Here is a 112,962-nt window from a genome sequence, read left to right as displayed (position 1 = left end):
AGCTGGACTACTTCGTGGACCGCGCGGCCGACGCGGTGGAGGCGCTGGTGACCGAGGGTCTGGAGCGGGCGCAAAGCGCGTACAACTCCTGACTTGTCCCCTACGGAAGTTGACCGGCCGTAGGGGTATGGCCAATGATCCCGGCCATGCCTGCTGCCTCAGCCGCCTCTTCCCGTACGGCTCCGGTCGACGCCCTGCGTGTCGTGTCGATGGGCGCGGTCGCCGTGCTGATCCTGGTCGCCGGAGTGTGGGGCTCCTGGGGCACCGCGCAGCACGTGATGCTGACGAAGGGCAAGGAGCAGGGCACGGTCAAGGTGACCTCGTGCGGTGCGGACACCTGCACGGGACCGTTCACCCCCGTCTCGCCCGGCGCCTCGGCGCGCTCCGGTGTGGTCATCGGCAAGTCGGTCGCGGTGCGCAAGGGGCAGACGTACGACGTGGTCGTGAAGCCCGGTACCGACGAGGTGGTCCGGTCCGGTCCCGCCGGGTTCCTGTACTCCTGGGTGCCGTTCGGCGGTGCGCTGCTGCTGGCGTCGGTGGTGGTGGCCGGCGGGCTGCGGCTGACCCGGCCGGCGTGGGTGCTGGGCGGTTCGGGGCTGGCGCTGCTCACGGCGGCCTTCGTGACGGTGCGGTAGACGGACACGGCTGTGCCCCCGGGGGTACGACCCCGGGGGCACAGCCGTGTGCGGAGGCGGTGGTCAGCCGGTGTTGCGCAGGCCCGCCGCCACGCCGTTGACCGTGAGGAGCAGGGCGCGTGCGAGCAGCGGGTCGGGGTCGGCGCCCGCGGCGGCCTCGTCGCGCTGGCGCTTGAGCAGGGCGACCTGGAGGTAGGAGATCGGGTCCAGGTAGGCGTCGCGGATGGTGAAGGTCTGCTTGAGGACGGGGGTGGCGTCCAGCAGCTCGGACTCACCGGTGATCTTCAGGACCTCGGCGACGGTCAGCTCGTGCTCGGCCCTGATGGTGTCGAACACGTGCTTGAGCTCGTCGGGGACGAGGGTGTCGACGTAGTGCTGGGCGATCCGCAGGTCCGTCTTGGCGAGGGTCATCTCGACGTTGGAGACGAAGTTCCGGAAGAAGTGCCACTGTTCGTGCATCTCGTCCAGGACGGTGTCGAGGCCGGCCTCGCGCAGCGCCTTCAGGCCGGAGCCGACGCCGAACCAGCCGGGGACGATCTGCCGGGACTGGGTCCAGCCGAACACCCAGGGGATGGCCCGCAGGCCGTCGAGCGAGACGCCGGAGCCGGGGCGGCGGGAGGGGCGGGAGCCCAGGTGCAGGTCGGCGAGCTGGTCCACCGGCGTCGACGCGAGGAAGTACGTCGGCAGGTCCGGGTCCTCCACCAGGCGGCGGTAGGCGGCGTGGGCGGCGTCGGAGACGACGTCCATGGCCGCGTCCCAGCGGGCGAGGGCCTCCACGGACTGGCGGGGGGCGGTGTGCAGGGCGGAGGCCTGGAGGGTGGCCGCGACGGTCAGTTCCAGGTTCTCCCTGGCGAGGGAGGGGATCAGGTACTTGTCGGAGATGACCTCGCCCTGCTCGGTGACCTTGATCTCGCCCTCCAGGGTGCCCCAGGGCTGGGCGAGGATCGCGTCGTGCGAGGGGCCGCCGCCGCGGCCGACGGTGCCGCCGCGGCCGTGGAAGAGGCGCAGCCGCACCCCGTAGCGGTGGGCGACGTCGCGCAGCCGGCGCTGGGCGCGGTGGATCTCCCACTGGGAGGTGGTGATGCCGCCGAACTTGGAGGAGTCGGAGTAGCCGAGCATGACCTCCTGGACGTCCCCGCGCAGGGCCACCAGACGGCGGTACGAGGGGTCGGAGAGCATGTCCTCCAGGATGGTGTCGGCGGCCTTGAGCTCGTCCGTGGTCTCCAGGAGCGGCACGATGCCGATCTTCGCCCAGCCGGCGTGCAGGTCGAGCAGTCCGGCCTCGCGGGCCAGTACGGCGGCGGCGAAGACGTCGTCGGCGCCCTGGCACATGGAGATGATGTAGGACTCGACGACCTCGGGTCCGAAGACCTCCAGGGCCTTCTTCACGGTCTGGAAGACGCCGAGGGTCTTCTCGCCCGCCGCGTCCACGGGTGCCGGGGTGGGTGCGAGGGGCCGGCGGGAGCGCAGTTCCTTGGCGAGGAGCTTGGCGCGGTACTCGCGGGGCATGTCGGCGTAGCGCCAGGACTCCTCGCCGAGGCGGTCGAAGAGCTGGCCGAGGGCGTGGTGGTGGGCGTCGGCGTGCTCGCGGACGTCCATGGTGGCGAGCTGGAGGCCGAACGCGGCCAGGGTGCGGATCGTACGGGCGAGGCGGCCGTCGGCGAACAGGCCGCCGCGGTGGGCCCGCAGGGAGGTCTGGACGAGGCGCAGGTCGGCGAGGAGTTCGGCGGTGCCGAGGTAGTCGTGGCCGGGCTCGTGCGGGGTGCCGGTGGCCAGGCGCCGCTTGGTGTTCTCCAGCTTCTGCCGGATGCAGGTGGCCTTGAGCCGGTAGGGCTCCTCGGCGTTGAGCCGCTTGTAGCGGGGGCTGATCTCGGGGAGCCGGTCGAGGTCGGCCTTGAGGGACTCCAGGAGTTCCTCGGTGGCGCCGGTGTAGCGGATGGAGTTGGAGAGGAAGCCGCGGAGTTCGTCGATCATCTCCAGGGCGTCGTTGATGCCGTGTTCGTGCTGGAGGATGAGGACGTCCCAGGTGACCTGGGGGGTGACGTTGGGGTTGCCGTCGCGGTCGCCGCCGATCCAGGTGCCGAAGGTGAGCGGGCGGGTGTCGTCGGGGAGCTTGACGCCGACCCGCTCCAGCTCGGCGGTGAGGTCCTCCAGGACGTCGCCCACCGCGTCGGCGTGCAGTTCGTCCAGGTAGTAGATGGCGTTGCGGGCCTCGTCGGCCGGTTCCGGCCGGACCACGCGCAGCTCGTCGGTCTGCCAGACGAGGTCGATGTTCTCGGCGAGGCGGATGTCGGTGCGGCGGCGGTCGGACTCGATGACCGGGGTGTCCAGGAGCGCGGCGATGCGCCGGAGCTTGTTGAGGACCGACCGGCGGGCGGCCTCGGTGGGGTGGGCCGTGAAGACCGGGCGGACGTTGAGGTTCTGGACGGTCTCGCGCAGGTGGCCGGCGTCGGCGTCCTTGAGCCGGTCGGCGGTGCGGGCGAGCAGTCCGCCCTCGGCGGCGCGGCGGGCCCGCAGTTCGCGGCCGCGGTGCACCTGCTCGGTGACGTTGGCGAGGTGGAAGTAGGTGGAGAAGGCGCGGACCAGCTTGGCGGCGGTCTCCAGTTCCGTGCCGCGCAGCAGGTCGGCGGCGGCCTCGCCGTCCTCGCGGGTCAGGCGGCGGACCCTTTCGACGAGCTCCAGCAGCTCGGGGCCCTCCTGCCGGACGAGGGTCTCGCCGAGGAGGTCGCCCAGGCGCCGGATGTCGGCGCGCAGCGCACTGCTGGTCGTGGTGGCGCTGGTAGTCAGGTCGTCGGCACTGCTCACAGGTGCGGCTCCTTGCAGTGTTGAAGCTCGTCTGGAGGGGAACCCGTCCGTCGGCCGCGGCGGGCGTGCCCGCATACGGGCCGGACATCCGGGAAGGAAACAGAGCGGACCGCGCTGTCCGACCGACTCAAGGATAGGTGTCCGTGAGGACGCGCAGGCTGTCGGGCTCTTGCTGCGAGACGCCTCGCTGCCATACTTACGTCGCCGTAGGTTACGGAACCGTAGGGAATGCGTTCTAGAGTCCCCTGCGGTGGCCGCGGATCGGCACCTGTCTCAACCCTCGACCCCACAGGGGACGCGCATGACCTCGTCTGGTTCCGATGTGATCGAAGAAGCCAAGAAGCCCACCGGTGCCTCGCCCTCGTCCGCCACCCTGGGCGGCGAGCAGAAGGGTTCGATCGAGCAGATCACCCTGTTGCTGTTCATCGTCGTGCCCTTCCTTGCGCTGCTGGCGGCGGTGCCGCTGGCCTGGGGCTGGGGCGTGAGCTGGCTCGACCTGGCCCTGCTGGTGTTCTTCTACTACCTGGGCTGTCATGGCGTGACGATCGGTTACCACCGGTACTTCACGCACGGGTCGTTCAAGGCGAAGCGGCCGCTGCGGATCGCGCTGGCGGTCGCGGGCTCGATGGCCGTGGAGGGGCCCCTGGTGCGCTGGGTGGCCGACCACCGCAAGCACCACAAGTTCTCCGACGCCGAGGGTGACCCGCACTCCCCGTGGCGGTACGGGGAGACCGTGCCGGCGCTGATCAAGGGTCTGTGGTGGGCGCACATCGCCTGGATGTTCGACGAGGAGCAGACCAACCAGGAGAAGTACGCCCCCGATCTGATCAAGGACCCGGCCATCCGGGCGGTCTCCCGGCAGTTCATCTACTGGACGATGCTGTCGCTGGCGCTGCCGCCGCTGATCGGCGGTCTGGTGACGATGTCCTGGTGGGGGGCGTTCACCGGGTTCTTCTGGGGTTCACTCGTGCGGGTGGCGTTGCTCCACCATGTGACGTGGTCGATCAACTCGATCTGCCACGCGGTGGGCAAGCGGCCGTTCAAGTCCCGCGACCGTTCGGGGAACGTGTGGTGGCTGGCGGTGCTGTCCTGCGGTGAGTCCTGGCACAACCTGCACCACGCCGACCCGACGTCGGCGCGGCACGGTGTGGAGCGCGGCCAGCTGGACTCGTCGGCGCGGATCATCCGCTGGTGCGAGCAGCTGGGCTGGGCGTACGACGTGCGCTGGCCGTCACGCTCGCGTATCGATTCGCGCCGTAACACGGGGGACGGCGCCTCCCGGCAGGGGGCTCAGGCCGCGAAGGCGGCATGATTGACGCCGTGGCGACCGACTCCAGCACCCCCAGTCCCGACAGCAAGCAGCGGCGGGCGCGTCGCACCCGTATGACCGGGGCGGAGCGCCGCCAGCAGCTGTTGGAGATCGGTCGCACCCTCTTCGCGGCGAAGGGGTTCGAGGGCACCTCGGTGGAGGAGATCGCGGCGAAGGCCGGGGTGTCCAAGCCGGTGGTGTACGAGCACTTCGGCGGCAAGGAGGGGCTGTACGCCGTGGTGGTCGACCGGGAGATGCGGCGGCTGCTCGACATGGTGACCAGCTCGCTGACGGCCGGCCATCCGCGGGAGCTGTGCGAGCAGGCCGCGTTCGCGCTCCTCGACTACATCGAGGAGTACACGGACGGTTTCCGGATCCTGGTCCGGGACTCCCCCATCCCGCAGTCGACGGGGTCGTTCGCGTCGCTGATCTCCGACATCGCGACCCAGGTGGAGGACATCCTGGGCCGTGAGTTCAAGTCCCGCGGTTTCGACCCCAAGCTGGCGCCGCTGTACGCGCAGGCGCTGGTCGGGATGGTCGCGCTGACCGGCCAGTGGTGGCTGGACGTCCGCCGGCCGAAGAAGGCGGAGGTCGCCGCGCACCTGGTCAACCTGGCCTGGCACGGTCTGGACGGCCTGGAGCAGAAGCCACGGCTGATAGGGCACCGGAAGGCGTGAGCGCCCCGGTGCCCTGTCAGCGGATCCGGCGGATCAGCGCGTGAAGACGCCGTCAGTGCTTGAAGACGTCCTTCATCTTCTCCTTGGCCTGGCGCGCGTCGCCCTTCGACTGCTCCAGGCGGCCCTCGGTCTCCAGCGGCACGTCACGCGTGGCGCGCCCGCCGGCCTCCTTGGCCTTGCCCTTCAGCTGTTCCTTCTTGCCCTTGGCCTTCTGGTGTCCTGACACCGTGGATCCCTCCTGACGCGAATACGTGCGTGGGGTCATTGCCCCGGGTAACCAGGACCGGGCCGGTGCAAACGGGGGCTCATCCCACCGGTTCCAGGAACTCCAGGCGGTTGCCGACCGGGTCCTGGGAGTAGAAGCGGCGGTGTCCGGGGAGGTCGTGGTCCCAGGTGACGCGGGCGCCGCCGGCTTCGAGCCGTTCGGCACAGGCGTCGATGCCGGTGACCCGCAGTCCCGGGTGGGCCTGCCGGGCGGGACGGAAGTCCGCCTCGACGCCCAGGTGCAGGTGCACGGTCCCGGCCCGGAACCAGCAGCCGCCGCGGGCCGCGAGCACGGGCGGCTTGGGGATCTCGGTCATGCCGAGGAGGCCGACGTAGTAGGCGCGCAGCAGGTCCTCGGAGCCGGGCGGCACGGCCAGCTGGACGTGGTCGAGAGCGGTGATCATCAGGCGTCCTCCTTGCGGGCGACGGCGAAGATCCGCCGGAACGGGAACGGGGTGCCGTGCGGGCCGGCCGGATAGGCCCCGCGCAGGGCGGTGCGGTAGTCGGCGAGGAAGGCGTCCCGGGCCTCGGGGTCGTCGGCGAGGGCGGTGAGGACGGGGCGCAGGCCGGTGCCCTTCACCCAGTCGAGGACCGGGTCCTCGCCGGTGAGCAGGTGGACGTACGTCGTCTCCCAGACGTCCGCGGCGCAGCCGAGCGCGGTCAGCCGCTCCAGGTAGGCCTCGGGGCTCAGTACGGCGTCCTCGTGGCGGAGGGTCTCGGCGAGCCGGCCGCTCCAGCGCGCGGAGCGGGCGAGGTCGCGCATCAGCCGGTGGCTGGGGGCGCCGAAGTTGCCGGGGACCTGGAAGGCGAAGGTGGCGCCGGGGGCGAGGGCGGCGATCCAGCCGGCGAAGCGCTCGGGGTGGCCGGGGACCCACTGGAGCGTGGCGTTGGAGACGATCAGGTCGTACGTCCCCTCGGGCGCCCAGGTGCGGACGTCGGCGTGGGAGAAGTCCAGGCGGCCGCCGCCGGCCGTGGGTCCCTCGTACTCCACGAGTGCCTTGTCGAGCATCTCGGGCGAGTTGTCGTAGCCGGTGATGTGCGCGGTGGGCCAGCGCTGGGCGAGCAGCGCGGTCATGTTTCCGGGGCCGCAGCCGAGGTCGGCGATGCGGGGGCGGCCCGCGGAGGTGGCGGCGGGCAGGTCCGGGACGCGGGCGAGGAGGTCGGCGAAGGGGCGGCCGCGATGGCCGGCGTGCCGGAGGTACTGGGCGGGGTCCCAGGCGGGAGTGGTCATGTGCTCCACCTTCCCCACCCCGATATCTCGATGTCAAGAGACTCGACATCAAGAGACTTCATGTCGACACAACCACTACACTGATCGCCATGGAGGACGAGGTCGATCGGCTGGTGGCTGCGTGGCGCCGGGAGCGCCCGGACCTCGACGTGGAACCGCTTGAGGTGCTCAGCCGGGTGAGCCGGCTGGCCCGGCACCTGGACCGGGCACGTCGGCTGGCCTTCGCCGAGCACAGCCTGGAGCCCTGGGAGTTCGACGTGCTGACCGCGCTCAGGCGCGCGGGCACCCCGTATCAGCTCTCCCCCGGCCAGTTGCTGACGCAGACCCTGGTCACCTCGGGGACGATGACCAACCGGATCGACCGGCTGGCCAAGAAGGGGCTGGTGGAGCGGCTGCCGGACCCGAGCGACCGGCGCGGTGTGCTGGTACGGCTGACCGGCGAGGGCCGGGACCGCGCGGACCAGGCCCTGGCCGGACTCCTCGCCCAGGAACGGGCGATCCTCGGCGAGCTCTCCCGGACCCAGCGCTCCGAACTCGCGGGACTGCTACGCCAGCTGACCGCCCCGTTCGACAACATCCCCGGCTAGGCGCTCCGCTGGACAGCCGTCACATGCCGGCTGCGGCGCCGTCGTGGCTGGTCGCGCAGTTCCTCCCCCAGCCTGCGGCCGGGGGCACCCCCAGCGCCCCTACGGGCGCTGCCGAACGCGGCGTCCTGAGCCGTCAGGCGCTGCTGCTCTCCTCCGGGATGATCCGCCCCGCGGGGCCCAGGTCCGCCGGCCCCACCCCGGCCCTCCGCGCCAGCGCTACCGCGGCCAGGGTGCTGTGGACGCCGAGTTTGCCCAGGACGTTCTGCATGTGGGTGCGGACGGTGTGCGGGGACAGGAACAGGCGCTCGGCGACGGCCTTGCGCCCCAGCCCCGCCACCATGCACCGGAGCACTTCCCGCTCCCTCGGCGTGAGGGACTCCACCAGCCGTTCGCTCTCGGTGCGGTGCTTGCGGGCGGCCGTCAGCTCGCGCAGCACCCCGGTCAGCAGGGCGGGCGGCAGATGGGTCTCGTCGCGCAGGACGCCCCGGATGACGTTCAGCAGTCTGGACAGCGAGCAGTCCTTGGCGACCCAGCCCGAGGCACCGGCCTGCAGGGCCAGCGCCGCGCGCCGCGGGTCGTCCCGCTCGGCGAGGACGACGATCCGTACGGCGGGCTGGGCCGAGCGGACCCCGGCGACCAGCGATATGCCGTCGACCAGCCCCTCCTCGTTGGCCTCCTGCACCGGCACGGCCGCGCGCCCGCCGGGCAGTTGGCCGCCCAGGTCGGCGTCGACGAGCAGCACGTCGTAGCGACGGCCCTCGGCGACCGCGCGCTCCAGGCAGCGCAGCGCCGCCGGACCGCTGCCGGCCGCGGACACGTCGACGTCGGGCTCGGCGGCCAGTGCGGCGGCCAGCGACTCGGCGAAGATACGGTGGTCGTCGACGACCAGAACTCGGATGCGAACCACGAAACCCCCTTCCCCAATGCTCTTCACGAGCAGGGGATACCCCAAGGTCCGGAGAACGACGACCCACACGGACACGACACCCGTGGGAGGACGCAACCGCACGGCCGCCGCCGTGCCTGAACAGCTACCCCACCACGAGCGTCGTATCCGACTTGTCTCGCCCCCTGATCAGCACCGGCCCCCACCGGTACCGCTCATCAGAGTACGGCCGGGCGCCGGAAGCGGAAGGCAATTTGCAGAACTGCCCGGCGAACGCGTTTATGGTGTGCCGCATGTTTCGTATTGAGGCGGAAGTCGACAAGGAACGACGTGATCTGCTCCGCGCGCGGCTGCTGGCCACCAACACGGCGGCCTCTCCCGTGCTGGCCGCGCTGCGCGGCACCCCCGCCGGACGCGAAGTACCCCTGCACGTCTGGGCGGTGGACGAGAGTTCGGGCGCCCTGGGCGGCGGGCTGGTCGGGCACACCTGGGCGTCCTGGCTGCACGTCACCTACCTATGGGTGGACGCCCGCAGCCGCGGCGCCGGGCTGGGCGGCCGGCTGCTCGCCGCGGCGGAGCGCACCGCCCGCAAGGACCGCGACTGCACCGCCGCCCGCCTGGAGACCTGGGACTTCCAGGCCCCGGATTTCTACCGGAAGCAGGGCTACGACGTGGTGTGCGTGATCCCCGACTATCCGCCGGGGATCACGGAGTACACGCTGACCAAGCGGCTGGGCTGAGCGCTCAGTCCGCCTTGCGGGCGCCCGCCGACGGCACCGCCTCGAAGGTCCGCGGCGCCTTGAACCCGGCCGCCGCGAACGCCTCCTCGACCGCCTTGGTGATCGTGTCGACGTCGGCCGTCTCGGCGAGGACGATCGCCGAGCCGCCGAAGCCGCCGCCGGTCATCCGGGCACCCAGCGCGCCGGCCGCGTTCGCCGCCTCCACGACCAGGTCCAGCTCGGGGCAGGAGACCTGGAAGTCGTCGCGCAGCGAGGCGTGGCCCTCGGTGAGGACCGGGCCGATCGCGCGGGTGTCACCGGCCTCCAGGAGGGCGACGACACGCTCGACGCGGTGGTCCTCGGTGACGACGTGACGGACCAGCCGCCGTACCTCTTCCTCGTCGCCGAGGCGGTCGAGCGCGGAGTCCAGTTCGCCGTAGGGAACGTCCCGCAGGGCGTCCACGCCGAGCAGGGCGGCGCCCTTCTCGCAGCCCGCGCGGCGCTTGCCGTACTCGCCGCCGCTGTGCGCGTGCTTGACCTGGGTGTCGACCACGAGCAGCCGCATGCCCTCGGCCGCGAGGTCGAAGGGGATCTGCCGCTGCGAGAGGTCGCGGGTGTCCAGGAACAGGGCGTGCCCGGCCTCGCAGCAGGCGGACGCCGTCTGGTCCATGATGCCGGTCGGCGCCCCGACGTAGACGTTCTCCGCGCGCTGGCACAGGCGGGCCAGCTGCCAGCGCTGGAGGCCGAGTCCGTACAGGTCGTTCAGCGCGAGGGCGATCACCACCTCCAGGGCCGCGGAGGAGGACAGGCCCGCGCCGGTCGGGACGGTGGAGGCGAGGTGCACGTCGGCGCCGGTGACCGGGTGGCCGGCCTCGCGCAGCGCCCAGACCACGCCCGCCGGGTACGCCGTCCACTCCTGGTCGGTGCCGGGTTCCAGGGCGTCGAGGGCGAGTTCGACGACACCGCCCCCGATGTCCGAGGAGTGCAGGCGCAGCACGCCGTCGCTGCGGCGGGCGACCGCTGCCGTCGTCACGTGCGGCAGCGCGAACGGCATCACGAAGCCGTCGTTGTAGTCGGTGTGCTCGCCGATCAGATTGACCCGGCCGGGCGCCGACCAGACGCCGTCCGGCTCGGTGCCGTACAGCCCGGTGAAGCCCTCACGGACCTGCTGTGCCCCCACTACTGCTCCCTTGCTGCGCTTGCGATGGTCTGGGCGAACTCCCAGGCGTCCGCGACGATCCCCGCGAGGTCCGCGCGGGCCGGGTTCCAGCCCAGCCGCTCGCGGGCAGCGGCCGCCGAGGCGACCAGGACCGCCGGGTCGCCGCCCCGGCGCGGGGCCACGACCTCGGGGATCGGGTGGCCGGTGACCTGCCGGACCGTCTCGATGACCTGGCGGACGGAGAAGCCCTCGCCGTTGCCGAGGTTGCAGATCAGGTGCTCGCCGGGCCGCGCGGCCGTCAGGGCCAGCAGGTGGGCGTCGGCGAGGTCGGCGACGTGGATGTAGTCGCGGACGCAGGTGCCGTCGGGCGTCGGGTAGTCGTCACCGAAGACCGAGATGGCCTCGCGGCGGCCCTGGGCGACCTGGAGGACCAGCGGGATCAGGTGCGACTCGGGGTCGTGGCGCTCGCCCTGCGCGCCGTAGGCGCCGGCCACGTTGAAGTAGCGCAGGGAGACCGCGCCCAGGCCGTGGGCGGCGGCCTCGCCGGTGATCATGTGGTCGACGGCGAGCTTGGTGGCGCCGTACGGGTTGGTCGGCTTCGTCGGCGCGGTCTCGACGATCGGGACCTGCTCCGGCTCGCCGTAGGTGGCCGCCGTGGAGGAGAAGACCAGCTTGCGCACGCCGGCCTCGCGCATCGCGCCGAGCAGCGCCATGGTGCCGCCGACGTTGTTGTCCCAGTACTTCTCGGGCTTCACGACCGACTCGCCGACCTGGGAGAACGCGGCGAAGTGCAGCACCGCCTCGTAGGAGGAGTCCAGCCACTTGGCGGCGTCGCGGATGTCGCCCTCGACGAAGGCGGCGCCCGCGGGGACGCCCTCGCGGAAGCCCGTGGAGAGGTTGTCGAGGACGGTGACCTCGTGGCCCGCCTCCAGCAGGTGCTGGGCGACCACGCTGCCGACGTAACCCGCCCCGCCCGTCACCAGGTACTTCATCAACTCGCTACCTCTCGCAGTCGCTCGGCCGCGCGCTCCGGCGGCACGTCGTTGATGAACACGCTCATGCCGGACTCGGAACCCGCGAGAAACTTCAGCTTGCCGGACGTTCGGCGGATGGTGAAAAGCTCGAGGTGGAGCGCGAAGTCGTCGCGCGTGACACCCTCGAACTCCTCCAGCGTCCCGAACGGCGCCTGGTGCCAGGCGGCGATGTAGGGCGTGGGAGGCTCACCCTCACCGAAGATACGGTCGAAGCGCCTCAAGAGTTCCAGATAAACCTTGGGGAACTCTGAGCGCGCCGCCTCGTCGAGGCCGAGCAGGTCGGGGACCCGGCGCTTCGGGTACAGGTGGACCTCGTAGGGCCAGTGCGCCGCGTACGGCACGAAGGCGGCCCAGTGTTCACCCTCAAGGACGACCCGCTCGTCGGCGAGTTCACGTTCCAGGACGGTGTCGAACAGGTTCTCGCCGCCCGTCGCCTCCTTGTGCGCCGCGAGCGACCGCAACATCAGTGCGGTGCGCGGGGTGGTGAAGGGGTAGGCGTAGATCTGCCCGTGCGGGTGACCGAGCGTCACGCCGATCTCCTCGCCGCGGTTCTCGAAGCAGAACACCTGCTCGACGGAGGGGAGATGCGACAGTTCGGAGGTCCGGTCGGTCCAGGCGTCGAGGACGAGGCGCGCCTGCTCCTCGGTGAGGCTCGCGAAGGACGCGTCGTGGTCCGAGGTGAAGCAGACCACCTCACAGCGCCCGGAGTCGCCGGCCAGCGAGGGGAAACGGTTCTCGAAGACCACCACGTCGTACGACGAGTCCGGGATCTCGCTCAGCCGGTCGCCCCGGGTCGGGCACAGCGGGCACTGGTCGGCCGGCGGGTGGTAGGTGCGGCCCTGCCGGTGCGAGGCGATGGCGACCCGGTCGCCGAGCAGCGGGTCCCGGCGGATCTCGGAGGTGGTGTGCGTCCGCTCCAGCGGCCGGCGGTCCACCGCGTCCCGCACGGTGTCGTCACGCAGGTCGTAGTAGATGAGCTCGCGACCGTCGGCCAGCCGGGTCGAGGTCTTCTTCACTGCGGACTCCCGTTGATCGAGTCATCCAACCTTCAAACAGAACCGAACACACCAAAACACAACTCACCACGCCAGTCAACATCGGAATCAATCAAGGTGAGACAACGAAAGTGTTGAATTACTGGGTGCAGAACCCCACAAACACCCCATACTCCCCCACATACCTCGCGGCGGGCCTGCGGCTCCCCACCAACGGCCTCGACTACACGATCCTGGCGATCTACTTCGTCGTCGTCCTGGGCATCGGCTTCGCGGCCCGCCGGTCGGTGAAGACCAGCCTCGACTTCTTCCTCTCCGGCCGGTCACTGCCCGCCTGGATCACCGGTCTCGCCTTCATCTCGGCGAACCTGGCCGCGACCGAGATCCTCGGCATGGCCGCCAACAGCGCGCAGTACGGCGCGTACACCGTGCACTGGTACTGGATCGGCGCCATTCCGGCCATGGTCTTCCTCGGCCTGGTGATGATGCCCTTCTACTACGGCAGCAAGGTCCGCTCGGTCCCCGAGATGCTGCTGCTCCGCTTCGACAGAGCCGCGCATCTGCTGAGTTCGATCCTGTTCGCCTTCGCGGCCATCCTCATCGCGGGCGTCAACCTGTACGCCCTGGCGATCGTCGTCGAGGCGCTGCTCGGCTGGCCCCAGTGGGTGGCGATCGTGGTCGCCGGCGCGTTCGTGCTGGCGTACATCACGCTCGGCGGCCTCTCCTCGGCCATCTACAACGAGGTGCTCCAGTTCTTCGTGATCCTGGCCGCGCTCATCCCGCTGTCCGTGCTAGGCCTGAAGAAGGTCGGCGGCTGGGACGGCCTGGTCGACAAGCTCACCGCCACCCACGGGCACAACTTCACCACCGCCTGGGGCGGCACCGGCATCGGCTCGGTCAACCCGCTCGGCGCGAACTGGCTGACCATCGTCCTCGGCCTCGGCTTCGTCCTCTCCTTCGGCTACTGGACGACGAACTTCGCCGAGGTGCAGCGCGCCCTCTCGGCGAAGAACCTCTCCGCCGCCCAGCGCACCCCGCTGATCGCCGCGTACCCGAAGATCTTCATCGTCTTCCTGGTGATGATCCCGGGGCTGGTCGCCGCGGCGCTGGTCCCGAACATCGGGACCGCGAAGTCCGGCCTCCAGTACAACGACGCGATCCCCTACCTCATGTCGCAGCTGCTGCCCAACGGCGTGCTCGGCATCGCGGTGACCGGTCTGCTGGCGGCCTTCATGGCGGGCATGGCCGCCAACGTGTCGTCCTTCAACACGGTCTTCACCACCGACATCTGGGCGAAGTACGTGGTGAAGGGCCGCGAGGACGGCTACTACGTGCGGTTCGGACGGCTCATCACCGCGATCGGCGTCTGCGCGTCCGTCGGGACGGCGTTCCTCGCGTCGTCGTTCTCGAACATCATGAGCTACCTCCAGACGCTGTTCTCCTTCTTCAACGTGCCGATGTTCGTCGTCTTCATCGTCGGCATGTTCTGGAAGCGCGCCTCGGCGAAATCCGGGTTCTGGGGGCTGCTCGCGGGGACCGTGACCGCGATGGTCAACTACTTCGTCCTCTACAAGAAGGACATCATCGGCATCCCCTCCGACCAGGGCGCCAACTTCGTCTCCGCGATCGCCGGCTTCGTCGCCGGTGCGGTGGTGATGGTGATCGTGTCCCTGTTCACCGCGCCGAAGCCGGAGGCGGAGCTGGCGGGGCTCGTCTACGGCACGACGTCCCCGGGGATGACCGAGGCGCCCGCGCCCGGTGACGAGGCCTGGTACCGCCGGCCGGCACTGCTCGGCTGGGGTGCCGTGATCATCGCCGCCCTCTGCTACATCCCGTTCTCGTTCTAGTCCCGGTCGCGGGAGGATGGAGAAACCATGACCGACGACTCCGGGCACTCCGGGTTCCACTATTCCGAGCAGGACGTCCAGCGGGAGGTCACCGAGCTGGAAGGCCGGTCCGCGACCGCCGCGCGGATCTTCGACCTGCGGCGGATCATCGGTGGGCTGTTCGTGCTGTACGGGATCATCGTCACGATCACCGGGATCACGGACTCGCAGGCCGAGATCGACAAGGCGCAGGGGATCAACATCAACCTGTGGACGGGGATCGGGATGCTGTTGCTGGGGGTGTTCTTCCTGGTGTGGCTGTGGCTTCGGCCTACTCCGCCGCCGGTACCTCCGGTGGAGGAGGGGGGCGAGTAGGTCGTCTTTTGGCCGCGGGTGTGTGGGGGCTGGTCGCGCAGTTCCCCGCGCCCCTAAAGGGGCGCTTGGGTGCCGCCGTTGAGAGGGCCTGCCCTGTCCAGCAGGCCTGTTCGCGCCGCCAAAGCCGCCGCCTCCAGCCTCGATCCCACGCCCAGTTTCATCAGGACCCTCTGGACGTGGGTGCGGGCTGTGCTGGGGGCGATGCCCATGCCGGCGGCGATCAGGCGGGTGTCCTCGCCGTCGGCCACCCGCACCAGGACCTCGACCTCCCTCGGGGTGAGCATCTGGAGGAGGCGCTGGCCCTCGTCGTCGGGCTGGGCGGCGGGGTTGAGGAGTTCGCTGAACGCGCCCTGGAGGAGGGCGGGCGCCACGGCGGCCTCGCCGGAGCGGGCCTTCATGATGGCGCGCTCGACGCCCTCGATCCGTTCGTCGTGCCGTACGTACCCGGAGGCGCCCGCGGCGAAGGCCGCCGCGATGCCCCGCGGGGACGGCACCGGGCCCAGCACCAGCACCGCCACCTGCGGTCGCTCCTTCTTGATCCGCACCACCGGGTCGAAGATCCCCGGCTCGGCCGGTGCGGCCGTGCCCAGCAGGCACACCTCGGGCGCCCGTGTGATCACCAGCTCGGCCGCGCCCGCCGCCGGTGCCGCCGCCGCGAGCACCCGGTGGCCCCGCAGTTTCAGCGCAGAGGCCAGCGCCTCGGCGAGCAACCGGTGGTCGTCGACCACCATGAGCCGCACTCCCATAGAGCAACCCCCCAGTCCCCCCAATGGATGCCCCACTATGGATGCCCACTGGTCCGCATGGACAGAGGGCCCCCCGGCACCTCGTCCTTTCATGCCCCCGGAAGCTACACGCTTGTTCGACGTTGCGCTGCCCCTACTGATGAGAAGTGCCCCGGATCGGAGGAATCTCAGGTTTTTCCGGCATTCACGGGTGAAGAGCGGGTGTGGTGCGGTAAGCGCCCACTTGACCGGTCGTCAGCCTCCCGCACCGAACGCGGTCACCAGGTACGCCTTGCCCGACGCCGACGAACCGGCGGAGCGCGCGTACACGGCGGACAGATACAGGTGGCCCTGGGAGTAGAGGGCCTCGGAGTACTCCGGTGACATGCTGGTCTCCACCGCCTTGACGGCCGTGCTCACCGGATTCTCCAGCAGCCTGGTCTCCTTGAACGAGCCGCCGTCGATACTGACGACCTGAGCACCCTTGTTGTACGGCGCGTTCTTGTACGCGATCACGTTGGTGCCGTCCATGCGCAGCGGTGTGATCGTGTAGTTGTTCCCGGCGTCGGCGCGCTGGCCGGTCCCCTTACCGGTCGCGAGGTCGAAGGCGACGATCTCGTTGGTCTTGGCGTAGGCCCCGCTGCCGTCGTGCTCCTCGGTCGCCAGGTACAGCCGGTCGTTGCCGACCACCACGCCCTTGCACTTCTCCACCTCGTAGATGCCGTCGCAGCGGACCGCGTACGAGCTGCCCGGGGTGGAGATCCGGGTGCGCAGCTTCCCGGTCCTGTTGTCGATGGAGAAGACGTCGGAGAAGCCGCTGCCGTCGCCCGCGCTGTCGTTGACGTCGGCGGCCACCACGAGCGGGTCGGTCGACACGACGCTGGCGTACTCGATGCCCGAGGTCATCTCGTACTCGGAGATCACCTTGCCGGAGACCGGGTCGATGGTCTGGATGTGCAGCTGGCCGCTGTCGCCGCTGCCGCACCGGCGGACCGCGACCAGCTTGGCACCGCCGCCGTAACCGGCGTCGTAGCAGGTGTCGGTCGACTTCGGCTGCCAGCGGACCGTGCCGGAGGCCAGGTCGAAGGCGGCGCCGCCGCTGGTGCCGCCGACCGCGACGGTCTGCTGGGCGACCGTCACGTTGTTGAAGTTGATCGGTACGTCACCGGACTTGACGGACTTCGTCCACAGCTTCTTACCGGCTTTCAGATCGATCGCGGCGACCTGGCTGCAACCGGTGGACGAGCCCTTGGGGGGCATCTTCGGCTGGAAGACGACCGCCGTCCTGCCGTCGGCGCCGACGTGCCCGGTGGCGTAGCAGACCGGGCCGGGCAGCGGGACCGTCCACAGCCTGGCGCCCGAGTCGGGGTCGTAGCCGGTGATCTCGGCGACGCCGCTCTTCGCGTACACCGTGTCGGTGAGCCAGGAACCGGCGGTCACCGTGGTGTCCTTCGCGGCGGGCAGCGGGACCTGGAAGAGGACCTTGGAGGTGGGGTCCGCGGGGACCTTCTCGGTGCCCGTGCCGCCCTTGTCGCCGTCCTTGCCCTGGCCGCCGGTGCCACCGCTCGAACTCGCGGTGCCGTCCTTCTTGCCGTCGCCGCCGGAGGACTTGGCGTACCAGATGCCCCCGCCGACGATCAGCGCGATGGCGACGACCGCCGCGGTGACGATGAGCAGCACGGCGTTGTTCCGGCCGGGGCCGGAGGAACCGGGGTTCGGACCGCCGGGCTGACCGGGGCCGCCCGGGTAGCCCGGCTGTGCCGGGTAGCCCGGCTGGCCCGGCTGGCCGCCCGGGTAGCCGTAACCGGGCTGCTGGGCGTAGGGGTTGCCGGCCGTGGGGGGCTGGGCGGGGTAGCCGTAGCCGGGGGGCGCGGGCGGGGGTGGCTGCTGGGGGTAGCCGTAGCCGGGCTGGGGGGCGGCGGGCTGCTGCGGGTAGCCGTAGCCAGGCGGTGGGGCCGGTGGGCCGGGCGGCGGCTGCGGCGGGGTCGCGGGGGCGCCGAAACCGGGCTGCTGCGGGGGCTCGTTGGGCGGCGGCGGGGGCGGTTGCGTCATGGCGGGGCTACCTCGGGGAAAGCAGGTGGGACGGCGGCTGGGGACGGCGCTGACTGCTGGACGGGACGGGCCCCGCTCAGTTGCCGAAGGCCATCATCAGCTTCTCCTTCGCCTGGTCGCTGCCGGTCAGCCGCGCGGTCGAGATGTAGAAGCGGCCGTCGACCCAGTCGACCTGTCCGTCGTAGAAGCCGCCCTCGATGTCCGCGGTGTGCTGCGGGTTCTGCAGCAGCCCGGTCGTGGTGTGGGTGGCGCCGGAGGTGGGGACGGACACGACCCGGCCGCCCGCGTCGTACGACGGCCTCACGTAGGCGACGAGCTTCCCGCCTTCGGTCCTCACCGGGTACATCGACTCGTCCGTCGGCGACTTCACCCGCCACTTCGCCTTGCCGTCGGTGAGGCTGATCGCGACGATCTCGTTGCCGCCGCTGCTCACGTCCGTCGGCAGGTACAGGGTGTTGGCGTCGACGGCGACGCCCTGGCAGCCCTGGAGGTCGCTGGAGAGGAGCGCCCAGCCGCACTGGGGGGCGAACTTCTCGTCGACCTTGACCTCGGAGCGGAACGTGCCCTTGGCGTCCAGCGTCGAGATGTTCCAGGCCTTCTTGTCCTCGTTGGTCATGTAGACCACGAGCGGGTCGACGGAGTAGGTCCGCTCGACCTTCCAGCCCTTCTTGACCGGCTGTGTCCACTTGGCCTTGCCGGTGGCGGGTTCGAGCTCCGAGATCTCGTCGTGCTCGTTGCTGCCGCCGGCGCCGCAGGACGCCACCTGGACCAGCCGGTCCGCGCTGCCCGCGAAGGCCGTCGGGAAGCAGGACGCGCCGTACTTCTCCTTGTCGTACAGCTTCTTGCCGCTGCCCAGGTCGTACGCCGTGCCGGACTCGGACCGGCCCACCATCAGCGTTCTGCCGCTGATCGTCAGCTCGATGCTGATCGCGCTGTCGAACAGTCCGCCGTCGGCGACGGTCGCGGTCCAGCCCTTGCGGCCGGTGTCCAGGTCGATCTCCTGGAGCTGGTTGCACTTGGCGCGGTCGCTGGTGCCGTTCATGTAGGCCACGACGACCTTGTCGTCCGCGGACTTGGCGGAGGTGACCGCGCAGATCTTCTGCGGGAACGTGATCGGGCCCCACGCCGGATCGCCGTCACCCACCTTGTAGGCGAAGACCTGCTTGTACGCCGCCTTCACCGCCGTCTTCCCAGTGATCCACATGCCGGGGGCGTCGGCGCCGTTCGCGGGTGCGTCCGGGGCCGACTTGTACCAGAGCACCTTGGCCTCGCCGGACTTGCGGCCGTCGTTGAGGTTGTCCGGGTCGGCGCCGCCGTCACCGCTGCCGTCACCGGGGTCGACCGGGGTGCCGGACGCCTTGGGGTCGTCGGAGTGCCGGGCGACCGGCTTCTTGCCGTCGTCCCCGCCGCTGGTCACGGCGTACACCGTGCCTCCGACGACCAGCAGACCCGCCACCGCGGCCGCGACGACCAGTGCGGGCTTCCCCTTGAAGGGACCGCCGCCCGTGCCGCCGGGCGGCGGGGTGGTGCCGGGGCCGCCCGGGTACTGCGGGGGCTGCTGGGGATAGCCGTAACCGGGCTGCGGGACCGCGGGCGGCTGCGGATGGCCGTACGGACCGGGCGCCGCGTACGGACCGGGCTGCTGACCCTGGACACCGGGTTGCTGCCCGTACGGGCCGGGCTGCTGACCGTGGGCACCGGGCTGCTGTCCGTACGGGCCGGGCGGCGGGCCGTAGGGACCCGGCTGTTGCGGGTGGCCGTAGCCCGGCTGGGGCGGCTGGGCAGGGGGCGGCGGTGTGCCCTGGGGCGCACCGAAACCCCCCTGCGCGGGCGGTTGTCGAGGAGCGCCGAAGCCATCGGCCGGCGGCTGCCCCTGTGGTGCTCCGAAGCCGCCTTGCGGCGGCTGGTTCGGCGGCTGAGTCATCAGCGCTCTTCCCCCGTTCACTGATTCTGAGCCACGTCCCGGGGCCCGCGCCGGGCTCAGGACGTACTCAGAGTGCTCTCAGACCGACCTTTCTATCACTCGGCACCGACAGGCCCCGGAGCCGTGGCTCCCGCCGTTCCCAAGGCAGAACCGCCCTGTGATGCCCCCGTTACGCGCCTTCACGCCCCCTTCGCCGGGCGCCCGCAAGGGGGTTGTGCGCCCGGGAGTGCGCGGCTGGTTCACGCCGGTGGAAGTGCTACGCGTCCTCGGCCAGTTCCAGCCAGCGCAGCTCCAGTTCCTCGCGCTCGCCGGCCAGGTCCCGTAGCTGGGCGTCCAGTTCGGCGACCTTGGTGAAGTCCGTTGCGTTCGCGGCGATCTGGTCGTGGAGCTTGGTCTCCTTCTCGGCGACGCGGTCCAACTGACGCTCGATCTTCTGGAGTTCCTTCTTGGCGGCACGCTGGTCGGCGGCGCTGCGTTCGGCCGAGGGCGCCTTGGGGGCCGCCGCGGTGGCGGCGACGGCCTCCTCCATGCGCTGCCGGCGCTCCAGGTACTCGTCGATGCCGCGCGGCAGCATCCGCAGGGTGGCGTCGCCGAGCAGGGCGAAGACCCGGTCGGTGGTGCGCTCCACGAAGAACCGGTCGTGGGAGATGACGATCATCGAGCCGGGCCAGCCGTCGAGGACGTCCTCCAGCTGGGTGAGGGTCTCGATGTCGAGGTCGTTGGTGGGTTCGTCGAGGAAGAGGACGTTCGGCTCGTCCATGAGGAGGCGCAGCAGCTGGAGGCGGCGCCGCTCACCGCCGGAGAGGTCGCCGACCGGCGTCCACTGCTTCTCCTTGCTGAAGCCGAACGTCTCGCACAGCTGCCCGGCGGTCATCTCGCGTCCCTTCCCGAGGTCGACGCGCTCACGGACCTGCTGGACGGCCTCCAGGACCCGGGTGTTCGGGTTGAGCTCGGCGACCTCCTGGGACAGGTAGGCGAGCTTCACGGTCTTGCCGACGGCGACCCGGCCGCCGGCGGGCTGCGCCTCGCCCTCGGTGCGGGCGGCCTCGGCCATGGCGCGCAGCAGCGAGGTCTTGCCGGCGCCGTTGACACCGACCAGGCCGATGCGGTCGCCGGGGCCGAGCTGCCAGGTGACGTGCTTGAGCAGCACCTTGGGGCCGGCCTGGACGGTCACGTCCTCCAGGTCGAAGACGGTCTTGCCGAGCCGCGAGGAGGCGAACTTCATCAGCTCGGAGGTGTCGCGCGGCGGCGGCACGTCCTTGATCAGCTCGTTGGCGGCCTCCACCCGGAAGCGGGGCTTGGAGGTGCGGGCAGGGGCGCCGCGGCGCAGCCAGGCCAGCTCCTTGCGGACCAGGTTCTGCCGCTTGGTCTCCTCGGTGGCCGCGATCCGCTCGCGTTCCGCACGTGCGAAGACGTAGTCGGAGTAGCCGCCCTCGTACTCGTAGACGGCGCCGCGCTGGACGTCCCACATGCGGGTGCAGACCTGGTCGAGGAACCAGCGGTCGTGGGTGACGCAGACCAGCGCCGAGCGGCGCTCGCGCAGGTGCCTGGCCAGCCAGGAGATGCCCTCGACGTCGAGGTGGTTGGTCGGCTCGTCGAGGACGAGCAGGTCCTGCTCCTCGATGAGCAGCTTGGCGAGCGCGATGCGCCGGCGCTCACCGCCGGACAGCGGGCCGATGACGGTGTCCAGGCCCTTGGGGAAGCCCGGCAGGTCCAGGCCGCCGAACAGGCCGGTGAGGACGTCCCTGACCTTGGCGTTGCCGGCCCACTCGTGGTCGGCCATGTCACCGATGACCTCGTGCCTGACGGTGGCCTCGGGGTCGAGGGAGTCGTGCTGGGTGAGGACGCCGAGGCGCAGTCCGCCGGAGTGCGTGACGCGGCCGGTGTCGGCCTCCTCCAGCTTGGCGAGCATCCGGATGAGGGTGGTCTTGCCGTCGCCGTTGCGGCCCACCACACCGATGCGGTCGCCCTCCGACACGCCGAGCGAGACGCCGTCCAGCAGGGCACGGGTGCCGTAGACCTTGCTGACGTTCTCGACATTGACCAGGTTGACGGCCATTTCACTCCTGCGCACGGGGACGGTCAGCCTCCCAGCGTAATGCGCGCGGGGAGACCGACTCACCGGCAGGTTCGTGATGATTAAAACGATACGGTCAGAAATTCCGACATATATGACGAATGGGCCGGATGTTGGGGGTTACTCCGATACGTGATCCCGTACAGAACGGAGACAGCCCTATGGTGATCAAGAAGCTGCACGACATGGGCGTGCGCAGCGAGCACGCCTACATCGCCGGCCTGGCGTCGATCGGGCTGAGCTTCGCCTCCTGGCTGACCAGCCTCCAGGCCGAGAAGGCCGGCGTCGAACGAGCCGACCGCTGGGGCATTTTCGTCGGCGAGTGGGCTCCCACCTTCATCGGTCTGGGTCTCGCCCTGTCCCACTACGAGCAGCAGGAGGGCACGCTCAGCGGATCCCTGCACCCCCTGCACAAGGCCGGCTGACCGGCGACCCCTCCCAGGTACGGTCCGGCCACCGCCGGACCGCGCCGGCGCGCACGGAGCCGGTGGCTCACGCGCCGACGGGCGCGCCGGGGTCCTGGGCCGGGGCGAACACCCGCGCGCCCGGCGCGGGGGCCGTCGCCGTGCGGACCGTACGGCAGGTGCCGGAGTCGCGAAGGGCCGCGGCGACCTCGGCCGCCGATCCGGCGTCGCGGACCAGGAACGCCGTGGTGGGCCCGGAGCCGGAGACCAGTGCGGTCAGGGCACCGGCCGCGCGGCCCGCGGCGAGGGTGTCCGCGAGTTCCGGGAAGAGGGACAGCGCGGCGGGCTGGAGGTCGTTGGAGACGGCGGCGGCGAGCGCGTCCGCGTCGCCCTTGGCGAGTGCGTCGAGGAGGTCGCGGGAGGCGACGGGTTCCGGGATGTCCCGGCCCGCGGCGAGCCGGTCGAACTCGCGGAAGACGGCAGGGGTGGACAGCCCGCGGCCGGCCATCGCGAACACCCAGTGGAAGGTGGCGCCGACCTCGAGGGCGGTGAGGCGTTCGCCGCGTCCGGTGCCGAGGGCGGCGCCGCCGACCAGGCTGAAGGGCACGTCGCTGCCCAGGTCGGCGCAGATGGCGAGGAGTTCGGCACGGGAGGCACCGGCCCGCCAGAGTTCGTTGCACGCGAGCAGCGCGCCCGCCCCGTCCGCGCTGCCCCCGGCCATCCCGCCGGCGACCGGGATGTCCTTGGCGATGTGGATGTGCACGGCCGGTTCGATGCCCCGTCGGCCGGCGAGCGCGAGCGCGGCGCGCGCAGCGAGGTTCGTGCGGTCCAGGGGGACCTGGTCGGCGTCCGGGCCCTCGCAGGTGACGCGCAGTTCGTCGGCGGGGGTGACGGTGACGTCGTCGTAGAGGCCGACGGCGAGGAAGACGTTGGCGAGGTCGTGGAAGCCGTCGGGGCGGGCGGCGCCGACCGCGAGCTGCACGTTGACCTTGGCGGGGACGCGGACGGTGACGCTCACTTGGCGGGCTCCTTGTGCTCGGCGATCCTCGCGAACTCCTCCACCGTCAGCGACTCCCCGCGGGCCTGCGGTGAGACCCCGGCCGCGACCAGCGCCGCCTCGGCCGCCGCCGCGGACCCGGCCCAGCCGGCCAGCGCCGCCCGCAAGGTCTTGCGCCGCTGGGCGAAGGCCGCGTCGACGACCGCGAAGACCTCGCGCCTGGACGCCGTCGTCCGCAACGGCTCCGCGCGCCTGACGAGGGAGACGAGCCCGCTGTCGACGTTCGGCGCGGGCCAGAAGACGTTGCGCCCGATGGCGCCGGCCCGTTTCACCTCGGCGTACCAGTTGGCCTTGACGGACGGCACGCCGTACACCTTGTTGCCGGGGGCGGCGGCGAGCCGGTCGGCGACCTCGGACTGCACCATCACCAGCGTCCGCTCGATGCTCGGGAAGGTGTCGAGCATGTGGAGCAGGACGGGGACGGCGACGTTGTAGGGGAGGTTCGCGACGAGCGCGGTCGGCGGCGGGCCGGGCAGCCCGGTGACGTGCATCGCGTCGGAGTGGACCAGCGCGAACCGGTCCGCGCGCGCCGGCATGCGCGCCGTGATCGTCGCGGGCAGGGCGCTCGCCAGGACGTCGTCGATCTCGACGGCGGTGACCCGGTCGGCGGCCTCCAGCAGGGCGAGGGTGAGGGACCCGAGCCCCGGCCCGACCTCCACGACCACGTCGTCCGGGCGGACGTCGGCGGTGCGGACGATACGGCGGACCGTGTTGGCGTCGATCACGAAGTTCTGGCCGCGCTGCTTGGTGGGGCGTACACCGAGCGCTGCCGCGAGCTCACGGATGTCGGCGGGGCCGAGGAGGGCGTCGGGGATGGGGCTGCTCACGGGACAAGGGTACGGGCCGCCGGGGACGCCTCCCGCCGGTCACCCGTGCAACCGGTGCCCGCAGTGCGGCCAGGGGGTGGAGCCGCGGCTCAGGTAGAGCTTCTTCGCGCGGAACGTCTGCTCGTCGGCCGGGGCGTCCTGCGGGCGGCCGCTGCCGCCGAGGCTGTGCCAGGTGTGGGTGTCGAACTGGTACAGCCCCCCGTACGTCCCCGAGGGGTCCACCGCGTGGGCGCGGCCGCCGGACTCGCAGACGGCGAGACCGTGCCAGTTCAGGCCGTCGGCGCCCTTCACCGAGTCCGGGTGCGGCTTGGTGCCCACCTTCACGAGCTGCGCGCGCGGTTCGCGCACCAGCTCGGTCCACTCCCGGTGCGGCTTCTGCCGGACGCCGTTGACGGTCCTCAGGTAGTACGTGACCCGCCGCAGTCCGGGCCGCCCGGCGCGCTCCACCACCTCGGTGCCCTTGAACAGGGTCGGGGCCTGGGTCCGCCGCACCTCGAACGGGATCACCTCCTCGCGCACCTCCTTGCTGCCCGTGACCCGCAGCACGGTCACGGTCTGCCCGTCGCGGGGGAAGCCGGTGCGGGGCACGGAGGTGGTGTCCTGGCCGTGCAGGGTGATCCCGGCCTCCTCGACGGCCTCGCCGACGGTCGCGGCGTTGGTGCGGATGGTGCGGGTCCGGCCGTCCGCCAGGACGGTGACGGTCCGCTCGGTACGGACGTCGAGCGAGAGTCCGGCGCGTCCGATGCGCTGGGAGCGCGCGGCCGACAGGTACGCGCCCTCGGCACGGACCCCCAGCTCCCGGAGCGCGCCGTCGACCGTGCGGGCCGTCGTCCACACCTCGTGCCGCTGCCCGTCCAGGGTCAGGCGGACAGGGCGGCCGTAGCGCACCGCCACCTCGTCGCCGCTGGCCAGTGCCGTGCCGGGGGCGGGCGCCACGACGTCGTGGGCGCCCACGGGTACGCCCTGCTCGGAGAGGAGGCCGGTCACGTCGTCGGCGAACGTGTGCAGGGCGCGCGGCCTGCCGTCGACGGTCAGCTCGACCGCCTTGTCCTTGGCGAGGAACGCGGTGGTGCCGCCGGCCAGGAACACGACGACCAGGGCCTGCGGCAGCAGACGGCGCACGGCGGACTCCGGCCGCTGTCCGTAACGCGCCCTGCGCCGGCGCGCGGCACGCCGGCCGCCCACGGCGCGCGCACCGGTCTCGGGCACCCCGGCCTCCGGCCCGTGCGCCCCGTGCCGTGGCAGCCCCGGCTCACCCGGGTACGCGCGGGCCGCCGCCTGACGCGCGTCCACCAGCGTCCGCGCCCGAGCCTGCGCCGACCGCGGCGCCTGTGCCTGCGCCTGTACCTGTGTCTGCCCCTGCCCCTGTGCCGGCGTCTGTGCCTGCCCCTGTGCCGGCGTCTGTGCGGTCGGCGGACCGCTCGCCCCGGCCGAGGCCTCGTAGGCCGGCCGGTAGGTGTCAGCGCCGTACGGCACCCCGTAGCCGAGCGTCTCGGCCTCGTACATGCCCTGCGCCACATAGGGGCCGTACACCCCGTGCGCGCCGTAGGCACCGTGCTCGCCGGGCGCACCCCACGCGCCCGGCGCCCCGTAGTCGCCTCGCGCCGGGGGTGCACCACCCGCGCCGTGCGCCCCCGGCATGCCGTAGGGGTCGTACGCCTCAGACGTCTCGTACTGCGATGGGCTCACGCCGACACGCTCCAGAGGGCCAGACGGGGTCCGGATTCGGGCCACCAGAACCTAGCGGAGCACTCGTCACTCTCCAAAGCGGCGCGACTACTCAGGGTCGCGGCGGAGCCGAAGCCGCGACCCGGCGGACGTTATCCGCCAGTTATGATCGATATACCCTCAGTAATCGAAGGCGCGGGCCGTGTTCGCGCCCAGGGCCGCCGCCAGCGCATCCTCCTCGATCCCGCGTACGGCGGCCATCGCGCGCACCGTGACCGGAATGAGATACGGGGCATTGGGCCGTCCGCGGTACGGCGCCGGGGTCAGGAAGGGCGCGTCGGTCTCCACCAGGAGCAGTCCGAGGGGTGCCACCGCCACCGCGTCCCGCAGGTTCTGGGCGTTCTTGAAGGTGACGTTGCCGGCGAAGGACATGAAGTAGCCCTCGCGGGCGCACTCCTCGGCCATCTCGGCGTCCCCGGAGTAGCAGTGGAACACCGTCCGCTCCGGGGCGCCCTCCTCCTTGAGGACCCGCAGGACGTCGGCATGCGCGTCGCGGTCGTGGATGACGAGGGTCTTGCCGTGCCGCTTGGCGATCTCGATGTGGGCGCGGAAGGAGCGCTCCTGGGCCGCCTTGCCCTCGGGCCCGGTGCGGAAGTAGTCGAGGCCGGTCTCACCGACGCCCTTCACCTGGGGCAGCCCGGCCAGCCGGTCGATCTCGGCGAGCGCCTCGTCCAGCGCCGCGTCACCGCCGCCGGCACGGGCACCCTGCCGCGACCAGTTGTCGGGATCGCCGTGCACGATCCGCGGGGCCTCGTTGGGATGCAGGGCGACGGTCGCGTGGACGCTCTCGTGGGCGGCCGCGGTGTCGGCCGCCCACCGCGAGCCCTTGAGGTCGCAGCCCACCTGGACGACGGTCGTCACCCCCACCGACGCGGCCTTCGCGAGGGCCTCCTCGACGGTGCCGGACTGCATGTCGAGGTGGGTGTGGGAGTCGGCGACCGGCACCCGCAGGGGCTCCGGGAGCGGCGGCGCCGCGTTCTTGTCGGCCGTACGGGAGGCCGTACCGGCGGCGTTGGAAGGCATGCCCCGATCCTACGGAAGGGGCATGCCCGGCCGGATCCGCGCCCGGGTCAGCTCGCCTTGCGCTGGAACGGATGCAGGAGATCGGACAGATGCCAGTGGTGGTCCGCCCCGACCTGTGCGGTGGCCTCCGTCGCCGCCGCCCCGGGCCCGGACCCCGTACCGTCCTCCCCGGCCGGCCGGGGCTGCGGCGGCCGGTGCTGCGACCGCTGGGTCGCGTTCTGCACCGACGAGACCTGCCCCGCGCGCATGATCCGGACGACTTGGCCGTCGCAGTTCAGGCACGCCGGCCGGCTCAGCGGGGACGGGACCACCCGGCCGTTCGCCACATACGTGACGAACTCGTGGTTGTCGGCGTCCGTGTGGTGCTCTATCTCGTACGACTGCTCCCAGCCGTGCCCGCACCGCATGCAGGCGAAGGAATACGACTCGTGGACGACGGCTGTGGCCGCACCGCGGAGGCCGGTCTGCCCTGCGATCTCACTCATGCCAGCTCCTCTTGTCCGCTGGACAAGCGCCCCCGGCGCGGGGATTCCCCCCGGAATCCCATTGGGGGCGAGGGACGGGTGCGTCCCTGCTGACCAGTGGACGCCTTCACCGGCGCGAACGCAGCAGGCCTGTCGAGTGTTGGAGCCGATTTGGACGTCGCTTGCCGAAGGGGCCCCGCGAAGGGGGGATTGCCTTTGCCTTTCCCCGCCTTGCTTTACCGTCCTGTGGGGCGCGCGCTCAGAGGAGACGCCCCCTGCTCAGAGGACGCATCTCCGCAGGTCAGGGGCGCACGCTCAAAGGAGAAGCGCCGCGCTCGGGGATCGAGAGCGCCCCCTTTTCGACACCGGTCACCGAAGCGCCCCCTCAGGGGCGCGGGGAACTGCGCGACCAGCCCCCACCACCCCGCACCCGACTGCACAAAAGCAACCACGACGGCGCTACAGAACCCGACCTCCCCCGTCAACCCGCTTCGCCGCGACCACGGCGTCAAACACCACCCGCTTCGGAATCCCCGCCTCAACGGCCACCGCCGCGATCGCCTCCTTGCGCCGCTCCCCGGCCTCCTCCCGCACCCGCACCCGGCGCACCAGCTCCGCCGCGTCCAGCTCCTCGGGCCCCCGCTCCGGCGCACCCTCCACCACCACGGTGATCTCGCCGCGCACCCCGTCGGCGGCCCACACCGCCAGCTCGGCCAGCGGACCCCGGCGCACCTCCTCGTACGTCTTGGTCAGCTCACGGCAGACGGCCGCCCGCCGCTCGGCCCCGAAGACCTCGGCCATGGCCGCGAGGGTGTCGTCGAGGCGGTGAGGGGCCTCGAAGTAGACGAGGGTGCGGCGCTCCTCGGCGACCTCCTGGAGCCGGGAACGGCGCTCGCCCGCCTTGCGGGGCAGGAAGCCCTCGAAGCAGAACCGGTCGACGGGCAGCCCGGACAGCGCGAGCGCGGTGAGCACCGCGGACGGCCCCGGGACTGCGGTGACGCGGATCTCCCGTTCCACCGCCGCCGCGACCAGCCGGTAACCGGGGTCCGAGACCGAGGGCATCCCGGCGTCGGTCACCAGCAGCACGCGCGCGCCACCGGCGAGCTCCTCGACCAGTTCGGGCGTCCGGGCCGCCTCGTTGCCCTCGAAGTACGACACCACGCGGCCCGTGGGCGTCACTCCGAGCGCCTGGGTGAGCCACCGCAGCCGCCGGGTGTCCTCGGCCGCGATGACGTCGGCGCCGGTCAGCTCGGCCACGAGCCGGGGCGGCGCGTCCGCGACGTCGCCGATGGGGGTGCCTGCGAGGACAAGGGTTCCAGTCACTCCCCCATCCTCCCAGCCCGCGCCGTTCGCAAAGGAACCCACCGTGAAGACCCATTGCACGGGACTCACACAGAACGGTTCCCTACGATGGCGCGGTGACCAGTACCGCGTCCTCCACGGACACCCGGCAGGACCAGGCGGGGCCCGACGAGCGGCCGGCGTGGCAGCAGCGGCTGCGCCGGTTCGGCTACTCGGCGAGCCCGGCGCGCACGGCGCACACCACCGGCGGCAGAAGCGCCGAGAGCTCCGGTGTCGTCGACCGCCTGGTGCCGCCGTACGCCGAGCCCAGCTCCCGGATGTGGCTCGCCCTGGGCGTGCCCCCGGTGCTCGCCGAGCGGATCACGCGGTGGTCGGCCTGGGGCGGCCCGCTCCTCGTGACGCTGCTGGCGGGCCTGCTGCGGTTCTGGAACCTGGGCAGCCCGAAGGCGGTGATATTCGACGAGACGTACTACGCGAAGGACGCGTGGGCGCTCGTCCACCGCGGTTTCGAGGTCAACTGGGACAAGAACGCCAACGACCTGATCCTGCAGTCGAACGGCCACCTGACGATCCCGGCGGACGCGGCGTACGTGGTGCACCCGCCGGTCGGCAAGTACGTCATCGGGCTCGGGGAGCTGCTGTTCGGCTTCGACCCGTTCGGCTGGCGCTTCATGACGGCGCTGCTGGGCACGCTGAGCGTGCTGCTGCTGTGCCGGATCGGGCGCCGGATGTTCCGCTCCACGTTCCTGGGCTGCCTGGCGGGCGCGCTGATGGCGGTGGACGGCCTGCACTTCGTGATGAGCCGCACCTCGCTGCTCGACGGCGTACTGATGTTCTTCGTGCTGGCCGCGTTCGGCTGCCTGGTCGTCGACCGGGACAAGGCGCGCGCGAGACTGGCGGCCGCGCTGCCGGCGGACGCGGACGGCCGGGTCCGGCCCGACGCGGACGTGGGCGACGGTTTCCGCTTCGGCCTGCGCCCCTGGCGGTGGGCCGCCGGCCTGCTGCTCGGGCTGGCGATCGGCACCAAGTGGAACGGCCTGTACATCCTGGCCGCGTTCTGTGTGATGGCGCTGTTGTGGGACGTCGGCGCCCGCAAGGTGGCCGGTGCGGCGCGGCCGTACCGGGCGGTCCTCGCGCACGACACGGGGATCACGTTCCTGGCGACGGTCCCGGTGGCGATCGCCGTCTACCTGACGTCCTGGATCGGCTGGATCCTCTCCCCCACCGACGGCTCCGGCGGCTACTTCCGCAACTGGGCGGCCACCGACGGCAAGGGCGGCCACTGGACGTTCCTGCCGGACTGGCTGCGCAGCCTGTGGCACTACGAGCACGAGGTGTACCTGTTCCACGTCGGCCTGTCGTCGCCGCACACGTACATGTCGAACCCGTGGTCCTGGCTCGTGCTGGGCCGCCCGGTGTCGTACTACTACGAGTCGCCCTCCCCGGGCGTGGACGGCTGTCCGTCGGACGCCGGCGAGAAGTGCGCCCGGGAGGTGCTCGCGATCGGCACCCCGCTGCTGTGGTGGGCGGCCTGCTTCGCGATCGCCTACGTGCTGTGGCGGTGGGCCTTCCGCCGGGACTGGCGGGCCGGTGCCATCGCCTGCGGCATCGCGGCCGGTTACCTGCCCTGGTTCATGTACCAGGAGCGCACGATCTTCCTCTTCTACGCCGTCGTCTTCGTGCCGTTCCTGTGTCTCGCGGTGGCGATGATGATCGGCGCGATCATCGGCCCGCCGGGCTCCACCGACACCCGCCGGCTGGTCGGCGCCTCGGGCGCGGGCGTCCTGGTGCTGCTGATCGCCTGGAACTTCATCTACTTCTGGCCCCTGTACACGGGCACGGCCATCCCCATCGACTCCTGGCGCTCACGGATGTGGCTGGACACCTGGGTCTAGCTGGGCAGAAACGTCACGAGGGCGCGGCACTCTGCCGCGCCCTCGTGGTCGTTGTTGGTCGTTGGCGGTTGTCCTGGGCCACCCTCGGACGGCCCGAGGACGGCCCGGCTGTGAGCGTGGGGAGATTCAAGTGGCGCTTTTGAACTGCAGCGAAGCAGTACCGAGCACTGCTACCGCTCTCGTCCAAGCTGCGTCCACTGATCCAAAGTTTCCGAGCCGAAGGTCACGATAGGCCTGTGAAGTGGAACACCACAGCCACCACAACCATGCAGCCAGCGAACCCCCCACCAGCCGCGAACGTGCACTTCGGCCACGTCAATCCGCCAGCACGGGCAGCCGTGTACGCCCCCGCACCCACCAACGCCGAAAAAGCCAGTGCTGCGACAACCCTCAGAACCGCCGCTACATCAGGCGCAGCTGGCAGTCCGAGAGCATCTATCACGCTGCCGCAGGTCACCACACTGGCCACAAAGCCCCCACCGGCCGGGAAGAACGCCAACGCGGGGGCCACGCCATCCGCTCGGGCAACTATGAAGGAAACCAGTCCTACAAGCAGCGAAGTGGAGGCCACCGCGCAGATCAGCGCAGGCATTGCCGATGATGTATCGCTCACAGGTACTCCCTCAGGCACAGTTGCCTTAGAGGATGCGGGCACGACGACGAGCCCTGACCAACCAGCAGTCCAGGACGTACTGAACAATACCGAAAAACGTCGAACGAAGGGAACGCTCACCGATGCCACGGCGCACGCGGCCCGTAGCAGCAGACAGTCCGCCCGCTCTCGCCAGGCTCACAAGCGAGTTGCGAGAGCTGCGCTCGCAGGCCGCACTGTCGCTACAAGACCTCTCCACTGAGACCCACTTCAGCAAGGCCTCTCTCTCACGCGCCCTCAGCGGACAGGTCCTTCCGACGCTGGCCTTGTTGAGAGCGATCGTTGCCGCTTGTCGAGGCGACATCCATCATTTCGAACACTTGTGGCATTCTGCTGCCGAGGAACGCCGAGCGCGGGAAGCGCCTTCCACCGACCATGCGGAGTCGCTATTTGCAAGGATTCAAGGGCTGTACAACCAGGCGGGACGCCCCTCTCTGTCAAATCTCGCGACCGACGCCAATCTCGGACGGACCACCACGCATCGAGCAGTGAACTCCCCTGCCTCGGCGACCTGGGGAACGCTTAATGCTCTGGTTAACGTGCTGACAGCACCGCTACCCGCTCAGAAGCGCGACTCAGAACTTCGCGCCATCCGCACGTTGTGGTCCGAGGCCCAACAGGGAGCAGTTGTCGGCAGCGCCCCCAGTAGTGCCGTCGCAGAGGAGACAGAACTCCGTCTCCTGGCCTCTGCTATCGAAGAGGCCCAATCAGGGCTGAGGAGATCTGAGTACCGGGTCCAAGCGCTGATGGAACTGATGCAAGACCAACAGGCCGAAATGGAACGCCTGGCACGTCGTGTCCGCGAGCTAGAGAAGCAGCGAGACGCGCTGGCTTCGCGCCAGGAACCATCTGCCGCTGCCTTCGCCGACCTGCTGACTGACCAAGTACGGGTACTCGGCCCCGACCACCCCGACACCCTCACCACCCGCAGCAACCTCGCCCACTTCCGCGGCCAGGCAGGAGACAGCGCCGGCGCCGCCGCTGCCTTCGCCGACCTGCTGACCGACCAAGTACGGGTACTCGGCCCCGACCACCCCGACACCCTTACCACCCGCAGCAACCTCGCCCACTTCCGCGGCCAGGCAGGAGACAGCGCCGGCGCCGCCGCTGCCTTCGCCGACCTGCTGACCGACCAAGTACGGGTACTCGGCCCCGACCACCCCGACACCCTCACCACCCGCAGCAACCTCGCCCAGTGGCAGATGGAAGCTGCGCATCGAAGAGAGGGTGAGGCAAGTGTCGACGCCTGACCATGAACCGTCTCAACGGCGCAATGATGAGTCTTCCTCTGGCCTGCGCTTCCGCAGGCCAGAGGAAGAGTTCTCCGAAGCAGCGGCGTCAGGAGTCTGATCGGGAAAAGCGAAGCCGACAGATTTACAGCGGGCTGGCCCCTCACCACATGACCTGGGGCTTTCGTCTTGCAGGTTTCCCCTGGGGGACGTGCGGGGGATCTACTGCTCGATCGAGCCGCCGCCGCTCGGTCTACGCCGAGTCACCAGGGGGGTGCGATGCGACTAGGCATCCGCCCCGTCGTCACCATCACTGCGACTCTCGGCCTCAAAGCTCGCGTGCCACTTATTCGGCCCCAGGGCCATCTTCGCCTTGCTCGCACGGGTGGCTCCCGTCGGACGCGTGATGGCGATCCAGATTCGACCGCATACGCCGACGAGTGCGGTGATCGAAGCGATCACGGCGGCGCCCGTGCCCAGCCAGACCAAGGCGAGAACAAAGAAGAGGATTCCGAAGAATGCAAGAAGATCAAAAAACCGGGCGCCAAGGTGGCCATTCGAATTGCCGGAACTCACGGTGCACCTTTCGGGGAGGGGTCGGGGGCCGCGTCGGCGGCTAAGGGAGTTGTACAGCCTCGTGGGGCGACAGAGCAGCCCGCACAGGCGTTGCAAAAAATGGCAACGGCGTGACATCGGACACATTGGGGTTGCGTTAACGGCAACGGATCAGGCAGAAAGAGAGTTGCTTAATTCGCATCGCTGGGTTGGCGCTTGGCGCACTGACCAGCAGATACCTACCGTTGCTAGGGCAGCAACAGTGGCGTTGCGGGGATCACAACGAAAACGTTGCTGGTAGTGCAACGACGCAGGGGGGAAGAGATGGCGCAGCTTGAACCACTCGCCGCGGATCTGTCAGAAGCAAAGAGGGCGTTAGCTGAAGCTCTCCGCACACTGTTCAAGGCGCTCAACTTGTCAATGGGCAGGTATGCAGTTCGCTGCGGTACCGACAAGGGCACGCTCTCTCGCTATCTGAGCGGAGCAAGAGTCCCGCCCTGGTCCTTCATTATGTTGCTCTTGGAGCACGTTTCAGAGGTCAAAGGGCAACCCGCAAACGAGGACGCCGTAGCGCTCCTACGTGATCTCTACATCCGGGCCGCAGGCACTGGGAGCGCGCGACGCTCTCAAGACCTGCAGTTCCTACTAGAGGAAGCAGACCAGCAGGCCCGTGAAGCTGCCTCGCTGGAAAAGGTGCTACGGAACGCCGTGCACGACCTGCAACAGCAGGTGAATCACCTAAACGTCGAAATCAATACTCTTCGAGCCGCACGGGCAGCAGAACGGCAAGCTGTTGGGGCTGAGGTCGAAAGATTTTCGCGCGACACAGAAGACCTAAAATCCGAACGAGACTCACTGGCTCAAGAAGTAGAGATCTTGCGTGGCCAACTCCGGGAGGCAATTAAAGCAAGAGAACTCGCGGAAGAGAAGTGCGACCAACTAGAGCGGCAACTAGAGCAGGCAGAAAGCCGCGAGGCGGAAGAGGAACAGAATAATACAGAGAAGGAACGCCAAGCGGCGAAAGAGGATGAGAGAAGTGCGGAGTCATCCTACGGAGATGTGCAAACTAAGATCGCATTGCTTGAAATGCAGCTTCTCAACCTGCGAGAAGCGACGCGCCCCCCGGAACCCCCTCCTGCGTATTTACTAGACGCCGAAAAAGATGGCGATACCGGATCGCGAGCAGCACGCCGGGGGTATAGCCCCGGCGAGACTCTGCGCCGGGTAGATGCAGCACAGAAAGACAAGCCTAGGAACGTGAGGAAGGTTCTGAGTCGGGCCGTGGAGCTACAGACCCCTGCGGAGATCATTGTCACTCGCGCCCTCCTTCGAGGTATGCCCGCAGCAGTCCGCGACCTATTCGAAGCTCTCGTGTTGCTGCCTGCCCCTGCTCCGACTGATGACGACGGAGCAAATAGCCCGCAAGTCAACGAAACCGAGACCACAGCCGCAGAGCTATGAGTTCACACCGCACGCCGCAGTCTCACTCGCCAGTGCGAACAGCAAGGTGCCGGCGTCGTACCCGGTCCAGACAGTCACAGGGCCAGCTGCACAGACTGAGATCCTCACCTTCGGGAGAATCGAACGTGGGAAGCTTGAGCACGATGGTGAGCAGGCAAGGAGGGAGAGCGCGTGTCGCAGCAGGTCAGCCCTCGGGGGACGTTTTTGCAGGTCGCGGAAGTGGTGAAGGCCCAGATTGAGGCGGATCCGAACATCAGGGAGCTTCCGTCTGCCGCTGATCTCATGCGTGATCACAACGTCTCGCGCGGCGTCGTACTCCGTGCCTTCAAAGCTCTCCAGAGGGATGGCGTAGCCGAACCAGTGGCGGGTGGCCGTTGGCGCGTCGTACGTAAAGGTGAGCACGTCGACCAACGGCCCCTGGACGAGCGCATCGCTGACCTCATCCCCGCCGAGGGGTTCGAGGTGGGTACAGCCTTCCTGAGCGCATCGGACCTCATGGGCAGGTTCGGAGTCTCCCGCCCCACCGTGACCAAGGCGCTCGACAAGCTGGAGGCCGCCGGCGTGCTGGCGAGTGCGGGACAGGGCAAGGTGCGGACCGTCCGCGCCATGCCGATTCGAGAGGAGCGTTCCTAGCTTGTCGGAGCTGACAGAGTGGGCTTACCCCCTCGCTGAGTCGCTGCTCGCCGAGCCGCTGCCGCGACGGTGGGCACATTGCTTGGGCGTCGCCGAGCGGGCACGGAGCATCGCGCCCGTCCTCGGACAGGATGCGGAGCTGTTGGAGGCTGCGGCCGTCTTGCATGACATCGGCTACTCGCCGGATCTCGCCAAGACAGGCTTCCACCCTCTCGACGGCGCCCGGTACCTCCGTGAGGTCGCGGACGCTGAGCCGCGAGTCGTGAACCTTGTGGCCCACCACTCGTGCGCGTGGATGGAGGCGGAAGCACGCGGCCTGCGTGAGGAGCTGGAGAGCGAGTTCCCGCGGGAAGCGGCGCATCTCAATGACGCGCTCTGCTACTGCGACATGAACACCACGCCGGACGGTACGCCCACGAACCCCGTCGACCGGGTCAACGAGATCGCCGGACGGTACGGGCCTGACAGCCTGATCGGGAAGTTCATCCGTCGCGCCGAGCCCGAAATCCTCGCGTGCACGTCGCGCGTCCTCGACCAGGTCGCTGCCGGGAAGCGTCAGCCGATGTAGGGGGCAGGCCGCGTCCGGTCCATCGCGTGCTCAATCCGGAGCCGCATCGTGGGGTGGATGTCCAGCTTCAACAGGTCCGCTGGGTCGACCCAGCGGACCTGCGTCGTCTCGTTGCTCGTCCGCAGCTCACCGCCGACCGGGCGCGCGCGGAAACAGATGCTGAACTGCTGACGGATCTCGCCGTCGTCGTACTGCATCCGATGACCAGGGTCGGTGTAGATCCCGGACATGTCGACGACTTCCGCCTTGATCCCGGTCTCTTCCCAGACCTCTCGGACCACCGTGTCACCGATGGACTCACCCACGTCGTGGCCACCGCCGGGCAGCGCCCAACGTCCGTTGTCGGATCGCTGAATCATGAGCACCTGTCCCGCGTCGTTCTGGACGAACGCCACGACCGAGGGCACGACCGAGTTGGCCGGCGGAGCGTCCGGGTCGTGCAAGTAGTCGATGCGTCCCATGCTTAGGCTCCCGTGATGTCGTGTTCGGTTACTGGCCTGGCGCCTTCCCAGGTCTGCTCAACGCTATTGGCAAATGTGTCGAACAGGCTGCCGCCGGGGAGCTGCCGCAGATGGAACACCGGCGCCATGTAGGCGCCGAGGCCATACACGTGCGTGTTGGCCAACATCTCGTCATCAGCGCGGTAGATCGAGTTGTAGAGCACCGTGTCGTGCAGGCGGAAAGCAATCTCGGGGTGGCTCATGAACAGCGGGCGGTAGTTGATGAGCGCGTTGCGGATCTTGCCACCCATAATGCGATGCCCTTCGTCGATGCCGCGCTGGGTGACGGCTTCGCACTCTGGATCGCCCATGAGGACTCGGATGCGGACACCGCTCTCGGCCTTCTCCTTCAATGTCGAGAAGAAGAGAGGGTCTTCCGCCAGGTAGATCCCGGCGTACACGAGGATGTCGATGCACTCCGTGGCGCGCTCGCACATCTCGCGCCAGAGATCTGACGGCACGACGTGCCGATGAGGGTAAACGGTCACGATCTCGGCCTTGCTCAGGTCAGTTGCGGAGTCCTGAGTTCGGGAGTCCTCCCACAGCGTCGTCACGTCCACCTTGAGCGCCGCTGCCGTTGCGTACTGGTGCCGTCGGTACGGCACCTTTCTCTGCGTGATCCAGCGTTCCACGGTCTTCGCGTTGACCTTGATCTCGTCCGCGAGGCTCTGAACGGTCATGCCACGTGCCAACAGGGCTGACCGCAACCGCTCGTTGGACATCTGCACCCCTTCGAGGGACATCTAGGGAGCTCTTGACGGTAGTGGGCTGATCGGGAGCTGTCCACGTAGGGGGTAACGAACTCCCCTGACCTGGGGCGATTCTGATTGTGCGCCAAGAAGTCCCGGCGCAAAACCAAGAGGTTCCGTCGCCGTACTTGACGGACCCCTATGCAGTACCTGTAAAACAGGTATTGCGTCACCGAACGGAACAACACGGCGAACGCGGCTGATGTCGCACGTGCTTGAGAACTGAATAGTGATCGTGCGGGGCTGACGCGAGAGCGGCGGTCACGGCAGGTGCCCAGGGCGAGGGTCCGGGGGCAAACCGCCGCGATGGACGAAGCTCTCCCCCTACGCGCCTGGCAGGCGCCACCCGATCTCGGGTGTGGGGAAGTACAGCGGGGCCCCAACGCACGTGGCGGGATGAGAAGACCGCCCCCGAGACGACCGGGTGAAGTCGTCGGCGGCACAGCCACCTGCACCGGCTCTGGAGAACACCCCCTTCGGGGTGCCACCTGTTGCATGCCGCCCTGCTGGCGTCAGAGCAGTGACGATGACGCGACCGACTACCCGGCTCGAACCGGTGCTCCTTGATAAAGGCGCACCGGTAAAGCCAGGTCACTGCCCCGGTACCCAGCCGTGAAGGGCGCGGAATCGAATTCCGCCCGGGGCGCTCACCCGCCGCAGTCTGCGGCTCGGGTCCTCCGGAGCAGTCGCCGTCTCACCACACGCCTGCGACTGCTCCGGCTCCCAGTCCCTCCAAATCAGGAGCCCCCATGACCGAGCGCACCTTTGTCTCCGCTACTTCCGGCCCGATAGTGCTGGGCCTGTCGCCGCCGGTCGGCGGCGTCCGGGTTCAGGTGCTCGACAGCCTGACCACCGCTCGCGTGGTGCTGCGTACGGACGACCACACCAGGCCGGCGGCCGACGCCGTCAACCGGGCGCGCAGCACGCAGAACGGGCAGGTGCTCGGCATCGAGGTACCCGAGATGCCGGGCAACGTGATGGTGCAGAGCCGTCGCGGCAACAGCATCGTGCAGAACATCGGCACGGTCTACGGATCGGTGACCGCCATGACCATCGTCAACGGCCGGATCGTCTCCGGCGGCACGAACAGCATGGCAACCGTCAGCCCGATCGAAGCCACGGTGTGCCTGCCCCCGCATTCCTCCCTCGCGGTCGTCTCGCAGGCCGCCGACGCCGACGTCTTCGGCTACGTCGACCGGATGGAGTTCCGCTCCGTCTCCGGCGACCTGAACGCCGACGGGGTCCGGGAGCTCCGGGCCAACACCACCTCCGGTGACATCAACGTCGGCCGGGTGACCGACCAGGTCAACGCTCGGTCAGTGTCGGGCGACATCAAGGTGGGCCTGTACGACGGCCGGGCCGCGGCCCTGGGCACCACCTCCGGCGACATCACGATGCAGGCCACCGACGCGGCGGCCGGGTACGTCAGTGCCGACAGCGTCTCCGGCGCCCGGTACCTCCAGGTGTCGGCCAACACCGTCTCTGGCAGCGTCCGCAACCGCTGAGCCATCGCCCCAGCTCTCGACAAGGAGTCGACCGATGGCCGCTGCCACGTTCGCCGCTGTGTTCATCGCCCTGTACGTCGCTCACAGCGTGGGCGATCACTGGGTGCAGACCTCGCACCAGTCCGCGCACAAGGGGCGTCCCGGCTGGGTCGGCCGTCTCGCGGACACCCGGCACGTCGCCACCCTGACCGCTACCAAGTTGGTCGTCCTGCTGCCGGTCGTCTGGCTGCTGGACCTGCGCCTGTCGGTGCTCGGCACCGTGCTGGGCCTGGGTGTGGACGCGGTCACGCACTGGTGGGCGGACCGCCGGAGCACGCTGGGGTGGCTGGCCAAGGTGGCCGGCAGGGGCGAGTTCTACCGGCTCGGCACCCCGCGCCCCGGCCGCGACGACAACCCGCACATCGGTACCGGCGCCTACGCCCTTGACCAGTCCTTCCATCACCTGTGGCTGCTGGTCGCCGCGCTCATCGTCGCCACCGTCTGACCCCGCAATACCGCCCCGGCATCCCGCCGTGAGGGCGCCGGATCGAATTCGGCCCGGGGCACTCCCGCTGACCAGCGGGCCACTCACATCCCCAAGGGAGATCGACATGCGTTTCCGTACGAGCCCTTCCCCCGCTGCCTCCGACATGAAGAACCGCGACAGCGACGACCTGCGGCGCGAGTACGACCTGATCACCCGCGAGCGCTCCGGGGGCCACAACTCGCTCAGCGCGATCAACGCGCAGAACGACATCGCCCGCGAGCTGGAGAGCCGGGAGCGCTGACCGCTTCACAGCCCCGATGGTCGCAGGCCGGGTTCGACTCCCAGCCGGGGCACGCATTACCGGCCGCTTCGTCTGGAGTTCGCATGAGCATTGTCGAGATCGTCTCGTTCGGCTACCTGCACGACGCGCCGCCAGTCGCGCACCTCACCATCGACCTGCGTCACCACTTCCGCGACCCGCACGTGTCGCCGGAACTGCGCTACATGACCGCCGATGACGCTCCGGTGCGGGCCGCTGTGATGGGCACGCCCGGTATCGCCGCGCTGGTCGATGCGACCGCCACGGCCGTGGCTGCGTTCGCTTCCGGCCCGAGCGCCGGAGCGGTCACGGTCGCCGACGGCTGCGCCGGAGGACGCCACCGCGCCCCCACTTTCGCCCGCGCCCTCGCCGACCGGCTCACCGCGGCTGGGTACACCGTCACGGTTCACCACCGCGACCTGGACAAGCCCGTCGTTCAGCGCTGAGCGCACCTTCGCCCCGATGGTCGCAGGCCGGGTTCGACTCCCGGCCGAGGCACGCATCACCGGCCGCGCTGCGGCTCGGGTTCTTCCGGAGTAGTCGCCGTCTCACCAACACGCCTGCGACTGCTCCGGTTTCCAGTCCCTCCCATGTCAGGAGCTTTCATGCGTGCGTACATCGGCCGCCAACAGGCCGTCTCCGGCGAGGACTTCGCCGAACTGGCGCTCGGCACCCCGCCTGAGCTGTGGCTCGGGGTGGAGGGCGAGACCGAGCAGGAGCGCGCGGCCCGCGAGGACGCAGCGCGCGACATCCTCGCCGACAACCCCGAGATGCCCGACGACCTGGTCCGCATCGCCGCGCAGGTCATCGAGGACAACCCGGACCTGTTCGACGTCGCCCCGTTCACCCGTCCTGCCCGCCGCCGCCCGGCCCGCAAGGGGGTCGCGGCATGACGACAACGCCCCCCACCCCCGAGGCGCCCGCGTCCGGGGTGCCGCCGCTGACCCGCCCGGAAATGGGGCTCGCCGGAGTCGGCGCGCTCGCCGCTGCCGCAGTCGGCGCGCTCGGTCTGATCTCCTCCTTCGACGCCGTGTCGGCTGCCGCGCTGCGCTGGGGGTTCACCTCGCCGTGGATGCTGCCGGTCGGTATCGACGTGGCCATTCCGGTGTTCACCGTCGCCAACCTGCTGTTGATCCGCATGGATATGGCGCTGGCCTGGGTGCGGTTCGTGCCCTGGGCGCTCACCCTGATCACCTGCGGTCTGAACGTCGCCGCCGGGCAGGGTATGTGGGCCAAGGTCGCGCACGGCACGATGCCGCTGCTGTGGGTCGTGTTCTCCGAGATCGGTGCGCACATCTACGCCGTCCGCATCGGCGCAGCGACCGGGCGCCGTATGGAGAAGATCCGGTTCTCCCGCTGGCTGCTGGCCTTCCCCTCCACCTTCGCGCTGTGGCGCCGCATGACGCTGTGGGAGATCACCTCCTACTCCGAGGCCCTGTTGCGGGAGAAGGCGCGGCAGTTGGCCCGCGCGGACCTGCGCGAGCAGTACGGAAAGAAGTGGCGTTCCAAGACCCCGCGGCGCGAGCGCGTGATGCTGCGCATGGGCGACCTCGCCCCCGCCACCGCCGCTGTGCCGGTCGCCCCCGAGCCGCAGGCCCCGAAGGTGCCGGAAGGGCCGAAGCCTGAGGCTGCCAGGCCCGCGCGCAAGAAGCCGGTCAAGGACAAGGCCCCTGCGCCGCAGCGCACGCCGGCCGAACTGCTCGCTGAGGCCCGCACCCTCACGGCCGAGTGGCCCGACAGCCAGATCAACGGCGAGGCGCTGCGCAAGGCGCTGCACTGCGGCGCGGCTCCGGCCCGGCAGGTGCGTGATGCCCTGCTCGCTGAGCGCGCCGACGGCCGCGCCCTGCACCCCGTGAACACCAACGACACCACGGTGTCCGGCGACGGTGCCGAGGGGGTGGCCGCGTGAGCACCCTGACCATGGTCCTGCTGTCCGCGCTGCCGCTCGCCGGCGGGTGGACGGTGCACGTGTGGTGGCTGCGAGGCTGCCTGAACACCGCCCGGCGTGACCCGCTCACCGGGTTACGCACCCGTGACGGCTTCACCCGCCGCGCCACCGTCCTACTCAAGGACCCGCGCGCGGTCGTCGTGCTGGCCGACGTCGACAAGTTCAAGCAGATCAACGACCGCTTCGGACACGCCGCCGGGGACGTCCTGCTGACGGCGACCGCCGACCGGCTCGCCCACCACGCCGGCCGCTCCGGGGTCGCCGGACGGCTCGGGGGCGACGAGTTCGCCGCCGTCCTCATAGACGACCACGGCACCGCCGCCGACATGCTCGCCGTGCTGCACGGCGTCCTCGCCCGCCCGGTCGACGGCCAGGACCCGGCCGTACGCACCACCGTCTCGCTCGGCTGGGTGCGCGCCGCCGACTTCCCCACCGACGACCTGTCCGGGCTGCTGCGGCGGGCGGATGAGGCGATGTACGCGGCCAAGCAGGGCCGCGCCGGAATGCGCCGCGCGGGCCTGGGACGGCTGTTCGCCACCATCACCGGCCGCCGCGCCGGCCGCACCGGCGCCCGCACCGATGCCCCGATCGTCGCGGTGGCCGCGTGATGGCGGCCTACGGCAAGTGCTTCGACCCGTCCGGCGCCCGGTTCGGAGTCCCCACGTTCCCCTGGCAGTTCGCCCCGGACGGTTACGCCACCCGCCGTCAGCTGCGCGCCCGCGGCCTGCGGCCCGGCGGTCAGCCGGTCGCCGCACAGGTGATGCGCCATCACCGGGGCCGCAAGGGCGGAGTGCAGGTCGCCTACCTCTACCGCATCGACCTGGCCAAGCCCGTGCGGCCGATGACCTCGCGCCGCTGCGGTGCGCTCGCGCTGGCGATGCTCGCCCGCCGCACCTGCCCCAAGTGCCGAGTCGTCTACAGCTACTGCCTGCCGACCTCGCTCGGCATGTGCGTGCTGTGCGCCTACCCCAACACCCCCACCGATCCGACCGCCGACCACCTTTCCGTGAAGGGAAGTTGACCATGGGGAAGCCCAACACGAGTCGTCTGGACCGCGAGATCCGGCAGACGGAACGCAAGCTCGAAGCGGTCCGCAAGGGCGAGATGTGGCCGCTGACCGGCCAGGAACGGCGCGCGGTGCTCCGGGGGCTGGCCGGCGGCTCCTACAGGCTCGTGCGGGGCAAGAGCCCCGCCCGCGCGGAACGGCAGCTCGACACGCTGTGGCAGTCGGTGCAGACCCGGCTGACCGCTGAGCTGACCGCGTTGCAGAAGGAGCGGCAGCGGATCGTGAACGAGGCCGCCACCGCCAAGGCTGGCAAGAAGTCGTCGGGGTGGTGGTGAACCTGAAACGGATCACCCGTCTCTTCCGCGGCTCGGGTGACTCGCTCGGTCGGCCACTCGCCGCCGACTCCGCGCGGGCCGTCTGCCTGTCCGGCCGCCGGTTCGGCGTCCACGGCGTGATCCCGGCGTCCCACGCCCGGTTCACGGTCAGCCGACGCCGGGCCTGGGGCCACGACGTCCGCGCCTATCCGACCACCGGCCGCGACGGCACCCCGTTCACGGTCATCTACACCCGCGTCGCCTACGCCGACGACCCCGGCCTTGAAGTCCTGGTCACGGTCTTCGAGTTCCCCACGGGCAGTGCACTCCCGCCCGGCATGTAACCCCACGGGCCCGACCGCTCACCTCCTACAGCGTTCGGTCGGGCCCACCTCCCGCAGATCTGGAAGGACCATCAGTGAAGCACCCCGACGACGACAACGAACTCTTCAACCGACTCGAAGCCGAGATGACCGGTGACCCGATACACGTGGTCGACTCCCGCGGCAGCCGAGACTTCGACCCGCCTGCCGATTCCGGGGGCGAGGTAGTCGACCTCGACAAGGCCCGATCGGCCCGCAGCGAGTCGGCCGACCCGGCCGCCCGACCCGACGCCGACCGGTCGGCCGACTCCGACGCTGACCGGTCGGGTGCCGAGTCGGGCGACCCGACCGCGCGCGTCATGGTCGACCAGTCGGCCCCGGCCGCGACCGGTCCGGGCTATCTCGGTCGGCTCGCGTCCGCCCGGCGGCGCGCGGTGGTCCCCGAGTGGCTGCGCTCCACAGCGGAGCTGCGGACCGCTGCGGCGTGGGTGGCCCGGCACTACACGCACTCGCTCGGCTATCACGCGCTGCGCTCGCCGGTCTATGCCGCCCGCCTCACGCTTCAGGCGCCGACCGGGGCCGCCCGGTTCGTCGGGGGTACCGTGCGGTGGGTGGCCGACCGCGAGGGCGAGCCGGTCCGACTGGCCGCCGTGCGGCGTGAGGACGCTGCCGAGTACCTGAAGCTGTCACGGCAGCGCGACGGACGGGTCCGACTGCGCACCCTGGTCGCCGTGCTCGCCATGTTCATCGGACTCGGCTCCGCACTGGCCATCTACGTCCTCGCCCCCGACTGGCTTCAGGCCCTGTCGGTCGGCGCGGTCGTGATGGCGCTGGGGGCCGCCGGCCGCAAGGCGGACGCGCCGGTCATCCACCGCGCGGTGGAACTGCCCACGGCCGTCAAGCTCACCAGTGACATCGTGCTGCGTGCGCTCGGCTCGCTCGGCATCCCCGCGATCAACCAGGCCCAGGGCAAGGGCCGTGACGGGTTCGAGTTCACCGCCCCGATCACCCGCGACGGCCCCGGCTGGCGTGCGGAGGGAAACCTCCCCTTCGGCGTGACCGTGACGGACGTCATCGAGCGCCGCGACCGGCTCGCGTCCGGTCTGCGCCGCCCGCTGGGCTGCGTGTGGCCGGAGGCCGTGCCGAACGAGCACACCGGGCACCTGGTGCTGTGGGTCGGCGACCAGGACATGTCCAAGGCCAAGAAGCCCGCGTGGCCGCTGCTGAAGTCCGGCAGCGTGGACCTGTTCAAGCCGGTCGCGTTCGGCACCGACCAGCGCGGACGCTGGGTCGAGATCACGCTCATGTACATCGCGGCCGTCATCGGCGCGATCCCCCGCATGGGCAAGACCTTCCTGCTGCGGCTGCTCCTGCTCATCGCCGCGTTGGACCCGCGCGCTGAGCTGCACACCTACGACCTCAAGGGCACCGGCGACCTGGACCCGGTCGGCAACGCCGTCTCCCACTGCCACCGGGCCGGCGACGAGGAGGAGGACATCGAGTACGCGGTGCGGGACCTGCGCGCGCTGCGCGAGGAACTGCGGCGCAGGGCGAAGATGATCCGCTCCCTCCCGCGCGACGTCTGCCCGGAGTCCAAGGTGACGTCCGAGCTGGCGAACAAGAAGTCGCTGGGTCTGCACCCGATCGTGATCGGGGTGGATGAGTGCCAGGTCTGGTTCGAGCACGACAAGTACGGCAAGGAACTCGAAGAGATCTGCACCGACCTGGTCAAGCGCGGCCCGGCCACCGGCATCGTGCTGCTGCTCGCCACGCAGCGGCCGGACGCCAAGGCGCTGCCCACCGGCATCAGCGCGAACGCGTCGGCCCGGTTCTGCCTGAAGGTCATGGGCCAGCTGGAGAACGACATGGTGCTCGGCACGTCCGCCTACAAGCGGGGCGTGCGCGCCACCATGTTCAGCTGGGCCGACAAGGGCATTCACTACTTCGTGGGTGAAGGCTCCGACGCCCGGATCGTCGGCTCGGTCTACGTGGACGCCCCGGCCGCCGAAGCCATCGGCGCCCGCGCCCGCAAGGCCCGCGAACTGGCCGGCACGCTGTCCGGCTACGCGCTCGGGGAAGAGCCGCAGCCGGACGCCTCCAGCGCGTATGACCTGCTGCGCGACATCCTCGCCGTGGTCCCCGCCGACGAGCCCAAGGTGTGGTCCGAGACCGTCGTCGCCCGGCTCGCCGAACTGCGGGGCGAGGTCTACGACGGATGGGACCCCGAGGGTCTGGCCGCAGCCCTGAAGCCGCACGGCGTCTCCACCATCCAGGTGGGCCGCCGGGTCAACGGCAAGGTCGTCAACCGGCGCGGCATCGACCGCTCCCACATCGCCACGGCGATCGCGGAGCGTGACGGAAACCGGGACGCGGGCTGAGGCTCCGGGGCCGCTAGCGCTAGCGGCACACCCCGCTAACGTTAGCGGCCCCGCTAGCGCCCCAAACCCGATCTGATCAGGCCGCTAGCGGATAGCGGCCCACCTGCGGAAACCCCTGGAAACCGCCCGGAGGGCCCTTCATGACCCCTGCCCTGCTCACTATCACCCTGCTCATCGGCGTCACACTGTGTTACATCGCGGTGTGTGCGTCCTCGCCGTTCGGCAACTGCCGCAAGTGCCGCGGCATGGGCCACCAGCTGAAGACCGACCGCAAGGGACGGCTCAAGCGCGGCAAGGACTGCCGCCGCTGCCAGGCGACCGGCAAGCGCATCCGCGCCGGCCGCTGGCTCTACAACCGGTGGGCCCGCATCTACCGCTCGGGCACCGACACCCCCCGCCCGGAGGGCTCGCGATGACCCTGACCATCTCCGCCGTGCTGCTCTTCGGCATCGCCTCCGTCATCGCCGTCAAGACCCGAGCCGCCAACGCCGGCGGCGCGGTGCTGCTGTTCCTGTTCGGCTTCTTCACCGCCGGGACCGGCGCCTACGGCCCGATTCACGACCTGGTGGCGTCCTTCGCCCGCTTCCTGTCCCAGCTCGGCAACTGACCCGAGGAGCACCCGTGAACGAACCCATCGTCGCACGGCACTGGCTCGCCACCGCGACGCCCAAAGCCGCGCCCGCCCTCGCCACCACGACCGTGCTGGCGCTGGCCCGGATCTGGAACGCCAACGGCGCCGAACACTCCGTCGGCAACGCCGTCCTGATGGGCGCCCTGTCCCTGGGGGCCGCCGCCGCGGGCGTGGTCGCGGGCAACGCAACCGGTGACTCCGTCCTCGTGGGCACCGCGTTCGCCGCCTCCGGCGCGCTCGCCTTCGCGGGCGTGGCCGGATACGCCGACGGCATGCCGCTGCCGCTCCTGCTGTGGTCCCTGGCCACCACCGGCGCCTACGCCCTCGCCGCCCGCTACTGGCGCACCGACCGCCGCGAGACAGTCGCCCACCAGCGGGACATCACCGAGCGGCGCGAGGAACGCGCCCACATCGAGCGCGTCGAAACCCTGCACGCCACCACCCAGGTCGAGGTGGCCCGCGCCGGCGCCGCCTACGCCGAACAGCTCGCCCAGGCACTCGTCACCCGCGCCACGCTGCCCAACTTCGACCCCACCGCCCTACAGCGCGCGGGTCTGCCCGAACTGCCCACCGCAGAGCGGAAGTCCGCATGAACGGCCGCGCCCTGCCCCGGCTGCGCATCCAGCGCGCCACCTGGCCCCGCCCGGCTCTGATCCTCACCGGCACCCCCCGCCCCGGCTGCCGCAACTGCGACGGCATCGGCGGCATCGAGCACGACTACGGCAACCACTACGACGGCGAGTACGAGGGCACCGACTGGGAGCCCTGCCAGTGCTGGAACGAACACCGCCGCTGGACCCTGCTGCCCCTGCCGCGCCTGCCCAAGTGGCTGCGCCGATGCCGCCCCGTCCGCGACCCGTGGGCCGCCAACGGCTACAGCGACGAACCGCCCTTCTGAGCCCAGAGGAAGCCCATGACCAACCGCAACACCGACCCGACACAGCACCCGCGCAAGGCTGCCGAGGCGGTGCGCGCCTTCAACCACGCCACCCAGCGCACCCGCGACCGTCGCCCCGGCATCGCGTACCCCGGCACCGTGTACCGCGCCATCGGCGCCTTCGGGACATTGGCCCACCGGCTGCCGCAGGCCTTCGACCAGATCGGCACGGCCCTGGCCGACCTCCACACGGCCGGACACCTCACCGCCGATCACGACACCCCCACCGAACACGCCATCGCCGTCTCCGAGGCCCTGCGCGAAGCGGAGAAGCACGCCACTGCGATGGCCGAAGCCCTGGAACGCGCGCACCGGGCTTCCAGCCCTCTCGGCTACTGCGGCCCAATCGACGACTCCGCCGACGACCTGTAGCTACGCCCGAGGCGGGCGCCGTCTCACCACAAGCCTGCGCCCGCCCCGGTTCTCCAGTCCCTCCAAGAGAGCAGGAGACCACCCAGCATGACCCATGACCCCCGCCTGTCGCCGGAGGGCGGCAACATCAGCCTGTGCACCGGGTCCGCCGCCCTCGACCAGGCCGTAGAAGCCGTCACCGGCCTGCCCACGGTCCTGGTCGGTGAGAAGGACCCCGCCGCCTCCCGGCTGCTCGCCGCCCGCATGCCCCACGCCCGCAACCTCGGCGACATCACCGCCGTCGACTGGCCCGCGCTCGCCGCGTCGGTGCCGCGTCCGGCGGCGCTGACCGCCGGGTTTCCCTGCCAGGACATCTCCAACGCCGGACCTCGGGGAGGGATCGCCGGTGACCGCTCCGGACTCTGGAAAACCATCGCCCACGGAGCCATTCGCCATCTTCGACCCCGGCTCGTGTTCCTGGAAAACGTCGCCGCTCTGCGCAGCCGGGGACTCGACGTCGTCGCCGCCGACCTGGCCGCGCTCGGGTACGACGCGCGGTGGATGTGCCTACGTGCTGGAGATCCCGAGGTCGGAGCCTGCCACCGGCGCGACCGCTGGTTCGCCGTCGCGTATCCCGCTGCTGAAGACCCCCACCTCACAGCTCGGCAGGAACGGCGGACCGCAGCACCCGGACAAACGACGGGCGGGCGGGCACGGGCCCACGCTGGAGGACGAAGTGGTGTTCTTGCTGCCCCCGACGGAGGCTTGAGGCTGCTGCCCACCCCGGCCGCCGCCGACGGAACCGGCGGCCCCGGCACCTCGCCCAAACGCCAGGGCGGCATGAACCTGCGTACCGCCGTCACCCTGCTGCCCACCCCCGCGGCACGGGACTGGAAGTCCGGCGCCTCCAACCTGATCGGCGTCAACTCCCGCCCGCTCAACGAGGTGGTCGTCAACCTGCTGCCCACGCCCAAGGCGTCGGACGGGCCGCACGGCGGACCCAACCAGCGCGACAGCGCCGGCAACTACTACCTGCCCGGCCAGGCCGTGCGGCTGGACGGGCGGTGGGTGGCCACCAACGGCACCGACTACGGCCCCGCCATCCACCGCTGGGAAACCGTCCTCGGACGCCCCGCGCCGGAGCCGACCGAGCCTGGCACCAAGGGCAACCGCCGCCTGTCCCCGGCGTTCGTGGAATGGATGATGGGCGCCGATCCCGGCTGGGTCACCGGCACCGACTTGGGCCTGTCCCGCTCCGACCAGCTCAAGATCCTCGGCAACGGCGTCGTCATCCACCAGGCCATCCACGCCTACCGCACGCTGCTCGCCGCCGACGCGCCCATGGTTGCGGACCCGGTCCCGGCCCAACTCGCCCTCGACATCGCCTAGATACGCCCGAGGCGGGCGCCGTCTCACCACAAGCCTGCGCCCGCCCCGGTTCTCCAGTCCCTCCAAGAGAGCAGGAGACCTCCAGCATGACCCAACGAGCGTCAATCGGCGAGGGCCATCAGGCCCAAACCACCCCTTTGTGCACCGCGCTGGAACTCGCCTCCGCCGGCGTGCCGGTGCTGCCCCTGCGGCAGGGGAAGGTGCCGTTCGGGAACTGCCCCGTGTGCGCCAAGAACGCCTGCGGCGGACGGCCGAACATGAAGAACGCGGGCCCCTGCCAGTGCCCCGGCATCTGCCACGCATGGGCCGCCGCCACCACCGACCCCGACGTCATCACCTCCCCGGCATGGGCCTCGGCGTGGCGTCAGGCCGTCTGCGTCGGCTACCACCCCGGCGGCGCCGGACTGGCCGTGGTCGACCTCGACAACCCGGCGGCCGTCACCTGGGCACGCGAGACGCTGCCCGCCACCCGCACCGTGCCCACCACGCGCGGCCAGCACTGGATCTACAAGGGCGTCATGCCCTCGCACAACGCCGTGCGGCCCGGCGTGGACATCAAGTCCGCCATGGCATACGCCCGGTGGCTCGGTCCCGGCACCGGCACCATGACCGCCCTGCCGGGGGCCGTACGCGCGCTGGCCGTCAAGGAACCCCCGGCCCGGCCAGCGCCGCAGACCCTCGCTGTTCCCGCCGGGGGCGCGGGTGGGGCGTGCCCGCATCGCACGCCCGCCTATCTGGACCGTGGGATCGCCATGGGTGTGCAGCGGATCACCGAGGCCCGTAGCGCCGTGCACGCGACCGTGTACCGGACGTTCCTCGCGGTGCTGTCGACGCACGGCCGGTGCGGCTGCCTCACCGACGCCCATGTCACGCGGCTGTTCACCGCCGCGCAGGCCAAGGGCGAGTCCCCGAGGCACTGCACGGATGCGTGGACCAACGCCCTGACCACGTTGGGACTGTGACCATGTCCGACGACGACAAGAGCCCGGCCCGCGAAATCATCACCGACTACGCGCAGGCGCACTTCCGGTACTTCCGCACCGCCGACGGGACCGTGTACGCGCAGCGCAACGGCCACCCCGTCGCCCGCCCCATCCGCTCCCAGGGCACCACCGGCAGCCACCGCCAAGAACTCATGGTCGGCCTGTTCCGGGACGGGATCGGCGTGTTCAACGGGACCGCGATGAAGGAGGCGTTGGACCTGATCGAAGCACTCGCGCTCACCGAGGAGACACAGGCTGTGTACATCCGCGTCGCGCCAGGGTTCGACGGGTCCACCTGGTTGGACCTGGGCCGCGCCGACGGACAATCGGTCCGTATCCACCCGACCGGCTGGGACGTCACCGTTCCGGACCCGCGTGAGGTGTGCTGGCGACGTACCCAGCTCACCGGGGAACTCCCGATGCCGGTCAAGGACACGGACGGCAAGGGCATCGATCTGCTGATGCGGCTGTGCAACTTCGCCACCGCCGAGACGGAGTGCCTGGCCATCGCGTGGCTGGTCGGCTGCCTCGGGCCGTCCGTGCCCGTCCCGGCCCCGTTCCTGACCGGTCCGCAGGGCGCCGGCAAGTCCACCGGGGGCCGCATGCTCATCAGGATCGTTGAGGGCATGAGCGGCGACCTGCGCCGCGCTCCGAAGGATGAGGAGAACCTGATCGCGGCGGTGGCCGCGGGATGGGTCACCGCCCTGGACAACCTCTCCCACATGAGCCCGGACCTGTCCGACGCGATGTGCTGCATCGTCACCGGCGCGGAGAACGTCAAGCGGGCCCTGTTCACCGACGGGGACGTCTTCCGTCTCGGCTACCGCCGCCCCTTGCTCCTGACCGGTATCGACGTCGGAGTCATCCGTCCCGACCTCGCCGAACGGCTGCTGCCGCTCAGGTTGGAACGGCCCCGGGTGCGGCGTACCGAGCACGAGCTGTGGACGGAGTTCGCGGAAGTGCTGCCCGTCATCCTCGGCTCCCTCCTGGACCTGACCGTGAAGGTCCGGGCAGTGGAGGCGGAGACCCCGACCGACCTGCGCATGGCGGACTTCGCCCACCTGTGCGCACAGCTCGACGCGGCAACCGGCCTGGGAGCCCTCGCCGCCTACCGGGCCAGCCTGGACGACCTCAACGACGACGTGATCGAGGGCGATCTGATGGCACAGACCGTGCTCGCGCACGCCGCGAGCATCGAGCCGGGCACCGGGCAGCGGATGACGTCCACCGAGTGGCTGCACTGCCTCAGCCGCGTCTACACCGGAGACGACTTCCGCGCCCTGCCCAAAGGCTGGCCCACCACGGGCAAGGTCCTCTCCGACCGGCTCAAACGGCTACAGCCCACCCTCGCTGCACGGGGCGTGCTCATCGACTCCGGCCGTACCAAAACGGGCCGCTACATCGAAATGACCCGCACGCAGGCCGCGCCGCCGCACGAGCAGCAGACGCTCTGACCGGCGCCACCGCTGTCCAAGCAAGAGGAGCACCACCGGCCAGGCGTGCTCCTCTTGCTGTTCGGCGCTCGCGCCGCCCAACGGGCGCGCCGCGCAGCGGCTCCTCATTCGCGCTCTGAGCCGCACCCCACCACCACAGACACCCCCTCTTTTTTCCTAAGTAGGGAAGGCCTGCGTCACCTGCGTCACCCGACCCCGGAAAACGCGCCCTGAGCTGCGCGGACGGCGGTGACGCAGACGGCGAATTCTGCGTCACCCCTGCGTCACCTGCGTCACCGATGACGGACAGCCTGCGTCACCGATGACGCAGACCCCGCCCGCTGCGTCACCCAAAACCCGCAGGTCAGAAGGCCTGAATGACGCAGGTGACGCGGTGACGCAGAAATCCCCGCCTCGGACACATGGCGCCACTCAGACCGATGCATTTCCAACTCGTGGGAGGACCCAGTGAGCGCGCCCACCCCCGCCAGAGACGACCCTCGCGCCATTCTCCGGGGCGGTCTCCCGGACCGGTATCTCACCGCCGACGACATCGCCGAGATCTTCGAGGTGCCCAAAGAAACCGTCTACCAGTGGCGCAAGAAGCGCATCGGTCCGCCCGGCTTCCGCATCGGCAAGTACATCCGCTACGACCCCGCAGACGTACGTCAGTACGTCACCAGCCGCAAAGACGCCGACCGGTCCGCCTAACCAAACAGACCCACCAGAGACAGCAGGGAGAACCGCTACCGGCGGCTCTCCCTGCTGTCTGTCGAGAAGGGACCGCCGCCACATGGCAGGCCATATCCAAGATCGCTGGTTCAAGACCGAGACCAACGCCAGCGGCAAGGACGTCCGAGTAAAGACCGACCGCTATGGCACAGGCTTGCGATACCGAGCCCGGTACATCGGGCCCGACGGCACCGAGAAGAGCAAGAGCTTCCGGGACAAGGAAATGCGACTCGCCAGGCAATGGCTCACGCAGATCGAAGCCGACATGTCACGCGGAAAGTACATCGACCCTCGCGCCGGAAGGATGACCTTCCGGCAGTACGCGGACGGGTGGGTCAAGACGCATACAGGCGAGATCAACAGTCGGGAGGCTGCGGAACGTCGCCTTCGGTTGCACGCCTACCCTCACCTCGGATCACGTCCCCTCGACTCGTTCAGGCCCGAGCACATTCGGGACTGGATCGCCAAGCTGGAAACCACGGTGCCGGCGGAGTCGCACCGCCGTATCATCGTCGGCACCGTCTCGGCTGCGTTGAGCGCCGCGGTCGAAGACGGCCTGTTGAGCAAGAATCCCTGCCGCGCCCGCACCGTGAAGCTCCCGAAGCCGGGCAAGCCTCGCGTGGAGCCGTGGACGGCACAGCAGGTCTTCGCTGTACGGCGCGCCCTCCCCCACTGCTACCGGGCCGCCGTGGACGTCGGGGCCGGTTGCGGACTGCGTCAGGGTGAGATTCTCGGCCTGTCCGTCGAAGAACTCGACTATGAGGGCGGTTGGCTGACCGTCGGCCACCAGCTCAAGCGAATCCGGGGCAAGTATGTCTTCGCGCTGCCGAAAGGCGGGAAAGTCCGGGCCGTGCCGCTCCCCAAAGCCGTGGCCACCGCTCTCATAGAGCACTCGAAGGAATTCAAGCCCATCGACGTATCGCTTCCGTGGCGGACCCCAGATGGCCCCCCGGTGACGAAGCGGCTGATCTTCCGTGGTGCCGAAGAGAGGCACGTCCGGGTGAGCAACTTCAACGCTCACCACTGGAAGCCTGCTCTGGCAGCTGCGGGTGTCATTCCGGCGCGGGAGCCGGGCAAGCCGTACGCTTCAGCCCCCGAGGACGGCATGCACGCTCTCAGGCACTTCTACGCGTCCGTTCTGTTGGACGCGGGCGAGAGCATCCGTGCCCTGAGTTCCTATCTCGGTCATGCCGACCCGGGGTTCACCCTCCGCACCTACACGCACCTCATGCCGAGCAGTGAGGGACGCACCAGGAAGGCTGTGGATGAGCTGTATCTGTAGGTGATCCGAGTGGCGGCGGGAGTGGCCCGCCGCCACTCGGATCACTGGGAGTCGTACGCCTTGACGCTCACGGCCGGACCGCCGGAATACCTGGCCACGGCAGTGGCGGCGGCACCGGTGACCTTGACGACCGCGCTGCCGCCGCCCGGGACGACGACCAGCCCTCCGATGGGAGTGACGGACACCGCCTGCTGTGTCTCGCCCTCCGCCGGCTGGTCATAGACGAGGTAGGCCACACGTGTCGTCACCGGATACGGGTCGATGTTCGTCACGCGCACGGTGGTGAAGCGTGCGAACCTGCTTACCGTGCGTCCAGCGCTGTTCAGCTCCTGAACGGTCACTGGGTGCGCGCTGGCCCGGCTCTTGGCAGCGACGAGACGCTTGACGGTGACGCGAACGTCGTAGACCTGGTGTTCACCGGCCCCCGAGAAACGCAGGATGTCGAAACCCGACCCGTACGGAACCACCAGATGGCCGCTGTCGCTGCCGTAGACGGTTCGGACATGCACCCTTGGCAGGGCGTCCCCGTTCCGGTCCAGCGCGGTGAACGCCAGTACGGGGACGACCGACTCTTTGTTCGCGTTCTTGATGGCCAATGTCTGGCTGATGTAGTTGTCGCCCCCCTCGCGCCGATATGCGAACGACAGCGCGCTCTTGGCCGGCTTGGACGACCAGTGGGTCAAGCCCGTCATGATCGCGGACAGCGACACCACAACCACCCAGCCCGCGATCAGAGTCTGTCTTCGTTCCACGTTCGCCTCTCCCCAGCATGCGACTGAGCCCCCACCCCTGGAAGCGCCGTCGGATCCTAGCCTGACGAACTGCGGAATGATCAAGCCGATGAGACGAGCAGTGAACGCGCGCCACGCGAACTCGCATGCGGCAAAGGACGCCCTCTCATCCGGCCCCCGCCCACCGTCACGGCCCACACACGGCCCAGAGTGGAGTTCGCGCGACTAGTCGGCGTGAAATGCCTGTTCAGGTGCCTTGTCGACTGCGACGCGGTAACTTCATCTACTTCTGGCCCCTGTACACGGGCACGGCGATCCCCATCGACTCGTGGCGTTCCCGGATGTGGCTCGATACGTGGGTGTGAGCCACATCCCTGACTCCCTTCGGACAACAATCGGTCAACACCTGCCACAGGAGCTTCACAACGACCTACAGTGCGAGCCACGACCAGCTTTTGAACGTGTTCACAAAACACGGCAAAAGCACACGGGAGGGGATTTCGCACCATGCGCAAGGGGGTCAAGGGCGCCATCGTCGGTGGCGTCTGTGCGGTCGTGCTGGGCGGGGGCGGTTACGCCGCCTACAACGTCCTGACGGCGCTCCACGGCGACGGCACACCGGCCGTACGGACCGGTCCGCCCACGAAGGACGAGATCGACGACGCCAGCCAGAAGTTCTTCACCGCCTGGGAGAAGGGCCAGTCGGTGAACGCCGCCTCGTTCACGAACGACTCCGCCGACGCCGAACCGGTCCTCACCTCCTTCAGCGCCACCGCGCACATCAAGGACGTGCACATCACGCCCGGCAAGACCACCGGCGCCACCGTGCCGTTCAGCGTCCGGGCGACCGTGACCTACGGCGGGAAGTCGAAGCCGCTCGCCTACAAGAGCTCGCTGCGGATCGTCCGGGGCGAGACCACGCACCGTGCGCTCGTCGACTGGCAGCCCTCCGTGGTCCATCCGCAGCTGCGGCGCGGCGACACCCTGGCCACCGGGGAGGCCGCGAGCCCGCCGATCGAGGCCCTGGACCGCGACGGCAAGGTCCTCACCAAGGAGAAGTACCCGTCCCTGGGCCCGGTCCTGGACGAGCTGCGCAGCCGGTACGGCGACAAGGCGGGCGGCACCCCGGGCGTGGAGCTGGTCATCCGGCACGCGTCCCAGGAGTCCGCAGACACCACGCTGCTGACCCTCGCCGAGGGCAGGGCCGGCAAGCTGCGCACGACGCTCGACGCGCGCGTGCAGGCCGCCGCCGAGACGGCGGTGACGAAGTACGCCGAGTCGTCGGTGGTGGCCGTCAAGCCGAGCACCGGTGACGTGCTCGCGGTCGCCAACAACCGGGTGGACGGCTTCAACGCGGCCTTCCTCGGCGAGCTGGCACCCGGCTCCACCATGAAGATCATCAGCGCCGCGACCCTCATCGACACCGGCCTGACCTCGGCGGCCGGGCCGGCGCCCTGTCCGCCGACCGCGACCTGGCAGAGCCAGACCTTCAGCAACCTCAAGGGACTCGAGCCGGACGAGAAGGCCACCCTCTCGGACAGCTTCGCGCGGTCCTGCAACACGGCGTTCGTGAAGTACGCGGACTCGGTCCAGGTGGACTCGCTCACCAAGGAGGCCGAGGACCGCTTCGGGCTGGGGAAGAACAACTGGAAGGTGGGCATCCCGAGCTTCGACGGGCGGGTCCCGGCCTCCGGCGGCCCGGACACCGCGGCCAACATGATCGGCCAGGGCCAGGTGCAGATGAGCCCGCTGAACATGGCCTCGGTGGCGGCGACCGCGTCGACGGGGACCTTCCGGCAGCCGGTGCTCGTCTCGCAGAAGCTGGACGGCCGTGAACTGGCCACCGCGAAGGGCCTGTCGGCCGGTACGGCGGGTCAGCTGCGCGCCATGATGAACCGCACCGCGACCAGCGGCACCGCGGCCGGCGTGATGCGCGGACTGAAGGGCAGCATCGGCGCCAAGACGGGGTCGGCGGAGGTCGACGGGCAGTCCAAGTCCAACAGCTGGTTCGCCGGCTACCGCGACGACGTGGCCGCCGCCGCCATGACCCAGGACGGCGGGCACGGCATCGACGCGGCCGGTCCGATTGTCGCGAGTGTGCTACGGATCGGTGGCTGACGTCACTCCCACAGGGCGGGACTCTAGGCTGATGCAGTCGTTGGGGAGCGTGAGGGCTACGGGGCGGCGGGAACCCTGGGGAAGTGCGCGGAGGAACTGAGCTGTGGGCAAGAGAAGGCGCGTCGCCGAGCGGCGGAAGAACAGACCCGCGGTCGTCGGCGGGGTGATCGCCGTCGTCGTGGGCGGCGCCGGCCTCGGCCTCTACGCGCTGTACGGCGGCGGGGCGGCCGCCGACGCGGCCTCCGGCACGGCCGACCACAAGGACGTGAAGACCGGCCCGCTGTCCGCGACCGAGGTGCAGACCACGGCCCGCACCTTCCTTTCCTCCTGGCAGCAGGGCAGGCCCGCCCGGGCCGCCGCCGTCACGGACGACGCCGCCGCCTGCGTCAGGCTGCTCACCGGCTACGGCAAGGACGCCCACATCAAGGACGTCACCCTCACCGAGGGCACCCGCACGGGCGCGAAGGTGCCGTTCTCGGTGAAGGCGACGGTGTCGTACAAGGGTGTCAGCAAGCCGCTGTCGTACGACTCCTCGTTCACCGTCGTCCGGCGCAAGAGCGACGGCAAGCCGCTGGTCGACTGGCACGCGGCCGTGGTCCACCCGGACCTGGCGGACGGCGACACCCTGGTCACCGGTGAGTCCGGCACCCCGCCCGTCACCGCCCTGGACCGTCACGGCGGTGAGATCACCACCGCCAAGTACCCGTCGCTGGGCTCCGTCCTGGACGGGCTGCGGGAGAAGTTCGGCAAGAAGGCCGGCGGCAAGGCGGGCGTCGAACTGCGCGTGGTGCGCGGCAAGGCGTCCGAGAAGGCGAAGCTCTCCGACAAGACGCTGGTCGAGCTCAGCAAGGGCACCCCGGGCACGGTGCGGACCACGCTCAGCCCGACCCTCCAGGCGGCCGCCGAGAAGCAGGTCATGACCCGGAAGAACGCCTCGGTGGTCATGATGCGCCCGTCGACCGGTGAGATCCTCGCGGTCGCCAACTCCAGCCACGGCTTCAACGTCGCCTTCCAGGGCTCCCTGGCCCCCGGCTCCACGATGAAGATCGTCACCTCGACGATGCTCTTCGAGAAGAACCTGGTCACGCCGGACGCGTCGCACCCCTGCCCGAAGACGTACAAGCTCGCCGGGTGGACGTTCCACAACGACGACGACTCCGAGATCAAGAAGGGCACGTTCAAGCTCAGCTTCGGCGCCTCCTGCAACAACGCCTTCATCAACTTCGCGCCGAAGCTGTCCGACAGCGACCTCACCACCGAGGCCCAGCAGGTCTACGGCCTCGGCATGAACAACTGGGCCATCGGCGTGCCCACCTTCGACGGCTCGGTCCCGGTGCAGAGCGGCGCGCAGATGGGCGCCTCGCTGATCGGGCAGGGCGGGGTGCGGATGAACCCGCTGAACATGGCGTCGGTCGCGTCCACCGTGGAGGCCGGCACCTTCCACCAGCCGTACCTGGTCTCCCCGAGCGTCGACGGCCGGACGATCGCGAAGGCCTCGCGCACCATGTCCGCGAAGACCCAGTCCGAGCTGAAGGAGGTCATGTCCTACACGGCGGCGTACGGCACGGCCGCCAAGGCGATGGCGGGGCTCGGGCCGGACTACGGCGCCAAGACGGGTTCGGCGGAGGTCGACGGGCAGAAGAAGCCGAACGGCTGGTTCACCGCCTACAAGGGCGACCTGGCCGCCGCGGGCGTGGTCCAGGCGGGCGGCCACGGCGGCGACACGGCCGGCCCCATCGTGGCGGCGCTGCTGAAGCTGGGCTCGTCCCTCTAGCCGGTCTCCGGCCGCGGACTAGCCGGCGACGGGGGTGGCCATGTAGGTGCGCCTGAGGAAGCGCAGCAGCGCCTTCGACTCGAACTGCACCACCGACGTGCCGTGGTCGGAGTGGAACTCCACCACGGCCTGCACCCGCCCGAGCGGCCACACCCGGACGTCACCGCTGGCGGCCGGCGCCCTGAGGCCCTCCTCCAGCAGCGTGCGGGAGAAGGTCCACTCGTCGGTTCCGGGCAGCCCGACCCGGACCGAGCGCGGGTCGGCCTCGGGGTCGTAACGCAGGACGACGGGCACCGCGGGCGGCTCGTCCCGGGCGTCGTCGTCCGTGACGATGTGAACTCGCGCATACTGCTCGACTACAGACATCGGACTGCCCTTTGCGCTCCGTGATCTGTGCGAAAGCTGTGCATCCGCTTTCCCTCCAATGTCGCACATTTTCCGGAACGTGCCTGCCCGCGATGGGTGACCAACGGATATACGTCCCTCTCGCTCTTGCAAAGCATTCGCAACAGCACCTTAAAATCTGAGCGTGCACGTACCTGACGGATTCATCGACGCCCCCACCTCAGCGGTCACCGGCCTGGTCGCGGCCGGCGCCCTCGCGGTCAGCCTGCGGGGCGCACGGCGGGAACTCGACGAGCGGACGGCTCCGCTGGCCGGTCTGGTGGCGGCGTTCATCTTCGCCGTACAGATGCTCAACTTCCCCGTGGCGGCCGGAACAAGCGGGCACCTGCTGGGCGGGGCGCTTGCCGCGATCCTGGTCGGCCCCTGCACGGGCGTGCTGTGCGTGTCCGTGGTGCTGCTGATGCAGGGCGTCCTGTTCGCGGACGGCGGCCTGACCGCGCTCGGCGTCAACATCACCGACATGGCGCTGGTGACCACCGTCGTCGCGTACGCCGTCTTCCGGGGCCTCGTGAAGGTCCTGCCGCGCGGCCGGCGCTCGGTGACCGCGGCCGCCTTCGTCGCCGCGCTGCTCTCCGTCCCGGCCGCCGCCGCCGCCTTCACGCTGCTCTACGCGGTCGGCGGCACCACGGACGTGGCCATCGGCAAGGTGGCCACGGCCATGATCGGCGTGCATGTCCTGATCGGCCTCGGCGAGGCCGCGATCACCGCGCTCACGGTCGGCGCGGTGATCGCGGTACGCCCGGACCTGGTGTACGGGGCGCGCGGGCTGCGGCAGCGGCTGAAGCTGCGGGTGAACGGCGAACTGGTGGACGCCCCCGCCTCCGCTCCGGTGCCCGTGGCGGCGCGCACCTCCCGGCGCGCGCTGTGGATCACGGGTCTGGCGGCCTCCGTGGTGCTCGCCGGTTTCGTCAGCTTCTACGCCTCCGCCGACCCCGACGGGCTGGAGAAGGTCGCCCACGACCACGGCATCGACGCGAAGGCCGAGGAGCACGCCGCCGCCGGGTCCCCGCTCGCCGACTACGGCGTCCGGGACGTCTCCGACGCCCGGCTCTCCGGCGGTCTCGCGGGCGTGATCGGCGTCGGGGCGACCGTGGCCGCGGGCAGCGGGGTGTTCTGGGCGGTGCGCAGGCGCCGTACGAGCGCCGCCGCCGAGGCGCGCTGAGGTGGGGGCGGGACACACGCACCGGCTCTACCGGCACGCGCACTCCCCGGTGCACGCGCTGCCGCCGCACACCAAGCTCGCCGCCGTCCTCGCCTTCGTGGTCGTCGTGGTCTCCACCCCGCGCACCGCGATGTGGGCGTTCGGCCTGTACGCCGTGCTGCTGGCGTGTGTCGCGCACCAGGCACGCGTGCCCGCGTCCTTCGTGCTGCGCAGGCTGCTCATCGAGGTGCCGTTCGTGGCCTTCGCGGTGCTGCTGCCGTTCGTGGCCGAGGGCGAGCGGGTCGAGGTCCTCGGCCTCTCGCTCAGCGTGCACGGCCTGTGGGGTGCCTGGAACGTCCTCGCCAAGGGCACCCTGGGCGTCGCCGCGTCCGTCCTGCTGGCGGCCACCACGGAGCTGCGTGAACTGCTGCTGGGCCTCCAGCTGCTCAGGCTCCCGCCGCTGCTGGTCCAGATCGCCTCCTTCATGATCCGCTACGGCGACGTCATCACCGACGAGATGCGGCGGATGCGGATCGCCCGGGAGTCGCGCGGCTTCGAGGCGCGGGGCGTGCGCCACTGGGGCGTGCTCGCGAAGTCCGCGGGCGCGCTGTTCATCCGCTCCTACGAACGCGGGGAGCGCGTGCACCTGGCCATGGTGAGCCGGGGGTACGACGGCTCGATGCCGGTCATCGACGAGGTGACCGCGTCCCGGGCCCAGTGGACCCGCGCCCTCGCACTGCCCTCGTCCGCCCTCGTCGTCTGCCTGTTGGGATGGGTCCTGTGACCACTGCCGCCTCGCTGGAGGTCTCCGGCCTCGCCTTCGCCTACCCCGACGGCCACCAGGCCCTGTTCGGCGTCGACTTCTCGATCGGGCGGGGCGAACGGGTCGCGCTGCTCGGTCCGAACGGCGCCGGGAAGACCACCCTCGTCCTGCACCTCAACGGCATCCTGGGCGGGGGCGCCGGCACGGTGACGGTGGCCGGGCTGCCCGTCGGCAAGCGGCACATGGCGGAGATCCGGCGCCGGGTCGGCATCGTCTTCCAGGACCCGGACGACCAGCTGTTCATGCCGACCGTGCGGGAGGACGTGGCGTTCGGGCCCGCGGCGGCCGGCCTGAAGGGCGCGGAGCTCGACGCGCGCGTGCATGCCGCGCTGGAACAGGTGGGCATGGCCGGTTTCGCCGAACGCCCGCCCCACCACCTGTCCTTCGGGCAGCGGCGCCGGGTCGCCGTGGCCACCGTCCTCGCCATGGAGCCGGAGATCCTCGTCCTCGACGAGCCCTCCTCCAATCTCGACCCGGCCTCCCGGCGCGAACTGGCGGACATCCTGCGCTCCTTGGACGTGACCGTCCTCATGGTGACGCACGACCTGCCCTACGCCCTGGAGCTCTGCCCGCGCGCCCTGGTGCTGAGCGACGGCACGATCGCCGCCGACGGTCCCACGGGTCAACTCCTCGCTGACGAGGGCCTGATGAGGGCGCACCGGCTGGAACTGCCCTTCGGCTTCGACCCGCGGGCGGCGACGGCCGGGCGCCGGGAGGTGTGACGCGTTTCCGTGACGGCCGTCCCGCGCGTGGCCGCGTCCGTGACAATGGGCGGGTGACGCATCAAGAGGACGCCGGGGTGCCGCGGCTGGACGACCAGCTGTGCTTCGCGCTGTACGCCGCGCAGCGGGCCGTGACCGCCGCCTACCGTCCGCTCCTCGACGAACTGGGGCTCACCTACCCGCAGTACCTGGTGCTGCTCGTCCTGTGGGAGCGGGGCGAGACCACGGTGAAGGAGCTGGCCGGCGCGCTCCGCCTCGACTACGGCACGGTGTCGCCGCTGCTGAAGCGGCTGGCGGCGGCCGGTCTGGTGCGCCGGGAGCGTTCCGAGCGGGACGAGCGCGCGGTGCTCGTCGCGTGCACCGAGCGCGCGGAGGAGCTGCGGGAGCGCGCGGCCCGCATACCGGGCGCGCTGCTCACGACGACCGGGCTGGGCGGGACGGAGGTGGCGCGGCTGCGGGAGGAGCTGCGCGAGCTCGCGGACCGGGCGGGCCGGGCGGCCTGGCACCAGGTGTAGCCGCCGCCACCGGCCGGGTCGCCGCCTGTTACCCACGGTTTCCACCCCCCTGCCCGTCCCAGGGCTTCCTACCGGTCGGTACCTTGTGCACGATGTGCTTGCACACTTCTGTGTTGCCCACCACTGTTTCTGCCCTGGGGGAGGTCCCGCCGTGATCGAAGGCGCCACCGTAGACACCCGTCCGACGAAGATCATGTACGTCGCCGAGGCGACCGCCCACGGCGGCCGGGACGGGTATGTCACCAGCCAGGACGGCCTGATCGACCTCAAGGTCGCGATGCCGCCGGCGCTGGGCGGAGACGGGAACGGCACCAACCCGGAGCAGCTGTTCGCGGCCGGTTACAGCTCCTGCTTCCACAACGCGCTGATCCTCGTCGGCAACCGCTCCGGCTACGACCTCACCGGCTCCACGGTCGCCGCGAAGGTCGGGATCGGCCCGAACAAGCAGCGCGGCTACGGCCTCGCGGTCGCCCTGAGCGTCTCGCTGCCCGTGCTGGACGCGGACGTCGCGGCGAAACTGGTGGACGCCGCCCACGAGGTCTGCCCGTACTCGAACGCGACCCGCGGGAACATCGACGTGACGATCGTGCTTGGTTGAAAGGGGAACAGCTAAAGGGGAACAGCGGCGCCGCCGAGCGAGGAGTACGGACGTGGACGTGAACGGCACAGTGGCCGAGGGCTTCGAGCCGGTGAGGGACGCGTTCGCCAGGAACTTCGAGCAGCTCGGTGACCGGGGCGCGGCGGTAACCGTGTACCGGGACGGCCACCGGGTCGTCGACCTGTGGGGCGGCGCCCGGGACTTCGACGGCAGCGCGGCCGCGGCGCCCTGGGAGCGGGGCACCGCCCAGATCGTGCGCTCGGCCACCAAGGGCATCGCCGCCGCCGTACCCCTGCTGCTGCACCAGCGCGGTGAGCTGGACCTGGACGCGCCGGTGGGCGAGTACTGGCCGGAGTTCAAGGCGGCGGGCAAGGAGCGCACGCTGGTACGGCAGCTGCTCGCGCACCGCGCGGGCGTGCCGGTGCTGGACCGGCCGCTGACGCCCGCCGAGGCCGCCGATCCCGACGCCGGCGCCGCCGCGGTGGCCGCGCAGGCGCCGGTGTGGGAGCCGGGCACCGACCACGGCTACCACGCCCAGACCTTCAGCTGGCTGGCCGGCGAGCTGGTGCGGCGGGTGACCGGGCGGAGCGCCGGCGAGTGGATCGCGGACGAGATCGCCGGGCCGGCCGGCGCCGACCTGTGGCTCGGACTGCCGGAGGCGGAGCGGGCGCGCGTGGGACGCGTCGGGCCCGTCGGGGCGCCGGAGACCGCGGGTGCGCTGCGGACCCGGCCCAAGCGCGCCGTCTCCGAGGCGTACGCCGACCCCGGCTCGCTGACCCGCCGGGCGTTCGGTGCGATCAGCCCGCTCCCGGACGAGAACGACCCCGGCTACCGGGCGGCCGTCCTGCCCGCCTCCAACGGCATCGCCACCGCGGACGGCCTGGCCCGCGTCTACGCCTCGCTGATCGGCGAGGTCGACGGCGGCCGCCGGCTGTTCACCCCAAAGACCGTGGAGCTGGCCCGCGCCGAGCAGTCCGCGGGACCCGACCGCGTCCTGGTGATCTCCACCCGCTTCGGGCTCGGCTACATGCTGCACGGCAGCGCGTCCCCGCTCCTGTCCCCCACCTCCTTCGGCCACCCGGGCCGCGGCGGCGCACTCGGCTTCGCCGACCCGGAGTCGGGCATCGCCTTCGGCTACGTCACCAACGGCTTCCGCAAGAGCGTGACGGCGGACCCGCGCGCCCAGGCGCTGGTACGGGCGGTACGCACGGCACTGTCGTAGCCGCCCCGCACGCCCCGCGGCCCGTGCGGCCGGCGCCTCGCAGGCCCCACGCGCGACCGGGGCCGCCCGCGCGCCACCTCACACGTTGATCGGGTGCGAGTGGCGGCCCGAGTCCGCGTCGATCTCGCCGTGCGCCTTGGTGAGCAGTTGCATGGCCAGTTCGTTCAGGGCACGGGCGCCCGCGATCTCCTCGCCGACCCTGGGCTGGTTGTTGTCGGAGTCGTGCCGGCTCGCGTGGCCGTGGGCGCGCACCTCGGTGCCGTCGGGCAACCGGACCAGGGCCACCGCGCGGGTATGCGTGTCGTCCTCCAGGAACTCCAGCTCCACATGCCATCCCACAGCGGTTTGCATCATGGGGACCACCTCCGGAATCGCTGCTTCCAGGGTGCTCCTCGGGGCCCGGACCGTCACGTCGGCGCGGGCCCCCAACGTGCCGCCGGGGCTACTTGTCCTCGTAGCTGGCGAAGTACGCGGCGGCCATGTCCTCGTCGGCGTGCCCCCGGGCGGCGGCCCGGGCGAACCGTTCGGCGGCGGCCTCGGCGACGTCCAGGCGTACGCCGTTGCCCGCGCCCGCGCCGACGATCAGACGGGCGTCCTTCGCGGCGGTGTCCACCGCGAAGGACGGCGGGGTCAGTCCCCCGTCGAGGATCAGCTTGGCCTTCGCCCGCAGATAGCCCATGTCGAGCGGGCCGCCCTCGATGATGTCGAAGAAGTCCTGCGGGTCGACGCCGAGGGCCTGGGCCAGCGCCACCACCTCGCCGGTGGCCGCGGTGACCGCGAGCACCCAGCTGTTGGCGACCAGCTTGAGCCGGGTCGCGGCGGCGGACGAGCCGTCCTCGCCGGTCCACACCGTGCGGGCGCCGACGGCGTCGAAGACCGGCGTGACCAGTTCCCGGCCCTGCTCGGGCCCGGCGGCCAGGACGGTGAGCTGTCCGGCCTCGGCGGGCTGGCGGGTGCCGAGCACCGGGGCGTCGTAGAAGACCAGGCCGTGCTCGCTCGCGAACGCGGCCAGGTCGGGGATCTGGTCGAGTCCCGCGGTGGTCGACTGGACCCAGACCAGGCCGGAGCGCAGCGCGGTGGCGGACTCGCGCAGGGCCGCCAGGGCGGTGGCGCCGTCGTACAGCATGGTCACGACGACGTCGGCGCCCTCGACGGCCTCGGCCGGGGTGTCGGTGACCTGGGCGCCGTCGGCCGTCAGCGGCTCGGCCTTGGCGCGGGTGCGGTTCCAGGCGCGGACGGTGTGCCCGGCCCTGAGGAGGCTGCGTGCCATCGCGGCGCCCATGATGCCGGTGCCCAGCACGGCGACGGTCGGCTTGTCGGTCATGACGTCTCCCTGTCCTCGGAGGTTCCGCAGGCCCAGCTTGGCCCACGGCGGGCCGCTGCGCGCGCGACGCCTACCCGTTCCGGGACGGAGGACACCAGGGACCCCGGCGCCGGCCGGGGTCCCTGGTGTCGTGGGCGTGGACGGGGCCGGTCAGCCGTCGTTCTCCGACGACGGCAGGTAGGCGCCCGGAACGTCGTCCGGCGTGTAGATCTTCTTGTCACCCGGGTACGGCTTGGTCCAGTTGTGGGTCTGGTACCAGGTGTAGCGGTTCATCTGGGTGGGGTTGGCGTAGTCCGGCACCGCGTTCTTGCCGGTCAGCCGCTGGTGCGAGGCCCAGCTCCGCCACTGCGCCGCGACCTGCTGCTCGGCCGCCGGCACCGCCACGGAGGTCGGCGCGGCCGCCGCCCTGGTGTCCTGGGCCGCCGGGGTGTCCGGACCGCAGGACGGCTGCGGGCTCACGCCGAGGGTCAGCGAGGTCCGGTTCGGGACCGCGGTGAACGGCGTGTCGTCCGCCTTGCCGGTGAACGCCCCGTACATCGGGGTGGCCGCGCTGTCGAGCTGGTTCATCGGGTGGATCCCGAGGATCTGCTCGACGGTGCGGACCATGGTGATCTGCGAGTAGTAGTGGTCGTCGACCTTGCCGTGCTGGGCGTACGGGCTGATGACCTGGACCGGGGCGCGGTGGCCGTCGACGTGGTCGAGGCCCGCCTGGGAGTCGTCCTCGACGACGAAGATCGCCGAGTCCTTCCAGTACTTGCTGTGGGTGATCTCGTCGACCATCCGGCCGACCGCGAGGTCGTTGTCGGCGACCTCGGCGGCGGCGTTGGCGGGGCCGCCGGTGTGGTCGTTGGAGAACCAGAACATGTTCAGGTTCGCCGGGCCGTTCTTCTCGAAGTCCTGCTTCCAGATCTGCTCTTTGTAGATGTCCGGGACGTTGAGGTCGAACAGCGGGAAGCCCTGCACCGACACGTCGTTGAGCGAGGGGATCGCCGAGCCCGTCTTGATCGGGTAGGCGGTCCCGGCCCCGGTCGCGGCCATGTTCTTGCTGTCGCAGTACAGGTTCTGCCAGGTGGCCCCGGCCGGCTTGCTCTCGTACGACTGGAACTCGCCGAAGTCCTTCACGGACTGGCCGGCCGCCTGCGCGCCGGTCCAGATGAACCCGGTCTTCTGGTGGCCGAGGACGTCGTCCTCGGTGTCGTAGCTGCGCGTGTACTCGCCGGCCGACGACTCGGTGTACTCCGGGTTGTCCGACTGCATCAGCCAGTTGTGGCCCTCGGCGGAGTTGGTGCCGATGTCGTAGAAGTTGTCGTACAGCCCGAACTGCTGGGCCAGGGCATGCTGGTTGGGCGTGACGTTCGCGCCGAACTGGGTGAGCGAGGAGTTGCCGTTGCCCTGCGGGATGTCGCCGAAGACCTGGTCGTAGGTGCGGTTCTCCTTGACGAGCAGGAAGACGTGCTTGATCGTCGAGGGGTCGCCGATCCGCTTCGGGACCGGGACGGCCTTCTTGTGGCTGTCGCTCTTCGCCGTCCTGACCGAGTTGGACGTCCAGCCGTTCTGCTTGAACACCTTGTTCGTCTCGGCCCTGACGACCTGGTCGCTGGGCATCGTGAACTGGGTGAGGCTCGACGTGGTGTCGTGGGTGTTGTGGCCGGCGGCGTCGGGGCGCAGGGCATCGATGCCACGGGTGTTGGCGACGACGATCTTCTTGCCGAGGGCGGTGATCCCCGACGGGTAGTAGTCCGTGGGGACCAGGCCGACGTAGCGGGCGGGCTGCTGCGCGGAGGTGTAGCGGAAGACGGCGACGGCGTTGGCGCGGCCGAGGGTCACCAGGAGCCGGCCGTCGTCGGTGAGGGTGACCGCGTTCGGCTCGTAGCCGACGGACGCCTCGGGCCACGGCTGGGTGGCGATGGTCTGGACGACCTTGTCCTTGCGGCTGTCGATGACCGAGACGCTGTTGTCGGCGGTGTTGGTGACGAACACCGCGCCCTTGCTCGCGTACACGGCGGTCGGGTGCAGGCCGACGTCGACGGTGGAGACGACGGCGGACGGGTCCGTGGTGTCGATGACGCTGACCGTGCCGGTTGTGCTGGCGCCGGTCTTCGGGTTCGCCACGACGCCGGTGCCGTAGGAGTTGATGGTGGTGTCGCCGGCCTCGGCCGGTCGGCCGCCCTCGTTGCTGACGTAGAGCTTGCCGCCGACCAGGGCGACACCGCGCGGGGCGTTGCCGACGGCCCAGGTCCGCTTGACGGTGCCGGTCGCCGCGTCTATCGCGACCACCTTGTTCTGGCCGTTGACCGCGGAGTACACGGTGGAGCCGTCGGCTGAGAACACGGCGGCGCCCACCAGCGCCTGCTTGGAGCCGTCGGCCGCGATCGGTACGGCCGTGGGGTTGGCGAGGGTCCCGTCCGCGTTGACGGTGAACCTGGTGTAGCCGTTCGCCTGGCCCAGCCACAGCTGCTTGCCGTCGGGCGAGTACGTCGGGCCCTCCTGGCCGACCGCGCCGCTGCTGATGCGCAGGTCGTCCGCCGCGCTGGTGCCGATCTTCTGCTTGACCTGACCGGTGCTCAGGTCGACGACCACCAGGGACGCGTCGCCGTCCGCGACCGAGGCGGCCAGGTGGCTGCCGTCCGGGCTGACCGTCGACGACATGATCTTGCCGTCGTTGATGACGCTGCGGCTGCCGTAGGGGTTGATGTACTGGTCGGCGGAGACGACCTGGCCGTTGGCGGTGGTCTGGCCGACCTGCTGGGTGCCGAACTGGTACGTCGAGGCGACCGCGGTGCCGGTGACGCCGAGGGCGACGGCGATACCGGCCGTCACCATCGTGGCCCGGCGGCCGACGCGGTGGCCGAAGAGGTTGACGTGTCTTTTCTGGCTGATCCGGCGCTGGCGGGTTACCTGCACGGAACTGTTTCCCTTCACTGGGTGTCGAGCAGGTCGACGTTGCCGTCGAACTGCCACAGCGGATTCGGGGCGTCGCCGGTCGGGGTCCGCACGAGGAAGTAGCCGTTGACTTCCTTCGGACCGTCGCCGTCGGCCACGAACCGCCCGTCCGAGGTGATGTCGAGCTGGTAGACCGCCGTCCCCGTCACCGGAACGCCGGGGAGGTGCCAGCTGACCACGCAACGCCAGTCGTTCCCCGCGCCCTCCTGGGCGGCCTGGCCGTCGCTCTTGGTGCACGCCGCCGTGGCCCCCAACTGTGTCTCGGTGACGGCGGGTCGATGGAGTTCCTGCGTCTGCAGGCGGTAGAGGTGCGCGAAGACCGTCGCGAGGGACTTCTGCACCTTGTCCTGGTGGATGCCGGAGCCCGTCGAGGGGGTGGCCACGGCGACCGCCCCGACGGTGACGGCGGTCAGCGCGGCCAGCGGCAGCACGCCGAGGGTGAACGCGCGGCGCCCCGAGCCGTCGTAGGCCGGGTTGGTGAAGTCCCGTCGTACGAACAGCGCGTGGGCCAGGGCGGTCGCGAGCACCGCCCACACCAGGCTGACCGTGACGCCGGTCAGCAGCGGGGCGAGCTGGGCGGGGCTGGTGAACAGGCCGTTCCAGGAGGTGTAGGCGTAGCCGGGCAGGGCGAGGCGTACGGCGACGGGCAGCGGCAGCATCTGGGCGACCGACATCGCGAGCGCGACGACCGGGGGCAGCAGCAGCCCCATCGGGGACCGGCCGAGGGCGACCGAGCCGAGCAGTCCGATCGCGGCGAGGGCGAGGGTCGGGGCGAGGGCCGCGGCCCAGGCGAGCAGGACCCGGACGGCCGTGTCCCCGGGCGCGAGCAGGTGCCCGTCGAGGCCGACCAGCGGCTGGTCGCCGACCGCCAGCAGCCCGCCGAGGGTGCTGGAGACGGCCAGTCCGGCCACCAGCAGCAGGATGACGGTGAGGCTCGCCAGCGCCTTCGCCAGGAAGATCCGCGTGGGCGAGCGGACCGCGACCAGCAGGTGGCGCCAGGTGCCGAGCCGGTCCTCGGCGGCGAACACGTCTCCGGCGACCACCGACGTCAGCAGCGGCAGCGCCCAGGTGCCCGCGAAGCCGAGCATCACCAGCGGGCCCGCCCAGCCGGTCGCGTGCATCCAGCGGCCGAAGAGCGTGTCGGCGGGCAGCGTGCTCTGTTCACTCACCCCGGCCACGAACAGCGCGGGCGCGATCCAGCAGGCCGTCACCAGCAGCCGGATCCGCCACTGCGAGACCAGCTTCACCAGCTCGAACCGGTAGCCGCGGAAGACCGGGACCCGGCGCGCGGCGGGCGGCTCGGCCGGCGCGGACCCGGTGGCGGGGGCGGTGGTCGCCGTCATCGGCCGGCCTCCTGCTGTTCGGTGAGGGCGAGGAACGCGGCCTCCAACGGCGAGACGACGGGCGCGAGTTCGCGGACCGCGACGCCGGCGTGCACGACCTTCGTGACGAGCTCGTCGAGGGCGGGCACCAGGCCGCGTACGACGAGTACGTCGGCGTCCTGCCGTATGCCGCTGTCGTCGACGATCCGGATCCCGCTGGTGTCACCGGCGATCCGGCGGGCGGCCCCGGTGTCGGAGGTGCGCAGCCGGTAGTCGAGTTCACGGTTCTCGGCGGCCAGCTTGCCCAGCGGACCGGAGAACACGACGCGTCCGGTGGCGAGGATGGTGACCTCGGAGCAGAGCGCCTCCAGGTCGTCCATCCGGTGGCTGGAGAGGACCACGGCGGTGCCGTCGGCGGCGAGCCGGCCGAGGACCCCGTGCACATGCCTCTTGCCGGACGGGTCGAGGCCGTTGGAGGGCTCGTCGAGCACCAGCAGCCGGGGTCTGGTGAGCAGGGCCGCGGCGAGTCCGAGGCGCTGCCGCATGCCGAGCGAGAAGCCGCGGGCCTTGTCGTCGGCGACGTCGGTGAGCCCGACCTCGCCGAGCACGTCGTCGATGCCGGCCGGGCCGGTGTCCAGGCCGCGGAGGGCGGCGAGCGCGGCGAGGTTCTGCCGGGCGGTGAGCGAGGGGTAGAGACCGGGCGCGTCCACGAAGCCGGCGACGCCGTCGGGGGCGGTGAGCGCCCGTTCGACCGGGGTGCCCAGGATCTCCAGCCGCCCGCCGTCGGCGGCGGCCAGGCCCAGCAGCAGGCCCAGCAGTGTCGTCTTCCCGGCGCCGTTGGGGCCGACCAGACCATGGATCTGGCCTTGCGTCACATCCAGGTCGACACCGTCGAGGGCGACGACGTCACCGAAGCACTTGGTGATCCCGCGGGCCCGGACTGCGCGGTGTGTGTCCATGAGTCCCATGCGTCCCTTCTTCCGCGATCCGCAGGGACCTTATGGAGAGCACACAACCCGGGCACAGACAGTCGGCTGAACGTTCGACGAACGGTTCGTCAAGGCAACGGCAAGTCCGGTGGACGGACAGCCGGCTCAAGTCCCTTACCGGTCAGGGGCGGCGGCCGCGCGGCCCGGCGCGGGCAGGACAGCCACGGGCCCGCTGACCGGCGCGGACAGGAAAGCCGCGGGCCCGCTAACCAGCGTGCAGCATCAGGCCGATGCCGATGACCAGCAGTCCGGCCGCCGCGATCCTGGGCGCTCCGAACCGCTCCTTGAAGAAGACCGCGCCGATGGCCGCGCCGACGATGATCGAGGATTCGCGCAGGGCGGCGACCGGGGCGAGTTCGGCCCGGGTCTGGGCCCACAGGACCAGCCCGTAGGCGAGGACGGACAGGAGCGCGCCGAACAGCCCCAGGGCCGCGAACGGACGGGCCGCGGTGCGCAGTTCACCGCGTCTGCGGGCGACGGCGTAGGCCGGGATCGCCAGTCCCTGGAGGACCATCAGCCAGGCGATGTACCCGACGGAGGACCCCGACGCCCGTACCCCGAGGCCGTCGAGGACGGTGTACGCGGCGATCGTCAGGCCGGTACCGAGGGCGGCGCCGATCGCCGCCCAGTCGGGCCGGCGGCCGCGCAGCCCCCACAGCGCTACGCCGGTGAGCCCGGCGCAGGACACCGCGATCCCCGCGGCCGCCGGGGCGTTCGGCACCTCGTCCGCGAACACCGCGGCGAACAGGGTGACCAGCAACGGCGCGGTACCGCGTGCGATCGGGTACGCCTGCCCGAAGTCGCCGAGCCGGAAGGACAGCATCAGCAGCGTGAAGTAGGCGACGTGGACGACGGCGGAGGCGAGCAGGTACGGCAGGGCGGCGGCCGCCGGGACCGCGGCGAACGGCATCAGCAGCAGCCCGATCAGCACCCCGCCGGCCGCGATCAGGGAGGAGCCGACGAGCTTGTCGGTGATCCGGTGGGCGATCGCGTTCCAGCTGGCGTGGGTGACCGCGGCGACCAGGACGGCCGCGGTGACCAGTGGGGTCACGCGGAGGGCTCGCGCACGTCCGCGACCGTGGCGCCGGCGTGCTCCACCAGGGCGGCGGGCGCGATCGGGAAGACCGCGTGCGGGTCGCCGGCGGCGGCCCACACCACGTCGTGCCGCAGCAGCGCCCGGTCGGCGAGCACGCGGGTGCGGGTACGGTGCCCGAACGGCGGCACGCCTCCGATGGCGTACCCGGTCGTCTCCCGTACGACGTCGGCCCCGGCCCGCGTCACCTTCGCGGCGCCGAGCTCCCTGCGGACGAGTTCCACGTCGACCCGGGAGGCGCCGTCCATCAGTACCAGCACCGGCACCCCGTCGGCTGCGAAGATCAGCGACTTGCAGATCTGGCTCAGGTCGCAGCCGACCGCCGCGGCGGCCTCGGCGGCGGTCCGGGTGGCGTCCGGGAAGCGCCGGACCCGGGCGGTCAGTTCGCCGAGCCCCAGTGCCTCCAGGGCGGCGGCGAAACGAGGATGGGCTCCCGGGCCCCCGGCGTCGGCGTCAGTGGCGGCTGTCGTCATGGGGGCACGCTAACGGGACGGGGGAAGGCGCGGCGAGTGGTTAGGTGCGGGATACACGGGGAAGCCGGTGAGGGCGCCCCGTCCCCACGGACCCTCACCGGCGGTCTGTCGCGCCGTGCGCCTGTGTCAGGCGCCTGTGTCAGGCGCGGACCAGCTCGCGGTCCCCGTCACCCCGGCCGTCGGCGTCGGCGTCGGCGGCCGTGCGCAGGCCCTCGCCCTCGACGTCGACGTTGGGCAGCGCGCGGTCCAGCCACCTCGGCAGCCACCAGGCACGCTTGCCGAGGAGGGCGAGCACCGCGGGCACGATGGCCATGCGGACCACGAACGCGTCGAAGAAGACGGCGATGGCGAGACCGAAGCCGATCATCTTGATCATCGACTCGCTGGAGGTGATGAAGCCTCCGAAGACGGACATCATGATGACCGCGGCGGCGCCCACCACGCGGGCGCTGTGCCGGAAGCCGGTCACCACGGCCTGGCCGGGCGTCTCACCGTGGACGTACGCCTCCCGCATCCGGGTCACGAGGAACACCTCGTAGTCCATGGCGAGTCCGAAGACCACGCCCACCATGAAGATCGGCATCATCGACATGATCGGCCCGGTCTGTTCGACGCCGAGCAGGCCGCCGAGCCAGCCCCACTGGAAGACCGCGACGACGGCGCCGAGCGCGGCGAGCACGCTGAGCAGGAAGCCGAGGGCCGCCTTCAGCGGGACGAGGACGGAGCGGAAGACCGCGATCAGCAGGAGGAAGGCGAGGCCGACCACCAGCGCCAGGTACGGGACCAGCGCGTCGTTGAGCTTCTGCGAGAAGTCGATGTTCATCGCGGTGGTGCCGGTGACCAGGACCCGTGCGTCCGTGTCCGCCTTGACCTCGGTGCCCTCGGAACGGATGGCGTGCACCAGGTCCTCGGTGCGCACGGAGGACGGCTTGGACGACGGGACCACGGTGATCGTCGCGGTGTCGCCGGCCGGGTTGAACATCGCCGGGCTGACGGACGCGACGTCCTTGAGGCCCTTGATGCCGTCGGTGACCGTGGTGGCGGCGGCCTTCGGGTCGGCGCTTTCCTTGGCGTCGACCACGATCATCAGCGGGCCGTTGAAGCCGGGGCCGAAGCCGTCCGAGAGGAGGTCGTAGGCGCGGCGCTGGGTGGTGGACGTCGGCTGCGAGCCGTCGTCGGGCAGGCCCAGCTCCAGCTGGGAGGCGGGGAGGGCGACCGCGCCGAGGCCGACCACGCCGAGCAGCAGCACGGCGGCCGGACGGCGGACGACGAAGCTCGCCCAGCGTTCGCCCAGACCGGGCCTCCTGGCGAGGGCGCCGGGGGTGGCGGGGGTGGCGGGGGCGGTGTCGCGGCGGCCGCGGCGCTTCTCGCCGGCCGCCCTGACCCGCTTGCCCGCGTAGCCGAGCAGGGCCGGGATCATGGTCAGCGCGATCAGGACGGAGACCACGACCGTGCCGGCCGCGGCGAGGCCCATCTTGGTGAGCATCGGGACGCCGACGACGGACAGGCCGGCCAGCGCGATCACGACCGTGAGGCCCGCGAAGACCACCGCCGAGCCCGCGGTGCCGGCCGCGCGGCCGACCGCTTCCTCACGGTCGCGGCCCTCGGCCAGCTCGCCGCGGTAGCGGGAGACGATGAACAGCGCGTAGTCGATGCCGACGGCCAGGCCGATCATCAGCGCCAGCGTGGAGGTGGTGTCGCCGAGGTCGAGCGCCTTGGCGAGGACGGTGATGGTGGAGACGCCGATGCCGACGCCGATGATCGCCGTCAGCAGCGGCAGCCCGGCCGCGACCAGCGACCCGAGGGTGATGACGAGGACGACGGCGGCGATGGCGAGGCCGACGACCTCGCCGGCCGCCCCCGGCTCGGCTCCGGCCTGGAGGGCGTCACCGCCGATCTCGACGGTCAGCCCGGCCTTCTGCGCGTCGTGCCCGGCGGCCTCCAGCGCGTCCCGCGAGGAGTCCTTGAGCTCCATGCCGGAGACGGCGTAGCGCACCGAGGCGTAGGCGACGGTGCCGTCCTGGCTGACGGCCTTCGTCTGGAACGGGTCGGCGACGGAGGTGACCTCGGAGCCGTCGGCGAGCTTCTTCACGGTCTTCTCGACGGTCGCCTTGTTCAGCGTGTCGGAGATCTTCTCGCCCGCCGGGGCCTTGAAGACGACCCGTGCGGTGGCGCCGTCCGAACTGGAGCCGGGGAAGCGCTGGTCCAGCAGGTCGAAGGCCTTCTGGGCCTCCGTGCCGGGGATCGAGAAGGACGTGGAGCCCGCGGCGGGGGCACTGGCCGCGCCGACCCCCGCGAGGGTCAGCAGCGCGACCCAGATGAGGGCGACGAAGTGCCGTCGCCGAAAGGCGAGCCGGCCCAGCTTGTAGAGGAACGTGGCCACGAGGGCGTACTCCTGGTCAGGTCGTGGGGTGTGCAGGGCAGGGGTGATCAGCCCGGTGGGTGGCAGGGGTGATCGGCCCGACGACGTGAGCGGAGGCGTCAGGTGGGCAGGCTGCGGGGAGGGGTCAGTGGGTGCGGACGCCGAGAGCGGGGAGCACCACGGCGTCGATGTACTTCAGCAGGAAGGCCTGGGTGGGCGGCTGCTCGTCGATCAGGGAACGGGCGGCGAAACCGCCGATCATCATGTGCATCACGAAGTCGATCGCCGGGTTGTCCGCATGGATCTCGCCCCGGTCGATCGCCCTCTGGAGCACCCGGCGGAACTCGGCCATCTCCGGCTCGATCAGGTGCTCCTTGAACGCCGCCAGGAGATCCGGGCTGCCGTGGATCGCCATGGCGAGCCCGCGCATGAGCGCGGAGTTCTGCTCCATCTGGCAGTCGTCCGAGCGCAGCGTGAGGGCGTGCAGGTCGCCCTTGAGCGAACCGGTGTCGATGTTGCCGAAGCCGCCCGGCTTGTTGTGGCGCACCGCCTTGGCCACCAGCTCGGCCTTCCCGCCCCACTGGCGGTAGAGGGTGGCCTTGCTGGACTTGGTGCGGGCGGCGACGGCGTCCATGGTGAGGGCGTCGTAGCCGACCTCACGGAGCAGGTCGAGCACGGCCTCGTACAGCTCGGCCTCGCGCTCGGGTGTGATCCGACTGCGACGCGCCGTTGCGACCTCAGTCATGCCACTCACCCTCCGTTGCTCCGTCGGCATCGTCGTGCGTACATCCATGAAGATACCCTGCGTTCTACAGAAACGAAACCGTTTCGTACGTGTGCTGTCTCACGCGGCCGCGAACGCCGGCGGGAACGCCGACAGGAACGTCGGCGGGAAGGCGGACGTCCCCACAAGTTGCTCCCCCACCCGGGCCGGAAAAGCATGGGGAGGTGAGCTATCTGCGCCTGCCGCACCTGAGCGGCGACCTGTTGTGCTTCGTGGCCGAGGACGACCTCTGGCTGACCTCCCTCGACACCCCGGGCCGCGCCTGGCGGCTCACCGTCGACCGCACCAAGGTGGGCCACCCGCGCTTCTCCCCCGACGGCCGCCAGGTCGCCTACACGAGCTGGCGCAGCCTGGTGCCCGAGATCCACCTGGTCGACGTCGACGGCGGCCCCGGCCGGCAGCTGACGTACTGGGGCAGCGCCGACACCCAGGTGTGCGGCTGGACGCCCCCCGACCAGGACGGCACGGCCGACATCCTCGCGGTCGCCTCGCACGGGCAGCCGTTCTCCTACTTCACCTGGGCCTACAAGGTCTCCACCGACGGCGACCCGGGCCGCAAGCTGCCCTGGGGACCGGTCGCCGACATCCAGGTCGCCGACCTCGCGGGCGAACGCAGGACCCTGCTGCTCACCGGCACCCCGCCGCACGAACCGGCCGGCTGGAAGCGCTACCGGGGCGGCGCCATGGGCCGGCTGTGGCTGCACGGGCAGCGGCTGCTGCCGGACCTCGGCGGCCATCTGTGCGCCCCCATGTTCGTCGGCGGCCGGATCGCCTTCCTCTCCGACCACGAGGGCGTCGGCAACCTCTACTCCTGCGCCCACGACGGCTCCGACCTGCGACGGCACACCGACCACGACGCCTTCTACGCCCGGCACGCCGCCAGCGACGGCACCCGGGTGGTGTACCAGTGCGCGGGCGACCTGTGGCTCGTGGACGACCTCGGCCCGGACGCGGCACCGCGCAGGCTGGACGTACGGCTGTCCGGGCCGCGGGCCGGACGCCGCCCCTACCAGGTGCCGGCCGCCCAGCACGTCGACGGTGTCTCCGTCGACGAGACGGGCCGGGCCAGCGCCGTCGTCGTACGCGGCAGCCTGTACTGGCTCACCCACCGCGACGGCCCGGCCCGCACCATCGCGGACACCCCGGGGGTACGGGTACGGCTCCCGGAGATGCTGGGCTCGACCGGGCGGATCGCCTACGTCACCGACGCCGACGGCGAGGACGCGGTCGAGATCGCCTCGCTGCCCCGGGCGAGCGGCGACCGGCCGCCGCTGCGGCTGGCCTCCGGGCGGCTGGGCCGGGTGCTCGAACTCGTCTCCGACCCGCTGGGCGAGCGGCTGGCGGTGGCGTCGCACGACGGCCGGCTGCTGCTGATCGACGTCCCGGAGGAGGTCGCGGACGAGACCCCCGCCGACGTGGTCACCGAGCTGATCCACTCCCTCAACGGACCCGTCCGCGACCTGGCCTTCTCACCGGACGGGACCTGGCTGACCTGGTCGCACCCGGGGATCGGACGCACCCTGCGGCAGATCAAGCTGGCCCGGATCAGCGACCGGCTCGTCATCGACGTCACCAACGGCCGCTTCGAGGACGAGAACCCGGTGTTCACCCGCGACGGCCGCTACCTCGCCTTCCTCTCCTGGCGCGGCTTCGACCCGGTGTACGACGTCCACACCGGCGACCTCTCCTTCCCGCTGGGCTGCCGCCCGTACCTGGTCCCGCTCTCCTCGGCCACTCCCTCCCCCTTCGCCCTCAACCCGGACGGACGGCCGGCCGCGGGCGGCCTGGACCCCGTCGAGGAGGAGGAACCCGGCGACGGCAGCGCGGTGACCGTCGAGGTCGAGGGGCTGGCGAGCCGGGTGACCCCGTTCCCGGTCGCCGCCTCGAAGTACTCGGCGCTGTATCCGGTCGCGGGCGGCGGTCTGGTCTGGCTGCGCTGGCCCATCTCGGGCGCGCTCGGCGAGACCTTCGCCAACCCCGCCGACACCAGCGGCCGGCCGACCCTGGAGTACTTCAACATCGTCAAGGCGAAGAAGGCCGAACTCGTCGACCACCTCGACTGGTTCACCGTCAGCGGCGACGGCAGCCGGCTGGTGGTGGTCGACGAGGGCGAACTGCGCGCCGTGCCCTCGACCGAGTCCGGCGACGGCGACACGACCGTCTGGATCGACCTGCGCCGCATCCTGCACCAGGTCGACCCGCCCGCCGAGTGGCGCCAGGCGTACGCCGAGGCCGGCCGCCTCATCCGGGACTACTTCTGGGACCCGGGGATGTGCGGCATCGACTGGGACGGCGTGCTCGACCAGTACCGTCCACTGGTCGAACGCGTCGCCTCCCCCGACGAGTTCGCCGACCTGATGCGCGAACTCCTCGGCGAACTGGGCACCTCGCACGCCTATGTCAGCCCCGCCCGGCGCAACGAGGGCCCGCCCCACTACCAGCGCCTCCAGGGTCTGCTCGGCGCCAACCTGGTACGCCGGGACGGCGGCTGGACGGTGAAACGGATCCTGCCGGGTGACTCCTCCGACTCCAAGGCACGCTCCCCGCTGGCCGGCACCGGGATCCGCGAGGGCGCGGTGCTCACCCACGTCGACGGCCGGCCGGTGGACCCGGTGGCCGGTCCGTACCCGCTGCTCGCGGGAGCAGGCGGTACGACCGTGGAGCTGACGTTCACCCCGGGCGAGGGCGAGTCCGGGCCGCCGCGCCGGGTCGCCGTCCTCCCGCTGATCGACGAACGGCCGCTGCGCTACCAGGACTGGGTGGCCAAACGCCGTGAGGTGGTCCGGGAGATGAGCGGCGGCAAGTGCGGCTACCTGCACATCCCCGACATGGGCGGCTCGGGCTGGGCCCAGTTCAACCGCGATCTGCGCGGGGAGGTGTCCCGGCCCGCGCTCATCGTCGACGTGCGGGGCAACGCGGGCGGCCACATCAGCGAACTCGTCGTGGAGAAGCTCACCCGGACCATCCTCGGCTGGGACCTGACCAGGAACGCCCAGCCGGTGTCGTACGCCTCCAACGCACCGCGCGGCCCGATCGTGGCGCTCACCGACGAGGCGACCTCCTCCGACGGCGACATGATCACGGCCGCGATCAAACTGCTCCGGCTCGGCCCGGTGGTCGGGCAGCGCACCTGGGGCGGAGTGGTCGGCATGACCGGCCGGCACCAGCTCGGCGACGGCACGGTGATCACGGTGCCGATGAACGCGGCCTGGTTCGAGGAGTACGGCTGGTCCGTCGAGAACCACGGCGTCGCCCCCGACCGCGAGGTCCTGCGCACCCCCCTGGACTGGGCGGAGGGCCGCCACGTGGAGATGGACGAGGCGATCCAGCTGGCCCTGGACCTCCTCACCGACCACCCGGCGGCGATCCCCCCCGACCACAGCGAGGTCCCCGACCGCTCCCGCCCCAAGCTCCCCCCGCGCCCCACGGCCCCCTAGAGCGCCCCGAAGGGACGCGGGGAACTGCCAGCCCTGAAACTGCGCGCCCCGAAGGGGCGCGGGGAACTGCGCGACAAGCCCCCACCCACCCGCACATGCCCCCAACCGCTGCCCCCCAAAAAAAGACGCAGGGCACCCTCCGCAACGAAGGGCGCCCCACATCTGTCGGTCAGGCCAGTGCGACGACTACGCGTCGTAGTCCTGGTTGAACCGGTCGCGCATCTCCTGCTCCGTGTCGTCCATGTCCTGGCGACCACGGTCACGCGTCTGCTGGCCGTGCTGCTGAGCCTGGTGGCCGCGCTCCTGCGTCTGCTGGCCGCGCTGCTTGGCCTGGTCCTGGGCCTCGCGGATCTTCTGCTTGCCCTGGTCCTGCATCTTGCCGGCCTTGTCCTTCATACCCATGTGGGTTCACTCCTGTGGAGGGTGAGGGGATCGGCCCTCGGTGGGGCCTCGACCAGGTTCACACGGCCCGACTCCGCGCGCATTTCGATCAGTTACGGTGTGTAGCGCGCGCCTCCTCGTCGGCCGCCCCACCTGCACCGACGAGACCGGTGCGCATGCCCTGCAAGCGGGGTGCGAACCGCTTCATCTCGCGCTGCCCGACCGTCCCGATGAGCGCCGGCAGGTATCCGCGCACGCCCTGCATCCCGCGCAGCCACCACTGCCCGTACACGTGCGCCGACCGCCGTTCGATCCCGGCCACCATCCGGTCCACCGCCGGGCCCAGCGGGTACGTCTTGTTCGACGGCCACGGCAGCCGCTGCCGCAACTCCCGCATCACGTCGTCCTGGTCGGCGCCGCGCACCATGTCGGTGTCCGTCCAGGACAGGTACGCGACACCGACGCGCACGCCCCGGTGGCCGACCTCGGCGCGCAGACTGTGCGCGTACGCCTCCACCCCGGACTTGGACGCGCAGTACGCCGTCATCATCGGCGCCGGTGTGATCGCGGCCAGCGAGGCGACCTGAAGCAGGTAGCCGCGGCTCTCGGTGAGCACCGGCAGGAACGCCCGCGCCGTCACCGCCGAGCCGATCAGGTTGACCTCGATCACCCGCCGCCAGGCCACCGGATCCGAGTCGGCGAACGGACCGCCGTTCGCCACCCCGGCGTTGGCCACCACGATGTCGACCTTGCCGAACCGCTCCTTGACCTCGGCCGCGGCCCGGCTCATCGCCTCGTGGTCGGTGACGTCGGCGTACCAGTGGGCGCTGTCGGTGTGCAGCCGCCCCGAGACCTCCTTGAGCGCGTCCTCCTCCAGGCCGACCAGCGCGATCCGCGCCCCGCGCGCGGAGAGCTTGCGGGCGAGCAGCTCGCCGACCCCGCGCGCCGCCCCGGTGACGACGGCGACCTGTCCTTCGAGACCGACCCTGCTCATGAGCCCTCCGTGATCCGCTCGGGCGCCGCGGCGCCGGTGTCCTCCGGGGTGACCGTCACGTACTGGGTGACGAGCTCCCGGATCCTTGCGTTGACCGCCTCCGGCGCCTCGACCGGCGTCATGTGGCCCATGCCGGGCAGCTCGGTGAGACCGAGGGAGTGCGGCAGCGCGGCGGCCAGCGCGCGGGCGTGCGACGGGGGCGTGAGCCGGTCGGCGGTGCCGGTGACGACCGCCGTGGGCACGTCCAACTCCCGTACGCCGGCCTCCAGGTCGAGTCCCGCGAGGACGCCCGCCCAGGCGTGCCGTACGGAACTCGGGCAGGCGTGCACGATCCGCGCGCACGCCTCCACCATGTGCGGGGCGGAACCGGGGCCCATGGTCGCGTACTTGAGGACGCGCTTCGCGACGGGCGTGACCGGCCCCAGCGGGGCGCGCGAGCCCAGGACGCGCGCCGTGAGCCAGGTGCGTACCGCCCCGGCGCGCATCGGTATGACAAGGGCCTCCGCGATCAGCCGCGAACTGCCGGTGCTGCACAGCAGAACGGCGGCGGCATGCTCCTGGAAGCGGGGGCGGCCGGCGGCCGCCATCACGGTCATGCCGCCCATGGAGTGGCCGACGATCACGGCGCGTTCGCCGCGCGCGAGGGTCCCGGCCAGCACCGCCTCCAGGTCGTCCGCCAGCGCGCGGGTGGTGCACGCCGGGCTCGCGGGGCTGCGCCCGTGGCCCCGCTGGTCGTAGGCGACGACCCGGTGGTCCACCGCCAGTTCCCGGATCTGCGCGGCCCAGAAGGCGGTCGAGCAGGTCCAGCCGTGGGCGAGGACGACGGACGGCGCGCCGTCGGGGCCGTGCACCTCGACGTGCAGGCGGGCGCCGTCGGCGGACACGACGGTGAGTTCCCGGGCGGGCACCGGCGGGGCGTAGGGGCCGCCGGTCACATGGCCGAGCCGGCTCACGCGCCCACCTCCGCGCCGGACCTGGTGCCGTGCGCGGGGCCCGCGCCGTCCGGCAGGGGCGGGCGGATCACGTCGTACTCCGCGAGGTCCACCCGCTGGGTCGCGCGCCGGAACTCGGTCGTCGTACCGGGCCAGATGGTGGTGTTGCGGCCCTCCGCGTCCAGGTACCAGCTGGTGCAGCCACCGGTGTTCCAGACAGTGCGCTTCATGCGCTCCTGGACCTTGTGGTTCCAGGCAGCCACCGCGCCGGGGCGCGCGTCGAGGGCCGCCCGGCCGCCGAGGACCGTGAGCTGGCGCAGATAGTCGGCCAGGTAGTTCAGCTGGGACTCGATCATGAGGATCATGGAGGAGTTCCCGAGACCGGTGTTGGGCCCGATGATCGTCATCCAGTTGGGGAACCCGGCGGCCGCGGCACCGCGCAGCGCCTGCATGCCGCCCTTCCAGGACTCCGCGAGGGTGCGCCCGTCGGCGCCGACGACCCGCTCCGCGATCGGCATGTCGGTGACGTGGAAGCCGGTGCCGAAGATGATCGCGTCGACCTCGGCGGTGCTGCCGTCGGCGGCGACCACCGTCGAACCGCGGACCTCGGCGAGCCCGCTCGCCACCACGTCCACGTTCGGCCGGGTGAGCGCCGGATAGTAGGTGCTGGACAGCAGAATCCGCTTGCAGCCGATCCGGTAGTCCGGGGTGAGCCTGGCCCGCAGCGCCGGGTCCTTGACGGCCCGGTGCATGTTGCGCAGGGCCAGCTTCTCGACCAGGCCGAGCTCGTCGGGGCGCTTGGTGAACGCCTGGACCTGGAGTTCCCGGACGCCCCACAGGAACCCGCGGCGGGCCCGGGTGGTGAAGGGCAGCGCCCGGTGCAGCCCGCGCTCGGCGGTGCCGATGGCACGGTCCATGCGGGGCATCACCCAGGGCGGGGTGCGCTGGAAGAGGGTGAGGTGCGCGACCTCAGGCTGGACGGCGGGCACGATCTGGATCGCGGAGGCGCCGGTGCCGACCATGGCCACCCGCTTGCCGCGCAGGTCGTAGTCGTGGTCCCAGCGGGCCGAGTGGAAGACCTTCCCCGGGAAGGAGTCCAGCCCCGGGATCCCGGGGATCTTCGGGTCGGACAGCGGCCCGGTGGCGGAGACGACGACGTCGGCGGAGAAGGTGCCGGCGGCGGTCTCGATGTCCCAGCGCAGCTGCTCCGTGTCCCAGGTCATCCGCGTCACCTCGGCGTTGAAACGCAGGTGGGGGCGGAGCCCGAACACGTCCGTGACGTGCTCCAGATAGGCGCGGATGTGCTCCTGCCCGGAGAAGGTGCGCGGCCAGTCGGGGTTGGGCGCGAAGGAGAAGGAGTAGAGGTGGGAGGGCACGTCGCAGGCGCACCCCGGATAGCTGTTGTCGCGCCAGGTGCCGCCGACGCTGCCGGCTCGTTCCAGGACGACGAAGTCGGTGATCCCCTCCCTGCGCAACCGTACGGCCGCGCCCAGTCCGCCGAACCCGGACCCGATCACCGCCACCCTGACATGTTCGTGCTGGGCCATCCCGGAGCCTCCACACCCTCGACCGCGATTACGCCAGTAATCACTGGCGCAGTCGCACTTTAGGGCAGCTCCGTACTGATGGGTAGGGGCTGTGCGGAGGACGTTCGCATCAGCGGCTCCGCCGCGGGTACCGGCGGTAACACATAGGCTGCGCCCGTGGCAGACGATGACGGACCGCGCGAGTACCGCATGGAGGAGCTGGCCGAAAGAGCCGGCATAACCGTGCGCACGCTGCGCTTCTACCGCGAACGCAAGCTGCTCGCACCACCCCGCCGCGAGGGGCGTATCGCCTGGTACGACGAGCACCACCTGGCCCGGCTGCGCACGATCGCGGCGCTGCTGGAACGCGGCCACACCCTGAACGGCATCGCCGAACTGGCGGAGGCCCTGGACCACGGCCGGGACGTCGCCGAACTGCTCGGCGTCGACACCCCCACCGAGGAGGAGCCGGTCCGCCTCACCCCCGAGGAACTCGCCGCCCGCTTCGAGGGCGAGGTCACCCCGGAAAACCTCGCCGCCGCCATGGAACTCGGCTACCTCGGCACCGACGGCGACGACATCGTCCACATCAGCCGCCGCCTCCTGGACGCCTCCTCGGCGCTGGTCCGCGAGGGCTTCCCGCTGGCGGAGGTGCTGGCGGCGGGCCGCAGCGTCCGCGAGCACGCCGACGCGCTCGCCGAACTCTTCGCCCAGCTCGTCCTGCGCCACGGCCCCGAGGAGGACCTGACCCGCCTGCGCCCCCTGGCCCGCAGCGTGGTGGAGGCGGAGATCTCTTTGGCCCTGGACCGCCGCCTGCGGAAGCGCGGCTAGATCGCCGGCCGCAAGGACTCACTCCTTCGAGGTACTTTCCGGGAACTGCTCCTCGGAATGATGTTCGCGCTCCGACAGTGAGATCGAAAGGCCCCGGCGGCTGTGCGACCAGCCCCGGGGTACGGCCGACTCTGCCAGGAGCGTCGACGTGCCCAAGCGTAGTTCTCAAGCAACTCCTCCTGCCCTGTCTCATCTTCGCCGTGCCGAGCGACCAAGAGCTCTCGCCGCGTTGCGCCTCAGCTGTCTCACCAGCGCGACGACCTCGCCGGACCGGCAGCGTGCGGTCATCCGGCTCACCGCCGAACGGCTCGGCTTCGACCTGATGGCCGAGGCCTCGGACCTCGGCATCTCGGCCCGTCGGACAACACCGTTCGAGAGGCCCTCTCTCTCGCCCTGGCTGCTACGGCCGCAGGCGTTCGAAGCGATCATCTGGGCCCACGTGGATCGTGCCGTACGCTCCATGGCCCACATGGTCGAGCTGCTGGCCTGGGGGCGGCGGCACGGGCGGACGTTCGTCTTCGGCATGCCGGAAACCGGTCACCCTCTCGTCGTGACACCACAGGCGGACAGTTCGACGATCCGGCAGTGCATGGACCTCGCCCACGACGCCGAGAAGGAGGCCCGCACCATCTCCGCCCGGCTCAGCAGCAGCCATGAATCACTGCGGGCAGCGGGCCGATACGGCGGCGGCCTGATCCCGTTCGGATACCGGAAGGCACCGCATCCCTCAGGCAGCGGGTGGTGTCTGGCCCCCGACCCCGAGTCCGTCACCGTCGTTCACATGATCGTGGCCGCCGTGCACGAGGGACGCTCCCTGATCGCCATCGCACGCGAACTGAACGACTCGGAGGTACCGGTGCCCCGCGACCGACACGCCCAGCTCCAGGGCCGCCCGACGGGTGGGCGTCGGCACGGACGGGAGTTCGAGCGGTTCCGGTGGACGTCGGGGACTCTGTCCAAGGTCCTGCGGAGCCCATCGCTGGCAGGACACCGGACACATGGCGGACAGACGGTCCGCGACGCACACGGCAGCCCGGTACTCGTCGGTCAGCCGTTGCTCTCCGAGCAGGAGTTCCAGGCCTTGCAGGACATCCTGGCGTCCCGCTCCAACGGCACTCGCCGGCCCAGAAGCCGCACAGCCGCCCTGCTCACCGGCATCGCGCACTGCGCAGGCTGCAAGGGGCGCATGTACTTCGCCGCACGCAAGGGCTATCCGTACGGCGACTACATGTGCCGCGCAACTGCGCGCGGCGAAGTCTGCCCCCGTCCCACCGGGATCCGCTCCGACTGGCTCGACGAGTACGCCATGAGGCGCTATCGCGAGGCGTTCGGCACGGACGGTGAGGTGACACGGGAGCAGCTGCTCAGGGACGGGGTGCGCGTCACTGTCGCCAAGGGGCGATCGGGTGGCGGACCGGACCGGTCGGCCGGGCCCGACACCTCACGCCTGACCTTCACCACCGGTGAACGGCCCATGTCACCTCACGTCTCGAAGACCACCGTCACAGGAGCATGATCCGACCACCGCTCCTCATGACTGGCCGCCCGCTCCACGAACGCCTTGACGGCACGGGCGGCCAGTCCAGGGGTCGCGACGGCGAGGTCGATGCGCCATCCTGAATCATTGTCGAAGGCTCGGCCCCGGTACGACCACCAGGTGTACGGCCCCTCCGCCTCCGGATGCAGCGTGCGTACGACGTCGACGTAGCCGCCGTCGGACGGGTCGAGGACGTTGCCCAGCCAGGCGCGTTCCTCCGGCAGGAAGCCGGAGTTCCTGGTGTTGCCGCGCCAGTTCTTCAGGTCGGCCTGCTGGTGGGCGATGTTCCAGTCGCCGCAGACGACGACCTCGCGGCCGTCGGCGGCGGCCCGTTCCCGCAGGTCCTTCAGGTGGGCGAGGAACTCGGTCATGAACCGGACCTTCTCGTCCTGCCGCTCGGTGCCGACCTCGCCGGACGGGAGGTACAGGGAGGCGACGGTGACCCCGGGGAGGTCGGCCTCGACGTAGCGTCCGCTCGCGTCGAACTCGTCCGAGCCGAAACCGATCCGCACCCGGTCCGGCTCACGCCGGGTGTACAGGGAGACGCCCGCACGCCCCTTGGCGGCCGCGGGAGCGTGCACGACATGCCAGCCGCCGGGCGCGCGCACCTCCTCCGGGAGCTGCTGCGGTTCCGCGCGCACCTCCTGGAGGCAGAGCACGTCCGCGGAGGTCTCCGCGAGCCACTCCACGAAGCCCTTCTTGGCGGCGGCCCGCAGTCCGTTCACGTTCACCGAGGTCACAGTCAGCACGCGGGAACGATACCGGCACACTGGACGGAGTCCCGTCCGCCCACCGCGCCGCCCGACGGCCGCCTGCACGAATATACGATGCCTCACATGGATATACGCCGCGTTGCCTTCGACCACCCCGACGCCGTCAAGCTGAACGACGAGGTCCAGGCCGAGTACCACGTCCGCTACGGCGACGGCGGCGACGCCACAGCCCTCGACTCGTCCGACTTCGCACCGCCGAACGGGGTCTACCTGATCGCGTACGACGAGTCCGACCGCCCGGTGGCCACCGGCGGCTGGCGCAGCCAGGACGCGAACGGCGAGGGCAACGAGGACGGCGACGCCGAGCTCAAGCGCATGTTCGTCATCGAGCAGATGCGCGGCCGGGGCCTGGCCCGCCGGATCCTCACCGCCCTGGAGGACGACGCCCGCGCGGCCGGCCGGCTGCGCATGGTGCTGGAGACCGGCACCAAGCAGCCGGAGGCCATCGCCCTGTACACCTCCAGCGGCTACGCCCCGTGCACCAAGTTCGGCTACTACCGCCACCACGAGTCGAGCCGCTGCTACGCGAAGACCCTGCGCGGCGATCTGTAGCAGGAGCGTCAGGCGGTGGTCACCGCCGTTGCGGACGGTGCCGTCGAGGTCACGCCAACGGGGGCCGCGCAAGGGCGGTTTGGGGATCACGGCGCGGCCCGCAATCGGCGGTGGTGCGGCGGGGCGCCACAGAGCATCACGGTTCATCGGCCGGTCGAGGGCAACTGCCGTGGAACGGGGCACGGTCCGTCGCAGGGCCGGCGGTACGGCGTCCCGGCCGTCGAGGACCACGGCCGGTGCGGCGGGCCGACGGGCGCCGGCCGGTTCGAACTCGCCCCGGAAACGACGAAGATCCCGACCGATCATGAAGATCGGCGGGATCTCGTCAACCGCTCCCGAGCGAACTCGAGAACAGCTGTGCAGTGGACCTGAGGGGATTTGAACCCCTGGCCCCCTCGATGCGAACGAGGTGCGCTACCGGACTGCGCCACAGGCCCTTGCAACGAGTGAAACTCTAGCATCCCGTTCGGGGTGCTTGGAAATCCGTTCCCTGACTGGTCAGGACCGCGGTCCCGAGGGTCTCCCGGGACCGCCGCGGATCACTCGTTGGCCGCGCGCGGGCGCCCGCCGTCCTCGTACTGGTCGAAGAGCGGCGTGCGGCCGCGCTCCCGTGCCCGGCGGGCGGACGCCGCCCGGCGCGCGTCGGTGCGGCCGTCGGCCTCGGCCGGCCGGTCGTCCTCGGCGGCGGGCTCGTGCGCCTCGGCCTCCGGCGCCGCCGGCCTCGCCTCCTGCTCCGGTGCGACGGAGCTGGACCGCGCCGAGCTCCACGCGTCGGGCGCCCCGAGGTCCACGTCGGAGGTGGCGCGCGGCGCGACCGGCGCGGTCACGTACGTCGGCAGGGGCACCGGCACCGGGTCCCAGCTGTCGCCCTGTCCGGGCTTGCGCTGCCGCTCCCGCTGCTGGTCGACCCACTCGGCGTGGTCGGTCTGCTCCACCAGGGCGCGCCGGTCCGCGGCGAGCGCGGACAGTCCGGGGTCGGTCCCGGCCGCCGGGCCCTCGTCCGGTTCGTCGGCGACCACGCCGGGGTCGAGGGGCGCGCGCCGCCGCGGCTGCCGTTCACGCAATCGCTGTGCGGCGGCCTCGGCCTGACGCCGGTCCATCTGGTAGGCGAAGCGGCGCCGTTCCTGGGTGCGCAGGTAGGCGATGTACGTGCTGAGCATCACGGCGGGCACACCGGGCGCCCACAGGAAGGCCAGTCCGCCGACGGCGGCGACGATCGCGCCCAGCGTGAAGGCGACGAAGAGCAGCACGGTGGTGCGTCGGCGGCGCGCGAGCGCCTTCGAGCGCTGGGCGCGTGCTGCCGCCGTCTGCGCCGAGGGTGCGCGCCGGGCCGCCGGAACCCGCTTGCGCGCGGAGCCCGGTGCGGAGGCGGATGCCTGGGCCGGAACGGAGGCCGGTGCCTGGGCCGGTGCGGAGGCGGCCGCGCCGCTCCCCTGACGCGCCTGCGCGGCCGGGGAGCCGGCCGTCGGCGCGGCCTGCCGGTCGCGGGCGGGTTCCTGGTGCCCGGGTGTCTCCGGCACCCTCTCCGGCTGGGCGTCCACCCGGACCTGACGGCGGGTCGGAGGCATGGCGAAGGCCCGGACGTCCACCGAGTCGGTGACGGCGTCCGCTTCACCGGCGTCCTGCTCCCCCTCCGAGGCGGAGCGCGCCCTTAGGTCCCTGGCGTACCGACGCTCCATCCCCGCCCGTCCGGACAGCAGCCGGATGGCGGTGCTGAAGCGTTCCGTCGGACGGGCCTCGTTCAGCTCGTCCTGCCTACGGAGCCACATCGGCACCAAGTAGGCGGCCCAGGCCCCGACAATGACTGCGTAGATGAGGCCGCTGCTGCTCACGCCTCACACGGTAGAGGGGTTTGCGTGGGGCCATCTGCCAATTGCGCCGGTGTGTCGCACGATCCGGCTGATATTTCGAGCTTTTTTTGTGACCGATGCGATCACCAGGCCGTCGGAGCCGCGAATTCATTGCCCCGAGACGGTCACCAATCGATCAATTTCGAACACGTATTCCATTTTCCGAGCTAGCCGGGATTCCCCGGGGTGTTCTGCGGATTCCGCGGCCCGTTCGGCCCGCCCGCCGTGCCCGGCGCGTTCGCGGACGCGCTCCGCGCACGTGCCCGCTGCCAGCGGGCGAGCAGCCCGTCGGGCACCTCTTCGGCGGTCAGGGCGAAGACGAGGTGGTCCCGCCAGGCCCCGTCGATGTGGAGATAACGCGGCCGCAGCCCCTCCTCGCGGAATCCGAGTTTCTCCACCACCCGGCGGCTGGGCCGGTTCTCGGGGCGAATGCAGACCTCGATGCGGTGCAGGCCGACGGCGCGGAAACAGTGGTCCACCACGAGCGCGACGGCGGTCGGCATCACCCCGCGGCCGGCCACCGACTGGTCGACCCAGTAACCGACGTGCCCCGAGCACATCGACCCCCAGGTGATCCCGGCGACCGTCAGCTGGCCCACCAGCCGCCCCTGGTACTCGATGACGAAGGGCAGCATGCGGCCCGCGTTCGCCTCGGAACGCAGGTGCCGGACCATCTGCCGGTAGGTCGGACGGTGCGTGACCGGCCCGCTGGGCGTGGGCGGCGGAATGGTCGCCTCCCACGGGCGCAGCCAGTCCCGGTTGCGCCGGTTGACCTCGCGCCAGGCCCGCTGGTCGCGCACTCTTATGGGCCGCAGGACGACATCGCCGTCCACCAGCACCACGGGCCAGGATGGGCTGTTCAGCTCGCACCCCCACTGCCGGTCCCGGGGTGGTCGCCGCCGCGGATCTGGTCGACGGCGTGCGCCAGCAGCGGTTCCAGGACGGCCAGGCCGTCCCGCACCCCGCCGGTGGACCCCGGGAGGTTGACGATCAGTGTCCGGCCCGCCACTCCGGCCAGGCCCCGGGAGAGCGCGGCGGTGGGCACCTTCTCCCGTCCGAACGCCCGGACGGCCTCCGCGATGCCCGGGACCTCGTAGTCGATCACCGCGCGGGTCGCCTCGGGGGTGCGGTCGGTGGGCGAGACACCGGTGCCGCCGGTGGTGACGACGACGTCGTAGCCGGCGTCGGCCGCCGCCCGCAGCTCGGCCCGCACGGGATCCCCGTCGGGCACCACCCGCGGGCCGTCCACGGCGAATCCGAGGCCCGCGAGGCCGGCCGCGACCAGCGGGCCGCCCCGGTCCTCGTAGACTCCGGCGGCGGCCCGGTTGGAGGCGGTCACGACCAGCGCCCGGTACGGGGCACGGCCGGCCGCCGGGGCGCCGGTCACGCCCGGCTCCAGTCGCCCGACTTGCCGCCCGTCTTCTCCTCCACGCGTACGTCCGTGATGACCGCTCCCTTGTCGACCGCCTTCACCATGTCGATCACGGTGAGAGCCGCGACGGAGACCGCCGTCAGGGCCTCCATCTCGACGCCCGTGCGGTCCGTCGTCTTCACGGTGGCCAGGATCTCCACCGCGTCGTCCGCGACCGACAGATCCAGTTTCACACCGGAGACCGACAAGGGGTGGCACAGCGGGATCAGGTCGGGGGTGCGCTTGGCACCCATGATCCCGGCGATGCGCGCGGTGGCCAGGGCGTCGCCCTTGGGAACGCCTTCGCCGCGCAGCAGCTCGACCACGCGGGGCGAGACGAGGACACGTCCGCTCGCGCGGGCGGTGCGCGCGGTCACGTCCTTGCCGGACACGTCGACCATGCGGGCGGCGCCCGCGTCGTCGATGTGCGTCAGACGCTCTGGCACTGGGGGTCCGGGGGTCTCCCCCCGGAAGGGCTCAGTCATGCTGTGTGGCGCTCCCGGTCCGGGCCCGTCGCGGTGCGGCGCTCGGGCCTGCTGTGCGCGACACGGTACCGCCAAGCGGGCGCACTCCACCGGGCAGGACCGCCCGCGGGGGTACCGCCGGGGCGGCCGCTAGCCGAGCAGGACGACCTCGACCTCGTCACCCGGTTCCACGGCCGTCACGTCCTCGGGTACGACGATCAGCGCGTCGGCGCGGGCCAGCGCCGCGACCAGGTGCGAGCCGGCTCCGCCCACGGCGGTGACCTCGCCGTCCGCGTACGCCCCGCGCAGGAACTGCCTGCGCCCCTTCGGGGAGCTCAGCGCCCGGCCGCCGCCGAGCGTGGCCCTGGTGCGGGGGCGGTGGACGTCGGCCAGGCCCATCAGGGTGCGGATGACGGGGCGGACGAACAGCTCGAAGGAGACGTACGACGACACCGGGTTGCCGGGCAGGGCCAGCAGCGGGGTGTGGTCGGGGCCGATGGAGCCGAAGCCCTGGGGTTTGCCGGGCTGCATGGCGAGCTTGCGGAAGTCGATGCCGCCGCCCGCCTCGTCCTCGTCGCCGACGTGCGCCAGCGCCTCCTTGACGACGTCGTACGCGCCCACGCTCACCCCGCCGGTGGTGACCAGGAGGTCGGCGCGGACCAGCTGGTCCTCGATGGTGGAGCGCAGCGTGTCGGCGTCGTCCACGACGGCGCCCACCCGGTAGGCGATGGCGCCCGCGTCCCGCGCGGCGGCGGTCAGGGCGAAGCTGTTGGAGTCGTAGATCTGGCCGGGGCCCAGTGCCTCGCCGGGCTGGACGAGTTCGCTGCCGGTGGACACGACGACCACGCGCGGGCGCGGGCGCACCCGTACCGAGCCGTGGCCGACCGCGGCGAGCAGGGCGATCTGAGGCGGCCCGAGGACGGTGCCCGCCTCCAGGGCGAGGTCGCCCGCCTTCACGTCGCTGCTGCGCGCGCGCACGTGCGCGCGTGCCTCGGCGGGCCGGTGCACGCGCACCTGCCCGCGGGCGCCCTCGGGCGCGAGGCTGCTCGCCCGCATCCCGGTGACCGGCCCCTCGCCGAGTCCGCCGTCGGTCCACTCCACGGGGACGACGGCCTCCGCACCGGGCGGCAGCGGGGCCCCGGTCATGATGCGGGCCGCCTGGCCGGGGCCGACGGGGGTCAGCTCGGCCGCGCCCGCCGCGACGTCCCCGACGACCTCCAGGACGGCCGGGAACTCCTCGCTCGCGCCCGCCACGTCCGTGACCCGCACCGCGTACCCGTCCATGGAGCTGTTGTCGAACGGCGGCAGCGACACAGGCACCGTGACGTCGTCGACCAGGACGCAGCCCTGGGCGTCGAGGAGTTGCAGCTCGATGGGTTCCAGGGGGAGGACGGTCGAGAGGATGTCCTCCAGGTGCTCGTCCACCGACCACAGGTGGTCCTGGCCGGCGGGGCGGGTCGCGGCGCTGCTCAACTCTGCTGCATCTCCTCGGCTACGTAACTGCGAAGCCAGGTCCGGAAGTCCGGGCCCAGGTCTTCACGTTCGCACGCGAGTCTGACAATGGCACGCAGGTAGTCGCCACGGTCTCCGGTGTCATAGCGGCGGCCCTTGAAGACGACGCCGTGCACCGGGCCGCCCACCTTCTCGTCCTGGGCGAGCTGCTGCAGGGCGTCGGTGAGCTGGATCTCGCCGCCGCGGCCCGGCTCGGTGCGCCGCAGTATGTCGAAGATGTGCGGGTCGAGGACGTACCGGCCGATGATCGCGTAGTTGGACGGGGCGTCCGCCGCGTCCGGCTTCTCGACCAGTCCCGTCACCTTGACGACGTCGCCGTCGACGGTGGTCTCGACGGCGGCGGAGCCGTAGAGGTGGATCTGCTCGGGGGCGACCTCCATGAGCGCGATCACGCTGCCGCCGTGCCGCTCCTGGACCTCGATCATGCGCTGGAGCAGCGGGTCGCGGGGGTCGATCAGGTCGTCGCCGAGGAGCACGGCGAAGGGCTCGTGGCCGACGTGCGGGGCCGCGCACAGCACGGCGTGGCCGAGGCCCCTGGGGTCGCCCTGACGGACGTAGTGCATGGTGGCGAGGTCGCTGGACTCCTGCACCTTGGCGAGCCGGTGGGCGTCGCCCTTCTTCTGGAGGGCCGACTCCAGCTCGTAGTTGCGGTCGAAGTGGTCTTCCAGAGGACGCTTGTTGCGTCCGGTGATCATGAGGACGTCGTCGAGCCCCGCCGACACGGCCTCCTCGACCACGTACTGGATCGCCGGCTTGTCGACGACCGGCAGCATCTCCTTGGGAGTGGCCTTGGTGGCCGGCAGGAACCGGGTGCCGAGGCCTGCCGCGGGAATGACAGCCTTGCTGATCCTGGGGTGCGACTGAGTCATGTCCGCAACCTTATCCGGTGCCTTTGCGGAGAATCTGAGTCTCCGGTTAATTGGCACTCATATGACCTGATTGAAGAAGGGTGCGGGAACGACCTGTGGAGCACAGTGAACCCGAGGCCGAGACTGACAAGCCAACATTGCGGCGGGAATTCCTCGGGGTGAGGAACAGGTTGACGACGGATGTCGCCAGGGAGGCGGCAGGCGCGCTGGCCCGGCACGCGCTGGACCTGCCCGCTCTGGCGGGGGCCCGCACGGTGGCCGCGTACGTCTCCGTGGGGAACGAGCCCGGCACCCTCCCCCTGCTGGACGCCCTGCTCACGCGGGGTGTCCGGGTCCTGCTCCCGGTACTGCTGCCGGACAACGACCTGGACTGGGGCGCCTATGCCGGCGAGGGCTCCCTCGCGCGCGTCCAACACGGCGGGAAGATGGCCCTTTTCGAACCCTCGGGTGAACGTCTCGGACCGGACGCCGTGCTCGGCGCGGACGTGGTCCTGCTGCCGGGCCTCGCGGTGGACGGGCGCGGGATGCGCCTGGGGCGCGGCGGTGGGTCGTACGACCGGGTGCTGGCCCGGCTGGCGGGCGCGGGGGCGCACCCCGCGCTCGTGGTGCTGCTCTACGACACGGAGGTCGTCGGGCACCTGCCGGCCGAGGCGCACGACCGGCCCGTGCAGGCGGTCGTGACGCCGTCGGGGGTCCGCCGGTTCACGGACGCCTAGCCGCTCTCGTGCGGAACGGCCCGCCACGCGCGTGCGTGGCGGGCCGTTCCGGGGCGTGCGGTCAACGGGCGGACGGGCTCACGGCTTGAGCACCAGGGTGTCGCTGGTGCTCTTGTCGACCGCCTTGTCCGAGAACGACCAGGGGAGCAGCTCGCCGGCGGCCCACTTGCCCGTCTGGTCGGTGTAGTGGGCGCTGAAGGCGTGCCCGGAGGCCCCGGTCAGGTTGATCCACTTGGACTTGTCGAGGTCGTCGAGGTTGACGACCATCCGCATGGACGGCACCCAGACGACGCCGTAGCCGCCGGCCGCGTTCCAGCCGGTCGCGTTGACCGTGGCCTCGCCGCCGCTCAGCTTCCAGGGGCCGCGGTTGAGGACGTACTTGAGGAAGCCGGGGCCGTCGGTGCCCAGGGTCTGGTTCTTCAGGAACAGCCGGTGCAGCCGGCCCCAGCTCCAGGTGTCGATGTCCTTGCCGAGCTTGGCGGTCAGCTCCCAGCGGGCGTCGATCAGGGCCCGCCGGAACAGCTGGTCCATGTTGTCGGCCTTGGGCCGGGTGCCGGACGCGGGGGTCTTCCACCAGTCGCTGTCGGGCTTCTCCATGAGGGTGCGGACCACCTCGAACCAGCGGTCGCCGCCGTCCGGCTGGGCCTGGTCGGCGTCGCGCTCGCCGCACTCGCGCACCTTGGTGTCGTCGTCCACCGGACCGGTGCTGTCGATCTTGTCGACCCACAGGCACTGGCCCTTGACCCGCAGCTCCTTGGGGAGCTTGTTGCCGAAGGCGAGCTTGAGGATGTTGCGCCAGACCGCGTTGAAGTAGGCGGCGGCCGCGGAGTCGGAGTCCTGGGTGTAGTCCCAGCCCTCCAGGAGCTTCTGGGCCTCGCGCACGTCCTTGTCGTCGAGGTTGATCTTCAGCAGCTTGGGCACCAGCAGCTTGGCGATCTCACTGCTGTTGTCCAGCTGCATCTGGCGCATGTCGTCGGTGGAGATCTTGCCGCCGTCCTTGATCTTCGACTCGATCAGGTCGGTGATGCGCTGGCTGCGGGTGCCGTAGCCCCAGTCCGTGGTGAGCGTGTACGGGTACTTGTCCTTGTCGACGACCGCCTGGTTGGCGGTGACGATGTAGCCGCTCTTCGGGTTGTACTCGTAGGGCAGCTCGTCCTGCTTGATGTAGCCGGTCCACTTGTACTTGGAGTCCCAGCCCGGCGCCGGGATGGAGCCGTCGTCCGCCGAGGAGCGGGTGGGGATCCGGCCCGGCAGGGTGTAGCCGATGTTGTCCTTGGTGTCGGCGTAGACCAGGTTCTGCGAGGGCACGTCGAACTTCGCGGCCGCGTCGCGGAACTCGCTCCAGTCGGACGCCTTGTCGATGGCGAAGACCGCGTCCATGGTGGTGCCCGGGTCCAGGGCGGTCCAGCGCAGGGCGATGCCGTAGCCGTCGCCGCGGTCGGGTGCGGCGGTGTCGACGGAGGCCTTCTTGCCGACCTGGACGAGTTCGTCGTCGCGGTCGGAGAGCAGGGGCATGCCGTCGGCGGTCTGGCGGACGACGATCTTCTTGGACGCGCCGCCGGCGACCTTGATGGTCTCCTCGCGCGTGGTGAACGGCTTCGTCTTGCCGTTGTACAGGTAGCCGTCGCCGGAGAGCTTCTCCAGGTAGAGGTCGGTGACGTCGACACCGGAGTTCGTCATGCCCCAGGCGATGTCCGCGTTGTGGCCGATGATCACACCGGGCATCCCGGCGAAGGTGTAGCCGGTGACGTCGTACTGGCACTTGCTGGAGACCGTGACGCAGTGCAGACCCATCTGGTACCAGACGGACGGCAGCGAGGCCGACAGGTGCGGGTCGTTGGCGAGCAGCGGCTTGCCCGTGATGGTGTACTTGCCCCCGACGACCCAGGAGTTGGAGCCGATGCCCTGGCCGTTCACACCGACGGCCGTGGGGACGTCGTCCAGGACGTTGTAGAGGCCCGCCAGCTGGCTCGTGAGCGCCGAACCGGTGGACGAGGAGGCCGAGGAGGAGCCGGTGCCGGTGGAGGCCCCTGAGCCGCTCGTGGACCCGCTCTGCTGGAACGTCCGGGTGAGCTCGTCGTACTGGCCCTCCTGGACGATCGCCTTGTTGCGGCTGTACGGGTAGTCCGGGTACAGGTCCTTGATCTGCTGCGGGCCCAGGCGGCTGGTCATCAGGGCGCGGTCGATCTCGTCCTGCATGTTGCCGCGCAGGTCCCAGGCCATCGCCTTCAGCCAGGAGACCGAGTCGACCGGGGTCCACTGCCCGGGCTTGTAGTCGTTGGTGAAGCCGAGGGCCGCGTACTCCAGGGAGATGTCCTTGCCGTCCTTGCCGGCGAGGTAGGCGTTGACCCCCTTGGAGTAGGCCTGGAGGTACTTCTTCGTGGAGTCCGACAGCTTGGTGTCGTACTCCTCCTTCGCGACCCGGTCCCAGCCCAGGGTGCGCAGGAACTCGTCGTTCTTCACCTGCCCCTTGCCGAACATCTCCGACAGGCGCCCGGCCGTCATGTGGCGGCGCACGTCCATCTCGTAGAACCGGTCCTGCGCCTGGACGTAGCCCTGCGCCATGAACAGGTCGGCGTCGGTGGACGCGTAGATCTGCGGGATGCCGTTGCCGTCGCGCTTCACGGTGACGGGTCCGGAGAGCCCTTGCAGGGTGATCGACCCCTTGGTCTGCGGGAAGGAGGCGCGGACCGTGCTGATCGACCAGTAGGCCCCAAAGGCGATGCCTCCGATGACGGCCAGGACGAGCACCAGCACGATCAGGCGGGCTTTGCGCCCCTTCTTCCGGCCGGACTTGCCGGGCTTGTCACCCGATGTGGCGGTGGTGTTGGGGGGCATCGCTGTCCTTGCTGTCCTAACGCGAGCGGCAGGCGGGCTTGTGCATTTGACTGAGCGCTGGAGCAACCATAGGCGCAGGGCCCCGAGCCACTTGACGCGGAGTCGGGTACCGGCGCGCACGGGCGTTCGATCTTGCCTCGGTAAGCGTCAAGAAAGCGTCAAGAGTTAGGTAAGGTAACGAAGTACTTGGGTGCGGAGTACCGCAGCCTCGGTCCTGTGCACGTGCGCTCCGCGTCGCCCGCGCGTGAGCCAAGGAAGGGAACCGCCGCTGACCGTCCACCACCTCAACCAGCTCCTGCTCGTCTGCTCCCTGGTCCTGCTGGTCGCCGTCGCGGCCGTGCGGATCTCCTCACGCAGCGGGCTCCCCAGCCTGCTCGTGTACCTGGGGATCGGCGTCCTCATGGGTCAGGACGGCATCGGGAACATCCACTTCAGCAATGCCGAGCTCACCCAGGTCATCGGCTACGCGGCCCTGGTCGTGATCCTGGCCGAGGGCGGCCTCGGCACGAAGTGGAAGGAGGTCGAACCCGTCCTGGCGTCCGCCACCATGCTGGCCCTGGTCGGGGTCGGGGTGAGCGTCGGCGTCACCGCCGCGGGCGCGCACTACCTGGTCGGGCTGGAGTGGCGCCAGGCGCTCATCATCGGGGCGGTGGTGTCCTCGACGGACGCCGCGGCGGTGTTCTCGGTGCTCCGGCGCATCCCGCTGCCCGCGCGCGTGACGGGCACCCTGGAGGCCGAGTCCGGCTTCAACGACGCCCCGGTGGTCATCCTGGTCGTCGCCTTCTCCACCGCGGGACCGGTCGAGCACTGGTACGTCCTGCTGGGCGAGATAGCAACCGAACTGGCCATCGGCGCCGCCCTCGGGCTCGCGGTCGGCTGGCTGGGCTCCTGGGGCCTGCGGCACGTCGCGCTGCCCGCCTCCGGCCTCTACCCGATCGCCGTGATGGCCATCGCGGTCACCGCGTACGCCGCCGGCGCGCTGGCGCACGGCAGCGGCTTCCTCGCCGTCTACCTGGCCTCCATGGTGCTCGGCAACGCCAGGCTGCCGCACTGGCCCGCCACCCGCGGGTTCGCCGAGGGGCTCGGCTGGATCGCCCAGATCGGCATGTTCGTCCTGCTCGGCCTGCTGGTCACCCCGCACGAACTCGGCGACGACTTCCTGCCCGCCCTGGTCATCGGACTGGTGCTCACCATGGTGGCGCGGCCGCTGAGCGCCGTCGTCAGCCTCGCGCCGTTCCGCGTGCCCTGGGGCGAGCAGACGCTGATGTCCTGGGCCGGGCTGCGCGGCGCCGTGCCCATCATCCTGGCGACGATCCCCATGGTGAACGGCGTCGACGCCAGCCACCGCATCTTCAACATCGTCTTCGTCCTGGTCGTCGTCTACACGCTCGTCCAGGGGCCGACCCTGCCCTGGCTGGCGCGCAAGCTGCGGCTCGGCGAGGGCCCGGAGGCCGCCGACCTCGGCATCGAGTCCGCGCCCCTGGAGCGGCTGAGCGGGCATCTGCTGTCCGTCTCGATCCCCGAGGGCTCCCTGATGCACGGCGTCGAGGTCAACGAGCTGCGGCTGCCCGCCGGGGCCGCCGTCACCCTGGTCGTCCGCGAAGGAAAATCGTTTGTCCCGCTGCCCACGACGGTGCTGCGGCGCGGCGACGAACTCCTCGTGGTCGCCACCGACCCGGTGCGGGACGCCGCGGAGCACCGGCTGCGCGCGGTCGGGCACGGCGGCAAGCTGGCCGGCTGGCTGGGCACGGACGTGCGTTAAGGGCGCGTTTCGGTATGTTCACACCCCCGCCAATGCCAGGCGAACGCACGGTGTGGTGCCCGTTTTCACAGGTGGACGGCGCCCCTGCCCCTGTAGGATGAAAGCACCCTGATCGAACCAACTCTGCCTGACGCAGAGCTGGCGCGACCGTATGGCGGCCGGGATCGCTCTTCGCAGCGCGCGCCGGTATCTACCGCAGTTCCGCGCAAGAGGACAGCTCTCGGCGACGCCCCCCCGATCCGGAGGGGCCGCGCTACCAGGTGGCAGAAAGGCACGGGCCGTGGCATCCACGGTCACCACCGAGCCGTCGGACACCTCGGCGGCGCCGTCCCGCCCGGGCTACGGACAGCTTCTGCGCACCCGCGGCGCCTGGACGTTCCTGCTCCCCGGTTTCGCGGCACGCCAGCCGTTCGCCATGCTCACCATCTCCATCGTGCTGCTCGTGCAGCACACCACCGGCTCCTACGGCGCCGCCGGCGCCGCTGCCGCCGTCACCGGCGTCTCCATGGCGCTGTTCGCCCCTTACAGCGGCCGGCTGGCCGACCGCCACGGCCAGCGCGCGGTGCTGCTCCCCGGCGTCCTCGTGCACACCCTGTCGGGCCTCGCCCTGACGGCGCTCGCGCTGGCACACGCGCCCCTGTGGGCACTGTTCGCGGCGGCCGTGCCGACCGGTGCCTCGGTGCCGCAGGTCGGCCCCATGGTGCGGGCCCGCTGGGGCGTGAAGCTCCAGGACTCGCCCCTGATGTCCACCGCGGCGGCCTTCGAGTCCGTCACCGACGAGCTCACCTTCGTGTTCGGCCCGCTGCTCGCGACCGCCCTGTGCACCACCGTGACCCCGGCCGCCGGCCTGGTCACCGAGGCCGCGCTGACACTGGTCGGCGGTCTGCTGTTCGCCGCCCAGAAGGGCACCCAGCCCCAGGTGACCGGCGCCGGCCACGCGCGCGTGCGGCACGCCTCCGCGCTGCGCGTCCCGGGCGTGCGCGTGCTGGTCGTGACCTTCCTCGGCATCGGCTCCGTCTTCGGCGGCATGCAGGTCTCCCTGGCGGCGTTCACCGAGTCGATCGGCGAGCCCGGCCTGAACGGCGTCCTGTACGGCACCTTCGCCGCGGGCAACATGCTCTCGGGCATCGTCTGCGGCGCGATCGCCTGGAGGGCCGCACCGCACCGGCGGCTGGTCGTCGGCTACGCGGCGCTCGCGCTGACCGCCTCGGCCCTGTGGACCTCCCACTCGGTGCTCGTGCTGGCCGGTCTCGGACTGCTGGTCGGCATGTGCATCGCGCCCGCCCTGATCACCGGCTACACGCTGGTCGAGGGCCTGGTCCCGGCCGGCGCCCGCACCGAGGCGTTCACCTGGCTGACCGGCGCGGTGGCGCTCGGCCAGGCGGCCGCCGTCACGGTCGCCGGACAGCTGGAGGACCGGCTGTGGGGCGGCGCCGGATTCCTGGTGCCGATGGCCGGCACCCTGCTCGCCCTGGCGACCCTGCTGGCGCTGCGCTCACGGCTGGTCGCCCCGCCCCGGAACCGTACCGTCGCACGTGGCGTCGGTCACCGCGTGCCGATGACGGTGGACTGATCCTCAGGAATACGTCACTATGGACCGTCGTTAGCACTCATCGAGTGAGAGTGCCAGGAGGAAGACAGTGCCGACCTACCAGTACCAGTGCACCGAGTGCGGCGAGGGCCTCGAGGCGGTGCAGAAGTTCACCGACGACGCCCTGACCGAGTGCCCCAACTGCGGTGGCCGCCTGAAGAAGGTGTTCTCCGCGGTCGGCATCGTCTTCAAGGGCTCCGGCTTCTACCGCAACGACAGCCGCGGCTCCTCGTCGAGCAGCAGCCCCGCGGCGAAGTCGTCCGGCGCCGGGTCGTCCGAGTCGAAGACGTCGTCCTCGACGGGCTCCGGCTCGTCCGAGTCGAAGTCGTCGTCGTCCTCGGCGTCCTCCTCCGGTTCCGCGAGCACCTCCGCGGCCTGAGAAAGCTTCTCTCGGACCCCGCTGTCGGCCGACGGCGGGGTCCGAGACGTTCCCTGGGCGTTCCCTGGGCGTTCCCGTGGGCGGTTAGGGTGCTGGGCATGGTGAACGCAGAGATCGGTGTGATCGGCGGTTCCGGCTTCTACTCGTTCCTCGACGACGTGACCGAGGTCCGGGTCGACACCCCCTACGGGCCGCCCAGCGACTCCCTCTTCCTAGGCGAGATCGCCGGACGCCGGGTCGCCTTCCTGCCCCGGCACGGCCGCGGCCACCATCTGCCGCCGCACCGGATCAACTACCGCGCCAACCTGTGGGCCCTGCGCTCCGTCGGGGTGCGCCAGGTGCTCGGACCGTGCGCGGTGGGCGGTCTGCGCCCCGAGTACGGTCCGGGCACGCTGCTCGTGCCGGACCAGCTGGTGGACCGTACGAAGTCGCGGGCACAGTCGTACTTCGACGGGCTGCCGCTGCCCGACGGCGGGGTGCCGAACGTGGTGCACGTGTCCCTGGCCGACCCGTACTGCCCCGCCGGCCGGGCGGCCGCGCTGAAGGCGGCCCGGGGCCGGGACTGGGAGCCGGTGGACGGCGGCACGCTGGTCGTGATCGAGGGACCGCGCTTCTCGACCCGCGCCGAATCGCTGTGGCACCAGGCGCAGGGCTGGTCCGTGGTGGGCATGACCGGCCACCCCGAGGCGGCGCTCGCCCGTGAACTGGAGCTCTGCTACACGTCGTTGACGCTGGTCACCGACCTGGACGCGGGCGCGGAGACCGGCGAGGGCGTCTCGCACGACGAGGTGCTGCGGGTGTTCGCGGCCAACGTGGACCGGCTGCGGGGCGTGCTGTTCGACGCGGTGGCCGCCCTGCCGGAGAACACGGCACGGGACTGCCTGTGCACGAACGCGCTCGGCGGGATGGACCCGGGCTTCCGGCTGCCGTAGCGGTCCGGTTCCGGCTGCCCTGACGGCGCGGTTCCGGCTGCCGTGACGGCGCGGTTCCGGCTGCCGTGACGGCGCGATTCCGGTCGGCGTGGCGGAACGTCCCGTTCGGGTGGCCGAGTTGTCCACAACCAGCCGGTAGCCCACCGGCTCCGACGCGTGTCGGCTCGAGGCCCCATCGTGGCACTGCAAGCCGATCCCTCGTCGCAGGTGGTGTCCCACGTGTCCGTCCCCCCTTCCTTCGCCGTCCCTCCGTCCTTCGCCGTCCCTCCGTCCTTCACCGTCCCTCCGCCGTTCGCCGCCCCTCCGCCGTTCTCCGCCCCGCCGCCCCTTCGTGTGCCGCGCCCGCTGGGTACGGACGCCCCCGCCACCTGCGAGGTCCCCCACTTCGAGCCGGTGCGGGTCCGTGCCGGCCGGTACCGGCCGGCACGGCTGCTGCGGCACCGCGGGCGGGCCCTCGTGGCCGGGCTGGCGGTCACCGCGGCGGCACTCGTCGTGGCCGGGCCCCGCGCCGCCCCGGACACCCCGCACGCCGAGCGGACCCGCGGTCATCCGGCCGCCCGGCCCGTACGACGGCACGCGCCGCCGGTGCACCTGGTGACGGCGCCGGTGCGGATCGCCGACGCGGCCACCGTCCGGCTGCTGCGCCCCGGCGACCGGGTGGACGTCATCGCCGCCGGGGATCCCGCGACGGGCGGGGGCGCCACGGTGATCGCGCGCGGAGTCCGGGTGACCGGACTGCCGGAACCGGCCGAGGGGGCCGCGGAGAGCGGGGCGCTGATCGTGCTCTCGGTCCCGCGCGGCACCGCGGCCCGGCTGGTCGGCGCGAGCACCACGGCACGGCTGGCGGTGACGGTGTGCTGAACAGCCTGAGGAGATTTATGGGCCGAACCCTGCCAAGCCGGTCATTCGAACGACCGGACGGGGCACGAGGGCGGCATGGTGCCGTAGGTTGCGGAAAGTTTTGTTCCACAGCCTGTGCACGCAAGGAGAGTCCCCTAGGTGAGCGCGAAGAAGGAACCGAGTGTCTGGCAGGGCTTCAAGACCTTCCTGATGCGCGGCAACGTCGTCGATCTGGCAGTCGCGGTGGTCATCGGCGCCGCCTTCACGAACATCGTCAACTCGGTGGTGAAGGGGCTCATCAACCCCGTCGTGGGCGCGATCGGCACGAAGAACCTGGACAGCTACAGCTCGTGCCTGAAGCACCCGTGCACGCTGAACGCGGACGGCACGGTGAAGAGCGGTGTCCAGATCATGTGGGGCTCGGTGCTGGGGTCCACGCTGTCCTTCGTGATCACCGCCGCGGTCGTGTACTTCCTGATGGTCCTGCCCATGGCCAAGTACCTGGCCCGGGTGGAGGCCCGCAGGAAGGCGCGCGAGGGCACGCACGAGGTCATCGAGGTGACCGAGCTGGAGGTGCTCAAGCAGATCCGCGACGAGCTGGTCGCGCAGCGGGGCACGGGCCGACAGGAGCGCTGACCGGGGTCTCGCCGGGGCCGGCTCAGAGGTGGTGGGGCGGCTTCTCGTCGAGGAAGCGCCGGAGGTCGGCCGCGGAGTCGCCCGCCGGGCGCTCGCCCCAGCCGCGGTCCGTGTCGTCCGAGGACTGCCGGTCCAGCGGGTCGTCGAAGACCAGCGCGGCCTTGGGGTCACGCGGGTCACGCGGCTCGGACTCGGGCTCGGGGGCGCTGCTCATGCGTCCAGGGTACGGCCCGGCCTGCCGGGCCGGGCCGTCCGCGCCCGCCCCTGCGCGCGAGGCCGGTGCGGATTTCTGCTGTGCTAGGGGCATGACGTCCAGTTCCGCCCCGGCGCCCGCCTCCCCGGGCGCGCCCCAGCCCCAGCGGCCGCTGCGCCGCCTCACCGCCCGCGGGCGCGAGGAGTCGCACCGTGTCTCCTCGCCGCTCGAGCTCTTCTTCGACCTGTGCTTCGTGGTGGCCATCGCCCAGGCGGGCGCGGAGCTGGTGCACGCGGTCGCGTCGGGACACGCGGGCGAGGGCGTCCTGAACTACGCGATGCTGTTCTTCGCCATCTGGTGGGCGTGGATGAACTTCACCTGGTTCGCCTCGGCGTACGACAACGACGACGTGCTCTACCGGGTCGTCACCCTGGTCCAGATCGCCGGCGTGCTGGTGCTGGCGGCGGGCGTCTCGCAGGCGTACGCGGACCACGACTACATGGCGGTCTGGCTCGGCTACGTGATCATGCGGCTGGCGATGGCCTCGCAGTGGCTGCGGGCCGCGCGGGAGACCGAGGGGCCGGAGCGGACCATGGCGCTCCGGTACGCCGGCGGTGTGCTGCTGTGCCAGGTCGGCTGGGCCGGGCTGGTGGTGCTGCCCCAGCACGCGCGGCCGTGGGTGTTCCTGGTGATGGCGATCGCCGAGCTGTGCGTGCCCGTGTACGCCGAGAAGGACCACACCACCTCCTGGCACCCGCACCACATCGCCGAGCGCTTCGGACTGTTCACGATCATCGTGCTCGGCGAGACGATCGCGGCGGCGACGGTCGCCGTGAAGTCGGCGGTGGCCGAGCACTACGCCCTGGCCGAGCTGCTGCCGATCGCGGCGGGCGGTCTGCTGATCGTCTTCTCGGCGTGGTGGATCTACTTCGTGGTGCCGATCCACGGCCATCTGCGTTCCAACAGACAGTCGTTCCTGTGGGGCTACGGCCACTACCTGATCTTCGCGTCGGCGGCCTCGATCGGCGCGGGCCTGGAGGTGGCCGTGGAGGAGGCGGTCGGCAAGGCGCACCTCTCGACGCAGGCCGCGTCGGCGGCGGTGACTCTGCCGACCGCGCTGTACCTGCTCACGGTGTGGGCACTGCACTCGCGGTACTTCAAGGTGGGACTCGCCCAGCAGCTGGTGCTGCCGGTCACGGCGCTGCTGGTGCTCTGCTGCACCTTCCTGGGCGACCGGGCGGTGCCGGCGGCGGGCCTCGTGTCGGCGGCCGCGGTGGCCACGGGCACCGTCCTGACGGCGCGTACGGCGCGTACGGCGGGCCGCGGGCGCCCGGCGGACACCACCGCGGACGCCCCTTGACCGCTCCGCCGGGGTGCCGGGCTGGGCCAGACTGGCCGTCATGACAGTTGACGCATTGACGGACGTGGCCGGACTGCGGGTGGGTCACGCAACCCGCAGCGGCGACGGCTGGCTCACCGGCACCACGGTCGTCCTCGCTCCGGAGGGCGGCGCGGTCGCCGCCGTGGACGTACGCGGCGGTGGGCCGGGCACCAAGGAGACGGACGCGCTGGACCCCCGCAACGTGGTGCAGCGGGCGGAGGCGATCGTGCTCACGGGCGGCAGCGCCTACGGACTCGACGCGGCGTCCGGGGTGATGGCCTGGCTGGCGGAGCGGGGCCGCGGGGTGCGGGTGGGGCCGGACCCGGCGCACGTGGTGCCGGTGGTGCCCGCCGCCTGTGTCTTCGACCTGGGGCGGGGCGGGAACTTCGGGGCCCGGCCGGACGCGGAGCTGGGGCGTGCGGCGGTCGAGGCGGCCGGGGCGAGCACACCGGGGGCGCCGGTCCGCGAGGGGTGCGTGGGGGCCGGTACGGGCGCCGTGGCCGGAGGCTTGAAGGGCGGGGTCGGCAGTGCGAGCGTCGTACTGGACTCCGGGATCACCGTGGGCGCGCTCGTGGTCGCCAACCCGGCCGGAGCGGTGGTGCAGCCGGAGACCGGTGCGCTGTACGGGGAGCTGTTCCAGGGGCGGGTGGAGTATCCCGCGCGAAGTGTGCACGAGGCCGCGCGCCGGCGGCTCGCGGAGGCCGCCGCCAAGAACGCGCCCCCGCTGCTCAACACCACGCTCGCGGTGGTCGCGACGGACGCCGGACTCTCCAAGGCGCAGGCGCAGAAGCTGGCCGGGACGGCACACGACGGGATCGCGCGGGCCGTCCGGCCGGTGCACCTGCTCAATGACGGGGACACCGTCTTCGCGCTGGCGACGGGCGCGCGCCCGCTCGACGACCACCCGCTCGCGCTCAACGAGATCCTCGCGGCCGGCGCGGACCTGGTGACCCGAGCGATCGTGCGGGCCGTCCGGGCCGCCGTGCCGGTGGACGGGCCGGGCGGGACGTGGCCGTCGTACGGCGAGTTGTACGGGAAGCCGCACGGGGAGCCGTACGGGGAGCTGCATGGGGCGCGCTGACTTCGAGGTGTGGGGCGGCGCCGGAACCTTGCGGGTTCCTGTCGATTGTCCTGGTTCTGTCACGTGATGGTGTCCGCGGCCGTTCGGGGGAACCCCGACCGGCCCGGCGGCCCTCTTTCTCCACGCACTGGAGCGGATCACGCACATCACATGAACCTGGAGCAGCCCGTGACAAGGCCGGACATTGCAGCGCGGCGCGTACTGGGGGCCTGTGCCGCCCTGATGGTCGGCGCCCTCACCCTCACCGCCTGCGGTGGCGACGCCAACGCCGACGACAAGAGCGGCGGCGGCAAGAGCGGGGGCGGTCAGGACAGCGCCGCCAGGACGTCTGCCGCGAAGATCGCGATCTCGGCGAAGGACGGCTCGACCGGCGCGTCCATCAACACCACCGGCGTGCAGGTCAGCGGCGGCAGGCTGACCACCGTGAAGATGACCGTGGCGGGGTCGGGGCAGACGGTGGCCGGCGCCCTCTCGGCGGACGGCAGCACCTGGAAGCCGAAGGATCAGCTGGAGCGCGGCACCAAGTACGAGATATCGGCGACCGCAAAGGACGCCAAGGGGCTCACGGCGGCAGCCAACTCCATCTTCACCACGGTCAATTCGGCGAACAGCTACATCGGCACGTACACGCCGGACAACGGGACGACGGTCGGCGTGGGGATGCCGGTGTCGTTCGACTTCGACAAGGTCATCACGGACAAGAAGGCCGTGCAGTCGCACATCACGGTCACCTCCAGCAGCGGCCAGCAGGTGGTGGGGCACTGGTTCGGGGCGCAGCGGCTGGACTTCCGGCCGCAGGACTACTGGAAGGCCGGCTCCAAGGTCACCATGAGGATCGACCTGGACGGGGTCGAGGGCGCGAACGGCGTCTACGGGGTGCAGAAGAAGACGGTGACCTTCACCGTCGGACGTTCGCAGGTCTCCACGGTGGACGCGAACACGCAGACCATGACCGTGATGCGGGACGGCAAGCTCCTCAAGTCGGTACCGGTGTCCACGGGCAGCCCCGAGCACACGACGTACAACGGGCAGATGGTGATCTCCGAGAAGTTCACCCAGACCCGGATGAACAGCCAGACCGTGGGTCTCGGCGGGGAGTACGACATCCCGGACGTGCCGCACGCGATGCGGCTGACGACGTCGGGGACGTTCATCCACGGCAACTACTGGTACAGCAGGAGCAACCCGCCGTTCGGGCACACGGGCACCAGTCACGGCTGCGTGGGCATGGCGGACGTGCAGGGCGCGCAGGGCGACACGACGGCCAAGTGGTTCTACGACAACTCGCTGATCGGGGACGTCGTGATCGTGAAGAACTCGCCCGACAAGACCGTGCAGCCCGACAACGGGCTCAACGGATGGAACCTGTCGTGGAGCGAGTGGACCGCCGGAAGTGCCGTCTGACCGGCTTGTTTTGACGGATCGTCGGGCCGCGCGGGAACTTTTCGCGCGGCCCGCGCGTTTTCCCGGCGTACGTTTTCTCGGTTCCCGGACATGATGTCCGACCGAGGGGCTACGGTATGCACCCACAAGGTGACATGCAGCAACGCCGGGAGAAACCTTGAGCGTTCCGTACGAGACGGCAGCGCCCGAACCAGCCGAGTCGCCCGAGTCTCCGGAGGAGCACCTCGCGCGACTCCTCGGTCGTGCCCTTAACTCCTTCGAGCTGCCGGACGAGGCCATAAGGCAACTGGACTGCGCGCTGGCGCACGACAGTTCGCTGCACTCCGCGCACCACAGCGCGGGCCTGCACCGGGAGACGTACCGGCACACCTGGCTGCTCGCCGACGGTTCGGCGGTCACCCTGTGGGAGCTCGTGCACAACACCGTGCCCGGCGGCGACCCGCAGCACGAGGTGTACGTCGACGAGGAGGAGCTGCGGGCCGCGACCCTGCGGCTGCCGTTACCGCCGGACACCCCGGACTTCGAGCTACCCGTGCTGATGACGCTGGCGCCGGTCCCGGAGCCCCGGCACGTGTACCTGCCGGACGAGTCGGCGGACCACGCGCGCCGGCTGCTGCGCCGTGCGGAGAACGCGGACCGGCCGGGCACGGAGACGGCCCGGGTGCTGACGACGGCGTTCGCGCACCAGATCACCCAGGCGTTCGGGCGGCCGGGGCGGACCGGCCGGTCGGGCCTGAGTTTCTCGCTCTACGAGCACGCGTTCCTGCTGCGGGACGGCCAGGAGCTGTCGCTGTGGGAGGTCGAGCACACGGCGACGCCGGACGGCCGGCACATGTGCGAGGTGTACCCGACGGAGGACGCGGCCAGGGACGCGATGGAACGACGGGCGGCCCACCGGGGCTGACGCGCGACCCACCGGGGCCAGGACGCCACGGCGCCCGGGACCTCCGACCTCACGGGTCCTCAGCGGCCGCCGAGGCGGCGGACCAGACCCGCGAAGGCGTCCTGTTCCGCCGGGGTCAGTTCCACGACCTCGCGGGAGGGGCTGGGCCTGAGCGGGTGCGGGAAGCCGGGGAAGGCGCCCGCGGCACGCCGGGCGATGGCCTCGCGGCGGTTGCGGCGCAGCAGCCGCGACACGACGACCGCCCAGGCGACGGTCGCCAGGGTGAGCGCGGCCATGCCGATCAGCTGGTAGGTCGAGACGTGCTCAGGCATAGCCCCCAGTACACACCACGGTCCGGGACTTTGGCCCCGGACCGTGACGTATCTCGCAGGTGCCGTGAACAACTCACAGCGAATCAAAGGGACAAGAGGGGCGCGGGCCGCGCCGGCGCTCAGGCCGCGACCGGCTGCCTGTCCTCCTTCGCGGCGGCGGCCGTACCGGACGCGGAGCCGGCCGCCGAGGCCTGCCCGGCCGGCTTGCGCATGCCCTTCAGGACGACGACCAGGGCCGTGGTGACACAGACGCCGACGGCGATGGCGATCAGGTAGAGGAACGGGTTGCCGATCAGCGGGACCACGAAGATGCCGCCGTGCGGGGCGCGCAGGGTGGCCGCGAAGGTCATCGACAGGGCACCGGTGATCGCGCCGCCGACCATCGAGGACGGGATCACGCGCAGCGGGTCGGCCGCCGCGAACGGGATGGCGCCCTCCGAGATGAACGAGGCACCCAGGACCCAGGCGGCCTTGCCGTTCTCCCGTTCGGTCTCGGTGAAGAGCTTGCCGCGCACGGTGGTCGCGAGGGCCATCGCCAGCGGCGGGACCATACCGGCCGCCATGACCGCCGCCATGATCTTCATCGCGGAGTCACTGGGGTTGGAGACGGCGATACCGGCGGTGGCGAAGGTGTAGGCGACCTTGTTGACCGGGCCGCCGAGGTCGAAGCACATCATCAGGCCGAGCAGGGCACCGAGCAGGACGGCGTTGGAGCCGGAGAGGCCGTTCAGCCAGTCGGTCATGCCCTTCTGGGCGGAGGCGATGGGCTTGCCGACCACGACGAACATCAGGAATCCGACGATCGCCGTGGAGATCAACGGAATCACCACCACCGGCATGATGCCGCGCAGCACCGCCGGGATGTTGATCTTCTGGATGGCCATCACCACACCACCGGCGAGCAGACCGGCGACCAGGCCGCCGAGGAAGCCCGCGTTGATGGTGGAGGCGATCATGCCGCCCACGAAGCCGGGGACCAGACCCGGCCGGTCCGCCATGCCGTAGGCGATGTAGCCGGCCAGGACCGGGACCAGGAAGCCGAAGGCGACGGCGCCGATCTGGAACATCAGGGCGGCCCAGCTGTCCGTCTGGGTCCACACGAAGTGGTTCATCACGGACGGCGCCGACTTGATCTCGTAGCCGCCGATCGCGAAGCCGAGGGCGATCAGCAGACCGCCGGCCGCGACGAACGGGACCATGTAACTCACGCCGGACATCAGCCACTTGCGCAGCTTGGTGCCGTAGCCCTCGCCGGCCTCACCGGCACGCTCGACCGGCGTGCCCGGTGCGGATCCGGAGGTGACCTCGCCGCGGGCCGCCTTCGCGCGGACCTCGCCGATGAGTTCGGCGGGGCGGTTGATGCCCGCCTTCACACCGACGTCGACGGTCGCCTTGCCCGCGAAGCGCTCCTTCTCCCGGACGGGGACGTCGTGCGCGAAGATCACACCGTCCGCCGCCGCGATGACCTCGGGGTCGAGCCGGGTGAAGCCGGCCGAGCCCTGCGTCTCGACGACGAGCTCCACGCCCGCGTCGCGGCCCGCGCTCTCCAGGGACTCGGCGGCCATGTAGGTGTGGGCGATACCGGTGGGACAGGAGGTGACGGCGACGATACGGAAGGGACGCTCGGCGGAGCCGGGAGAGCCGGCGCCCGTGCCCGTGCCCGTGCGCGTGCCGGTGTCGGCCGCTGCGGGGCCGGCGGAGGCCGCCGCCGGCGCCGCAGCGGTGTCCTGGGAGGCGCCCGCGCCGCTCGCGTCGGCGCCGCTCGCAGGGGCGCCCGCGCTCACGGCGGGGCTCTCGGCCGGCTCGGCGTCCTTCGCGGGGGCGGTCGTCTCGTCGCCCCGGATCAGCGCCGCCACCGTCTCCGCGTCGCCCGCGGACCGCAGCGCGTCCGTGAACTCGCTGTCCATCAGCCGGCGGGCCAGCGAGGAGAGGATCGTGAGGTGGGCGTCGTCGGCGCCGGCCGGGGCCGCGATCAGGAAGACAAGGTCGGCGGGGCCGTCGGGGGCGCCGAAGTCGATGCCGGCGGCGCTGCGCCCGAAGGCCAGCGTCGGCTCGGTGACGTGCGCGCTGCGGCAGTGCGGGATGCCGATGCCGCCGTCGAGCCCGGTCGGCATCTGGGCCTCGCGGGCGGCCACGTCGGCGAGGAAGCCCTCCAGGTCGGTCACCCGGCCCAGGGTCACCATGCGCTCGGCGAGGGCGCGCGCCGCCGCTTCCTTGGTGTCGGCGGACAGGTCGAGATCGACCAGGTCCGCGGTGATCATGTCGCTCATCGCGGGCTCCTATGCACGCGTATCGCCCGGAGTGTGGGGTGGGCGGGGGTGGGGACGGGGGTGCCGTGGGGGGCTGGGTGGGAGACGGGGCCGGGGAAGCCCCGCCTCCCGGGGACGGCGGGGCGGCTCAGGGTGCCCCGACGGCCCGTGGGCGCGGCGAGTAACGAGGGACCTCGCCGCTCCTGGACGGGTCGTCGGCGGGCGGCGGGGCGGAGCGCGACGGTACGAGCGGTCGTGGCGGTCGTGGCGGTCGTGTCTGGGTTCATGACACCGGCTCCGTCAGTTCGCGGTCGACGGGGACCAGGTTGGTGACGGTCACCGCCGTGGGGTCCAGGTCGGCCGGGGTGGGCATCACGCTGCCGGGCAGCTGGACGGCGGCGGCGCCGTGGGCGACGGCGGAGGCGAGGGCCTTCGGGCCGCTGCCGCCGGCGATGAGGAAACCGGCGAGGGAGGAGTCGCCGGCGCCCACGTTGCTGCGGACGGCGTCCACGCGGGCGCTCGCGAACCAGGCGCCGGTGTCCTCCACGAGGAGCTGGCCGTCGGCGCCCAGGCTGGCGAGCACGGCGCGGGCGCCCATGCCCCGCAGTTCCTCGGCTGCCTTCAGGGCGTCGCCGACGGTCGCCAGGGGGCGGCCGACGGCTTCCGCGAGTTCCTCGGCGTTCGGCTTCACCACGTCCGGGCACTCGCGCAGCGCCTCGAGCAGCGCGCGCCCCGAGGTGTCCAGCGCGATCCGCGCTCCCTCGGCGTGCGCCCGGGCGACGACATCGGCGTACCAGGAGGGTGCGAGGCCGCGCGGCAGGCTGCCGCAGCAGGCGATCCAGCCGGCGTCGCGGGACTGCTCGCGCACGGTGTCGAGGAGGAGTTCCTGCTCCTCGGCGGAGAGTTCGGGACCCGGTGCGTTGATCTTGGTGAGCACCCCGTCGGACTCCGCGAGGGCGATGTTGGAGCGGGTGGCCCCGGCGACCGGGACCGGCGCGACCTCGATGCCCTGCGCGTCGAGCAGATCGGCGACCAGCGCCCCCGGCGCACCGCCCAGCGGCAGCACGGCGACCGTCCGCCATCCGGCCGCGGCGACCGCACGGGAGACGTTCACGCCCTTGCCGCCGGGGTCCATGCGGTCGCCGGTGGCGCGGTTGACCTCGCCGCGCTCCAGGGCGGGGACCTCGTAGGTGCGGTCGAGGGAGGGGTTGGGGGTGACGGTGAGGATCATGCCCGTACCGTTCGTGCTGTTCGTGGTGCTCATGCTCGTACTACTTCCGTGCCGCCGCGCTCGATGGCGGCGGCGTCCTCGGGGGTCAGTCCGGTGTCCGTGATCAGCAGGTCCACGTCGCCCAGGGCGCCGAAGCGGGCGAAGTGCTCCTGGCCGTGCTTGGCGGAGTCGGCGAGCAGCACCACCCGGCGGGCGGCGGCCACGGCGGCCCGCTTGACCGCGGCCTCGGCGAGGTCGGGGGTGGTCAGGCCCTGCTCGGCGGAGAAGCCGTTGGCGGCGACGAAGAGGACGTCCGCGCGGATCTCGCCGTACGCGCGCAGCGCCCAGGCGTCCACGGCGGCGCGCGTACGGTGCCGTACGCGCCCTCCGACGAGGTGGAGCTGGATGCCCGGGTGGTCGGCGAGGCGGGCCGCGATCGGCAGGCTGTGGGTGACGACCGTGAGGTTCGCCTCCAGCGGGATGGCCGCGGCGAGCCGGGCGACCGTCGTGCCGGCGTCAAGGATCAGGGTGCCCTCGATGGGCAGCTCCGGGACGGCGGCCTTGGCGATGCGGTCCTTCTCGTCGGCCGAGGTCGACTCGCGTTCGGCGAGGTCGGGCTCGAAGTCGAGGCGCCCGGCCGGTATGGCACCGCCGTGCACCCGGCGGACCAGGCCGGCGCGGTCGAGGGCCTTCAGGTCGCGGCGGATCGTCTCCTGCGTGACCTGGAACTCCTCGGCGAGCGACACGACGTCCACCCGGCCGCCGTCACGGGCGAGCCGGAGGATCTCCTGCTGCCGCTCCGGTGCGTACATGCCCCTGTGCCTCCGCTCCAGCGATGCGACCACTCGATACGACGTCCACTCGATGTCCGGCCGGGTCCGACTGTGTCCGACTCATGCCCGAACTTGTGGTTTCACTGGGAGGCTACGCCGGGATTTCCGGAAAGTAAACAGGTTCGGACCTCAAACGGGCATGATCGGACTTCCGGCCGTTACCGGACCCGTTGCGGTCCTGTTCCGGTCCTGCGCTCAGGACCCGCTCACGGCCCGCTCACGGCCTGCTCACGGCCTGCTCACGGCCTGCTCAGGGCGCGTGCGACGAGGGGCCCGGCACCTTGCGGTGCGGGGCCCCTCGTCGGAGGTCGGGCGGATGGTCAGTGGACGAGTTCGGCCTCCGGCTCCGCCGACTGCTCCGGTTCGTCCGCCGCGCCCGCCTCCAGGTGCTGTGCCGGGCGCTTCGGCAGGGCGAACATCAGCAGGAAGATCACGGCCAGCACGGCGGCCACCCAGAGCAGCGCGTGCTGGAAGGCGTTCGCGAAGGCCGGGCCGACCTGGGCCGGGGTCAGCCGGTCGCCGATGACACCGAAGAAGACGACCGAGACCAGGCCGAGCCCAAGCGCGTTGCCCATCTGCTGCACGGTGTTGATCAGGCCGGAGGCGGAACCGGCGTGCTCGCGCGGCACCTCCGACAGCACCGCGTCGGTCAGCGGCGCGACGATCAGGCCCATGCCCGCACCCATCACGACCAGGGGCAGCGCCATCTGCCAGGAGGCGATGGCGAGTCCGTAGCGGTGCGACTCCCAGACGTAGACCAGCACCCCGAGCGCCATCAGCAGGGCACCGGCCTGGAGCACCCCGCGGCCGAAGCGCGGGACCAGCTTCTGCACGGACATGCCGGCCGCCACCGACACCGCGATGGAGAACGGCACGCCCGTGAGCCCGGCGTGCAGCGGGGTCCAGCCGAGGCCGATCTGCATGTACAGCGTCCAGACCAGGAAGAAGACACCGAGCGCGACACCGAACACGGTCTGGACGGCGATGCCCGCGGCGAAGCTCTTCACGGTGAACAGGGACGTCTCGATGAGCGGGGAGCCGTCGGCGGCGGCCTTCCGGCGTTCGTACGCGACCAGGACGCCGAAGACGACGAGCGCGCCGGCCATCGACGCGTACCCCCACAGCGGCCAGCCCAGCTCGCGGCCGCGGGTCAGCGGGTAGAGCAGCATCAGCAGGCCGAGGGTGACCAGGGCGACGCCGACGAGGTCCAGCTTCAGGGCGCGCGGAGCCCTGGACTCGCCGATGTAGCGGCGGCCCAGGAGCAGCGCCGCGATGCCCACCGGGAGGTTGATCAGGAAGATCGGGCGCCATTCGAGTCCGAACAGGTTCCACTCGGTGAGCAGGGCTCCGAGCAGCGGGCCGGAGACCGCGCCCAGCCCGACGATCGCGCCGAACAGGCCGAACACCTTGCCGCGTTCGTGGGCGGGGAAGGTGGCGTGCACGATCGACAGGACCTGCGGGACCATCATCGCCGCCATGGCACCCTGCAGGATGCGGGCGGCGACCAGCATCCCGGGGTTGGCGGCGAAGCCGCACAGGGCCGAGGCGAGGGTGAAGCCCGCGACGCCGACGAGGAACAGCCGTTTACGGCCGTGGATGTCGCCGAGGCGGCCACCGGTGATCAGGCCGGCCGCGAAGGCGAGGGCGTAACCGGCGGTTATCCACTGGATCTGGCTGAAGGAGGCGCCGGCGTCCCGCTGGATGGAGGGGATCGCGATGTTGACGATCGTGACGTCGACGAGGTCCATGAAGGCGGCGGTCATGACGATGGCCAGGGCCAGCCAGCGGGTTCGGTCCGGCGGGGGTCCGGGGAGCGTGGAAGTCATATCGGCACCGTAGACATGCACTAGGCCAGATCCTGTCCTACTGGTACGGCATCCTCATCTGCATGACGACGGACACGCCGGCCCGGCTCCTCCAGCTGCTGTCTCTGCTCCAGACGCCCCGTGAATGGCCCGGCGGTGAGCTGGCCGGCCGGCTCGGGGTGTCCCGGCGAACCGTGCGGCGCGACATCGACCGGCTCCGGGAGCTGGGGTACCCCGTGGAGGCCAGCAAGGGGTCCGACGGCGGGTACCGGCTGGTCGCCGGGAAGGCGATGCCGCCGCTGCTCCTCGACGACGAGGAGGCGGTGGCCATCGCGGTCGGGCTGCGGGCCGGTGCCGGGCACGCCGTGGCCGGGGTGGACGAGGCGTCGGTGCGGGCGCTGGCGAAGCTGGAGCAGGTGCTGCCGGCCCGGCTGCGGCACCGGGTGTCCACGCTCCAGGCCGCGACCACCCCGCTGACCGTCGGCGACGGGGCGAGCATCGCGCCGGAGACGCTGACCGTGATGGCCTCGGCGGTCGCGGGGCGGGAGCGGCTGCGGTTCGGCTACCGGGCGGCGGACGGCAGCGAGACCCGGCGGCAGGCCGAGCCGTACCGGCTGGTGTCGACCGGGCGGCGCTGGTACCTCGTGGCGTACGACCTGGACCGCGCCGACTGGCGGACGTTCCGGGTCGACCGGGTGAGCGAGCCGTTCGCGACCGGGGCGCGGTTCACCCCGCGCGAGCTGCCGACCGGGAACGCGGCGGAGTTCCTGCGGCGGTCGATCCAACGGCAGCAGGAGACGTACGAGTTCGTGGTCGCCTTCGCGGGGTCGGTGGAGGAGGTGTCGGCCCGGCTGCCGGCGTGGCTGGGGACGCCGGTGAGCGAAGGGGACGGCGGCCGGTGTGTCGTCCGGGGGACCACCGGGGATCCGGTGGAGTGGCTGGCGGTGCGGCTGGTGATGGCGCGGTGCGAGTTCACGGTACGGGAGCCACCGGAACTGGTGACGTGCGTGAGGGAGTTGGGCGGCCGACTGACCCGTGCCGGCGAGGGGGCGTGAGCCGGGGGCGGGTTGAGGTGTCGTCAGTTCTTGCCGTCTTCCCAGTCGAACTGCCGCAGCGCCGCCAGGTTGCGCAGCGCGAGCGCGCCGGGGCCCCTCTCCCCCGACGG

General features: G+C 71.1%; 110 protein-coding genes, 1 tRNA gene and 1 pseudogene (2 of these 112 running past the window's edge). 60 read left to right on the top strand and 52 right to left on the bottom strand.

Annotated features, from left to right (window positions below):
- On the top strand, positions 1-92 hold the 3' portion of the coding sequence (gene pth / locus MB828_RS40090; protein WP_301652462.1) for an aminoacyl-tRNA hydrolase. Its footprint begins 511 nt before the window's first position; 92 of the gene's 603 nt are visible here — the last part of the coding sequence; the start codon falls outside the window, past its left edge; the stop codon is at positions 90-92.
- Between the two features lie 42 nt (positions 93-134).
- Positions 135-635 carry a hypothetical protein gene (locus MB828_RS40085; protein ID WP_301652461.1) on the top strand — a complete coding sequence of 167 codons (501 nt, stop codon included), beginning with the start codon at positions 135-137 and terminating at the stop codon, positions 633-635.
- 63 nt (positions 636-698) lie between these two features.
- Here MB828_RS40085 and ppc read toward each other — a convergent pair whose 3' ends face one another.
- Complete coding sequence (ppc, locus tag MB828_RS40080) at positions 699-3,440, bottom strand: phosphoenolpyruvate carboxylase (RefSeq protein ID WP_133027923.1); 2,742 nt, start codon at positions 3,438-3,440, stop codon at positions 699-701.
- Positions 3,441-3,741: 301 nt separating this feature from the next.
- Between ppc and MB828_RS40075 the strand changes: the two genes are divergently transcribed.
- Positions 3,742-4,752, top strand: coding sequence for an acyl-CoA desaturase (locus tag MB828_RS40075; protein WP_301652460.1), 1,011 nt, complete (start codon positions 3,742-3,744; stop codon positions 4,750-4,752).
- Positions 4,749-5,426 (top strand): TetR/AcrR family transcriptional regulator, encoded by a 678-nt coding sequence (locus MB828_RS40070; protein WP_133027925.1) that lies wholly within the window; start codon positions 4,749-4,751, stop codon positions 5,424-5,426. The genes MB828_RS40075 and MB828_RS40070 overlap by 4 nt, the downstream gene beginning before the upstream one ends.
- Positions 5,427-5,478: 52 nt before the next feature.
- Here MB828_RS40070 and MB828_RS40065 read toward each other — a convergent pair whose 3' ends face one another.
- The 3 genes from MB828_RS40065 to MB828_RS40055 form a co-directional block, all read right to left on the bottom strand.
- The gene (locus tag MB828_RS40065; RefSeq protein ID WP_133027926.1) at positions 5,479-5,652 is read right to left on the bottom strand and encodes a CsbD family protein; all 174 of its coding nucleotides are present in this window, start codon (positions 5,650-5,652) and stop codon (positions 5,479-5,481) included.
- 79 nt (positions 5,653-5,731) lie between these two features.
- A complete protein-coding gene (locus tag MB828_RS40060) occupies positions 5,732-6,094 on the bottom strand; it encodes a VOC family protein (RefSeq protein WP_133027927.1) in 363 nt (120 codons plus the stop codon).
- Positions 6,094-6,921, bottom strand: coding sequence for a trans-aconitate 2-methyltransferase (locus MB828_RS40055; RefSeq protein WP_301652459.1), 828 nt, complete (start codon positions 6,919-6,921; stop codon positions 6,094-6,096). The genes MB828_RS40060 and MB828_RS40055 overlap by 1 nt, the downstream gene beginning before the upstream one ends.
- 89 nt (positions 6,922-7,010) lie before the next feature.
- Between MB828_RS40055 and tamR the strand changes: the two genes are divergently transcribed.
- Positions 7,011-7,508 carry a MarR family transcriptional regulator TamR gene (gene tamR / locus MB828_RS40050; protein WP_301652458.1) on the top strand — a complete coding sequence of 166 codons (498 nt, stop codon included), beginning with the start codon at positions 7,011-7,013 and terminating at the stop codon, positions 7,506-7,508.
- Between the two features lie 133 nt (positions 7,509-7,641).
- On the opposite strand, the gene MB828_RS40045 is transcribed toward tamR, so the two are convergent.
- Positions 7,642-8,415 carry a LuxR C-terminal-related transcriptional regulator gene (locus MB828_RS40045; RefSeq protein ID WP_301652457.1) on the bottom strand — a complete coding sequence of 258 codons (774 nt, stop codon included), beginning with the start codon at positions 8,413-8,415 and terminating at the stop codon, positions 7,642-7,644.
- Between the two features lie 260 nt (positions 8,416-8,675).
- Here MB828_RS40045 and MB828_RS40040 point away from each other — a divergent pair, with 260 nt between their 5' ends.
- A complete protein-coding gene (locus MB828_RS40040; RefSeq protein ID WP_301652456.1) occupies positions 8,676-9,134 on the top strand; it encodes a GNAT family N-acetyltransferase in 459 nt (152 codons plus the stop codon).
- 4 nt (positions 9,135-9,138) lie between these two features.
- On the opposite strand, the gene galK is transcribed toward MB828_RS40040, so the two are convergent.
- Genes galK through galT form a run of 3 tightly spaced genes read right to left on the bottom strand, consistent with a single transcriptional unit; the run spans position 9,139 to position 12,322 of the window.
- Entirely contained in the window at positions 9,139-10,293 is a 1,155-nt protein-coding gene (gene galK / locus MB828_RS40035) for a galactokinase (RefSeq protein WP_133027932.1), read from the bottom strand.
- The gene (gene galE / locus MB828_RS40030) at positions 10,293-11,264 is read right to left on the bottom strand and encodes a UDP-glucose 4-epimerase GalE (protein ID WP_133027933.1); all 972 of its coding nucleotides are present in this window, start codon (positions 11,262-11,264) and stop codon (positions 10,293-10,295) included. Before galE ends, galK begins: the two co-directional genes overlap by 1 nt.
- On the bottom strand, positions 11,264-12,322 hold the full coding sequence (gene galT / locus MB828_RS40025; protein ID WP_301652455.1) for a galactose-1-phosphate uridylyltransferase: 1,059 nt from the start codon (positions 12,320-12,322) through the stop codon (positions 11,264-11,266). The genes galE and galT overlap by 1 nt, the downstream gene beginning before the upstream one ends.
- 125 nt (positions 12,323-12,447) lie before the next feature.
- Between galT and MB828_RS40020 the strand changes: the two genes are divergently transcribed.
- Positions 12,448-14,148, top strand: coding sequence for a sodium:solute symporter family protein (locus MB828_RS40020; protein WP_301652454.1), 1,701 nt, complete (start codon positions 12,448-12,450; stop codon positions 14,146-14,148).
- 27 nt (positions 14,149-14,175) lie between these two features.
- The gene (locus MB828_RS40015; protein ID WP_301652453.1) at positions 14,176-14,502 is read left to right on the top strand and encodes a hypothetical protein; all 327 of its coding nucleotides are present in this window, start codon (positions 14,176-14,178) and stop codon (positions 14,500-14,502) included.
- A gap of 53 nt (positions 14,503-14,555) precedes the next feature.
- Here MB828_RS40015 and MB828_RS40010 read toward each other — a convergent pair whose 3' ends face one another.
- From MB828_RS40010 to MB828_RS39995, 4 genes are all read right to left on the bottom strand, one after another.
- Complete coding sequence (locus MB828_RS40010; RefSeq protein WP_133027937.1) at positions 14,556-15,248, bottom strand: helix-turn-helix transcriptional regulator; 693 nt, start codon at positions 15,246-15,248, stop codon at positions 14,556-14,558.
- Positions 15,249-15,482: 234 nt separating this feature from the next.
- Complete coding sequence (locus MB828_RS40005) at positions 15,483-17,279, bottom strand: PQQ-binding-like beta-propeller repeat protein (RefSeq protein ID WP_301652452.1); 1,797 nt, start codon at positions 17,277-17,279, stop codon at positions 15,483-15,485.
- Between the two features lie 76 nt (positions 17,280-17,355).
- Positions 17,356-19,203 carry a PQQ-binding-like beta-propeller repeat protein gene (locus tag MB828_RS40000; RefSeq protein ID WP_301652451.1) on the bottom strand — a complete coding sequence of 616 codons (1,848 nt, stop codon included), beginning with the start codon at positions 19,201-19,203 and terminating at the stop codon, positions 17,356-17,358.
- A 256-nt stretch (positions 19,204-19,459) separates the two neighbouring features.
- Entirely contained in the window at positions 19,460-21,262 is a 1,803-nt protein-coding gene (locus tag MB828_RS39995) for an ABC-F family ATP-binding cassette domain-containing protein (RefSeq protein ID WP_301652450.1), read from the bottom strand.
- 179 nt (positions 21,263-21,441) lie between these two features.
- Between MB828_RS39995 and MB828_RS39990 the strand changes: the two genes are divergently transcribed.
- Entirely contained in the window at positions 21,442-21,705 is a 264-nt protein-coding gene (locus tag MB828_RS39990; protein WP_133027941.1) for a hypothetical protein, read from the top strand.
- Positions 21,706-21,772: 67 nt separating this feature from the next.
- On the opposite strand, the gene MB828_RS39985 is transcribed toward MB828_RS39990, so the two are convergent.
- The 6 genes from MB828_RS39985 to rsmI all read right to left on the bottom strand — a co-directional run bounded on the left by MB828_RS39985 (position 21,773) and on the right by rsmI (position 28,106).
- The gene (locus tag MB828_RS39985; RefSeq protein ID WP_301652449.1) at positions 21,773-22,702 is read right to left on the bottom strand and encodes a 4-(cytidine 5'-diphospho)-2-C-methyl-D-erythritol kinase; all 930 of its coding nucleotides are present in this window, start codon (positions 22,700-22,702) and stop codon (positions 21,773-21,775) included.
- Positions 22,699-23,568 (bottom strand): 16S rRNA (adenine(1518)-N(6)/adenine(1519)-N(6))-dimethyltransferase RsmA, encoded by an 870-nt coding sequence (gene rsmA / locus MB828_RS39980; RefSeq protein ID WP_301652448.1) that lies wholly within the window; start codon positions 23,566-23,568, stop codon positions 22,699-22,701. Before rsmA ends, MB828_RS39985 begins: the two co-directional genes overlap by 4 nt.
- Positions 23,569-23,607: 39 nt before the next feature.
- A complete protein-coding gene (locus tag MB828_RS39975) occupies positions 23,608-25,074 on the bottom strand; it encodes a ubiquitin-like domain-containing protein (protein WP_301652554.1) in 1,467 nt (488 codons plus the stop codon).
- A gap of 342 nt (positions 25,075-25,416) precedes the next feature.
- Complete coding sequence (locus MB828_RS39970) at positions 25,417-26,319, bottom strand: TatD family hydrolase (protein WP_301652447.1); 903 nt, start codon at positions 26,317-26,319, stop codon at positions 25,417-25,419.
- A gap of 47 nt (positions 26,320-26,366) precedes the next feature.
- Positions 26,367-26,804, bottom strand: a complete 438-nt coding sequence (locus tag MB828_RS39965; RefSeq protein ID WP_301652446.1) for a hypothetical protein — start codon at positions 26,802-26,804, stop codon at positions 26,367-26,369.
- Positions 26,805-27,242: 438 nt separating this feature from the next.
- The gene (rsmI, locus tag MB828_RS39960; protein ID WP_301652445.1) at positions 27,243-28,106 is read right to left on the bottom strand and encodes a 16S rRNA (cytidine(1402)-2'-O)-methyltransferase; all 864 of its coding nucleotides are present in this window, start codon (positions 28,104-28,106) and stop codon (positions 27,243-27,245) included.
- 95 nt (positions 28,107-28,201) lie between these two features.
- Here rsmI and MB828_RS39955 point away from each other — a divergent pair, with 95 nt between their 5' ends.
- The 3 genes and pseudogenes from MB828_RS39955 to MB828_RS39950 all read left to right on the top strand — a co-directional run bounded on the left by MB828_RS39955 (position 28,202) and on the right by MB828_RS39950 (position 31,882).
- Positions 28,202-29,980, top strand: a complete 1,779-nt coding sequence (locus tag MB828_RS39955) for a dolichyl-phosphate-mannose--protein mannosyltransferase (protein WP_301652444.1) — start codon at positions 28,202-28,204, stop codon at positions 29,978-29,980.
- 735 nt (positions 29,981-30,715) lie between these two features.
- A pseudogene (locus MB828_RS47035) lies at positions 30,716-30,940 on the top strand (helix-turn-helix domain-containing protein); the annotation flags it as partial.
- 447 nt (positions 30,941-31,387) lie between these two features.
- A complete protein-coding gene (locus tag MB828_RS39950) occupies positions 31,388-31,882 on the top strand; it encodes a tetratricopeptide repeat protein (RefSeq protein ID WP_301652443.1) in 495 nt (164 codons plus the stop codon).
- Between the two features lie 264 nt (positions 31,883-32,146).
- On the opposite strand, the gene MB828_RS39945 is transcribed toward MB828_RS39950, so the two are convergent.
- Complete coding sequence (locus tag MB828_RS39945; RefSeq protein ID WP_301652442.1) at positions 32,147-32,437, bottom strand: hypothetical protein; 291 nt, start codon at positions 32,435-32,437, stop codon at positions 32,147-32,149.
- 303 nt (positions 32,438-32,740) lie between these two features.
- Between MB828_RS39945 and MB828_RS39940 the strand changes: the two genes are divergently transcribed.
- The 3 genes from MB828_RS39940 to MB828_RS39930 all read left to right on the top strand — a co-directional run bounded on the left by MB828_RS39940 (position 32,741) and on the right by MB828_RS39930 (position 35,078).
- Entirely contained in the window at positions 32,741-33,877 is a 1,137-nt protein-coding gene (locus tag MB828_RS39940) for a helix-turn-helix domain-containing protein (protein WP_301652441.1), read from the top strand.
- 171 nt (positions 33,878-34,048) lie between these two features.
- A complete protein-coding gene (locus MB828_RS39935; protein ID WP_301652440.1) occupies positions 34,049-34,510 on the top strand; it encodes a GntR family transcriptional regulator in 462 nt (153 codons plus the stop codon).
- Position 34,511: 1 nt separating this feature from the next.
- On the top strand, positions 34,512-35,078 hold the full coding sequence (locus MB828_RS39930; protein WP_301652439.1) for an HD domain-containing protein: 567 nt from the start codon (positions 34,512-34,514) through the stop codon (positions 35,076-35,078).
- Here MB828_RS39930 and MB828_RS39925 read toward each other — a convergent pair.
- Complete coding sequence (locus MB828_RS39925) at positions 35,066-35,539, bottom strand: NUDIX domain-containing protein (RefSeq protein ID WP_301652438.1); 474 nt, start codon at positions 35,537-35,539, stop codon at positions 35,066-35,068. The genes MB828_RS39930 and MB828_RS39925 overlap by 13 nt on opposite strands.
- A gap of 2 nt (positions 35,540-35,541) precedes the next feature.
- Entirely contained in the window at positions 35,542-36,300 is a 759-nt protein-coding gene (locus MB828_RS39920) for an XRE family transcriptional regulator (RefSeq protein ID WP_301652437.1), read from the bottom strand.
- A 776-nt stretch (positions 36,301-37,076) separates the two neighbouring features.
- Between MB828_RS39920 and MB828_RS39915 the strand changes: the two genes are divergently transcribed.
- The 21 genes from MB828_RS39915 to MB828_RS39815 all read left to right on the top strand — a co-directional run bounded on the left by MB828_RS39915 (position 37,077) and on the right by MB828_RS39815 (position 52,324).
- Positions 37,077-37,832 carry a DUF4097 family beta strand repeat-containing protein gene (locus MB828_RS39915; RefSeq protein WP_301652436.1) on the top strand — a complete coding sequence of 252 codons (756 nt, stop codon included), beginning with the start codon at positions 37,077-37,079 and terminating at the stop codon, positions 37,830-37,832.
- Positions 37,833-37,866: 34 nt separating this feature from the next.
- Positions 37,867-38,316, top strand: coding sequence for a DUF3307 domain-containing protein (locus MB828_RS39910; RefSeq protein ID WP_301652435.1), 450 nt, complete (start codon positions 37,867-37,869; stop codon positions 38,314-38,316).
- A gap of 106 nt (positions 38,317-38,422) precedes the next feature.
- Entirely contained in the window at positions 38,423-38,599 is a 177-nt protein-coding gene (locus MB828_RS39905; protein WP_301652434.1) for a hypothetical protein, read from the top strand.
- 83 nt (positions 38,600-38,682) lie between these two features.
- The gene (locus MB828_RS39900) at positions 38,683-39,063 is read left to right on the top strand and encodes a RapZ C-terminal domain-containing protein (RefSeq protein ID WP_301652433.1); all 381 of its coding nucleotides are present in this window, start codon (positions 38,683-38,685) and stop codon (positions 39,061-39,063) included.
- Positions 39,064-39,222: 159 nt separating this feature from the next.
- Positions 39,223-39,510, top strand: coding sequence for a hypothetical protein (locus MB828_RS39895; RefSeq protein WP_301652432.1), 288 nt, complete (start codon positions 39,223-39,225; stop codon positions 39,508-39,510).
- The gene (locus MB828_RS39890; protein WP_301652431.1) at positions 39,507-40,526 is read left to right on the top strand and encodes a DUF2637 domain-containing protein; all 1,020 of its coding nucleotides are present in this window, start codon (positions 39,507-39,509) and stop codon (positions 40,524-40,526) included. Before MB828_RS39895 ends, MB828_RS39890 begins: the two co-directional genes overlap by 4 nt.
- On the top strand, positions 40,523-41,173 hold the full coding sequence (locus tag MB828_RS39885; RefSeq protein ID WP_301652430.1) for a GGDEF domain-containing protein: 651 nt from the start codon (positions 40,523-40,525) through the stop codon (positions 41,171-41,173). Before MB828_RS39890 ends, MB828_RS39885 begins: the two co-directional genes overlap by 4 nt.
- A complete protein-coding gene (locus MB828_RS39880; protein WP_301652553.1) occupies positions 41,173-41,586 on the top strand; it encodes an RRQRL motif-containing zinc-binding protein in 414 nt (137 codons plus the stop codon). The genes MB828_RS39885 and MB828_RS39880 overlap by 1 nt, the downstream gene beginning before the upstream one ends.
- A gap of 2 nt (positions 41,587-41,588) precedes the next feature.
- Complete coding sequence (locus MB828_RS39875) at positions 41,589-41,906, top strand: hypothetical protein (protein ID WP_301652429.1); 318 nt, start codon at positions 41,589-41,591, stop codon at positions 41,904-41,906.
- Positions 41,900-42,229 carry a hypothetical protein gene (locus MB828_RS39870; protein ID WP_301652428.1) on the top strand — a complete coding sequence of 110 codons (330 nt, stop codon included), beginning with the start codon at positions 41,900-41,902 and terminating at the stop codon, positions 42,227-42,229. Before MB828_RS39875 ends, MB828_RS39870 begins: the two co-directional genes overlap by 7 nt.
- 74 nt (positions 42,230-42,303) lie before the next feature.
- The gene (locus MB828_RS39865) at positions 42,304-44,586 is read left to right on the top strand and encodes a cell division protein FtsK (protein WP_301652427.1); all 2,283 of its coding nucleotides are present in this window, start codon (positions 42,304-42,306) and stop codon (positions 44,584-44,586) included.
- Positions 44,587-44,726: 140 nt separating this feature from the next.
- A complete protein-coding gene (locus MB828_RS39860; protein ID WP_301652426.1) occupies positions 44,727-45,002 on the top strand; it encodes a hypothetical protein in 276 nt (91 codons plus the stop codon).
- Entirely contained in the window at positions 44,999-45,193 is a 195-nt protein-coding gene (locus tag MB828_RS39855; protein WP_123967471.1) for a hypothetical protein, read from the top strand. Before MB828_RS39860 ends, MB828_RS39855 begins: the two co-directional genes overlap by 4 nt.
- 14 nt (positions 45,194-45,207) lie before the next feature.
- A complete protein-coding gene (locus MB828_RS39850) occupies positions 45,208-45,810 on the top strand; it encodes a hypothetical protein (protein WP_301652425.1) in 603 nt (200 codons plus the stop codon).
- On the top strand, positions 45,807-46,115 hold the full coding sequence (locus MB828_RS39845) for a hypothetical protein (RefSeq protein WP_301652424.1): 309 nt from the start codon (positions 45,807-45,809) through the stop codon (positions 46,113-46,115). The genes MB828_RS39850 and MB828_RS39845 overlap by 4 nt, the downstream gene beginning before the upstream one ends.
- 15 nt (positions 46,116-46,130) lie before the next feature.
- Positions 46,131-46,526 carry a hypothetical protein gene (locus MB828_RS39840; protein ID WP_301652423.1) on the top strand — a complete coding sequence of 132 codons (396 nt, stop codon included), beginning with the start codon at positions 46,131-46,133 and terminating at the stop codon, positions 46,524-46,526.
- Between the two features lie 87 nt (positions 46,527-46,613).
- On the top strand, positions 46,614-47,894 hold the full coding sequence (locus tag MB828_RS39835; RefSeq protein ID WP_301652422.1) for a DNA cytosine methyltransferase: 1,281 nt from the start codon (positions 46,614-46,616) through the stop codon (positions 47,892-47,894).
- An 86-nt stretch (positions 47,895-47,980) separates the two neighbouring features.
- Positions 47,981-48,856 carry a bifunctional DNA primase/polymerase gene (locus MB828_RS39830; protein WP_301652421.1) on the top strand — a complete coding sequence of 292 codons (876 nt, stop codon included), beginning with the start codon at positions 47,981-47,983 and terminating at the stop codon, positions 48,854-48,856.
- A gap of 2 nt (positions 48,857-48,858) precedes the next feature.
- Positions 48,859-50,331 (top strand): ATP-binding protein, encoded by a 1,473-nt coding sequence (locus tag MB828_RS39825; RefSeq protein WP_301652552.1) that lies wholly within the window; start codon positions 48,859-48,861, stop codon positions 50,329-50,331.
- Positions 50,332-50,778: 447 nt separating this feature from the next.
- Positions 50,779-51,021 (top strand): helix-turn-helix domain-containing protein, encoded by a 243-nt coding sequence (locus MB828_RS39820; protein ID WP_301652420.1) that lies wholly within the window; start codon positions 50,779-50,781, stop codon positions 51,019-51,021.
- Between the two features lie 82 nt (positions 51,022-51,103).
- Positions 51,104-52,324, top strand: a complete 1,221-nt coding sequence (locus MB828_RS39815; protein WP_301652419.1) for a tyrosine-type recombinase/integrase — start codon at positions 51,104-51,106, stop codon at positions 52,322-52,324.
- Between the two features lie 41 nt (positions 52,325-52,365).
- Here MB828_RS39815 and MB828_RS39810 read toward each other — a convergent pair whose 3' ends face one another.
- The gene (locus MB828_RS39810) at positions 52,366-53,076 is read right to left on the bottom strand and encodes a hypothetical protein (RefSeq protein ID WP_301652418.1); all 711 of its coding nucleotides are present in this window, start codon (positions 53,074-53,076) and stop codon (positions 52,366-52,368) included.
- 486 nt (positions 53,077-53,562) lie between these two features.
- Between MB828_RS39810 and MB828_RS39805 the strand changes: the two genes are divergently transcribed.
- Together MB828_RS39805 and MB828_RS39800 are read left to right on the top strand one after the other, a co-directional pair.
- Positions 53,563-55,173, top strand: a complete 1,611-nt coding sequence (locus tag MB828_RS39805; RefSeq protein WP_301652417.1) for a penicillin-binding transpeptidase domain-containing protein — start codon at positions 53,563-53,565, stop codon at positions 55,171-55,173.
- Between the two features lie 103 nt (positions 55,174-55,276).
- Entirely contained in the window at positions 55,277-56,947 is a 1,671-nt protein-coding gene (locus MB828_RS39800) for a penicillin-binding transpeptidase domain-containing protein (RefSeq protein WP_301652416.1), read from the top strand.
- 18 nt (positions 56,948-56,965) lie between these two features.
- Here the strand turns inward: MB828_RS39800 and MB828_RS39795 are convergent, their stop codons facing one another.
- The gene (locus MB828_RS39795; RefSeq protein ID WP_046732922.1) at positions 56,966-57,313 is read right to left on the bottom strand and encodes an SsgA family sporulation/cell division regulator; all 348 of its coding nucleotides are present in this window, start codon (positions 57,311-57,313) and stop codon (positions 56,966-56,968) included.
- A gap of 163 nt (positions 57,314-57,476) precedes the next feature.
- Here MB828_RS39795 and MB828_RS39790 point away from each other — a divergent pair, with 163 nt between their 5' ends.
- The 6 genes from MB828_RS39790 (at position 57,477) to MB828_RS39765 (ending at position 62,373) form a co-directional block, all read left to right on the top strand.
- Positions 57,477-58,514, top strand: coding sequence for an energy-coupling factor ABC transporter permease (locus MB828_RS39790; RefSeq protein WP_301652415.1), 1,038 nt, complete (start codon positions 57,477-57,479; stop codon positions 58,512-58,514).
- A gap of 1 nt (position 58,515) precedes the next feature.
- Complete coding sequence (cbiQ, locus tag MB828_RS39785) at positions 58,516-59,277, top strand: cobalt ECF transporter T component CbiQ (RefSeq protein ID WP_301652414.1); 762 nt, start codon at positions 58,516-58,518, stop codon at positions 59,275-59,277.
- Entirely contained in the window at positions 59,265-60,038 is a 774-nt protein-coding gene (locus MB828_RS39780; protein WP_301652413.1) for an energy-coupling factor ABC transporter ATP-binding protein, read from the top strand. Before cbiQ ends, MB828_RS39780 begins: the two co-directional genes overlap by 13 nt.
- Positions 60,039-60,091: 53 nt before the next feature.
- A complete protein-coding gene (locus MB828_RS39775) occupies positions 60,092-60,553 on the top strand; it encodes a MarR family winged helix-turn-helix transcriptional regulator (protein ID WP_301652412.1) in 462 nt (153 codons plus the stop codon).
- A gap of 193 nt (positions 60,554-60,746) precedes the next feature.
- Positions 60,747-61,151 (top strand): organic hydroperoxide resistance protein, encoded by a 405-nt coding sequence (locus MB828_RS39770; protein ID WP_207920937.1) that lies wholly within the window; start codon positions 60,747-60,749, stop codon positions 61,149-61,151.
- A 52-nt stretch (positions 61,152-61,203) separates the two neighbouring features.
- The gene (locus MB828_RS39765; protein WP_301652411.1) at positions 61,204-62,373 is read left to right on the top strand and encodes a serine hydrolase domain-containing protein; all 1,170 of its coding nucleotides are present in this window, start codon (positions 61,204-61,206) and stop codon (positions 62,371-62,373) included.
- 78 nt (positions 62,374-62,451) lie between these two features.
- Here MB828_RS39765 and MB828_RS39760 read toward each other — a convergent pair whose 3' ends face one another.
- From MB828_RS39760 to MB828_RS39720, 9 genes are all read right to left on the bottom strand, one after another.
- On the bottom strand, positions 62,452-62,727 hold the full coding sequence (locus MB828_RS39760; protein ID WP_046732929.1) for a DUF1876 domain-containing protein: 276 nt from the start codon (positions 62,725-62,727) through the stop codon (positions 62,452-62,454).
- Between the two features lie 88 nt (positions 62,728-62,815).
- Positions 62,816-63,697: an NAD(P)-dependent oxidoreductase gene (locus MB828_RS39755; protein WP_133027957.1), complete on the bottom strand. Its 882-nt coding sequence runs from the start codon at positions 63,695-63,697 to the stop codon at positions 62,816-62,818.
- A gap of 150 nt (positions 63,698-63,847) precedes the next feature.
- The gene (locus MB828_RS39750; protein ID WP_301652410.1) at positions 63,848-66,601 is read right to left on the bottom strand and encodes a bifunctional YncE family protein/alkaline phosphatase family protein; all 2,754 of its coding nucleotides are present in this window, start codon (positions 66,599-66,601) and stop codon (positions 63,848-63,850) included.
- 14 nt (positions 66,602-66,615) lie between these two features.
- The gene (locus MB828_RS39745; protein WP_301652409.1) at positions 66,616-67,983 is read right to left on the bottom strand and encodes an ABC transporter permease; all 1,368 of its coding nucleotides are present in this window, start codon (positions 67,981-67,983) and stop codon (positions 66,616-66,618) included.
- On the bottom strand, positions 67,980-68,921 hold the full coding sequence (locus MB828_RS39740; RefSeq protein ID WP_301652551.1) for an ABC transporter ATP-binding protein: 942 nt from the start codon (positions 68,919-68,921) through the stop codon (positions 67,980-67,982). Before MB828_RS39740 ends, MB828_RS39745 begins: the two co-directional genes overlap by 4 nt.
- Positions 68,922-69,156: 235 nt before the next feature.
- Positions 69,157-70,002, bottom strand: coding sequence for a DMT family transporter (locus MB828_RS39735; RefSeq protein ID WP_301652408.1), 846 nt, complete (start codon positions 70,000-70,002; stop codon positions 69,157-69,159).
- A complete protein-coding gene (locus MB828_RS39730) occupies positions 69,999-70,517 on the bottom strand; it encodes a YbaK/EbsC family protein (RefSeq protein WP_301652407.1) in 519 nt (172 codons plus the stop codon). The genes MB828_RS39735 and MB828_RS39730 overlap by 4 nt, the downstream gene beginning before the upstream one ends.
- A 139-nt stretch (positions 70,518-70,656) precedes the next feature.
- On the bottom strand, positions 70,657-72,900 hold the full coding sequence (locus tag MB828_RS39725) for an MMPL family transporter (protein ID WP_301652406.1): 2,244 nt from the start codon (positions 72,898-72,900) through the stop codon (positions 70,657-70,659).
- 124 nt (positions 72,901-73,024) lie between these two features.
- Positions 73,025-73,624 carry a TetR/AcrR family transcriptional regulator gene (locus tag MB828_RS39720; RefSeq protein ID WP_301652405.1) on the bottom strand — a complete coding sequence of 200 codons (600 nt, stop codon included), beginning with the start codon at positions 73,622-73,624 and terminating at the stop codon, positions 73,025-73,027.
- A 203-nt stretch (positions 73,625-73,827) separates the two neighbouring features.
- Between MB828_RS39720 and MB828_RS39715 the strand changes: the two genes are divergently transcribed.
- A complete protein-coding gene (locus MB828_RS39715; RefSeq protein ID WP_301652404.1) occupies positions 73,828-77,100 on the top strand; it encodes a S41 family peptidase in 3,273 nt (1,090 codons plus the stop codon).
- A gap of 186 nt (positions 77,101-77,286) precedes the next feature.
- Here the strand turns inward: MB828_RS39715 and MB828_RS39710 are convergent, their stop codons facing one another.
- The 4 genes from MB828_RS39710 to MB828_RS39695 form a co-directional block, all read right to left on the bottom strand.
- A complete protein-coding gene (locus tag MB828_RS39710; protein ID WP_046732939.1) occupies positions 77,287-77,502 on the bottom strand; it encodes a hypothetical protein in 216 nt (71 codons plus the stop codon).
- A gap of 88 nt (positions 77,503-77,590) precedes the next feature.
- Positions 77,591-78,475, bottom strand: a complete 885-nt coding sequence (locus MB828_RS39705) for an SDR family oxidoreductase (protein WP_301652403.1) — start codon at positions 78,473-78,475, stop codon at positions 77,591-77,593.
- A complete protein-coding gene (locus tag MB828_RS39700) occupies positions 78,472-79,428 on the bottom strand; it encodes an alpha/beta fold hydrolase (protein ID WP_301652402.1) in 957 nt (318 codons plus the stop codon). Before MB828_RS39700 ends, MB828_RS39705 begins: the two co-directional genes overlap by 4 nt.
- The gene (locus MB828_RS39695; protein ID WP_301652401.1) at positions 79,425-80,954 is read right to left on the bottom strand and encodes a flavin-containing monooxygenase; all 1,530 of its coding nucleotides are present in this window, start codon (positions 80,952-80,954) and stop codon (positions 79,425-79,427) included. Before MB828_RS39695 ends, MB828_RS39700 begins: the two co-directional genes overlap by 4 nt.
- A gap of 189 nt (positions 80,955-81,143) precedes the next feature.
- On the opposite strand from MB828_RS39695, the gene MB828_RS39690 reads away from it, so the two are divergent.
- Both MB828_RS39690 and MB828_RS39685 read left to right on the top strand, forming a co-directional pair.
- A complete protein-coding gene (locus MB828_RS39690) occupies positions 81,144-81,764 on the top strand; it encodes a MerR family transcriptional regulator (protein WP_301652550.1) in 621 nt (206 codons plus the stop codon).
- Positions 81,765-81,993: 229 nt separating this feature from the next.
- Complete coding sequence (locus MB828_RS39685; RefSeq protein ID WP_301652400.1) at positions 81,994-83,280, top strand: recombinase family protein; 1,287 nt, start codon at positions 81,994-81,996, stop codon at positions 83,278-83,280.
- Here the strand turns inward: MB828_RS39685 and MB828_RS39680 are convergent.
- Positions 83,247-84,050, bottom strand: a complete 804-nt coding sequence (locus MB828_RS39680) for an exodeoxyribonuclease III (protein WP_301652399.1) — start codon at positions 84,048-84,050, stop codon at positions 83,247-83,249. The genes MB828_RS39685 and MB828_RS39680 overlap by 34 nt on opposite strands.
- Positions 84,051-84,137: 87 nt before the next feature.
- Here MB828_RS39680 and MB828_RS39675 point away from each other — a divergent pair, with 87 nt between their 5' ends.
- Entirely contained in the window at positions 84,138-84,626 is a 489-nt protein-coding gene (locus MB828_RS39675; protein WP_301652398.1) for a GNAT family N-acetyltransferase, read from the top strand.
- A gap of 363 nt (positions 84,627-84,989) precedes the next feature.
- On the opposite strand, the gene MB828_RS39670 is transcribed toward MB828_RS39675, so the two are convergent.
- From MB828_RS39670 to galU, 7 genes are all read right to left on the bottom strand, one after another.
- Positions 84,990-85,063: transfer RNA gene (locus MB828_RS39670), tRNA-Ala, on the bottom strand.
- A gap of 102 nt (positions 85,064-85,165) precedes the next feature.
- Positions 85,166-86,458 (bottom strand): divisome protein SepX/GlpR, encoded by a 1,293-nt coding sequence (gene sepX / locus MB828_RS39665; RefSeq protein WP_301652397.1) that lies wholly within the window; start codon positions 86,456-86,458, stop codon positions 85,166-85,168.
- A gap of 185 nt (positions 86,459-86,643) precedes the next feature.
- Positions 86,644-87,318, bottom strand: a complete 675-nt coding sequence (locus MB828_RS39660) for a GNAT family N-acetyltransferase (protein ID WP_301652396.1) — start codon at positions 87,316-87,318, stop codon at positions 86,644-86,646.
- Between the two features lie 17 nt (positions 87,319-87,335).
- A complete protein-coding gene (locus tag MB828_RS39655) occupies positions 87,336-87,863 on the bottom strand; it encodes a MogA/MoaB family molybdenum cofactor biosynthesis protein (protein ID WP_133027973.1) in 528 nt (175 codons plus the stop codon).
- On the bottom strand, positions 87,860-88,372 hold the full coding sequence (gene moaC, locus MB828_RS39650; RefSeq protein ID WP_133027974.1) for a cyclic pyranopterin monophosphate synthase MoaC: 513 nt from the start codon (positions 88,370-88,372) through the stop codon (positions 87,860-87,862). The genes MB828_RS39655 and moaC overlap by 4 nt, the downstream gene beginning before the upstream one ends.
- Positions 88,373-88,501: 129 nt before the next feature.
- Positions 88,502-89,824, bottom strand: a complete 1,323-nt coding sequence (gene glp, locus MB828_RS39645) for a molybdotransferase-like divisome protein Glp (protein ID WP_301652395.1) — start codon at positions 89,822-89,824, stop codon at positions 88,502-88,504.
- Positions 89,821-90,732, bottom strand: coding sequence for a UTP--glucose-1-phosphate uridylyltransferase GalU (gene galU / locus MB828_RS39640; protein WP_133027975.1), 912 nt, complete (start codon positions 90,730-90,732; stop codon positions 89,821-89,823). Before galU ends, glp begins: the two co-directional genes overlap by 4 nt.
- 170 nt (positions 90,733-90,902) lie before the next feature.
- Here galU and MB828_RS39635 point away from each other — a divergent pair, with 170 nt between their 5' ends.
- Positions 90,903-91,448, top strand: coding sequence for a 5-formyltetrahydrofolate cyclo-ligase (locus tag MB828_RS39635; protein WP_301652394.1), 546 nt, complete (start codon positions 90,903-90,905; stop codon positions 91,446-91,448).
- A 78-nt stretch (positions 91,449-91,526) separates the two neighbouring features.
- Here MB828_RS39635 and MB828_RS39630 read toward each other — a convergent pair whose 3' ends face one another.
- Complete coding sequence (locus MB828_RS39630) at positions 91,527-94,286, bottom strand: penicillin acylase family protein (protein WP_301652393.1); 2,760 nt, start codon at positions 94,284-94,286, stop codon at positions 91,527-91,529.
- A 244-nt stretch (positions 94,287-94,530) separates the two neighbouring features.
- On the opposite strand from MB828_RS39630, the gene MB828_RS39625 reads away from it, so the two are divergent.
- From MB828_RS39625 to mscL, 6 genes are all read left to right on the top strand, one after another.
- Positions 94,531-96,048, top strand: a complete 1,518-nt coding sequence (locus MB828_RS39625; protein WP_301652392.1) for a potassium/proton antiporter — start codon at positions 94,531-94,533, stop codon at positions 96,046-96,048.
- A 280-nt stretch (positions 96,049-96,328) separates the two neighbouring features.
- Positions 96,329-97,621, top strand: coding sequence for an MFS transporter (locus tag MB828_RS39620; protein ID WP_301652391.1), 1,293 nt, complete (start codon positions 96,329-96,331; stop codon positions 97,619-97,621).
- Between the two features lie 67 nt (positions 97,622-97,688).
- The gene (locus MB828_RS39615) at positions 97,689-98,018 is read left to right on the top strand and encodes an FmdB family zinc ribbon protein (protein ID WP_301652390.1); all 330 of its coding nucleotides are present in this window, start codon (positions 97,689-97,691) and stop codon (positions 98,016-98,018) included.
- A gap of 98 nt (positions 98,019-98,116) precedes the next feature.
- Positions 98,117-98,950: an S-methyl-5'-thioadenosine phosphorylase gene (locus tag MB828_RS39610; RefSeq protein WP_133027981.1), complete on the top strand. Its 834-nt coding sequence runs from the start codon at positions 98,117-98,119 to the stop codon at positions 98,948-98,950.
- A 333-nt stretch (positions 98,951-99,283) separates the two neighbouring features.
- A complete protein-coding gene (locus MB828_RS39605) occupies positions 99,284-99,811 on the top strand; it encodes a hypothetical protein (RefSeq protein WP_301652549.1) in 528 nt (175 codons plus the stop codon).
- A gap of 138 nt (positions 99,812-99,949) precedes the next feature.
- Complete coding sequence (mscL, locus tag MB828_RS39600) at positions 99,950-100,426, top strand: large conductance mechanosensitive channel protein MscL (protein WP_133027982.1); 477 nt, start codon at positions 99,950-99,952, stop codon at positions 100,424-100,426.
- 22 nt (positions 100,427-100,448) lie between these two features.
- On the opposite strand, the gene MB828_RS39595 is transcribed toward mscL, so the two are convergent.
- On the bottom strand, positions 100,449-100,640 hold the full coding sequence (locus MB828_RS39595) for a hypothetical protein (RefSeq protein WP_301652389.1): 192 nt from the start codon (positions 100,638-100,640) through the stop codon (positions 100,449-100,451).
- Positions 100,641-100,731: 91 nt separating this feature from the next.
- Between MB828_RS39595 and MB828_RS39590 the strand changes: the two genes are divergently transcribed.
- The 4 genes from MB828_RS39590 to MB828_RS39575 all read left to right on the top strand — a co-directional run bounded on the left by MB828_RS39590 (position 100,732) and on the right by MB828_RS39575 (position 105,389).
- The gene (locus tag MB828_RS39590; protein ID WP_301652388.1) at positions 100,732-101,979 is read left to right on the top strand and encodes a low temperature requirement protein A; all 1,248 of its coding nucleotides are present in this window, start codon (positions 100,732-100,734) and stop codon (positions 101,977-101,979) included.
- A 40-nt stretch (positions 101,980-102,019) separates the two neighbouring features.
- Complete coding sequence (locus MB828_RS39585) at positions 102,020-103,081, top strand: P1 family peptidase (protein WP_301652387.1); 1,062 nt, start codon at positions 102,020-102,022, stop codon at positions 103,079-103,081.
- 168 nt (positions 103,082-103,249) lie between these two features.
- Positions 103,250-104,485: a L,D-transpeptidase gene (locus MB828_RS39580; RefSeq protein WP_301652386.1), complete on the top strand. Its 1,236-nt coding sequence runs from the start codon at positions 103,250-103,252 to the stop codon at positions 104,483-104,485.
- Between the two features lie 157 nt (positions 104,486-104,642).
- Complete coding sequence (locus MB828_RS39575; RefSeq protein WP_133027987.1) at positions 104,643-105,389, top strand: DUF6227 family protein; 747 nt, start codon at positions 104,643-104,645, stop codon at positions 105,387-105,389.
- 59 nt (positions 105,390-105,448) lie between these two features.
- Here the strand turns inward: MB828_RS39575 and MB828_RS39570 are convergent, their stop codons facing one another.
- The 5 genes from MB828_RS39570 to MB828_RS39550 all read right to left on the bottom strand — a co-directional run bounded on the left by MB828_RS39570 (position 105,449) and on the right by MB828_RS39550 (position 111,818).
- The gene (locus MB828_RS39570) at positions 105,449-105,700 is read right to left on the bottom strand and encodes a hypothetical protein (RefSeq protein ID WP_133027988.1); all 252 of its coding nucleotides are present in this window, start codon (positions 105,698-105,700) and stop codon (positions 105,449-105,451) included.
- A 119-nt stretch (positions 105,701-105,819) separates the two neighbouring features.
- Positions 105,820-107,970, bottom strand: coding sequence for a PTS fructose transporter subunit IIABC (locus MB828_RS39565; RefSeq protein WP_301652385.1), 2,151 nt, complete (start codon positions 107,968-107,970; stop codon positions 105,820-105,822).
- A gap of 262 nt (positions 107,971-108,232) precedes the next feature.
- The gene (gene pfkB / locus MB828_RS39560) at positions 108,233-109,180 is read right to left on the bottom strand and encodes a 1-phosphofructokinase (RefSeq protein ID WP_301652548.1); all 948 of its coding nucleotides are present in this window, start codon (positions 109,178-109,180) and stop codon (positions 108,233-108,235) included.
- Between the two features lie 29 nt (positions 109,181-109,209).
- Positions 109,210-109,971, bottom strand: coding sequence for a DeoR/GlpR family DNA-binding transcription regulator (locus tag MB828_RS39555; protein WP_301652384.1), 762 nt, complete (start codon positions 109,969-109,971; stop codon positions 109,210-109,212).
- A gap of 341 nt (positions 109,972-110,312) precedes the next feature.
- Positions 110,313-111,818 (bottom strand): MFS transporter, encoded by a 1,506-nt coding sequence (locus tag MB828_RS39550; RefSeq protein ID WP_301652383.1) that lies wholly within the window; start codon positions 111,816-111,818, stop codon positions 110,313-110,315.
- 62 nt (positions 111,819-111,880) lie between these two features.
- Between MB828_RS39550 and MB828_RS39545 the strand changes: the two genes are divergently transcribed.
- Entirely contained in the window at positions 111,881-112,852 is a 972-nt protein-coding gene (locus MB828_RS39545; protein WP_301652382.1) for a helix-turn-helix transcriptional regulator, read from the top strand.
- Positions 112,853-112,875: 23 nt separating this feature from the next.
- On the opposite strand, the gene MB828_RS39540 is transcribed toward MB828_RS39545, so the two are convergent.
- On the bottom strand, positions 112,876-112,962 hold the end of the coding sequence (locus MB828_RS39540) for a TetR/AcrR family transcriptional regulator (protein ID WP_301652547.1). The gene runs 507 nt beyond the window's last position; the window shows 87 of its 594 coding nt (coding positions 508-594); its start codon lies off the right edge, out of view; its stop codon occupies positions 112,876-112,878.

Origin of the sequence: Streptomyces arenae (assembly GCF_022343545.1) — a bacterium.
Classification (GTDB): domain Bacteria; phylum Actinomycetota; class Actinomycetes; order Streptomycetales; family Streptomycetaceae; genus Streptomyces; species Streptomyces humi.
Note: the sequence above shows the minus strand (reverse complement) of the source record. Positions and strands in the feature narration are given on the sequence as shown.

What these genes read in the sequence shown, in the direction of transcription:
- MB828_RS39545 (WP_301652382.1), top strand. Translation starts at nt 111,881, where the DNA reads ATGACGACGGACACGCCGGCCCGGCTCCTCCAGCTGCTGTCTCTGCTC.
- MB828_RS39845 (WP_301652424.1), top strand. Translation starts at nt 45,807, where the DNA reads ATGAACGGCCGCGCCCTGCCCCGGCTGCGCATCCAGCGCGCCACCTGG.
- MB828_RS39745 (WP_301652409.1), bottom strand. Translation starts at nt 67,983, where the DNA reads ATGACGGCGACCACCGCCCCCGCCACCGGGTCCGCGCCGGCCGAGCCG.
- MB828_RS39890 (WP_301652431.1), top strand. Translation starts at nt 39,507, where the DNA reads ATGACGACAACGCCCCCCACCCCCGAGGCGCCCGCGTCCGGGGTGCCG.
- MB828_RS39555 (WP_301652384.1), bottom strand. Translation starts at nt 109,971, where the DNA reads ATGTACGCACCGGAGCGGCAGCAGGAGATCCTCCGGCTCGCCCGTGAC.
- MB828_RS39780 (WP_301652413.1), top strand. Translation starts at nt 59,265, where the DNA reads ATGGGTCCTGTGACCACTGCCGCCTCGCTGGAGGTCTCCGGCCTCGCC.
- MB828_RS39610 (WP_133027981.1), top strand. Translation starts at nt 98,117, where the DNA reads ATGGTGAACGCAGAGATCGGTGTGATCGGCGGTTCCGGCTTCTACTCG.
- pfkB (WP_301652548.1), bottom strand. Translation starts at nt 109,180, where the DNA reads ATGATCCTCACCGTCACCCCCAACCCCTCCCTCGACCGCACCTACGAG.
- MB828_RS39860 (WP_301652426.1), top strand. Translation starts at nt 44,727, where the DNA reads ATGACCCCTGCCCTGCTCACTATCACCCTGCTCATCGGCGTCACACTG.
- MB828_RS39770 (WP_207920937.1), top strand. Translation starts at nt 60,747, where the DNA reads ATGTACGTCGCCGAGGCGACCGCCCACGGCGGCCGGGACGGGTATGTC.
- MB828_RS39630 (WP_301652393.1), bottom strand. Translation starts at nt 94,286, where the DNA reads ATGCCCCCCAACACCACCGCCACATCGGGTGACAAGCCCGGCAAGTCC.
- MB828_RS40010 (WP_133027937.1), bottom strand. Translation starts at nt 15,248, where the DNA reads ATGGGAGTGCGGCTCATGGTGGTCGACGACCACCGGTTGCTCGCCGAG.
- MB828_RS39710 (WP_046732939.1), bottom strand. Translation starts at nt 77,502, where the DNA reads ATGGGTATGAAGGACAAGGCCGGCAAGATGCAGGACCAGGGCAAGCAG.
- MB828_RS40040 (WP_301652456.1), top strand. Translation starts at nt 8,676, where the DNA reads ATGGTGTGCCGCATGTTTCGTATTGAGGCGGAAGTCGACAAGGAACGA.
- MB828_RS39875 (WP_301652429.1), top strand. Translation starts at nt 41,589, where the DNA reads ATGGGGAAGCCCAACACGAGTCGTCTGGACCGCGAGATCCGGCAGACG.
- MB828_RS39975 (WP_301652554.1), bottom strand. Translation starts at nt 25,074, where the DNA reads ATGTACGAGGCCGAGACGCTCGGCTACGGGGTGCCGTACGGCGCTGAC.
- MB828_RS40005 (WP_301652452.1), bottom strand. Translation starts at nt 17,279, where the DNA reads ATGACGCAACCGCCCCCGCCGCCGCCCAACGAGCCCCCGCAGCAGCCC.
- tamR (WP_301652458.1), top strand. Translation starts at nt 7,011, where the DNA reads ATGGAGGACGAGGTCGATCGGCTGGTGGCTGCGTGGCGCCGGGAGCGC.
- MB828_RS39840 (WP_301652423.1), top strand. Translation starts at nt 46,131, where the DNA reads ATGACCAACCGCAACACCGACCCGACACAGCACCCGCGCAAGGCTGCC.
- MB828_RS39550 (WP_301652383.1), bottom strand. Translation starts at nt 111,818, where the DNA reads ATGACTTCCACGCTCCCCGGACCCCCGCCGGACCGAACCCGCTGGCTG.
- MB828_RS39705 (WP_301652403.1), bottom strand. Translation starts at nt 78,475, where the DNA reads ATGAGCAGGGTCGGTCTCGAAGGACAGGTCGCCGTCGTCACCGGGGCG.
- MB828_RS39925 (WP_301652438.1), bottom strand. Translation starts at nt 35,539, where the DNA reads ATGGGACGCATCGACTACTTGCACGACCCGGACGCTCCGCCGGCCAAC.
- MB828_RS39895 (WP_301652432.1), top strand. Translation starts at nt 39,223, where the DNA reads ATGCGTGCGTACATCGGCCGCCAACAGGCCGTCTCCGGCGAGGACTTC.
- MB828_RS39690 (WP_301652550.1), top strand. Translation starts at nt 81,144, where the DNA reads ATGGAGGAGCTGGCCGAAAGAGCCGGCATAACCGTGCGCACGCTGCGC.
- MB828_RS39720 (WP_301652405.1), bottom strand. Translation starts at nt 73,624, where the DNA reads ATGACTGAGGTCGCAACGGCGCGTCGCAGTCGGATCACACCCGAGCGC.
- MB828_RS40055 (WP_301652459.1), bottom strand. Translation starts at nt 6,921, where the DNA reads ATGACCACTCCCGCCTGGGACCCCGCCCAGTACCTCCGGCACGCCGGC.
- MB828_RS39585 (WP_301652387.1), top strand. Translation starts at nt 102,020, where the DNA reads ATGACAGTTGACGCATTGACGGACGTGGCCGGACTGCGGGTGGGTCAC.
- MB828_RS39695 (WP_301652401.1), bottom strand. Translation starts at nt 80,954, where the DNA reads ATGGCCCAGCACGAACATGTCAGGGTGGCGGTGATCGGGTCCGGGTTC.
- MB828_RS40000 (WP_301652451.1), bottom strand. Translation starts at nt 19,203, where the DNA reads ATGACTCAGCCGCCGAACCAGCCGCCGCAAGGCGGCTTCGGAGCACCA.
- MB828_RS39805 (WP_301652417.1), top strand. Translation starts at nt 53,563, where the DNA reads ATGCGCAAGGGGGTCAAGGGCGCCATCGTCGGTGGCGTCTGTGCGGTC.
- MB828_RS39855 (WP_123967471.1), top strand. Translation starts at nt 44,999, where the DNA reads ATGACCCTGACCATCTCCGCCGTGCTGCTCTTCGGCATCGCCTCCGTC.
- MB828_RS39830 (WP_301652421.1), top strand. Translation starts at nt 47,981, where the DNA reads ATGACCCAACGAGCGTCAATCGGCGAGGGCCATCAGGCCCAAACCACC.
- MB828_RS40060 (WP_133027927.1), bottom strand. Translation starts at nt 6,094, where the DNA reads ATGATCACCGCTCTCGACCACGTCCAGCTGGCCGTGCCGCCCGGCTCC.
- MB828_RS39675 (WP_301652398.1), top strand. Translation starts at nt 84,138, where the DNA reads ATGGATATACGCCGCGTTGCCTTCGACCACCCCGACGCCGTCAAGCTG.
- MB828_RS39565 (WP_301652385.1), bottom strand. Translation starts at nt 107,970, where the DNA reads ATGAGCGACATGATCACCGCGGACCTGGTCGATCTCGACCTGTCCGCC.
- MB828_RS39760 (WP_046732929.1), bottom strand. Translation starts at nt 62,727, where the DNA reads ATGATGCAAACCGCTGTGGGATGGCATGTGGAGCTGGAGTTCCTGGAG.
- MB828_RS40075 (WP_301652460.1), top strand. Translation starts at nt 3,742, where the DNA reads ATGACCTCGTCTGGTTCCGATGTGATCGAAGAAGCCAAGAAGCCCACC.
- MB828_RS39900 (WP_301652433.1), top strand. Translation starts at nt 38,683, where the DNA reads ATGAGCATTGTCGAGATCGTCTCGTTCGGCTACCTGCACGACGCGCCG.
- galU (WP_133027975.1), bottom strand. Translation starts at nt 90,732, where the DNA reads ATGACTCAGTCGCACCCCAGGATCAGCAAGGCTGTCATTCCCGCGGCA.
- MB828_RS39755 (WP_133027957.1), bottom strand. Translation starts at nt 63,697, where the DNA reads ATGACCGACAAGCCGACCGTCGCCGTGCTGGGCACCGGCATCATGGGC.
- MB828_RS39835 (WP_301652422.1), top strand. Translation starts at nt 46,614, where the DNA reads ATGACCCATGACCCCCGCCTGTCGCCGGAGGGCGGCAACATCAGCCTG.
- MB828_RS39970 (WP_301652447.1), bottom strand. Translation starts at nt 26,319, where the DNA reads ATGCCTTCCAACGCCGCCGGTACGGCCTCCCGTACGGCCGACAAGAAC.
- MB828_RS39920 (WP_301652437.1), bottom strand. Translation starts at nt 36,300, where the DNA reads ATGTCCAACGAGCGGTTGCGGTCAGCCCTGTTGGCACGTGGCATGACC.
- MB828_RS39915 (WP_301652436.1), top strand. Translation starts at nt 37,077, where the DNA reads ATGACCGAGCGCACCTTTGTCTCCGCTACTTCCGGCCCGATAGTGCTG.
- MB828_RS39905 (WP_301652434.1), top strand. Translation starts at nt 38,423, where the DNA reads ATGCGTTTCCGTACGAGCCCTTCCCCCGCTGCCTCCGACATGAAGAAC.
- MB828_RS39795 (WP_046732922.1), bottom strand. Translation starts at nt 57,313, where the DNA reads ATGTCTGTAGTCGAGCAGTATGCGCGAGTTCACATCGTCACGGACGAC.
- MB828_RS39570 (WP_133027988.1), bottom strand. Translation starts at nt 105,700, where the DNA reads ATGCCTGAGCACGTCTCGACCTACCAGCTGATCGGCATGGCCGCGCTC.
- MB828_RS39990 (WP_133027941.1), top strand. Translation starts at nt 21,442, where the DNA reads ATGGTGATCAAGAAGCTGCACGACATGGGCGTGCGCAGCGAGCACGCC.
- MB828_RS39950 (WP_301652443.1), top strand. Translation starts at nt 31,388, where the DNA reads ATGCAAGACCAACAGGCCGAAATGGAACGCCTGGCACGTCGTGTCCGC.
- MB828_RS39730 (WP_301652407.1), bottom strand. Translation starts at nt 70,517, where the DNA reads ATGACGACAGCCGCCACTGACGCCGACGCCGGGGGCCCGGGAGCCCAT.
- MB828_RS40085 (WP_301652461.1), top strand. Translation starts at nt 135, where the DNA reads ATGATCCCGGCCATGCCTGCTGCCTCAGCCGCCTCTTCCCGTACGGCT.
- MB828_RS39940 (WP_301652441.1), top strand. Translation starts at nt 32,741, where the DNA reads ATGGCGCAGCTTGAACCACTCGCCGCGGATCTGTCAGAAGCAAAGAGG.
- moaC (WP_133027974.1), bottom strand. Translation starts at nt 88,372, where the DNA reads ATGACTGAGCCCTTCCGGGGGGAGACCCCCGGACCCCCAGTGCCAGAG.
- MB828_RS39815 (WP_301652419.1), top strand. Translation starts at nt 51,104, where the DNA reads ATGGCAGGCCATATCCAAGATCGCTGGTTCAAGACCGAGACCAACGCC.
- MB828_RS40070 (WP_133027925.1), top strand. Translation starts at nt 4,749, where the DNA reads ATGATTGACGCCGTGGCGACCGACTCCAGCACCCCCAGTCCCGACAGC.
- MB828_RS39825 (WP_301652552.1), top strand. Translation starts at nt 48,859, where the DNA reads ATGTCCGACGACGACAAGAGCCCGGCCCGCGAAATCATCACCGACTAC.
- MB828_RS39910 (WP_301652435.1), top strand. Translation starts at nt 37,867, where the DNA reads ATGGCCGCTGCCACGTTCGCCGCTGTGTTCATCGCCCTGTACGTCGCT.
- MB828_RS39595 (WP_301652389.1), bottom strand. Translation starts at nt 100,640, where the DNA reads ATGAGCAGCGCCCCCGAGCCCGAGTCCGAGCCGCGTGACCCGCGTGAC.
- MB828_RS39995 (WP_301652450.1), bottom strand. Translation starts at nt 21,262, where the DNA reads ATGGCCGTCAACCTGGTCAATGTCGAGAACGTCAGCAAGGTCTACGGC.
- galE (WP_133027933.1), bottom strand. Translation starts at nt 11,264, where the DNA reads ATGAAGTACCTGGTGACGGGCGGGGCGGGTTACGTCGGCAGCGTGGTC.
- MB828_RS40015 (WP_301652453.1), top strand. Translation starts at nt 14,176, where the DNA reads ATGACCGACGACTCCGGGCACTCCGGGTTCCACTATTCCGAGCAGGAC.
- MB828_RS39965 (WP_301652446.1), bottom strand. Translation starts at nt 26,804, where the DNA reads ATGAGTGAGATCGCAGGGCAGACCGGCCTCCGCGGTGCGGCCACAGCC.
- MB828_RS39590 (WP_301652388.1), top strand. Translation starts at nt 100,732, where the DNA reads ATGACGTCCAGTTCCGCCCCGGCGCCCGCCTCCCCGGGCGCGCCCCAG.
- MB828_RS39880 (WP_301652553.1), top strand. Translation starts at nt 41,173, where the DNA reads ATGGCGGCCTACGGCAAGTGCTTCGACCCGTCCGGCGCCCGGTTCGGA.
- MB828_RS39740 (WP_301652551.1), bottom strand. Translation starts at nt 68,921, where the DNA reads ATGGACACACACCGCGCAGTCCGGGCCCGCGGGATCACCAAGTGCTTC.